Annotated in this window: 124 protein-coding genes and 1 tRNA gene (2 of these 125 cut by a window edge); 65 read left to right on the forward strand and 60 right to left on the reverse strand. The window is 68.9% G+C overall.

From position 1 onward, the window contains the following. On the reverse strand, positions 1-338 hold the 5' end (the start) of the coding sequence (gene rocF, locus NO998_RS09095; protein WP_267646796.1) for an arginase. It extends 598 nt beyond the left edge of the window; 338 of the gene's 936 nt are visible here — the first part of the coding sequence; it begins with the start codon at positions 336-338; its stop codon lies off the left edge, out of view. 96 nt (positions 339-434) lie between these two features. Here rocF and NO998_RS09100 point away from each other — a divergent pair, with 96 nt between their 5' ends. The 10 genes from NO998_RS09100 (at position 435) to NO998_RS09145 (ending at position 12,073) form a co-directional block, all read left to right on the forward strand. Continuing rightward, complete coding sequence (locus tag NO998_RS09100) at positions 435-866, forward strand: universal stress protein (protein ID WP_267646797.1); 432 nt, start codon at positions 435-437, stop codon at positions 864-866. Further along, positions 863-2,251, forward strand: a complete 1,389-nt coding sequence (locus NO998_RS09105) for an MmgE/PrpD family protein (protein WP_267646798.1) — start codon at positions 863-865, stop codon at positions 2,249-2,251. The genes NO998_RS09100 and NO998_RS09105 overlap by 4 nt, the downstream gene beginning before the upstream one ends. An 84-nt stretch (positions 2,252-2,335) precedes the next feature. Next, complete coding sequence (locus NO998_RS09110; RefSeq protein WP_267646799.1) at positions 2,336-3,541, forward strand: acyl-CoA dehydrogenase family protein; 1,206 nt, start codon at positions 2,336-2,338, stop codon at positions 3,539-3,541. A 2-nt stretch (positions 3,542-3,543) separates the two neighbouring features. Further along, positions 3,544-4,134: a MaoC family dehydratase gene (locus NO998_RS09115; RefSeq protein WP_267646800.1), complete on the forward strand. Its 591-nt coding sequence runs from the start codon at positions 3,544-3,546 to the stop codon at positions 4,132-4,134. Beyond that, positions 4,131-5,573 carry an acetyl-CoA hydrolase/transferase C-terminal domain-containing protein gene (locus tag NO998_RS09120; RefSeq protein ID WP_267646801.1) on the forward strand — a complete coding sequence of 481 codons (1,443 nt, stop codon included), beginning with the start codon at positions 4,131-4,133 and terminating at the stop codon, positions 5,571-5,573. The genes NO998_RS09115 and NO998_RS09120 overlap by 4 nt, the downstream gene beginning before the upstream one ends. Before the next feature lie 76 nt (positions 5,574-5,649). Next, positions 5,650-6,714, forward strand: coding sequence for a TAXI family TRAP transporter solute-binding subunit (locus NO998_RS09125; RefSeq protein ID WP_267646802.1), 1,065 nt, complete (start codon positions 5,650-5,652; stop codon positions 6,712-6,714). Positions 6,715-6,885: 171 nt separating this feature from the next. Next, a complete protein-coding gene (locus tag NO998_RS09130; RefSeq protein WP_303648276.1) occupies positions 6,886-8,904 on the forward strand; it encodes a TRAP transporter permease in 2,019 nt (672 codons plus the stop codon). Between the two features lie 202 nt (positions 8,905-9,106). Beyond that, positions 9,107-10,471, forward strand: a complete 1,365-nt coding sequence (locus tag NO998_RS09135; protein WP_303648277.1) for an amidohydrolase — start codon at positions 9,107-9,109, stop codon at positions 10,469-10,471. A 176-nt stretch (positions 10,472-10,647) separates the two neighbouring features. Next, on the forward strand, positions 10,648-11,052 hold the full coding sequence (locus NO998_RS09140) for a DUF5805 domain-containing protein (RefSeq protein WP_267646805.1): 405 nt from the start codon (positions 10,648-10,650) through the stop codon (positions 11,050-11,052). After that, positions 11,042-12,073 carry a tyrosine-type recombinase/integrase gene (locus tag NO998_RS09145; RefSeq protein ID WP_267646806.1) on the forward strand — a complete coding sequence of 344 codons (1,032 nt, stop codon included), beginning with the start codon at positions 11,042-11,044 and terminating at the stop codon, positions 12,071-12,073. Before NO998_RS09140 ends, NO998_RS09145 begins: the two co-directional genes overlap by 11 nt. Before the next feature lie 90 nt (positions 12,074-12,163). Here NO998_RS09145 and NO998_RS09150 read toward each other — a convergent pair whose 3' ends face one another. Beyond that, positions 12,164-13,501, reverse strand: coding sequence for a cupredoxin domain-containing protein (locus NO998_RS09150; protein WP_267646807.1), 1,338 nt, complete (start codon positions 13,499-13,501; stop codon positions 12,164-12,166). 207 nt (positions 13,502-13,708) lie between these two features. Between NO998_RS09150 and NO998_RS09155 the strand changes: the two genes are divergently transcribed. Next, on the forward strand, positions 13,709-14,017 hold the full coding sequence (locus tag NO998_RS09155) for a hypothetical protein (RefSeq protein WP_267646808.1): 309 nt from the start codon (positions 13,709-13,711) through the stop codon (positions 14,015-14,017). Positions 14,018-14,023: 6 nt separating this feature from the next. Here NO998_RS09155 and NO998_RS09160 read toward each other — a convergent pair whose 3' ends face one another. The 5 genes from NO998_RS09160 to NO998_RS09180 all read right to left on the reverse strand — a co-directional run bounded on the left by NO998_RS09160 (position 14,024) and on the right by NO998_RS09180 (position 19,508). Further along, entirely contained in the window at positions 14,024-14,923 is a 900-nt protein-coding gene (locus tag NO998_RS09160) for a DUF7282 domain-containing protein (protein WP_267646809.1), read from the reverse strand. A 4-nt stretch (positions 14,924-14,927) separates the two neighbouring features. Continuing rightward, entirely contained in the window at positions 14,928-16,682 is a 1,755-nt protein-coding gene (locus NO998_RS09165) for an outer membrane protein assembly factor BamB family protein (RefSeq protein ID WP_267646810.1), read from the reverse strand. Between the two features lie 8 nt (positions 16,683-16,690). After that, the gene (locus tag NO998_RS09170) at positions 16,691-17,575 is read right to left on the reverse strand and encodes a hypothetical protein (protein ID WP_267646811.1); all 885 of its coding nucleotides are present in this window, start codon (positions 17,573-17,575) and stop codon (positions 16,691-16,693) included. 297 nt (positions 17,576-17,872) lie between these two features. Continuing rightward, positions 17,873-19,039, reverse strand: a complete 1,167-nt coding sequence (locus NO998_RS09175) for a sodium:calcium antiporter (protein WP_267646812.1) — start codon at positions 19,037-19,039, stop codon at positions 17,873-17,875. Between the two features lie 133 nt (positions 19,040-19,172). Further along, positions 19,173-19,508, reverse strand: a complete 336-nt coding sequence (locus NO998_RS09180) for an ArsR/SmtB family transcription factor (protein WP_267646813.1) — start codon at positions 19,506-19,508, stop codon at positions 19,173-19,175. 53 nt (positions 19,509-19,561) lie between these two features. Between NO998_RS09180 and NO998_RS09185 the strand changes: the two genes are divergently transcribed. Continuing rightward, on the forward strand, positions 19,562-19,852 hold the full coding sequence (locus NO998_RS09185) for an amphi-Trp domain-containing protein (RefSeq protein ID WP_267646814.1): 291 nt from the start codon (positions 19,562-19,564) through the stop codon (positions 19,850-19,852). Between the two features lie 92 nt (positions 19,853-19,944). Here the strand turns inward: NO998_RS09185 and NO998_RS09190 are convergent, their stop codons facing one another. After that, positions 19,945-21,000, reverse strand: coding sequence for a plastocyanin/azurin family copper-binding protein (locus tag NO998_RS09190; protein ID WP_267646815.1), 1,056 nt, complete (start codon positions 20,998-21,000; stop codon positions 19,945-19,947). Between the two features lie 181 nt (positions 21,001-21,181). Here NO998_RS09190 and NO998_RS09195 point away from each other — a divergent pair, with 181 nt between their 5' ends. Both NO998_RS09195 and NO998_RS09200 read left to right on the forward strand, forming a co-directional pair. Continuing rightward, positions 21,182-22,219, forward strand: coding sequence for an ABC transporter substrate-binding protein (locus tag NO998_RS09195; RefSeq protein ID WP_267646816.1), 1,038 nt, complete (start codon positions 21,182-21,184; stop codon positions 22,217-22,219). Continuing rightward, on the forward strand, positions 22,216-23,010 hold the full coding sequence (locus NO998_RS09200; RefSeq protein ID WP_267646817.1) for an ABC transporter permease: 795 nt from the start codon (positions 22,216-22,218) through the stop codon (positions 23,008-23,010). Before NO998_RS09195 ends, NO998_RS09200 begins: the two co-directional genes overlap by 4 nt. Position 23,011: 1 nt before the next feature. On the opposite strand, the gene NO998_RS09205 is transcribed toward NO998_RS09200, so the two are convergent. Both NO998_RS09205 and NO998_RS09210 read right to left on the reverse strand, forming a co-directional pair. Continuing rightward, positions 23,012-23,767: an ABC transporter permease gene (locus NO998_RS09205; RefSeq protein ID WP_267646818.1), complete on the reverse strand. Its 756-nt coding sequence runs from the start codon at positions 23,765-23,767 to the stop codon at positions 23,012-23,014. Beyond that, positions 23,764-24,537 carry an ABC transporter ATP-binding protein gene (locus NO998_RS09210; protein ID WP_267646819.1) on the reverse strand — a complete coding sequence of 258 codons (774 nt, stop codon included), beginning with the start codon at positions 24,535-24,537 and terminating at the stop codon, positions 23,764-23,766. The genes NO998_RS09205 and NO998_RS09210 overlap by 4 nt, the downstream gene beginning before the upstream one ends. A gap of 213 nt (positions 24,538-24,750) precedes the next feature. Here NO998_RS09210 and NO998_RS09215 point away from each other — a divergent pair, with 213 nt between their 5' ends. Then, entirely contained in the window at positions 24,751-25,905 is a 1,155-nt protein-coding gene (locus NO998_RS09215; protein WP_267646820.1) for an outer membrane protein assembly factor BamB family protein, read from the forward strand. Here the strand turns inward: NO998_RS09215 and NO998_RS09220 are convergent. The 3 genes from NO998_RS09220 to NO998_RS09230 all read right to left on the reverse strand — a co-directional run bounded on the left by NO998_RS09220 (position 25,902) and on the right by NO998_RS09230 (position 27,736). Further along, positions 25,902-26,528, reverse strand: a complete 627-nt coding sequence (locus NO998_RS09220) for an RAD55 family ATPase (protein ID WP_267646821.1) — start codon at positions 26,526-26,528, stop codon at positions 25,902-25,904. The two genes, NO998_RS09215 and NO998_RS09220, sit on opposite strands and share 4 nt — an antisense overlap. Positions 26,529-26,573: 45 nt before the next feature. Continuing rightward, positions 26,574-27,275, reverse strand: a complete 702-nt coding sequence (locus NO998_RS09225) for a nucleotide-binding protein (protein WP_267646822.1) — start codon at positions 27,273-27,275, stop codon at positions 26,574-26,576. Positions 27,276-27,364: 89 nt separating this feature from the next. Continuing rightward, positions 27,365-27,736 carry a YlbF/YmcA family competence regulator gene (locus tag NO998_RS09230; protein WP_267646823.1) on the reverse strand — a complete coding sequence of 124 codons (372 nt, stop codon included), beginning with the start codon at positions 27,734-27,736 and terminating at the stop codon, positions 27,365-27,367. 118 nt (positions 27,737-27,854) lie between these two features. Here NO998_RS09230 and NO998_RS09235 point away from each other — a divergent pair, with 118 nt between their 5' ends. Together NO998_RS09235 and NO998_RS09240 are read left to right on the forward strand one after the other, a co-directional pair. Beyond that, complete coding sequence (locus NO998_RS09235; protein ID WP_267646824.1) at positions 27,855-28,874, forward strand: sodium:calcium antiporter; 1,020 nt, start codon at positions 27,855-27,857, stop codon at positions 28,872-28,874. Between the two features lie 41 nt (positions 28,875-28,915). Beyond that, on the forward strand, positions 28,916-30,244 hold the full coding sequence (locus NO998_RS09240) for a hypothetical protein (protein ID WP_267646825.1): 1,329 nt from the start codon (positions 28,916-28,918) through the stop codon (positions 30,242-30,244). Here the strand turns inward: NO998_RS09240 and NO998_RS09245 are convergent. Then, positions 30,241-30,885, reverse strand: coding sequence for an alpha/beta hydrolase (locus NO998_RS09245; protein ID WP_267646826.1), 645 nt, complete (start codon positions 30,883-30,885; stop codon positions 30,241-30,243). The genes NO998_RS09240 and NO998_RS09245 overlap by 4 nt on opposite strands. Positions 30,886-31,064: 179 nt before the next feature. On the opposite strand from NO998_RS09245, the gene ileS reads away from it, so the two are divergent. Beyond that, positions 31,065-34,217, forward strand: coding sequence for an isoleucine--tRNA ligase (ileS, locus tag NO998_RS09250; protein WP_267646827.1), 3,153 nt, complete (start codon positions 31,065-31,067; stop codon positions 34,215-34,217). 138 nt (positions 34,218-34,355) lie between these two features. Here ileS and NO998_RS09255 read toward each other — a convergent pair whose 3' ends face one another. Then, entirely contained in the window at positions 34,356-35,561 is a 1,206-nt protein-coding gene (locus NO998_RS09255; RefSeq protein WP_267646828.1) for an FAD-dependent oxidoreductase, read from the reverse strand. An 81-nt stretch (positions 35,562-35,642) separates the two neighbouring features. On the opposite strand from NO998_RS09255, the gene NO998_RS09260 reads away from it, so the two are divergent. Then, positions 35,643-36,308 carry a 2,5-diamino-6-(ribosylamino)-4(3H)-pyrimidinone 5'-phosphate reductase gene (locus NO998_RS09260; RefSeq protein WP_267646829.1) on the forward strand — a complete coding sequence of 222 codons (666 nt, stop codon included), beginning with the start codon at positions 35,643-35,645 and terminating at the stop codon, positions 36,306-36,308. Here NO998_RS09260 and NO998_RS09265 read toward each other — a convergent pair. Further along, the gene (locus NO998_RS09265) at positions 36,305-37,096 is read right to left on the reverse strand and encodes an inositol monophosphatase family protein (RefSeq protein WP_267646830.1); all 792 of its coding nucleotides are present in this window, start codon (positions 37,094-37,096) and stop codon (positions 36,305-36,307) included. The genes NO998_RS09260 and NO998_RS09265 overlap by 4 nt on opposite strands. A gap of 102 nt (positions 37,097-37,198) precedes the next feature. On the opposite strand from NO998_RS09265, the gene NO998_RS09270 reads away from it, so the two are divergent. Genes NO998_RS09270 through NO998_RS09280 form a run of 3 tightly spaced genes read left to right on the forward strand, consistent with a single transcriptional unit; the run spans position 37,199 to position 40,844 of the window. Next, positions 37,199-38,476, forward strand: coding sequence for a Single-stranded DNA binding protein (locus tag NO998_RS09270; protein WP_267646831.1), 1,278 nt, complete (start codon positions 37,199-37,201; stop codon positions 38,474-38,476). After that, positions 38,473-40,074, forward strand: coding sequence for an RPA family protein (locus tag NO998_RS09275; protein WP_267646832.1), 1,602 nt, complete (start codon positions 38,473-38,475; stop codon positions 40,072-40,074). The genes NO998_RS09270 and NO998_RS09275 overlap by 4 nt, the downstream gene beginning before the upstream one ends. Beyond that, positions 40,074-40,844, forward strand: a complete 771-nt coding sequence (locus tag NO998_RS09280) for a metallophosphoesterase (RefSeq protein ID WP_267646833.1) — start codon at positions 40,074-40,076, stop codon at positions 40,842-40,844. The genes NO998_RS09275 and NO998_RS09280 overlap by 1 nt, the downstream gene beginning before the upstream one ends. Here the strand turns inward: NO998_RS09280 and NO998_RS09285 are convergent. Next, positions 40,841-41,104 carry a hypothetical protein gene (locus NO998_RS09285; protein WP_267646834.1) on the reverse strand — a complete coding sequence of 88 codons (264 nt, stop codon included), beginning with the start codon at positions 41,102-41,104 and terminating at the stop codon, positions 40,841-40,843. The genes NO998_RS09280 and NO998_RS09285 overlap by 4 nt on opposite strands. Before the next feature lie 75 nt (positions 41,105-41,179). Here NO998_RS09285 and NO998_RS09290 point away from each other — a divergent pair, with 75 nt between their 5' ends. Continuing rightward, positions 41,180-41,734 carry a GNAT family N-acetyltransferase gene (locus tag NO998_RS09290; protein WP_267646835.1) on the forward strand — a complete coding sequence of 185 codons (555 nt, stop codon included), beginning with the start codon at positions 41,180-41,182 and terminating at the stop codon, positions 41,732-41,734. 50 nt (positions 41,735-41,784) lie between these two features. Continuing rightward, positions 41,785-41,991, forward strand: coding sequence for an HEWD family protein (locus NO998_RS09295; RefSeq protein WP_267646836.1), 207 nt, complete (start codon positions 41,785-41,787; stop codon positions 41,989-41,991). 13 nt (positions 41,992-42,004) lie between these two features. On the opposite strand, the gene NO998_RS09300 is transcribed toward NO998_RS09295, so the two are convergent. Then, positions 42,005-42,682: an HAD-IIB family hydrolase gene (locus NO998_RS09300; protein ID WP_267646837.1), complete on the reverse strand. Its 678-nt coding sequence runs from the start codon at positions 42,680-42,682 to the stop codon at positions 42,005-42,007. A 169-nt stretch (positions 42,683-42,851) separates the two neighbouring features. Here NO998_RS09300 and NO998_RS09305 point away from each other — a divergent pair, with 169 nt between their 5' ends. Together NO998_RS09305 and NO998_RS09310 are read left to right on the forward strand one after the other, a co-directional pair. Further along, positions 42,852-43,316 (forward strand): hypothetical protein, encoded by a 465-nt coding sequence (locus NO998_RS09305; RefSeq protein WP_267646838.1) that lies wholly within the window; start codon positions 42,852-42,854, stop codon positions 43,314-43,316. 69 nt (positions 43,317-43,385) lie between these two features. Beyond that, positions 43,386-43,766: a hypothetical protein gene (locus NO998_RS09310; protein ID WP_267646839.1), complete on the forward strand. Its 381-nt coding sequence runs from the start codon at positions 43,386-43,388 to the stop codon at positions 43,764-43,766. 18 nt (positions 43,767-43,784) lie between these two features. Here NO998_RS09310 and NO998_RS09315 read toward each other — a convergent pair whose 3' ends face one another. Beyond that, positions 43,785-44,858, reverse strand: coding sequence for a phytoene/squalene synthase family protein (locus NO998_RS09315; protein WP_267646840.1), 1,074 nt, complete (start codon positions 44,856-44,858; stop codon positions 43,785-43,787). Between the two features lie 159 nt (positions 44,859-45,017). Between NO998_RS09315 and NO998_RS09320 the strand changes: the two genes are divergently transcribed. Next, entirely contained in the window at positions 45,018-46,157 is a 1,140-nt protein-coding gene (locus NO998_RS09320) for an acyl-CoA dehydrogenase family protein (RefSeq protein ID WP_267646842.1), read from the forward strand. A gap of 15 nt (positions 46,158-46,172) precedes the next feature. On the opposite strand, the gene NO998_RS09325 is transcribed toward NO998_RS09320, so the two are convergent. The 5 genes from NO998_RS09325 to NO998_RS09345 all read right to left on the reverse strand — a co-directional run bounded on the left by NO998_RS09325 (position 46,173) and on the right by NO998_RS09345 (position 50,500). Then, positions 46,173-47,852, reverse strand: a complete 1,680-nt coding sequence (locus NO998_RS09325; RefSeq protein ID WP_267646843.1) for a histidine kinase N-terminal 7TM domain-containing protein — start codon at positions 47,850-47,852, stop codon at positions 46,173-46,175. A gap of 26 nt (positions 47,853-47,878) precedes the next feature. Further along, positions 47,879-48,754, reverse strand: a complete 876-nt coding sequence (locus tag NO998_RS09330) for a UbiA prenyltransferase family protein (protein WP_267646844.1) — start codon at positions 48,752-48,754, stop codon at positions 47,879-47,881. 230 nt (positions 48,755-48,984) lie between these two features. Then, the gene (locus NO998_RS09335; RefSeq protein WP_267646845.1) at positions 48,985-49,920 is read right to left on the reverse strand and encodes a mechanosensitive ion channel family protein; all 936 of its coding nucleotides are present in this window, start codon (positions 49,918-49,920) and stop codon (positions 48,985-48,987) included. Next, a complete protein-coding gene (locus NO998_RS09340) occupies positions 49,920-50,162 on the reverse strand; it encodes a YhbY family RNA-binding protein (RefSeq protein WP_267646846.1) in 243 nt (80 codons plus the stop codon). Before NO998_RS09340 ends, NO998_RS09335 begins: the two co-directional genes overlap by 1 nt. Positions 50,163-50,215: 53 nt before the next feature. Next, positions 50,216-50,500, reverse strand: coding sequence for a ribonuclease P protein component 4 (locus tag NO998_RS09345; protein WP_267646847.1), 285 nt, complete (start codon positions 50,498-50,500; stop codon positions 50,216-50,218). A 142-nt stretch (positions 50,501-50,642) separates the two neighbouring features. Between NO998_RS09345 and NO998_RS09350 the strand changes: the two genes are divergently transcribed. From NO998_RS09350 to NO998_RS09365, 4 genes are all read left to right on the forward strand, one after another. Next, positions 50,643-51,707 carry a glycosyltransferase family 4 protein gene (locus NO998_RS09350; protein WP_267646848.1) on the forward strand — a complete coding sequence of 355 codons (1,065 nt, stop codon included), beginning with the start codon at positions 50,643-50,645 and terminating at the stop codon, positions 51,705-51,707. 24 nt (positions 51,708-51,731) lie between these two features. Next, complete coding sequence (locus NO998_RS09355; RefSeq protein ID WP_267646849.1) at positions 51,732-52,841, forward strand: glycosyltransferase; 1,110 nt, start codon at positions 51,732-51,734, stop codon at positions 52,839-52,841. 59 nt (positions 52,842-52,900) lie between these two features. After that, complete coding sequence (locus NO998_RS09360) at positions 52,901-53,110, forward strand: DUF1918 domain-containing protein (protein WP_267646850.1); 210 nt, start codon at positions 52,901-52,903, stop codon at positions 53,108-53,110. A gap of 158 nt (positions 53,111-53,268) precedes the next feature. After that, positions 53,269-53,712 (forward strand): RNA-binding protein, encoded by a 444-nt coding sequence (locus NO998_RS09365; protein ID WP_267646851.1) that lies wholly within the window; start codon positions 53,269-53,271, stop codon positions 53,710-53,712. Positions 53,713-53,796: 84 nt separating this feature from the next. On the opposite strand, the gene NO998_RS09370 is transcribed toward NO998_RS09365, so the two are convergent. The 3 genes from NO998_RS09370 to NO998_RS09380 are packed head-to-tail and all read right to left on the reverse strand — an operon-like array spanning position 53,797 to position 56,982. Further along, complete coding sequence (locus NO998_RS09370) at positions 53,797-54,354, reverse strand: thioredoxin family protein (RefSeq protein ID WP_267646852.1); 558 nt, start codon at positions 54,352-54,354, stop codon at positions 53,797-53,799. Positions 54,355-54,402: 48 nt separating this feature from the next. Further along, positions 54,403-55,773, reverse strand: coding sequence for an amidohydrolase (locus NO998_RS09375; protein ID WP_267646853.1), 1,371 nt, complete (start codon positions 55,771-55,773; stop codon positions 54,403-54,405). A gap of 42 nt (positions 55,774-55,815) precedes the next feature. Beyond that, positions 55,816-56,982, reverse strand: coding sequence for an NAD(P)/FAD-dependent oxidoreductase (locus tag NO998_RS09380; RefSeq protein ID WP_267646854.1), 1,167 nt, complete (start codon positions 56,980-56,982; stop codon positions 55,816-55,818). A 178-nt stretch (positions 56,983-57,160) separates the two neighbouring features. Between NO998_RS09380 and NO998_RS09385 the strand changes: the two genes are divergently transcribed. Further along, entirely contained in the window at positions 57,161-58,129 is a 969-nt protein-coding gene (locus NO998_RS09385; protein ID WP_267646855.1) for an ornithine cyclodeaminase family protein, read from the forward strand. A 1-nt stretch (position 58,130) separates the two neighbouring features. On the opposite strand, the gene NO998_RS09390 is transcribed toward NO998_RS09385, so the two are convergent. Together NO998_RS09390 and guaB are read right to left on the reverse strand one after the other, a co-directional pair. Next, positions 58,131-58,778 carry a HalX domain-containing protein gene (locus NO998_RS09390; RefSeq protein WP_267646856.1) on the reverse strand — a complete coding sequence of 216 codons (648 nt, stop codon included), beginning with the start codon at positions 58,776-58,778 and terminating at the stop codon, positions 58,131-58,133. 97 nt (positions 58,779-58,875) lie between these two features. Continuing rightward, entirely contained in the window at positions 58,876-60,363 is a 1,488-nt protein-coding gene (gene guaB, locus NO998_RS09395; protein ID WP_267646857.1) for an IMP dehydrogenase, read from the reverse strand. Positions 60,364-60,825: 462 nt separating this feature from the next. Between guaB and NO998_RS09400 the strand changes: the two genes are divergently transcribed. Further along, on the forward strand, positions 60,826-61,800 hold the full coding sequence (locus NO998_RS09400) for a DUF5794 domain-containing protein (RefSeq protein WP_267646858.1): 975 nt from the start codon (positions 60,826-60,828) through the stop codon (positions 61,798-61,800). Positions 61,801-61,833: 33 nt separating this feature from the next. Here the strand turns inward: NO998_RS09400 and NO998_RS09405 are convergent, their stop codons facing one another. The 3 genes from NO998_RS09405 to NO998_RS09415 all read right to left on the reverse strand — a co-directional run bounded on the left by NO998_RS09405 (position 61,834) and on the right by NO998_RS09415 (position 64,381). Beyond that, positions 61,834-62,169 carry an SHOCT domain-containing protein gene (locus tag NO998_RS09405; RefSeq protein WP_267646860.1) on the reverse strand — a complete coding sequence of 112 codons (336 nt, stop codon included), beginning with the start codon at positions 62,167-62,169 and terminating at the stop codon, positions 61,834-61,836. 63 nt (positions 62,170-62,232) lie between these two features. Beyond that, positions 62,233-62,967, reverse strand: coding sequence for an ArsR/SmtB family transcription factor (locus NO998_RS09410; RefSeq protein WP_267646861.1), 735 nt, complete (start codon positions 62,965-62,967; stop codon positions 62,233-62,235). Between the two features lie 49 nt (positions 62,968-63,016). Further along, entirely contained in the window at positions 63,017-64,381 is a 1,365-nt protein-coding gene (locus NO998_RS09415; RefSeq protein ID WP_267646862.1) for a glycerate kinase type-2 family protein, read from the reverse strand. A gap of 206 nt (positions 64,382-64,587) precedes the next feature. On the opposite strand from NO998_RS09415, the gene NO998_RS09420 reads away from it, so the two are divergent. Genes NO998_RS09420 through purM form a run of 3 tightly spaced genes read left to right on the forward strand, consistent with a single transcriptional unit; the run spans position 64,588 to position 67,952 of the window. Beyond that, positions 64,588-66,255 carry a TraB/GumN family protein gene (locus NO998_RS09420; RefSeq protein ID WP_267646863.1) on the forward strand — a complete coding sequence of 556 codons (1,668 nt, stop codon included), beginning with the start codon at positions 64,588-64,590 and terminating at the stop codon, positions 66,253-66,255. Beyond that, positions 66,252-66,932 (forward strand): zinc metalloprotease, encoded by a 681-nt coding sequence (locus NO998_RS09425; protein ID WP_267646864.1) that lies wholly within the window; start codon positions 66,252-66,254, stop codon positions 66,930-66,932. Before NO998_RS09420 ends, NO998_RS09425 begins: the two co-directional genes overlap by 4 nt. Before the next feature lie 39 nt (positions 66,933-66,971). Then, a complete protein-coding gene (purM, locus tag NO998_RS09430; protein WP_267646865.1) occupies positions 66,972-67,952 on the forward strand; it encodes a phosphoribosylformylglycinamidine cyclo-ligase in 981 nt (326 codons plus the stop codon). Between the two features lie 38 nt (positions 67,953-67,990). On the opposite strand, the gene NO998_RS09435 is transcribed toward purM, so the two are convergent. From NO998_RS09435 to NO998_RS09470, 8 genes are all read right to left on the reverse strand, one after another. Further along, on the reverse strand, positions 67,991-68,530 hold the full coding sequence (locus tag NO998_RS09435; protein ID WP_267646866.1) for a CBS domain-containing protein: 540 nt from the start codon (positions 68,528-68,530) through the stop codon (positions 67,991-67,993). An 86-nt stretch (positions 68,531-68,616) separates the two neighbouring features. Next, positions 68,617-68,982 carry a DUF555 domain-containing protein gene (locus NO998_RS09440; RefSeq protein ID WP_267646867.1) on the reverse strand — a complete coding sequence of 122 codons (366 nt, stop codon included), beginning with the start codon at positions 68,980-68,982 and terminating at the stop codon, positions 68,617-68,619. A 52-nt stretch (positions 68,983-69,034) separates the two neighbouring features. Next, positions 69,035-69,262, reverse strand: coding sequence for a hypothetical protein (locus NO998_RS09445; protein WP_267646868.1), 228 nt, complete (start codon positions 69,260-69,262; stop codon positions 69,035-69,037). 89 nt (positions 69,263-69,351) lie between these two features. After that, the gene (locus tag NO998_RS09450) at positions 69,352-69,780 is read right to left on the reverse strand and encodes a GtrA family protein (protein ID WP_267646870.1); all 429 of its coding nucleotides are present in this window, start codon (positions 69,778-69,780) and stop codon (positions 69,352-69,354) included. Then, positions 69,781-71,223, reverse strand: coding sequence for a sulfatase (locus NO998_RS09455; protein WP_267646871.1), 1,443 nt, complete (start codon positions 71,221-71,223; stop codon positions 69,781-69,783). A gap of 327 nt (positions 71,224-71,550) precedes the next feature. Next, complete coding sequence (locus tag NO998_RS09460) at positions 71,551-71,841, reverse strand: chorismate mutase (protein ID WP_267646872.1); 291 nt, start codon at positions 71,839-71,841, stop codon at positions 71,551-71,553. After that, entirely contained in the window at positions 71,838-72,728 is an 891-nt protein-coding gene (locus NO998_RS09465) for a shikimate kinase (RefSeq protein WP_267646873.1), read from the reverse strand. The genes NO998_RS09460 and NO998_RS09465 overlap by 4 nt, the downstream gene beginning before the upstream one ends. A gap of 63 nt (positions 72,729-72,791) precedes the next feature. Continuing rightward, the gene (locus NO998_RS09470; protein ID WP_267646874.1) at positions 72,792-73,571 is read right to left on the reverse strand and encodes a GHMP family kinase ATP-binding protein; all 780 of its coding nucleotides are present in this window, start codon (positions 73,569-73,571) and stop codon (positions 72,792-72,794) included. 105 nt (positions 73,572-73,676) lie between these two features. Between NO998_RS09470 and NO998_RS09475 the strand changes: the two genes are divergently transcribed. Both NO998_RS09475 and NO998_RS09480 read left to right on the forward strand, forming a co-directional pair. Continuing rightward, entirely contained in the window at positions 73,677-73,964 is a 288-nt protein-coding gene (locus NO998_RS09475) for a DNA-directed RNA polymerase subunit L (RefSeq protein WP_267646875.1), read from the forward strand. Positions 73,965-73,999: 35 nt separating this feature from the next. Beyond that, positions 74,000-75,031 (forward strand): lysylphosphatidylglycerol synthase transmembrane domain-containing protein, encoded by a 1,032-nt coding sequence (locus NO998_RS09480; RefSeq protein WP_267646876.1) that lies wholly within the window; start codon positions 74,000-74,002, stop codon positions 75,029-75,031. 114 nt (positions 75,032-75,145) lie between these two features. Here NO998_RS09480 and hisF read toward each other — a convergent pair whose 3' ends face one another. Beyond that, the gene (gene hisF / locus NO998_RS09485) at positions 75,146-75,961 is read right to left on the reverse strand and encodes an imidazole glycerol phosphate synthase subunit HisF (RefSeq protein ID WP_267646877.1); all 816 of its coding nucleotides are present in this window, start codon (positions 75,959-75,961) and stop codon (positions 75,146-75,148) included. A 187-nt stretch (positions 75,962-76,148) separates the two neighbouring features. Here hisF and NO998_RS09490 point away from each other — a divergent pair, with 187 nt between their 5' ends. Beyond that, the gene (locus NO998_RS09490; RefSeq protein ID WP_267646878.1) at positions 76,149-76,283 is read left to right on the forward strand and encodes a DUF7128 family protein; all 135 of its coding nucleotides are present in this window, start codon (positions 76,149-76,151) and stop codon (positions 76,281-76,283) included. Positions 76,284-76,293: 10 nt separating this feature from the next. Here the strand turns inward: NO998_RS09490 and NO998_RS09495 are convergent, their stop codons facing one another. The 6 genes from NO998_RS09495 to NO998_RS09520 form a co-directional block, all read right to left on the reverse strand. Then, positions 76,294-76,710 carry a hypothetical protein gene (locus tag NO998_RS09495; RefSeq protein WP_267646879.1) on the reverse strand — a complete coding sequence of 139 codons (417 nt, stop codon included), beginning with the start codon at positions 76,708-76,710 and terminating at the stop codon, positions 76,294-76,296. 25 nt (positions 76,711-76,735) lie between these two features. Next, positions 76,736-77,173 carry a DUF5796 family protein gene (locus tag NO998_RS09500; RefSeq protein ID WP_267646880.1) on the reverse strand — a complete coding sequence of 146 codons (438 nt, stop codon included), beginning with the start codon at positions 77,171-77,173 and terminating at the stop codon, positions 76,736-76,738. 87 nt (positions 77,174-77,260) lie between these two features. Continuing rightward, positions 77,261-78,040, reverse strand: a complete 780-nt coding sequence (locus NO998_RS09505) for a DUF5803 family protein (RefSeq protein ID WP_267646881.1) — start codon at positions 78,038-78,040, stop codon at positions 77,261-77,263. Between the two features lie 7 nt (positions 78,041-78,047). Next, positions 78,048-78,734 (reverse strand): DUF2110 family protein, encoded by a 687-nt coding sequence (locus NO998_RS09510; protein ID WP_267646882.1) that lies wholly within the window; start codon positions 78,732-78,734, stop codon positions 78,048-78,050. Next, a complete protein-coding gene (tfe, locus tag NO998_RS09515) occupies positions 78,734-79,255 on the reverse strand; it encodes a transcription factor E (protein WP_267646883.1) in 522 nt (173 codons plus the stop codon). Before tfe ends, NO998_RS09510 begins: the two co-directional genes overlap by 1 nt. Before the next feature lie 100 nt (positions 79,256-79,355). Next, positions 79,356-79,943, reverse strand: a complete 588-nt coding sequence (locus tag NO998_RS09520) for a tRNA (cytidine(56)-2'-O)-methyltransferase (protein ID WP_267646884.1) — start codon at positions 79,941-79,943, stop codon at positions 79,356-79,358. 113 nt (positions 79,944-80,056) lie between these two features. Between NO998_RS09520 and NO998_RS09525 the strand changes: the two genes are divergently transcribed. After that, positions 80,057-80,995, forward strand: a complete 939-nt coding sequence (locus tag NO998_RS09525; RefSeq protein WP_267646886.1) for an NAD-dependent epimerase/dehydratase family protein — start codon at positions 80,057-80,059, stop codon at positions 80,993-80,995. Between the two features lie 48 nt (positions 80,996-81,043). Here the strand turns inward: NO998_RS09525 and NO998_RS09530 are convergent, their stop codons facing one another. Beyond that, the gene (locus NO998_RS09530) at positions 81,044-81,232 is read right to left on the reverse strand and encodes a methytransferase partner Trm112 (protein WP_267646888.1); all 189 of its coding nucleotides are present in this window, start codon (positions 81,230-81,232) and stop codon (positions 81,044-81,046) included. 78 nt (positions 81,233-81,310) lie between these two features. Further along, positions 81,311-82,630, reverse strand: a complete 1,320-nt coding sequence (locus tag NO998_RS09535; protein ID WP_267646889.1) for an adenylosuccinate synthase — start codon at positions 82,628-82,630, stop codon at positions 81,311-81,313. Positions 82,631-82,826: 196 nt separating this feature from the next. Between NO998_RS09535 and NO998_RS09540 the strand changes: the two genes are divergently transcribed. Next, positions 82,827-83,132, forward strand: coding sequence for a hypothetical protein (locus tag NO998_RS09540; protein WP_209491732.1), 306 nt, complete (start codon positions 82,827-82,829; stop codon positions 83,130-83,132). Positions 83,133-83,157: 25 nt separating this feature from the next. Here the strand turns inward: NO998_RS09540 and NO998_RS09545 are convergent, their stop codons facing one another. From NO998_RS09545 to NO998_RS09555, 3 genes are all read right to left on the reverse strand, one after another. After that, a complete protein-coding gene (locus NO998_RS09545; RefSeq protein ID WP_267646890.1) occupies positions 83,158-85,209 on the reverse strand; it encodes a DUF7527 domain-containing protein in 2,052 nt (683 codons plus the stop codon). 78 nt (positions 85,210-85,287) lie between these two features. Beyond that, positions 85,288-85,524: a DNA-binding protein gene (locus NO998_RS09550; RefSeq protein WP_267646891.1), complete on the reverse strand. Its 237-nt coding sequence runs from the start codon at positions 85,522-85,524 to the stop codon at positions 85,288-85,290. A gap of 2 nt (positions 85,525-85,526) precedes the next feature. Further along, positions 85,527-85,886, reverse strand: a complete 360-nt coding sequence (locus NO998_RS09555) for a hypothetical protein (RefSeq protein ID WP_267646892.1) — start codon at positions 85,884-85,886, stop codon at positions 85,527-85,529. Between the two features lie 102 nt (positions 85,887-85,988). Here NO998_RS09555 and NO998_RS09560 point away from each other — a divergent pair, with 102 nt between their 5' ends. Next, the gene (locus tag NO998_RS09560; protein ID WP_267646893.1) at positions 85,989-86,573 is read left to right on the forward strand and encodes a DUF998 domain-containing protein; all 585 of its coding nucleotides are present in this window, start codon (positions 85,989-85,991) and stop codon (positions 86,571-86,573) included. 9 nt (positions 86,574-86,582) lie between these two features. Here the strand turns inward: NO998_RS09560 and NO998_RS09565 are convergent, their stop codons facing one another. Continuing rightward, positions 86,583-88,208 carry a potassium channel family protein gene (locus tag NO998_RS09565; protein ID WP_267646894.1) on the reverse strand — a complete coding sequence of 542 codons (1,626 nt, stop codon included), beginning with the start codon at positions 88,206-88,208 and terminating at the stop codon, positions 86,583-86,585. Positions 88,209-88,298: 90 nt separating this feature from the next. Between NO998_RS09565 and NO998_RS09570 the strand changes: the two genes are divergently transcribed. After that, positions 88,299-88,571 carry a CDGSH iron-sulfur domain-containing protein gene (locus tag NO998_RS09570; RefSeq protein WP_267646895.1) on the forward strand — a complete coding sequence of 91 codons (273 nt, stop codon included), beginning with the start codon at positions 88,299-88,301 and terminating at the stop codon, positions 88,569-88,571. 46 nt (positions 88,572-88,617) lie between these two features. Beyond that, positions 88,618-89,112, forward strand: coding sequence for a metal-dependent hydrolase (locus NO998_RS09575; protein ID WP_267647203.1), 495 nt, complete (start codon positions 88,618-88,620; stop codon positions 89,110-89,112). On the opposite strand, the gene NO998_RS09580 is transcribed toward NO998_RS09575, so the two are convergent. Next, positions 89,094-89,741, reverse strand: coding sequence for a GNAT family N-acetyltransferase (locus tag NO998_RS09580; RefSeq protein WP_267646896.1), 648 nt, complete (start codon positions 89,739-89,741; stop codon positions 89,094-89,096). The genes NO998_RS09575 and NO998_RS09580 overlap by 19 nt on opposite strands. Before the next feature lie 38 nt (positions 89,742-89,779). Further along, positions 89,780-90,877, reverse strand: a complete 1,098-nt coding sequence (locus NO998_RS09585) for a mechanosensitive ion channel family protein (protein ID WP_267646897.1) — start codon at positions 90,875-90,877, stop codon at positions 89,780-89,782. 79 nt (positions 90,878-90,956) lie between these two features. Between NO998_RS09585 and NO998_RS09590 the strand changes: the two genes are divergently transcribed. Next, positions 90,957-91,538 carry a peroxidase-related enzyme gene (locus NO998_RS09590; protein WP_345781120.1) on the forward strand — a complete coding sequence of 194 codons (582 nt, stop codon included), beginning with the start codon at positions 90,957-90,959 and terminating at the stop codon, positions 91,536-91,538. A 36-nt stretch (positions 91,539-91,574) separates the two neighbouring features. Here the strand turns inward: NO998_RS09590 and NO998_RS09595 are convergent, their stop codons facing one another. After that, positions 91,575-92,183, reverse strand: a complete 609-nt coding sequence (locus NO998_RS09595; protein ID WP_267646899.1) for a class I SAM-dependent methyltransferase — start codon at positions 92,181-92,183, stop codon at positions 91,575-91,577. Between the two features lie 134 nt (positions 92,184-92,317). On the opposite strand from NO998_RS09595, the gene NO998_RS09600 reads away from it, so the two are divergent. The 4 genes from NO998_RS09600 (at position 92,318) to NO998_RS09615 (ending at position 96,213) form a co-directional block, all read left to right on the forward strand. Continuing rightward, entirely contained in the window at positions 92,318-93,475 is a 1,158-nt protein-coding gene (locus NO998_RS09600) for a methionine adenosyltransferase (protein ID WP_267646900.1), read from the forward strand. A gap of 72 nt (positions 93,476-93,547) precedes the next feature. Next, a complete protein-coding gene (locus NO998_RS09605) occupies positions 93,548-94,420 on the forward strand; it encodes an NOP5/NOP56 family protein (protein ID WP_267646901.1) in 873 nt (290 codons plus the stop codon). Continuing rightward, entirely contained in the window at positions 94,413-95,045 is a 633-nt protein-coding gene (locus tag NO998_RS09610; RefSeq protein WP_267646902.1) for a fibrillarin-like rRNA/tRNA 2'-O-methyltransferase, read from the forward strand. The genes NO998_RS09605 and NO998_RS09610 overlap by 8 nt, the downstream gene beginning before the upstream one ends. Before the next feature lie 76 nt (positions 95,046-95,121). After that, entirely contained in the window at positions 95,122-96,213 is a 1,092-nt protein-coding gene (locus NO998_RS09615) for a glutamate--cysteine ligase (RefSeq protein WP_267646903.1), read from the forward strand. A gap of 8 nt (positions 96,214-96,221) precedes the next feature. On the opposite strand, the gene NO998_RS09620 is transcribed toward NO998_RS09615, so the two are convergent. After that, complete coding sequence (locus tag NO998_RS09620; protein WP_267646904.1) at positions 96,222-96,911, reverse strand: DUF1028 domain-containing protein; 690 nt, start codon at positions 96,909-96,911, stop codon at positions 96,222-96,224. Positions 96,912-97,026: 115 nt separating this feature from the next. Here NO998_RS09620 and NO998_RS09625 point away from each other — a divergent pair, with 115 nt between their 5' ends. Both NO998_RS09625 and NO998_RS09630 read left to right on the forward strand, forming a co-directional pair. Then, complete coding sequence (locus NO998_RS09625; RefSeq protein WP_267646905.1) at positions 97,027-97,353, forward strand: hypothetical protein; 327 nt, start codon at positions 97,027-97,029, stop codon at positions 97,351-97,353. Positions 97,354-97,419: 66 nt separating this feature from the next. Continuing rightward, a complete protein-coding gene (locus NO998_RS09630; RefSeq protein ID WP_267646906.1) occupies positions 97,420-97,680 on the forward strand; it encodes a hypothetical protein in 261 nt (86 codons plus the stop codon). Positions 97,681-97,854: 174 nt separating this feature from the next. On the opposite strand, the gene NO998_RS09635 is transcribed toward NO998_RS09630, so the two are convergent. The 3 genes from NO998_RS09635 to NO998_RS09645 form a co-directional block, all read right to left on the reverse strand. Then, positions 97,855-98,250 (reverse strand): VOC family protein, encoded by a 396-nt coding sequence (locus NO998_RS09635; RefSeq protein WP_267646907.1) that lies wholly within the window; start codon positions 98,248-98,250, stop codon positions 97,855-97,857. A 47-nt stretch (positions 98,251-98,297) separates the two neighbouring features. After that, on the reverse strand, positions 98,298-98,471 hold the full coding sequence (locus tag NO998_RS09640; RefSeq protein ID WP_267646908.1) for a hypothetical protein: 174 nt from the start codon (positions 98,469-98,471) through the stop codon (positions 98,298-98,300). 129 nt (positions 98,472-98,600) lie between these two features. Further along, positions 98,601-98,671, reverse strand: a tRNA-Gly gene (locus NO998_RS09645). 239 nt (positions 98,672-98,910) lie between these two features. Between NO998_RS09645 and NO998_RS09650 the strand changes: the two genes are divergently transcribed. The 14 genes in view from NO998_RS09650 to NO998_RS09715 are tightly spaced (at most 18 nt apart) and all read left to right on the forward strand, a layout consistent with a single transcriptional unit that may run on beyond the window. Next, entirely contained in the window at positions 98,911-99,747 is an 837-nt protein-coding gene (locus tag NO998_RS09650) for an RNA methyltransferase (protein WP_267646909.1), read from the forward strand. Positions 99,748-99,765: 18 nt separating this feature from the next. Beyond that, positions 99,766-100,782: a 50S ribosomal protein L3 gene (locus NO998_RS09655; RefSeq protein WP_267646910.1), complete on the forward strand. Its 1,017-nt coding sequence runs from the start codon at positions 99,766-99,768 to the stop codon at positions 100,780-100,782. Between the two features lie 6 nt (positions 100,783-100,788). Then, positions 100,789-101,535: a 50S ribosomal protein L4 gene (gene rpl4p, locus NO998_RS09660; protein WP_267646911.1), complete on the forward strand. Its 747-nt coding sequence runs from the start codon at positions 100,789-100,791 to the stop codon at positions 101,533-101,535. After that, positions 101,532-101,786 (forward strand): 50S ribosomal protein L23, encoded by a 255-nt coding sequence (locus NO998_RS09665; protein WP_267646912.1) that lies wholly within the window; start codon positions 101,532-101,534, stop codon positions 101,784-101,786. Before rpl4p ends, NO998_RS09665 begins: the two co-directional genes overlap by 4 nt. A 2-nt stretch (positions 101,787-101,788) precedes the next feature. Continuing rightward, positions 101,789-102,520, forward strand: coding sequence for a 50S ribosomal protein L2 (locus tag NO998_RS09670; protein ID WP_267646913.1), 732 nt, complete (start codon positions 101,789-101,791; stop codon positions 102,518-102,520). Between the two features lies 1 nt (position 102,521). Then, positions 102,522-102,944 carry a 30S ribosomal protein S19 gene (locus NO998_RS09675; RefSeq protein ID WP_267646914.1) on the forward strand — a complete coding sequence of 141 codons (423 nt, stop codon included), beginning with the start codon at positions 102,522-102,524 and terminating at the stop codon, positions 102,942-102,944. A gap of 3 nt (positions 102,945-102,947) precedes the next feature. After that, the gene (locus tag NO998_RS09680) at positions 102,948-103,409 is read left to right on the forward strand and encodes a 50S ribosomal protein L22 (RefSeq protein ID WP_267646915.1); all 462 of its coding nucleotides are present in this window, start codon (positions 102,948-102,950) and stop codon (positions 103,407-103,409) included. After that, a complete protein-coding gene (locus tag NO998_RS09685; protein WP_267646916.1) occupies positions 103,409-104,356 on the forward strand; it encodes a 30S ribosomal protein S3 in 948 nt (315 codons plus the stop codon). The genes NO998_RS09680 and NO998_RS09685 overlap by 1 nt, the downstream gene beginning before the upstream one ends. Before the next feature lie 3 nt (positions 104,357-104,359). Further along, positions 104,360-104,578, forward strand: a complete 219-nt coding sequence (rpmC, locus tag NO998_RS09690; protein ID WP_267646918.1) for a 50S ribosomal protein L29 — start codon at positions 104,360-104,362, stop codon at positions 104,576-104,578. Between the two features lie 6 nt (positions 104,579-104,584). Then, positions 104,585-105,073, forward strand: a complete 489-nt coding sequence (locus NO998_RS09695) for a ribonuclease P protein component 1 (RefSeq protein WP_267646920.1) — start codon at positions 104,585-104,587, stop codon at positions 105,071-105,073. Further along, positions 105,064-105,390, forward strand: coding sequence for a 30S ribosomal protein S17 (locus NO998_RS09700; protein WP_267646921.1), 327 nt, complete (start codon positions 105,064-105,066; stop codon positions 105,388-105,390). The genes NO998_RS09695 and NO998_RS09700 overlap by 10 nt, the downstream gene beginning before the upstream one ends. Next, complete coding sequence (locus NO998_RS09705) at positions 105,390-105,788, forward strand: 50S ribosomal protein L14 (protein ID WP_267646922.1); 399 nt, start codon at positions 105,390-105,392, stop codon at positions 105,786-105,788. The genes NO998_RS09700 and NO998_RS09705 overlap by 1 nt, the downstream gene beginning before the upstream one ends. Before the next feature lie 2 nt (positions 105,789-105,790). Then, a complete protein-coding gene (gene rplX, locus NO998_RS09710; RefSeq protein WP_267646923.1) occupies positions 105,791-106,147 on the forward strand; it encodes a 50S ribosomal protein L24 in 357 nt (118 codons plus the stop codon). Continuing rightward, a protein-coding gene (locus NO998_RS09715) for a 30S ribosomal protein S4e (protein WP_267646924.1) crosses the window boundary here: on the forward strand, positions 106,144-106,552 show its 5' portion. The gene runs 296 nt beyond the window's last position; the window shows 409 of its 705 coding nt (coding positions 1-409); it begins with the start codon at positions 106,144-106,146; the stop codon falls past the right edge of the window. Before rplX ends, NO998_RS09715 begins: the two co-directional genes overlap by 4 nt.

Consider the following 106,552-nt stretch of genomic DNA (forward strand, 5'->3'; position numbering starts at 1 on the left):
TGGTCCCCGCCGAGAACGAGCGGCGTGTGGCCGTCCGCGAGGGACTCCCGGACCTCCCCGCGGAGTCGGGTACACACGTCCTCGGTCTCCCGCAGGAAGCGGGCTTTCCCCTGACTCGGCGTCCTGTAGTCCGGGTCACGCTCCTCCGCGCGCGGGACGAGCAGGTCGCCGGCGTCCTCGGTGGCGACGCCCGCCTCGGCCAGCCTGTCGCTCAGCCCGCCGTAGCGGATGGCTGAGGGGCCCATGTCGACGCCCCGTCGGTCCTGCCCGTAGTCGGTCGGCGCGCCGATCACGCGGATCGACCGTTGGTTCGGTTCGAACGTTCCGTTCTCGGACATATCGGGCGATTGGCTCCGGCCTGAGTTAGTTTCCGGGGGTTCGCCGACGACGGCTCGGGGGAACGGTTAAGGGCACGCTGGCCCCCAATCGGAGCCATGTATCGGGTGCTACTCCCCGTGGACCACGACGACGATCGGCTCGACGATCAGTTGGACGCGCTGTTCGATCTCCCCGGCCGCGAGGAGATCTCGGTGACCGTCATTCACGTCCACGAGGAGGTAGACGTGCCCGCCGACGAGGCCGGCGAGTACGTCATCGACAGCCTGAACCGCGACATCGCCGAGCTTCAGGGGATCCCCGAGACCGTCGACCGCGCGGTCTCGGAACTCGAAGACGCCGGCATCTTCGAGGACCTCCAGACGGCGGTCGGCGACCCGGTCGACGAAGTGATCGCCGCCGGCGAGGAACTCGACGCCAACGCCTACCTCCTCGGCGCGAAGGATCGGACCCCCGTCGGGAAGGCCATCTTCGGCAGCGTCACGCAAGGAATCATCGTCCAGTCCGACCGCCCGGTCATCGTCGCATGAGCGGCGACACCGCGGCCGACCGACTGGCCGCACACGCACTGGACACCGGGCGCGCTGATCTCCCCGACGCGGCCTGGGGCGCCGTCGACGACCACCTCGTCGATTGGGTTGGATTAGTTCTCGCCGGCGAGGCCGTCGCCGAATCCTCCCCGAGCGTCGTCGACGCCGTCGACGCCCTGACGACGCCGGTGGCCGCCGACGGCCGGGGCGCGACCGTCCTCCCGACGGGCGAGCAGGTCGCCCCCGACCGCGCGGCGCTGCTCAACGGTACGTTCGCTCACAGCCTCGACTTCGACGACACCCACCGGGCATCGTCGCTCCACCCCGGCGCGCCCGTGATCGCTGCCGCGCTGGCCGTCGCCGAGACCGTCGAGGCGCCCGTGGACGAACTGCGGACGGCCATCGCGGTGGGGTACGACGTGGCCTGTGCGGTCGGCCGCGCGGTGACGCCCGAGGCTCACTACGCCCGCGGCTTCCACATCACGGCGACCTGCGGGACGTTCGGGGCGACCGCCGCCGCGGGGCGGCTACGGGGGCTCGACCGCGAGGAACTCGCCTCGGCGTTCGGCGTCAACGGCAGTCAAGCCGCCGGCTCGCTCCAGTTCCTCGAGAACGGCGCGTGGAACAAGCGGCTCCACCCCGGCCTCGCGGCCTCGCGAGCGGTGCTGGCGAGCGAACTCGCCGCCAACGGCTTCGTCGGCGCCGCCGAACCGCTGGCGGGCGAGGACGGCTTCCTCAACGGCTACTCCGACGACCCGGACCCGAGCCTGCTCGACGATCTGACGCCGGGCCGGGCGCTCGAAGAGACCGCGCTCAAGCCCTACCCCTGCTGTCGGTACACTCACGCAGCGATCGACGCGCTGCTCGAGGTCGCTGAGGGGATCGACGCCGACGACGTGGAGTCGATCCACGTCGAACTCCCCGAGTCGGGGGTTCGACTCACCGGCGACCCCATCGACGCCAAGCGTCGCCCGGACAACTTCGTCGACTGCCAGTTCAGCATGCCGTTCGTCGGGGCGCTGGCGCTGACGGAGGGCGACGCCGGCCTCCCGGCGTTCCTCGACGCACAGGACCACCTCGACGACGCCGGTCTCCGTCGGCTGATGGACGCCACGACCGTCGAGGCGAGCGACCGGACCCGGGAGCGCTTCCCCGAAATCTGGGCCGCCGACGTGACCGTCGAGACGCCCGACGGCGACTACGAGCGCTTCGTCGAGTACGCCCGCGGCGAGCCCGAATCCCCCCTCGGACGTGACGCCGTGGACCGGAAGTTCCGCGACCTCGCGGTCACCGCCGGGAGCGACGACGACGCCATCGAGGCCGCGCTCGCCGCCTGCCGGGGCGACGGCACGCTCTACGACGCGCTTCGGGAGCTCTCGGCCTGAAACCCGGGGAGGGGCGCCCGATTCCCGGCCCGGGTAGCCGTCAAAGGTATCCTTATTGTGGGGGGGCATCCCACATCACGGACGATGGTGGAGTACTTCGACGACGGCCTCGGCCTCACCGCCAAGCAGCAGGCGGTCCGGGACGCCGTCGGCGATATCTGTGACCGGTTCGACGACAGCTACTGGCGCGAACACGACAAGGCGGGCGACTACCCCCACGAGTTCGTGGAGGCGCTCGCCGACGAGGGCTGGCTCGGCGTCCTCCTCCCCGAAGAGTACGGGGGGAAGGGGCTCGGGACTCCCGAGGCAGTCGCGATGATGTACGAGATAGCCCGCCGCGGTGCGGGGTTCAGCGGGGCCCAGACGGTCCATGCGGCCATCTACAACTCCGCGCCGATCCTGAACTACGGCAGCGACGAACTCAAGGATGAGCTCCTGCCGCGTGTCGCCGACGGCGACGCCTGGATCCAGTGTTTCAGCCTGACCGAGCCCGAGGCCGGCTCGGACTCAACGGCGATGACTACCCGAGCAGTCCGCGAGGGCGATGAGTACGTCATCGACGGCGAGAAGCTCTGGACATCCCGGATCGACGTGAGCGACTACCTCGTGCTCGCGGCGCGCACGACGCCCAAGGAGGACGTCGAGAAGCGCACGGAGGGCGTCTCGCTGTTCCTCGTCGACATCGAGCGAGCCCGCGACGCCGGCCAGATCGAGTTGGAGGAGATCGACAAGACCGCGAGCGGCATGGTCTCCTCGTTCCGCGTGACCTACGACGGCCTGCGCGTGCCCGCCGAGCGACTGATCGGCGAGGAGGACCGCGGCTTCTACCACGTGCTCGACGGCCTGAACGAGGAGCGCCTCGTCATCGCCGCCGAAGCCGTCGCACTCGGGGAACTGGCCGTCGAGAAGGGTTCGGCCTACGCGAGCGAACGCGAGGTGTTCGGCGGTCCCATCGGCGCCAACCAGGGGGTCCAACACCCGCTGGCGGCGGCGATGGCGCGGCTGCAAGCTGCCAAGCGGCTGACGTTCGACGCCGCCGCCCACGCCGACGAGCGCGAGCGAAAGGCCGTCGGCGCGTGGGCCAACGCGGCGAAGTACCTCGCCGCCGAGGCCGCCTTCGATGGCGCCGACGCGGCCGTACAGGCCCACGGCGGCCGCGGGATCGACCGCGAGTACGACGTGGAACGCTACCTCCGCGAGGCCCGCCTGACCCGGCTCGTGCCGATCACGCAGGAACTGGCACTCAACTACCTCGGCGAGAACGCGCTCTCGCTCCCCCGCTCATACTGAGAATGTCCGACAACTCCGACGCCGACGACGCACCGACCGACCACACAGCGACCGACGGCGAGACCAACGTCGTCGCCGGCTGGCACGGCCGCTACTTCGAGGACTTCGAGGTCGGTGACGTGTACAAACACCCCTTCGGCCGGACCGTCACCGAGACGGACAACGTCTGGATGACGAACGTCACCATGAACCTCAACCCCATGCACTTCAACGAGGCCTACGCCGCCCAGACGGAGTTCGGCGAGCGCCTCGTCGACGGCACGTTCGTCATCGCGCTCGCGGTGGGGATGAGCGTCATCGACGTGTCGGTCAACGCCACCGCGAACCTCGGCTACGACCGGATCCGCCACCACGCGCCCGTGTTCCACGGCGACACCATCTTCGCCGAGAGCGAGGTCATCGCTAAACGCGAGAGCGACTCCCGGGACCACGTCGGCATCGTCACCACCGAGCTCCGTGCGTTCAATCAGGAGGGGACGAAGGTGCTCTCGATGGAGCGCACGCCGATGGTGCTCAAGCGCTCCCACGCCGAGCCGTCGGCCGAACAGCCCCCGGGCTGGCCCGAAGGGGTCGGCACGCAGGGTGGAGAATGACCGACCGGATCGCCGACGGCCTCCCGACCGTCGACGCCGAAGCCGCCGCCGAGGCCATCGGTACCGAGGACACCGTGCTCGTCAGCGGCTTCGGCGGCGTCGGCTACCCCAAAGCGACGCTGCCGGCCTTCGCCGCCCGCGACGAGGACGCCGCCCTGACGGTCGTCTCCGGGGGCGGCGTCGGCCAGGAGGTCGACGACGTACTGATCGAGGCCGACAAACTCGCCCGGCGCTACCCGTTCCAGACCCAAGCGGCCTCCCGCGAGGCGATCAACAGCCGCGAGGTGGCGTTCCACGACCGCCACATCTCCCGGGTCGGCGACGAGGTCCGGCTGGGGGAGTTCGGCGACCCCGACGTGGCAGTGATCGAGGCGGTGAGCGTCGGCGAGGACTGGCTGGTCCCCTCGACCTCCATCGGCCACACGCCCTCCTTCGTCGCCGCGGCCGACCGGCTGATCGTCGAGGTCAACGAGGCCCAACCCGAGGAGTTGGAGCGCGTCCACGACGTCTTCCAGCGGGACCTCCCGCCGAACCGCGATCCGATCCCGGTCACGGGAGCGACCGAGCGCGTCGCCGACGCTCGGGTCCCGTTCGACCCCGAGAAACTCGTCGCCGTCGTCGAGACCGAGCAGGCCGACGACCCCTACGAGTTCCGGGACCCGACCGACGCGGACCTCGCCATCGCTGACAACCTCGGCGACTTCCTCGAAGCCGAAATCGAGCGCAACCCCGTGCTCGCCGAGTCGGTCTACCTCCAGTTCGGCGTCGGCAGCCTGGGCAACGCGCTGATGGGCGAACTGTCGGGCATCGACTTCGGCGACCGCGAGGTCGTCTACTTCGGTGAAGTGTTTCAAGACGGCCTCCTCGACGCGCTCGACGAGGACCTGCTCGCCGGCGCGAGCGCGACCTCCCTCGCACTCTCGGAGGCGGGCCAAGAGCGCCTGTTCGACGGCATCGACCGCTACGCCGACGACGTGGTGTTGCGCTCGGCGGACGTGTCGAACAACCCCGCGCTTATCGAGCGCTTCGGCGTCGTCGGCGTCAACAGTGCCGTCGACGTCGACCTCTACGGCAACGCCAACGCGACCCACATCGGCGGCACCGACGTGGTCAGCGGCATCGGCGGCGGCGGCGACTTCAACCGCAACTGCCGACTCGGCGTCATCGCGCTGCCGTCGACGGCCGCCGGCGGCGACGTGTCCCGGATCGTCCCGCAGGTGCCCCACGTCGACCACACCGAACACGACCACTCCGTGATCGTCACCGAACACGGCGTCGCCGACCTCCGGGGGCTGAGCCCCGACGAGCGGATGACCGCGCTGATCGAGGTGGCCGACCCGTCCTTCCGCGACGAACTCCGTGCGTACCACGACCGTGCGACAGCGGCGCCGGGGCACGTCCCGTTCGATCCGGAAACGGCCTTCGACTGGCGGGACTGACCGGCGCGCTCCACAATCGGTCCTCGGTTGGCCGGTTACGGTATGTTTATCAAGGCCGCAATATACCTGTATATTCATGGTAGACAAAGACAGTCTTGACCGACGGGACCTGCTGAAAGGAGCGGCGACGATGGGCGTCATCACGACCGCCGGCTGTATGGGCGGCGGCGACGGTGACGGCGACGGCGAGAGTTACAGCGTCGTCATCGGGGGGACCTCCTCGGGGAGTTCGACCCAGCAGGCCGGTCAAGCACTGGCACAGGCAGCCAGCCGAGAGAGCGACATCCTCGACATCTCGGTCCAGGTGACCGACGGCTGGACGGCCAACCTCTACGAGTTCGACTCGGGGAACATCTCCTCGATCGGCGTCGACAACAACTCCCTCTCGAAGGCCATGAGCGAGTCCGGCCCGTTCGCCGACGAGCCGGTCGACAGCCTCCCGATGCAGGGGTTCGTCTTCACGAACCTCCAGATCTACTGGGTCGCGATGGAGGGCTCGGGCATCGAGTCCACCGCCGACATCCGCGAAGGTGGCTACAACATCTACCCGATCCAGCCCGGCTTCGGGACCCGCCTGCTGACCGAGGAAGTGATCAAGACCGCCGGCGCGTGGGAGGGCAACGAGATCCTCAACCTCGACACCTCCGACATCGCTGGCGCCGTCGAGGAGGGCCGTGCCGACGCGCTCTGTATCTACGGCGCGAACGGGATCAACCTCTCCAGCTGGGTACAGGAAGTCGACGTGCGGAGCGGAGGCGACCTCTACGCCGTCCCCGTCGACGACGAGTTCCGCGCGGCGATCGAGGAGGTCCCCGGGGCGCTCCTGCAGGAGTTCGAGCCCTACGGCTGGGAGCAGGACGTGACCAAACTGACCGACACCGTGACCGCGTGGACGCTGGCCGGCCAGTGGGCGTTCGGGCCGGACGTCCCCGCGGGCGCGACCGAAGAGATCGCCCGCCTCTCCAGCGAGCACTGGGAGACGATCCGCGAGTCCGACCCGACGGCGCTCGACCACTCCGACCCCGAGACGATGACCGAAGCGGTGATCGAGGACCTCGAGGTCCACCCCGGCGTCGCCCAGTTCTTCAAGGACAACGACGTCTGGAACGACTCGTGGACCGAAGGCTCCACTAACGAGTAGTTCCACCCACACCTAACTTCATGATTTATCAACACAACCGACCAGCGGTACGTCCGACCTCAGCGGTGATCCGCCGTGAGTGAAGCGACGGCTGACGGGGACGGCGTCCCCGGCGGCGAGGGCGGACCGAGCATCGACCGTGAACAGCCAGGGGACGCGGAACTGGTCTCGATGCGGAACGTGCTCATCCTCCTCTCGCTGATCTTCTGGGGATGGGTCATCTTCTACGCACAGACCCAACAGATCCCCCGTGGCCAGTACGCCATCGTGTTCCTCGGCGGTATCCTCTCGCTCTACATCTTCACCGAACTGATGGAGATGGCCGGCGGGGGCCGCGGGAACCTCTTCGATGACCTGAAGACCGCGTACGGGCCGGGCAACCGACTCGATGCCGGGATACTGACGTTCGCGGCGGTCGACTCGCTGATCACGACCGGTTACCTCGCGGTCAACTTCAACCAGTTGATCACGGGCGTCGGCCGCGCAGAGGGGTACGAGTACGTCATGGCGGCGGTGTTCACGGTCGTCATGATCTACCTGACGTGGCGCTCTTTCGGCTCCACGTTCCTCGCGGTCGTCCTGCTCGGGTTCGCCTACGGCTTCTTCGGCATGTACGCGCCGGGGCCGCTCGAACACGGTGGGCTCGGCTACGAGCGCATCCTGCGGACGGTCGTGATCGGGCTCGACGGCTTCTTCGGCTTCCTGACGAAGCTCGTCGCTGCCTGGATCGCGCTGTTCATGCTGTATGCGGGGTTCCTCCGAGGGTACGGTGCCTTCGACCTCATCATGCGGCTGGCGTTCCGGTCGGCGAAGTACATCGACTCGGGCATCGCCCAGACGGCGGTGCTTGCGAGCGCGGTCATCGGCTCGGTCAACGGCAGCCAGACCGCCAACGCCGGCATGACCGGGAGTTTCACCATCCCGCTGATGAAGCGCAACGGGATGCGCCCCGAGACGGCCGGCGCCATCGAGGCCGTCGCCTCCACCTCCGGGCAGGTGCTCCCGCCGGTCATGGGCGCGGCCGCGTTCATCATGGCCTCGCTCATCAACGGGATCACCTACACCGACGTGATCATCGCCGGGCTGATCCCGGCGGCGATCCTGTGTGTGACGATCTTCGTGGCGGTTCACTACGTCTCGGTTCCGCAGCTCGAAGACACCAACGCGGAGAAGCTCCTCACGGGGTCGATGCCCCGTGCGGAGTTCATCACCGAACTCATCAAGTACGGCTTCCCGCTCGGCGTGCTGATCTACCGCCTCGGGATCGAGCAGGTGACAGTCATGACGGCCGCGCTGTGGACTGCTGGAGCGATGCTCTTTACCGGCATCTCGATGCCGCTGATCGGCGCGCTGCTCGGCCTGACTGACGAGGAGCCCGTCGAAGCGCTCAAGCGGACCCTCTGGGAGACCCTCGACGGCGCCCGTGAGGGTGTGGTCGTGCTCGCGCCCGTGACGATCATCCTCGCGGCGATCAACGGCGTCGTCGACATCCTGACGGCGACGGGCGTGCCGACGGCCATCTCGCTGACGCTACTCGAACTCTCCGGCGGGATGCTCTGGCTCGCGGCGGTGCTGGCGATGATCATCTGCATCATCCTCGGACTGGGGATGCCGACGACGGCGTCTTACACCATCGTCGCGCTGCTGATCGCGCCGACGCTGACCAACCAGTTCTTCCTCCCGCAGTTCGCCAGCCACTTCTTCGTGTTCTACGCCGCGATCTTGGCGGGTCTCACCCCCCCGATCGCGACGTGTGTGGCGGTGGCCTGTGGGATCGCCGGCGGGGACTTCTGGGAGACCTGTCTCGAAGGGATCAAGATCTCCGCGCCGCTGTTCGTCCTCCCGTTCGTGTTCGTCTACCACCCCGAGATCGTCTCGGCGACGTTCGGGACACAGACGTTCGTCTCGGGCACGCTGGCGCTCATCGGCGCCGTGGCGATGATCCACGGGATCAACTACGTGTTCACCTTCGACCGCCTCGTCACCGGGGCCGCCCGCGTGGTGTTCTCGGTGCTCGGCGTCGTGACGATGGTCCACCCCCAGCGGTTCGTGCAGGTCGGGGCGCTGGCAGTCATCGTCGCGCTGTACGTGATCCAGACGCTGACCGGCCGTCCGGACCCGGTCGGCGTGCTGACGAGTCTCTTCGGCAACGGGAGCAGCGAACCCGCGACCGCAGAGAAACAGGCCTGATCGGCCGGCCCGTTTTCCTTTTTCGACGCGCATCGACGATTGACCCGGTCCGCAGTACGTATCGCCACATACGGTGTACGTGTCGACGGCGCGGCGTCGACGCCTCACAGTTTCCCCTGGGCGAGGAGTTAAGCCCTCCCGGCACCCGGCTCTCGCCGTGAAAGATCGACTGTTCGAAGACGTCGACGAGCAGGCAGCACGCATGGACGAACTGGCGGTGGCGCTCTGGGAAGAACCGGAGTTGGGCCTCCACGAAGAGCACTCGAGCAAACTGCTCCGGGAGACGCTGGAGGAGGCAGGCTTCGACATCGAGGCGGGCGTGGGCGGGATGCCGACCGCGTTCGTCGCCAGCTACGAGGCGGGCGAGGGGCCGACGATCGGCATCCTCGGGGAGTACGACGCGCTTCCGGGCCTTTCCCAGTCGGTTGGCTCCGAACGCGACCCGATCGAGGCCGGTGCGCCAGGCCACGGCTGTGGCCACAACCTTTTCGGGACCGCGGGCGTGGGCGCCGCCATCGCGGTTTCCCGGGCGCTCGACCGGGACGACGCCGGTGGCGAGATCCGCTTCTACGGCTGTCCCGCCGAGGAGACGCTGGTCGGGAAGACGTTCATGGCCCGCGCTGGCGTGTTCGACGACCTCGACGCCGCCATCACGTGGCACCCGAGCGACCACACCGCTCCCCAGCGTGGCGGCTCGCTCGCACTCGACTCGCTTGCGTTCCACTTCGAGGGGGAGAGCGCCCACGCCGCGGCGTCGCCCGAATCCGGACGTTCGGCCCTCGACGGCGTCCAACTGCTCAACACCGGCGTCGAGTACATGCGTGAACACGTCCCCGAATCGGTGCGCATCCACTACAACGTCGAGAACGGCGGGGACGCACCGAACGTCGTGCCGGCGGAGGCGTCGGTGTGGTACTTCGTCCGCGCCCCCACTCGCGAGGGCGTCGAGCGCGTGACTGAGTGGCTCCGGGAGATCGCCGACGGCGCGGCCGCCATGAGCCGAACCGAGGTGAGCGAGCGCTACTACACGGGCTGTCACCGACTCGTCTCGAACGGCGCCATCTGTGACACGTTCCGGGAGAACATGGCCGAACTCGGGGAGGTCGAGTTCGACGAGGCCGAGCACGAACTGGCCGGCGAGTTGCAGGAGACGTTCCCCGAAGGGGCGCTCGCTGATCGACTCGCCGAGTTCGAACCCCCACACGCCGAGGCCGCCGACGGGGCCACGCTCTACAGCACCCCGATGGACGCCTTCGACGAGGGCGACCCCGGCGGTGGCTCGACCGACGTCGGCGACGTGAGCCAGATCACCCCCACCGCACAGTTCCGGGCGACGACCTGGGCACTCGGCACTCCGGCCCACTCGTGGCAGGCCGTCGTCGCCAACGGGGACTTCGGCCGGACCGCGCTCCCCTACGTCGCGAAACTGCTCGCCGGATCGGCTCTCGACCTGCTCACCGACGAGGCGCGACTCGCTGCCGCCCGCGAGGAGTTCGAGCAGCACGTCGACGGCTACGAGACGCCGTTGCCAGAAGGAACCGAACCACCGTTCGATCTCACGCAGTAATCGACGTAGCCGGGATCACACATTCCGGAAGACAGTATCGACGAATACGGGACCAATATACGGTAATCGACGTGTGCGGTCCGCACTCCGGCCGGGTATTCGGGACCGGCTCAAGGGATTAGGGCACTAATCCTCGTTTTCGGTACCTTGATGAGGGCAGCGCCGGACCGACGACTATGCCCGGCGACGCCGACGGGACGGAGACCGTCCAAGTGAAGACGCGAGTGCCCGCTCACCAACGAGCCGCGTGGCGCGAGGCCGCGGAGGGCCTCGACATGAGCCAGAGCGAGTTCGTGCGGACGATGGTGCAGGCGGGCCGGAGAGGCTTCGAGCCTGCCGATACACCGACTTCGGGCAGTAGACCCGAGGAACCCGCTTCCAAGGGCTCGAACCCCAGGGGGGAGGCCCTGGAAGACCGCCTCCGCGAGGCCCTCCACGAGGAGGAGGCGGTCGGCTGGGACGAACTGGTCGACTCGCTACTCGGGGACTTCGAGGAGCGCTTGGAGGCGGCGCTGCAGTCGGCCGACGGCGTTCGGTACAGCGGGCCGAAAGGTGGGTACGTCTTGGACGATGGCGAGTAGGCGGCCCGCGGCGGAGGTAGACGCGCCTGTCGACTACTACTTGGACGACATGGAGATGCACGGCCGCGCCGAACGCACCCAGGTGGCCTACGAGCGCGTGCTGCGACGCTTCGAGTCGTTCCTCGGGGATCGGTCGACGACCCCCGGCGACGCCGGCCACCGTGACTGTCTGGCGTGGGTCCACTCGCTTCGCGGGGAACTCTCCCCGAGTACCGTAGCGACCTACGCGACGACGGTGAACCGCTTCTACGACTACATGAACCGCGTCGGCGCGTTCGACGCCAACCCGATGGCGCTGGTGATGGAGGAGATGGACGAGTCCATCGAGAAGGACCCCGAGCGCCGGGACGTCGACGTGGCGACGATGGGGGCGTTCCTCTCGCGGATCCGCCAGCCACTGCACCACGCCGTCGTGTTGACGCTGCTGAAGACGGGGATGCGTGTCGGGGAGCTCTGTAACCTCGACTGCCGGGACCTTCGCCTCTCGGACCCCGGCCTCGACGGCGTCGAACTGGGTGGTCGCCCGCAGCTATCGGGCCGGGGCGACGCCGTCTACGTCGACGCGGCCCCCACCCGTGGGGCCGTATACAACGGGGAACGGCGGACGGAGTCGAACAAGCGAAAGCGCTCGACGGTGATCCCCGTCGACGACGAACTCAGGGAGGGGCTGCGCCGCTGGCTGGCCATCCGGCCGGACACGCCGTCGGCCGCCGACCCGCTGTTCGTCTCGACGGCCGACGAGTGGGGCCAACGACTGAGTGCCCGCTCGGTTCGCCACTACGTCCGTACCTACGCCGAGGAGATGGGCTGGTACGAGACGGGCGCGGGAGCCGGCGAGAACGTCACCCCCCACTACTTCCGGCACTTCTTCACTACCCACCTCCGCGACCGTACCGGCGACCGAGGGGTGGTGAAGTACCTCCGGGGAGACGTAGCCAGCGACGTGATCGACACCTACACCCACAACTGGGGGGACCAGGTACGGGAAACCTACCTCGAACACGTCTACCGGTTCGACTGAGCGCGGGCACGTAAACCGTATCTCACGATATCGAGACCACCGCTCGTCGCGGTCGAAAGAACGGAAAAAGTCGAGAACCGCAGTCGCTGCTTACTCCTCGTCGTCGCTGCCACTCATGCGTCGGGCAGCGGCCGCACCGGCGGCTCCGAGGCCGGCGATGGCCGAGAGGCCACCGAAGCCGGGGCCGCTGGTCTCGGTCGGCTCCTCGGTAGAGTCGTCGGGCTCGTCGGTCGGCTCCTCGGTGGGCTCCTCCGTCGGCTCGGCGGTCTCCGTCGAGAGACCCGTCACGTTGATCTCGCCGATCATCGTGGTCGGGTGGACCTCACAGACGTACTGAGTCGTCTCGGCCGACGCCGTGAACGTCATCGTCTGGGTCTGGTTCTGAGTGGTGACGTTCTCCGTGGACTGGAGGGACTCGTCGGAGTCGTTCCAGATCGCGATGTTGTGCGGGACGCCGTCGGCGTTGATCCAGCCGATGGTGTACTCCTGCCCCGCCTCCACTTCGAGCGTCGGGTTCGTCGTCCCCTCGATGGAGGACGGAGCGAGGCCGCCCCAGCCCTCGGTGATGCCGTCGAGGACGAAGTCGGCTTCCTCCTCAAGCGAGGCGATCTGTTCCTCGCGGCTCGGACCCTCGGCCTCCTCGACGGTGACGGGGCCGCGGTAGGTGTCCGAGGCGTCCTCGGCGATGTACGCGGAGATCTCGGACGTCGCCGTGAACGTCACGTCGGACTCGGTGCCGTGATCGTTGACGTAGCCCGTGGCGGCGACCGCCTCGTCGTTGTCGTCGACGAAGGCGAGGTTGAGGTCGTCACGCTCCGCACCGTAGACCAGGGCCGCGTCGTACTCCTGGTTCGCGGTCATCGTGATCTCGGGGTTCACCTGGCCCTCGATGTCCGAGGGGGTGATGCCGACGAAGCCGTCGGCGTGAGTCACGAAGCCGAAGTCGTAGTCCGACTTGATGTCAGGGTAGTCGGTGTTGTAGTCGCCGCCGCCGCCGCTCTGGTCGCCCACGACGATCTGGCCACGCATGGCCGACGGGTGGGGCTCACAGTAGTACTCGGCCATCTCCTCGGTGGCGGTGAACTCGATGCTCGTCGAGTCGCCTTCCGTGGAGACGGTGTCAGACCGGTGGAGGACGTCGCCGTCACCGTTGATGATAACGAGGTTGTGAGTGAGGCCGTCACCGTTCTCCCACTCGATCTTGTACTGACCGCCGACCTCGGACATCTCGAGGGTCGGGTTCTGGGTTCCGGCGATGCTCTCCGGTTCGAGACCTTCCCAGCCGCTTCGGACGCCGCTCAGCTTGAACGTCTGGACCGTCTCCTGGGCAGCAGCCGAGCCCATGGCACCGGACATGCCGAGGCCAGCGCCAGCGACACCGAGATACTGCACGAACCGACGACGGGAACTCTCAGGGACTTCGCTCATGTAACGCTCTACGGTAGCTACTCCATACATAAAAACTCACCACTATCGGGTTAGAGAGGCCCTCAACCGTGGATTTATCAATTCTTAAGCATCAGCGTTGAATACGGGTCTACGAGGGTTGAAGTAGCCGTAACCGGTTACGAGGAGACTACGTACACGGGGGTTCCGGACGAAAGTGATTCTTGTTCGGGGCTCCAGGGGTGAGGTATGTTCAGGAAACGAACCGGGTACGAGACGGTCATCGTCAAGTCGGACCGACTCGCCCGTGGCCCGGAGACGGAGATGCCCGAGATAGACACGGCCATCGACGCCGGACAGGACGACAAGATGTTCATCCCCGCGTGGGAGGACGTCAGGGAGGAGATAACCCCCGAGGACCACGAGGAGGGGACCCACGTCGCGACGATCCACTACGACATGGATGCAAAGAGCTACGAGCTCGAGTACTACGTCGAGACCGAATCCGAAAAAGAGGAAGCCGAAGCCGAAGACGAGGGCGAAGCGGACGCCCAGTAACGGGCGTTACTCCTCGTCGTCGCTGCTGCCGCCGAACCGTTTTGCCGCTGCCGCCGCACCGACCGCTGCGCCGGCGATGGTCGTCATGATGCCGAAGCCGGGACCGCTGGTCTCGGTGGGCTCGGGCTCCTCCGTGGCGTTGGCCGCGGAGTTGAGGTCGTCGACCTCGCTGCGGAGCGTCTCGACCTGTCCTTCGAGCTCGGAGATACGCTCGCTCTGGTCCTCGGAGGACCCGCGAAGCTCCTCGATCTCGGACTGGAGCGACGAGATCTGCTCCTCGTTCTGCGTGATCTGGGCCTCGACGGTCCCGGGGTTGAAGTCGGCCTGCTGCAGGTAGGCCTCACCCATCACGACCTCGTCGGCCTCGGTCGGGTGCTGGTTCTCGTTCTGGTAGCCGTACCGGTTGTCGGCTTCACCGGGGGAGAGGTTCGTGAACTCACCGTTCCCGTCGGTGTCCCGGTGCATCCAGACCTGGTAGAGCTTCCCTTCCATCTCTTCGGCCGTGTGGTGGTCGAAGTCGAGGGGCTCGTCCAGCGTGATCGTGACGTTCTCGTGGGTCCCCGGTTCGAGGAACTCCGTCGTCCCGAGGGTCATGTTGTCGATGGCCGCCTGCTCGGAGGGCATCGTCTCGCCGACCTCGGGCCACACGCGCTCGTGGGGGTTGACGGGGTCGATCAGGGAGATGAACCCACCGTCGGGCATCGTCGCCGTCTCGATGTTGATCTCGAACCCGTAGGTTTCCTGTGCCGGGATGACGATCTCTGCCTCCCCGGATTCCTGTGCCGCCACCGAGCCGGTCGCGCTCGCGCCAGTCGCGGCGGTCGCAACACCGGCTGCGGTGAGTTTGATGACGGTTCGCCGAAGCAGCTTCGGCGAGCCCTCGGATTCTGCTTGTGTTTCTGCCATTGTCTTAGGCGGAGTATTCCGCGGAGTAGACGTTCGTGACACCCGATTCCTGAATGGAGACGGCGACGTACACCTTCCCCTCGGCGGGGTCGCGCCAGATGGCGGGACCGCCACCGGAGCCGCCGCCCACGTCGTCGGTCCAGACCTTCTCGCCGGTCTCGGTGTCGTAGGCGATGAACTCGCCGCCGCTGCCGTCGCCGGCACCGACGAAGGTGATACCCGTCGAGGTCGTCGCGGAGCCGCCGCCGCCACGGAAGTTGTGGTTGCGCCAGTCCTGCCACTTCACCTCGCCGGTGACGGGGTCGAGGCCGGTGATGACGCCCTCGAAGCCGTTGTACCAGTCGTGCTCGGTCGCATCGGCGCCGATCGAGGCGAAGATGTAACCGAGGTAGCTCTCACCGGGCTCGTAGGCGATCGGCTCCCAGCCGATCTGCCACGGCACGTTGGTCGCGGTGACGACCATCGTCTGGCTCTCGGGGTGGTAGGACGGTACCTGACCACTGCTGGAGCCACCGCCTGCATAGGGGTTGTTCCAGACTGCCTCGCCGTCCTCGGGCTCACGCGGGGGCAGCACCCACATGTTGTGCTGCTCGGTGAAGTTGTCCGAGCGCTGGATCAGCTTGCCGGACTCGGCGTCGACGGTGAACACCCATGGCACCTTCGGCGGCCACGAGACCATGCGGCGTTCCTCGCCGTTGATCTCGCCCATGTAGGTGATCGGCGGCGACGGGGAGTCGTAGTCCCAGTAGTCGTGGGGCGAGTCCTGGTGGTGCCACTGGTACTCGCCGGTCTCGATGTCCAGGGCGACCTTCCCACACGTGTAGGGGTTGAGCCCCGGCCGGACGGTCCCGTACCACGGGCCACCGTTCGCCGCGGGAACGATGATGTTGTTGTTGTCGACGTCGATCGCCGCCGACGCCCACGCGGTACCGCCACCGTGCTTCCAGGAGTCGCCGACCCACGCGTCCTGCGGAGTCATGTTGACGCGCCACTGGGGCTCGCCGTCGAGCGAGACGGCGTCCAGCCAGCCGGTGGTCCCGTACTCGCCACCGAAGCTGCCCTTCATGATCATGCCGTCCTTGATCATCGGCGGGAACGAGGAGCTGACACCGCGCGAGCGGGTCCAGTCGATCTCCTCGTGGATGAGGCCCTCGGCGGCCTCGCCGCGGTAGGCGCAGGCGCCGTTGAAGTACCACTCCTCCTCGCCGGTATAGCGGTTCATCGCCAGCACACCGAGGTCGAGGGTGCTGATGATCACGAGGTCGCCGTGGACGGCGGCCCCACGCTGTGCGGGGGCGGTCGCCTGCGACGCGCCGGCGGCCGGCGTGTAGACGTGCGACCAGAGGATCTCGCCGGTTCGGGCGTTGACCGCGAAGACCTCGTCGGGCCCGAACGTCGTGTACATGATCGGCGGCTCGCCGTCGACGATGATCGGCGCGTTGTGAGTGTCGGTGACCGGCGGCTCGGCGGTGACCGGCATCTCCGGGTACTCCTGGGACCACTCGAGGGTCAGGTCCCCGATGTTGTCCATGTCGAGCTCGTCGCCCGGGTAGAGACGCTGGTTGTCGTAGCCGCCACCGTAGACCAGCCAGTTGTCGGGGTTGTCCCCCGTCTGCATCAGGTCTTCCTGGGTGATCTCCCGCTCCGGGATGACGCCGGTGTTGTACTGTTCGACCGTCGATTCGCCGGGCTTCTCGTCGTACGGGCCATCGAGCAGGACCTGAATGTCCTCGAGGTGGGCCCGCGGGTTCTCTTGCATTACGTTCATTATTCGAAGCTCATGTTGTCGAAGTCGACTTCGTTCAGGGGCTTGCGATCCTCGTCGTTGATCCGGGCGACGTCGTCAGCGACCAGTTCCTGGCCGATGAACATGATCGCCTGGCTGGCGATCAGCAGCGTCGCCAGGTCCTCGTCGGAGATCGAGCCACCTGCCAGGTCCCGTGCGGCGTCACCGAGCAGGTAGACGCCGGCAAGCATCGACTTGGTGTCCCAGACACCCTTCTCGATGATGTCCTCGGTGAGGATGTACTCGTACTGCCAGAGGCGCCAGTCGAGGCCGTCGATCCAGAGCAGCGACCCGGCGACTGCGCGCTTGGGCAGCGGCGAGACGTAGGACGCGACGACCTTCTCCTCGGTCTCGGAGGGCTCCTCGGCCTGCGGGTACTCCTCGGCCTTGCCCCACCAGGAGAGGCGGTTGCTGGAGCTGACGATGTTGGTCAGCAGCGACACCTGCTCGTCCTCGGGGAAGCCGAGGTCGCCGAGCGTGTCACCGAGCTCGTCGATGGTGAGCAGCTGTCGGGTCGTGTCGGCGATGTGCTCCGGCGAGAAGCGCGGCATGTGTGCCTCCGCGCTCTCGTAGAAGCCGGTCTCGGTGAGGTGCTCGTCGATGATCCACGCCGCGTCCGTGAGGTCGGCGTAGGGGGTCTCGCCCTTGCGGGGGACGCCCATCTCCCGAAGGTCCTCGAAGTCGTCGAAAGCTCCGGCGAGCTCGTCGAGGGCCGACGAGAGGAGCTCCTCGTCGAGGGGTTCGTCCATGTCCTCGCGGATCGCCTGACCGATCTCAGCGAACTCCTCGCTGGGCATGCTCTCGACGACCGTCCGAAGGTCAGAGAGCGAGGGCTGGTCAGGTGCCGTTGTGGTGGATGCGTCCATCCGATCTACGAATCGCTCGTAGCTTGCGGTGTTCACCACACCGTAGCTATACTTCTCGCGATTATTGGTCCCGTATTCCATACACCATAAGAGGGGGGACTGCGAATACTTAATTCTATTTAATGACCCATAGCTGAAGCTGTAGATTAAGCGACGGAGAAGGTCTGATTCGCCGAATCTTCCCCGTAGAAAGCCCGACGGCGCCGATATACTGTCATCCTATACCGTGTTAATCGGCGGCGAATACCGATTACGAGCCCCGTATCGGGCCAACTGTTGTCAATGGTGAGTTAATATTCACTCCCCGACCGGAACCCCGCTGAAGACGACGATGGCGATCACCCAGTACGCGACGTAGAGGCCGCCGAGCGCGTAGCCGTGCCAGCGCTCCATCTTCCCCGTCGAGAGGAAGTAGCCAGCGAGGGCAGTGACGATGATCATCGCCGGCAAGTGGAACGTGAGCACCGTCGAACTGACCGTCACGTCCCCGAAGAACGCGACGATGCCGATGTTGCCCGTCACGGAGAACAGGACGCTCCCGATCACGTTCCCGACGCCGATCTCGGGGAGACCACGGCGAACCGGCTCGATGGTCAGCATGATGTCCTCGAACGTGAGGATGAGCGTGAGTATCGTCGCCCCGAAGAGTGTTCCCTCGATGCCGAACGACTCCGTCACCGCCTCCGAGCCGCCTTCGAGCAGCATCGCCGCGAAGACGATCCCCACGAGCGCGAGCACGGCGAGGCCGAGCCACGCGCCGCCGGAGTCGGCGAAGCGGCCGAGGTAGCGTTCCTCGGGGATGCTGTCGAGTTCGGCCACGTTCTTCGTCCCGCCGTCGCCGCGGAGCGCCTTGCCGATCTCGGTATCGCGGAACACCGGGATGTCGCGTTGGCTCTCGCGGTAGATCAGGTAGCCGAACGTACCGAAGAAGAACAGCACGAGCACGAGCCCGTAGCCGAACGTGAGCGTTCCCGTGACCGCGAGGGGGATGATCAGGAGCGGCCCGAGCACGAACAGCGCGATGTAGTCACGCGGGAGGTCGACCGGGAACGGTTGGATGATGGCGGCGACGGCGAGCGTGACGCCCGTGATCGCCAGCCCCGTCCCGAGCGCCGTCCCGAGGGCGGCGCCCTCCATCCCGCCGGCGGAGAAGACGAGCGCGAGCACGGTGTCGTCGAACTCGAACCCGGTGAAGATGATCGCCAGCGCGAACAGGGACAGTCGCAACTGCAGCGACGCCCGCGCGAGGTAACTGATCAGCTTCTCGGTCGAAGCGATCAGTAAGCCGATCCCGAACAGCAACACCAACAGGGTCCCGATCGTCCCTTGGGACTCGATGAACCCCTCTATCGCCCCCTCGATCCCTCCTTCCTCCTCCTCACCCTCCTCGCCCGCTTCGTCCTCCTGGGCGCTGGCGACGCCAACGGCGCCGCCGGCGCCGTCGACGCCCGCAAGGACCGCCATCGCCGGCGACGCGACGGAGAGTAGCAGAACCGCAACTAACGCGACAACAGTGATTCGTCGTTTCACAACTGCTCCCCTCATTCTCCCTCCCCTATTAAGTTCGGAATCGGGTACCGTCTACCCTTGAACGATCCTACACGCGATCGCGGTCGGCGTCGAGCGTGGCGGTTCCGGTGTCGTCGCGCCCGTCGTCGCTCTCGTCGACGGTGTCGGCGTGGAGCAGGAACAGCGAGTCTGGCTCGGGAGAGGCCCGGAGTTCGATGCGCTTGGTCAGTCGGTAGTACTTGCGCTGGCTGATGTGGTAGCTCTCGACGATGCCTTCCTCCTCCAGCGTCGAGAGGTGGTGGACCGCGGTCTTACCGTCCATCCCGACGTTCTCTGCCAGTTCCGAGACGTATCGTGGCTCGCTGACCAGCTCCCGGAGGATCTTGAGACGAGCCTTGCTGCCGAGAACGTCGAAGAGGGACATCACGAATGAGTAGTTGTGCCATCCTTTTTAGCTCTCCCCATCCGACCCCCGCTATGGCCGACCTACCCGGAACCGACGACGAGCCGCGCCGGATCACTGAGGGCTACTTCGAGCGGGAGGTTCGACTCTCCCGCTCGGCGACGGCGACGTTCCTCCGGGACCTCGCCGACCAGATCGAGGCCGAGCCGCGGCTGACCATCTCGACGGAGGAGTGGGAGATCCCCTTCGAGTTCGACGAGCCGATCGAGGTTGAAGTGGAGTTCGTCGGCGAGAAACACGGCCAGTTGGAGGTGGAGTTGGAGTTCGAACACTCCCCCGCCGACGACGGCATCGACGTGAGCTGACGGGCGCAGCTCGGCAGCACGGCTCGATCGGAGTATCGACGAACAACCGCGAAAACGTTCTCCGCCGCTGTGTGGGTGTTTCCGCCAGACGTCTATTCGTCGCGCGTGCGGTACGCCCGGAGCAGCGCGCCGGCGCCGATGGCCGAGAGCGCGCCGGCCGCAGTGAAGCCGGGACCGCTGGCTTCGGTCGGCTGGTCCTGCTCCTCGGGGTCCGCGGAGGTGACCTGTGCGGGCGTCCCCTCCGGCGTCGCCGTCGCCTCGGCCGTGGCCGTCCCGTCGCCGCTGCCGCCGCTGGTGAACGCCTCGTAGGAGATCGAACCCTGCTCGACGATGTCGCTCGACGCGGGAAGCTCGCCGTCCTCGGGGTTGCTGCCCTCGGCGGGGCCGCCTGGCTCGCCGACGACGAACCGACCGATCATGCCCAGCGTCCGGTGGGGCATGCAGTAGTAGTCGTAGGTCCCCTCGGTCTCGAAGGTGAGGTCGTGGGAGCCCTCGCTGATGATCTCGGTGTCGAACGTGTCGGCCCCCTCGGGGATGCGCTCGTCGTAGGAGACGACGTTGTGGGAGCCCGAGTCGATGACCCAGCTGATGGTGTCGCCGGGCTGGACGTGGAGCCCGATCGGGTCGAAGTAGAAGCTGCCGTCGTCGCTGGAGACCATCTTGACCTCGTGGGTCTGGGGTTCGCCGGCGGGTTCCGGCGTCGGCGTCGCCGTCGAGGCGCCGCCGCCCGTGATCTCCACGTCGCCGCGCATCGAACTGGGGTGGGCCGCACAGTAGTAGGAGGCCATCCCGGCCTCGGCCGTGAACTGGACCGTCTGACTCTCGCCCTGTGAGGAGACGAACTCCGACTCGACGAGGGCGTTGCCGTCGGCGTCCTCGATGACGACGTTGTGGGGGGCGCCGTCGCCGTTCTCCCAGTAGAACTCGTAGGTCTGTCCGGCTTCGAGGCTGAGCGTCGGGTTGGTCGTTCCCTCGATCGAACTGGGGGCGAGACCCTCCCAACCGGCGGTGACGCCGTTGAACTCGAACCGCTCAGTGACCTCGGTCTGCGCGCTCGCGCTGCCCGCGACCACCGACGTGGCGACGACGCCCGCGCCGATCGTTCGCAGGAGAGACCGTCGGGTCGCTCCGTTCGCAGGGGTATCCATGTCCGAAACGAGGGTGTTGTCCGTTTTAGTGGTTGCGCATTTGGCGCGCGAGGAGGCACTGAGTCGGCGCGGATCGGGCGGTAGGGGGGTGCTGTCGAGGGTTTGTGATCATCGCGCGAACGTACGCGCGTGGACCGTCGATCCGCTACCCTTACGGTAGCCGAGGACTTCCTTCAGGACCATGTCGCATACTCGGCGGTCAGTTCTCGCAGCGGTCGGTTCCGGCGTGGCCCTCACCGCGGGCTGTCTCGGCGCTCCCGGTTCGGATGGGACCCAGAGCGTCAGTCTGTTGCTCAACTGGACACCCAACGGTCTTCACGTCCCCTACTACGCGGCCAAACAGCAGGGGTTCTACGAGGAAGCCGGCGTCGAGGTGACCGAGATCGTGAGCGGCGACGGCTCGGACTTCTCGGCCCGACAGGCCGGCCGTGGCAACAACGAGTTCGGCGTCACGAGCAGCGATCAGGTACTCCTGACGGCCGGCGGCGGGATCGACGTCCAGTCGGTCGGCGTGATGATGCAGCAGTCGCCCAACGTCGTCTTCTCGACGCGGGAGGCGTTCGGCGGCGAACTCAACGACCCCGAACAGCTCGCCGGCAAGACCGTCGGCACCGGCCCGGGGATGGTCCGGATGCTGACCGAACTCTACCTCGAAGCCACCGGCGTCCGGAGCGAGGTCGAACTGGTGGACACGGGCTACGACACGGTCCAGCGCCTGCTGGCCGGCGAAGTCGACGCCGCCGGCGGCGTCTTCGGCGACGCCATCGACGCCCGGTATCAGGGTGCGACCGTCGACTCCCTCGGCGTCGCCACCGAGGTCCCCTCCTACGGTCACGTGCTGGCGACGGCACCCTCCTTCGCCGAGGAGAACCCCGAGACCGTCAACGCGTTCCTCGAGGGGACGGCCCGGGGGGCCGCCTGGGCGACCAACAACCGCGAAGCCGGCGTCGACGCCCTCGTCGAGGCCAACGGGAGCATCAGTGAGGTTCGCGAGCAGGCTCGGGCGACGTGGGACACGCTCGCAGACGAGCACATCGTCGGCCCGGCAGTCGAGGAGCACGGCTGGGGCTGGCACAGTTCCGAGCCCTGGACGACGATGGCCGACGCCCTGGAGAGCGCCGACTCGGGCGAGGTCGCCGACCCGAGCACGGTCTGGACGAACGACCACCTCGACACCGACGCCGAGTACATCGGCGACTACACCGAACAGATCCAGTGAGCGTCGCCGGTGACCGCCTCCGCGACCGGCTGACGCCGCCGCTCGTGGTGTTCGTGGTCACACTTGCCGGCTGGGCCGTCGCCTCGCGGAGCGCCCCGCCGATCCTCCTTCCTTCCCCGCCGGCGGTGCTGACTGCGTTCCTCGCCGAGCCAGGCGTGTTCGCCCACGCGACCGCCGTCTCGGCGGTCACCGCCGCCGGCGGACTGGCCTTGGGGGCGGTCGTCGGGCTCTCACTCGCGTTCATCAGCGTCGGGTCGGCCCCCGGTCGCGCGGTCGTCGAACCGGCCGTCGTCGGGTTCCGGATCGCCCCCCTGACGGCGATTGCGCCGCTCGTGTTCCTCTGGTTCGGGACGGGCGTGACCGTCCGGATGGCGCTGGTCTCGGTGATGACGACGTTCCCCGTCACCGTCGCCTCCATCGACGGCCTCCGATCGACGCCGCGGGCGTACCTCGACCTGCTGGACTCCGTCGGAGCCTCCGACTCGCGGACGTTCGTCTCGGTTCGGCTGCCGGCGGCCCTGCCCAGCGTCTTCGCCGGGCTGAAACTCGGGGCCGCACTGTCGGTCACGGGCACCGTCGTCGCCGAACTCCTGACACTCGACGGCGGACTGGGTGTGGGTGTCTGGGAGGCCGGCCGGTACGCCCGGACCGCGGAACTGTTCGCGTACCTGTTCGTGATCGCCGGCTTCGGCGTCGCGTTCTACGGCGCCGCCGCGCTCGTCGAGCAGTACGCGACCCGCCGGTGGGGAATCGACGGCGGGAACGGGAACCGCGGCGTGGGCGACCCCTGAGTTACGCCATCCGCCGACGCACTCGCGTCCCGAGTACCCCTACGGCGCCGTAGAGCGAGAACCCGACGACGAACACGAGCGACAGCGACGCGAGCATCACGTCGGGCCGGACGTTCTCCGAGGCAACGAGGATCAGGTAGCCGAGGCCGCTGTCGGCGACGAACCACTCCGCCAGCACCGCGCCGACGACGGCGAGGGTCACCGACTGGCGAAGGCCCGCCACCACGTCGGGGGCGGCGTAGGGCAAGCGCACGGCGAACAGGGTTCGCAGCCGGGAGGCGTCGACGGATCTGGCGAGGTCGAGCGCAGACTCGGGCGTCCGACGGAACCCCGCGGCGGTACTGATCGCCATCGGGAACAGCGCCATCAGTGCGACGAACGCCACGCCGGTGCCGAAGCCGACGCCGAAGTAGATCAGGAACAGCGGCGCGAGCGACACGACCGGGAGCACGCGCGCCACCACGAGATACGGCGAGATGGCGCGCCAGAGCGCCGGAACCTCGCCGACGGCGGCACCGATCAGGAGTCCGAGGGCCGTGCCGACGGCGCCGCCGGCGAACACCTTGATCGTCGTTGCGACGGCAGCGTCGACGTACAGACTCGGGTTGCCGACGAGGCGCTGGACGACCGAGATCGGGTGGGGGAGCAGGTACGGCGGGATGTCGAGGAGGCTGACGAACAGCCCCCAGAGCACCACGGCGCCCGCGAGCGCGACCACCGGGTAGCTCCACTCGGGTACCCGATCCCCGACAGTCATCGGTCCGGGGAGATCGCTCCCTCGTCGTCGGCGCGGTTCTCACGGAGGACGCGGCGGATGTCCGCGACCTGATCGCCGAACGCGGCGGTGTCCATGACCGCCTCCTCGCGGGGGCGCGGGAGCGAGACGTCGACGCGGTCGACGATCCGCCCGGGGTTGTCGGCCATCACGATCACCTGATCGCCGAGCAACACGGCTTCGGGCACGCTGTGGGTCACGAACAGCACCGTTCGGTCCGTGTCGCGCCAACTGTCGAGCACCGACGCCGCCATGTCGTAGCGGGTGAGTTCGTCGAGTTCGCCGAAGGGTTCGTCCATCAGCAGCGTCGACGCCCCGAGGTGCATCGCGCGGACGATGGCGACGCGTTGGCACATCCCCCCGGAAAGCTCGCGGGGGTAGGCGTCGACGGCGTCGCCGAGTCCGGCGTCGACGAGGCGCTCGCGGGCCCGTTCCCGCTCGGGGTCCCGGCCCGTGAGTTCACGCAGGAACACGACGTTCTCCAGGGCAGTCTTCCACGGGAACAGCGTGTGAGACTGGAAGACGAACCCCAGTTCGCCGGCCGATTGGGCGGCTTCCGGGGGGTCGCCGCCGACACGGACCCGGCCCGAGGTCGGCGACTGGAGGCCGCCGACGCTTCGCAGCAGCGTGGTCTTCCCACAGCCGGAGGGGCCGACGACGGTGACGAACTCGCCGTCGGCGACCGAGAGCGAGGTCCCGTCGAGCGCGGTCACGTCCCCGAAACGGACGGTCAAGTCCTCGACGTCGATCACGGCACACCGCCCCCGTGTCGTCGACTACTCATCGTTTGACGGAACGGGCCGGTCCGGGAAGGACGTAACGGTCGGGTATTCAGCGATTCCTGACAACCGTCCTGTTTTCTCGAAGAGGTGAAACGACTGAAGAGCGCCGAATAAAGCTTATTTCGCGATACAGAATCTCCCCGCGGCGTAAGGTTCAATCCGCTCCCGGAGCAGACCGGAACGATGCCCTCCACCCGCCGCGACCTGTTAGCCGCGTTCGGACTGAGCGTCACGCTCTCTGGCTGTCTCGCCCCAACGACGACGGACGACGGTCTGGGTACCGTCGAGGGCGAGTGGCGAATGGACGGCCGAGACGCGGGTCACACGCGCGCCGTGTCACAGGGCCCAGTCGAACCCGAAACCGTCTGGCGGCGAACGCTCGAGGACGTCCGGGGCGTCGGAAGCCCCGCATCGGCCGAGGACCGACTGTACGTCCCCGCCGACGCGGTTTCCGAGGACGCTCGCTCCCGGTATCGACTGTACGCACTTGCACCCGGGACTGGGAGCACGCGCTGGCAGGTGCCACTCCGCGCCGAACCCAACGGGAGCCCCGCGGTTGAGGGGGACCGAGTGATCGTGAGCGCGAAGCGGTCGCTGGAACGTGGCCGGGTGGTCTGCTTCAGCCGACGGTACGGGGACGAGGAGTGGCTCTACGACGTGGACTCACGCCTCACCGCACCACCGGTCGTCGCTCAGGGCGTCGCCTACGTCGCCGACTGGAGCGGGACGGTCCACGCGGTTTCGGTCCGGTCGGGCGAACCGCGCTGGCGGCGCCGGATCGAGGCCGACGGCGCCGGTCGAACGTTCGCCGGACCCGTCGCAGTCCACGACGGGACGCTCTACCTCGGGTCGCACTCGGGCAGCACCGGCCTCGTCGCACTCGATGCACGGACGGGCGAGGAACAGTGGCGAGTGTCGACTGGTGCGGTCACCGTCGGTCCGGTCGTCGACGACGGTCTCGTGGTCGTCCAGAGCTACGGACTCGTCGAAGCGTTCGACACCGACGGGGACAGACGCTGGTCGTTCAACGTACCGGAGGAGAGCGCGTACCCGATAGCCGTCGGCAACGAGCGCGTGTACGTCTCGGGCCGGCAGGGCCTGCAGGCGGTCACACGGGACGGGAACCGAGCGTGGCGCGTCGACGGCGTGAGCGGGACGCCGACGGTCGTTGGCGACGCCGTGTTCGTCCGGGGTGAAGGGCGACTCAGCGCGTTCGATGCCGCGGACGGCAGCGAACGCTGGGCGGTTCATCAGCGCGGCTCCGGTGACGCCATCGTCCTCGAGAACGCGGTGTTCCTGTCCGACGGGGCTCGCCTCTCCGGCCTCGGCCAGGGTTAGGCGATGTCCCGGGAGGTGTCGATGTTGACGCTCTCGGCCAGCCGTAGCTTGATCGGCTCGGCCAGCGCCTTGCCCCCGCGGAACTTCGGCACGACGAGGCGGTTCTCGATCTCGGCGTTGGTGATGGTCGTCTGCAGGTCGAACACCACGTCGGCGACGTGCGCCGTCACGTCCCGGTTCGCCGGCACGTCGACGCCGTCGAGGCCGTGGAGGATGGCGATCCCGCCGGTGTTGACCATCACCGTCTGGAGTTCGTTGAGGAAGCGTCGGTAGCGGCTCCGATCGTAGCGTTCCAGCGTGTCGACCACGTCGATGATCAGCGTCGCCTCCTCGGGGAGCGTACCGATCATGCGGTTGGCTCGGTCGAGGGGCGCATCGCCGCCGAGGTCCCGCACCGTCGGATCGCCGGTCCGCGTGTTGGCGCGGTCGATGGCGTCCGAAACCGCCTGATCGGACCGGACGGTCGTGAGGTATAGCGAGGGCCGCGCGGCGGTGAGTTCGTAGAGGAACAGCTCCGACTGGCTCGCCGGCTCCGCCGACAGCAACACGATGGAGCCCGCCGGGAGGCCACCCTCGATCTCACGATCGAGGACCGTGATCCCGGTCGGGAGCCGCTTGGCCATGACCACCGTTACTCGATACTGCTCCAAAAGCGTTCCGTGCAGGTGTCACGGAACGTACGTCTCTGTGGCCGCGTGGAGCGCTGAGGCGGCCGTATCGTACCGCCGACGGACCCGCCGATCGGCGAGTGGATCGCCCGGCGTCTCGGGGACGGCGGCGAGGACCGGACAGCCCAACAGGTCGTTCACGTTCGGCGGGCGGGCACTCGTTCGCGTGAGGACCACGCCGACGACCGGCGTGCCGACCGCCCGCGCCATCGACGCCGTCTTGGCAGTGTCGCGGAGCGACGGCGCACAGGCGGTGCTGACCAGCACGACGCCGTCGGCGACCCGCAGCGGCGCGGCAGCGTGAATGTCGCCACCGGCGGGGGTGTCGATCAGGATGGGTGACTCCCCGGGTTCGGGGGCCGTCCGCGCCGTCCACGCACTCTTGACCTTCGCTAATCGGCGCTCCGGGTCGGGCGTGTCGCCGGTCGGTGCCGGGAGGATCCGACACTCGTGCTCGTCGCTGTACCGACATCGGTCGACGACGTCAGCAACGTGGGTCGAGGCCAGCGACGGCGAGTCGGTGGCCAGCGGCGATCGGACGCCGTCAACGGCCCCCGGACGCGCTACGCCCGCGAGTGTGTGGAGGTCCGGCATGTCGTGGTCGGCGTCGACGACGAGCGGGCGTCCCGGGAGGGCGGCGGCGAGGGCGAGGGCGGTGGTGGTCTTCCCGACGCCGCCCTTCCCCCCGGCGATCGTGAGCATAGGTTGGCTGGTCGCGCTATCGGACAAAAGTGTTCGCTGGGGAAAAGTCCAAAACTGGTTCGGCAAAACGCGACCGACGGGTGCGGTGGTTAGTTCTGACAGCAGCCGCCGGCCTCCCCACCGAAGTCGACGGCGAGCTGGGAGGAAATCGCGTCGTTGACCGCGTCGAGTCGGGCCTGCATGGCCTCCTCGGCGGCGAGGTACTCCGCCATCTCCGGGAGCGAGTGGAGTTCGTGTTGGGCCTGCCGGACCTCGTCGACCAGGTCCTGGTCGGCGGTACCGGTCTGCCGGGCCGTGGTGAGTTCCGCGCGCAGCGACTCGAACTCGGATATCCGTTGCTGGGCCTCCTCGCTGGCTTCGACGGCCTCCTTGGCGGCCGCGTACCGCTGGTACTCGTCGGTGGCCGCGATCCGTTCGCCGAGTTCGCTGCCGAGGTCCTCGACGGTCTTGGCGACGCTCATGGCCGCGGCTTGGTGGTGGGTCGGTTTATGGCTACCGACCGCGGTGGGCCGTGCCGCACGGACACGTTCATCGGTCTCAGCCGAACGCGTTTTGAGGCGACCCGCGGAAAGCCGGGGTATGTCTTCGGTCTGGATCGCCGCGGCCGTCACGCTCGTCGCCACGGCAGTCGTCTGGAAGGGGTCGGCGCTGCTCGAAACGACGAGCGAACGGCTGTCCGAGCACTACGGGCTGCCGCCGGTGGTCCAGGGCTCGGTCGTCGCCGCGATCGGGTCGAGTTTCCCCGAACTGTCGATCTCGGTGCTGTCGGTCGTCCTCCACGGCTCGTTCGATCTCGGGGTCGGGGCCGTCGTCGGGTCGGCGGTGTTCAACGTACTCGTGATCCCCGGGGCGGCGGCGCTGCTGGCCACCGACGACCTCGACGCCAACCGCGACGTGGTGTACAAGGAGGCGCTGTTCTACATGCTCTCGGTAGCGACGCTCCTGGTCGTCTTCTCGCTCGGCGTGATCTACTACCCCGTCGAGGGTCAGCGACTGGTGGCCGAGATCCCGCCGTGGCTCGCCATGCTGCCGATCGGACTCTACGGGCTCTACGTGTTCATCCAGTACTCGGATACGGCGGAGTACGTTCCGGACTCCCCTCCGGCCGAGGTGGACTCGCCAGCGAGACAGTGGGGGCTGTTGGCTCTCAGCCTCGCCCTCGTGCTCATCGCCGTCGAGGGGTTCGTCTACGGGGCACAGGTCTTCGGTACGGCGTTCGGCATCTCCGAGGCGCTCTGGGGGCTCACCGTCGTCGCCGCCGCGACCTCGCTGCCCGACACGCTGGTCTCCGTCCGGGCCGCACGGCGCGGGAAGGGAGTCACGAGCCTCGGGAACGTCCTCGGGAGCAACGTGTTCGACCTGCTGATCGCCGTCCCCGCGGGGATCGTACTCGCTGGCGGCGCCGTCATCGACTACTCGGTGGCGACGCCGATGATGGCCTTCCTCGTGTTCGCGACGGTGGTGCTGTTCACCGCCCTCCGCACTGATCTTCAGGTGTCCGACCGGGAGGCGGGGCTGTTGCTCGTGATCTACGGGCTCTTCCTCGTCTGGATGGTGCTCGAAGCCATCGACGTGCTCAGCGCGGTGCCCGGGCTCTGACCGGCGGTGCGCTTTTGCCGGTGTCACCCGAGGGTCTACTAATGCCGCCGGTCCCCGCCGACGCCTTCAGCCGAGAGATCCGGTCGCTCACGAGCAGCGAGCGGGCGGCCTTCGTCGCCGACCTCTGGGAAGCCCAAGGCTGGGAGACACGCGTCGACGGGAACGTTGTGGTCGCCGACCGCGACGGCGAGACAGAGCGGCTTCGGGTCGTCGATCCGGGACGCTTCGGGACGCCCGAGCTCGACGGGGTGGACCGACTCGTCGTCGCGCGCGACCGCGACGGGGTTCGGCGGGTCGCCGAGGAGGCCGGCGTCGAGTACGTCCCACCCGATGCCCTTCGGGACGTTCTGCTGTACGGCGTTTGTCGTTCGACCGCCGAAGAACTGTACGAGCGGCACGTGGGGAAGCCCTTGGCGCGAGCAGCACCGGCCCCCGACACGGACAGTCCCGAGGCGGGTGGTGGCGTCACGCTCCCCACGGTGCCGGTGGGCCGTCGTGCCGTCGCCGCCGTGTTGGTGCTCGCGCTCGTCGGGGCGGCCCTCGCCGGGCCCGCGATTCCCGTGGGAACGTCCAACCCCGTCGCGACACCGGGAACGATCAGTACCACGCCCGAGGACGAGCCTGCCGGGGCTGTCGGCGCCATCGACACCGCGACGCCGACGCCCGCCAGGGAGCCCGAAGTCGTCCCGGGGATGAGTCTGAGCGGGGTCGAGAGCGCGCCGGTCCTCACCGTCGCTCACCTGCGGAGTATCAGGAACCGCTCCCGGGTCCGGGCCGTGCGACTCCGTGGGCCGGTCGGCGCGCCGTTCATGGGCGGCACCAGTAGCCAGAACCTGACCACGTGGACCGAGAACCGGAGCCACTACTTCAACCGGATCAGGGCGGTTCGGGACAGCGGGAACGACAGCAGACCCCTCGAAGTCGCCACGTACGCCGACGGCAGCGGCACGGTGTACGAGCGGTTCTCGGGGACGAACGTGACGCGCTACACCCGGCTCTCCCTCGCCGAGCGGCCGTCGACGTACTACGACGCCGCCGTCGAGGGGTACCTCTACCGGTACTTCGTCACCGTCGACAACACCGTGGTCACCTGCCAGATCGCGTACGACACGGACTGTCCGACCTACCGGGTCGAGATCGACGGTGAGGTCCCTTCGACGCTCCCCGAGGGGGTCGAGGACTACGACGCCCTGATGATCGTCTCCGAGGACGGCGTGATCACGACGATGCGGGCGAGCTACACCCTCCCGGACACCGACGGCGACGGGGAGCGCGAGCCGGTGAGCTTCGCCCTCGACTACCGCTTCGAACCGGTGGAGCCGCCGACGCCGGCGTGGCTGGACGAGGCGAAAAACGAGACGGCGGACTAAGCCTGCTGTTCGACGAACGCGCTGACGGCCGCCAACTCCTCCTGGCCGATGCCGTGGCCACCCTCGAACGTCTCGAAGGTCACGTCGGCACCCGCGGATCGGAGCCCCTCGGCCGCGGCCTCGCTGCGGCTGGCTGGGATGATCTGGTCGGCCGCGCCGGCGCCGACGAAGATCGGTTTCCCCTCGATCCCGTCGGGCGCGGCGTCGGCGTGTGACTCGGCGAGGTAGCCGTGGTGGCCCGCGACCCACGCGAACCTCTCGGGCTGTTCCAGTACCGTCGAGAAGCTCGTGATCGCCCCCTGACTGAAGCCGAGCAGGCCCAGGTCGTCCGTGTCGAGGCCGTAGGCGTCGACGGCGGCGTCGACGGACTCGGCCACGAGGTCGAGGCTGCGCCGGAACCCCTCGGGGTCGGGCTGGCTCGACTCCAACCCGCCCGCCGAGAGGTCGAGGTCGTACCACGTGAAGCCGCCGCGGAGGCGGTCCGGTGCGCGGAAGCTGATCACGTGACGGTCGCCCGGCAGGCGCTCGGCGACCGGGAGGAGATCCTGTTCGTTCGCGCCGCGGCCGTGGAGGACGAAGACGGCAGCGTCGCTGTCGCCGTCAGGTTCCTCGTGGACGTGTTCGAGCGGGATGTCGGTCATGGCCGTCGGTTGGCGGGGGAGCCGTTTGAACGTCTCCCTCGCGGCACGCAGCGTCGACGGGTGTCGATGTCGGCGACCCGCGGGGTCGACGAGCCGTGGTACGTCGACCAACCGGCCCGGGTCCGACAGCGTGACTGCCGGACCACCGGCTTGATAAGCGCGCCACGACAGCGTCCTGTATGGACGAGGAGGTCCCGGACCAGTACGAACCGCGGGCGGTCGAGGAGACCGTCAGCGACCACTGGGACGAACACGACGCCTACGAACGGACCAAGGAGGCACACGCCGACGACCCGCCATTCTTCTTCGTCGACGGCCCACCCTACACCTCCGGGCAGATGCACCTCGGCACCGCGTGGAACAAGACCCTCAAGGACTCGGTCATCCGCCGCAAGCGGATGGAGGGCCACCACGTCACCGACCGGCCGGGCTACGACATGCACGGCCTGCCAATCGAGACGAAGGTCGAACAGGAACTCGGCTTCGACTCCAAACGCGACATCGAGGAGTACGGGATGGAGCGCTTCATCGAGGAGTGCAAGCGCTTCGCCGTCGAGAACCGCGAGAACATGGACGAGGACTTCCAGTCGATCGGCGTCTGGATGGACTGGGAGAACCCCTACCAGACGATCTCGCCGGAGTACATGGAGTCGGCGTGGTGGGCGTTCTCGAAGGCCGACGAGAACGGGCTGGTCGAGCAGGGCAAGCGCTCGATCACCCAGTGCCCGCGCTGTGAGACCGCCATCGCCAAAAACGAGGTCGAGTACCACCAGGTCGAGGACCCCTCGATCTACGTGAAGTTCCCCCTCGCGGCCGAAGAGGGGAGCCTCGTGGCGTGGACGACGACGCCGTGGACGGTCCCGGCGAACACGTTCATCGCCGTCGATCAGGATGCCACGTACGCGAAGGTGCACGCCGAGCGCGACGGCGAGGCGGAGGTCCTCTACGTCGCCGCCGAGTGCGTCGACGACGTGATGGAGAAGGGCGGCTACGAGGACTACGAGGTCAAGGAAGAGCTGGCCGGCGAGGAACTGCTCGGCTGGCAGTACGACCACCCGCTGGCCGAGGAAGTGCCCGAGCATCCCGCCTTCGACGGCGCGGGCGAGGTCTATCACGCCGACTACGTCGAGACCGACCGCACCGGGCTGGTCCACTCCGCGCCCGGCCACGGGCAGGAGGACTTCGAGCGCGGCGACGAACTCGGGCTGGACATCTTCTGTCCCGTCGGCGGCGACGGCGTCTACGACGAGCGCGCCGGGAAGTACGCCGGCGAGTTCGTCCGCGACGCGAACGACGAGATCATCGCCGACCTGCGAGCGAACGGCCACCTGCTCGCCCACGAGTCCTACACCCACGACTACGGGCAGTGCTGGCGGTGTGACACGGACATCATCTTCCTCGCGACGAACCAGTGGTTCATCACGGTCACCGACGTGAAGGAGCAGCTCCTCGAGAACATGGAGGAGAGCGAGTGGCACCCGCCGGAGGCCCGGGACAACCGCTTCCGGAACTTCATCGAGGACTCGCCGGACTGGAACGTCTCCCGGCAGCGCTACTGGGGCATCCCGATCCCGATCTGGACGCCCGAGGGGCTCTCCCCCGAGGAGACGACAGCCGACGACCTCGTCGTGATCGGCACGCGCGAGGAGCTCGCCGACCGCGCCGATCAGGACGTGGTGGCCGACGAACTCGACCTGCACCGGCCGACCGTCGACGACCTCACGATCACCGAGGACGGCACCACCTACACCCGCGTGCCGGACGTGTTCGACGTGTGGTTGGACTCCTCGGTCGCGTCGTGGGGGACGCTCGACTACCCCGGCGAGACCGAAGCCCACGACGAGTTCTGGCCCGCCGACGTGATCATCGAGGCCCACGACCAGACCCGCGGCTGGTTCTGGTCGCAGTTGGGGATGGGCACCGCCGCGGTCGACCAGATCCCCTACGAGGAGGTCGTGATGCACGGGTTCGCGCTGGACAGCGACGGGCGGAAGATGTCCAAGAGCCTCGGTAACATCGTCACGCCCCACGAGGCGATCGAGGAGGTCGGGCGCGACCCTCTCCGGGCGTACCTGCTCAGCCACGACCAGCACGGCACGGACCTGCGCTTCGAGTGGGACGGCCTGCACGAGATGCAGTCGACGCTCAACATCCTCTGGAACGTGTTCCGGTTCCCGCTGCCGTACATGGAGCTGGACGGCTACGACCCCGGCGAAGCCGACCTCGACGACGGCGACCTCTCGGTCGTCGACGAGTGGGTGCTCTCCCGGCTCCAGACCGTCGAGCAGGAGACCGAGGACGCGTGGGCGGAGTACGCCCCCCACGACGCGCTCAACGCGCTGCTCGACTTCGTCACGGAGGACGTGAGCCGCTTCTACGTGAAGGCGATCCGTGAGCGCATGTGGGAGGAGGCCGACTCCGCGAGCAAGCGTGGTGCCTACGCGACGCTCTCGACGGTGATGAACGAGGTCGTGCGGCTGCTGGCGCCGTTCACGCCATACCTCGCCGACCGGATGTACCACACCCTCGACGGCGACGCCGACACGGTCCACATGCTGGAGGCGCCGACCCCCGACGAGGATCTGCACGACCCCGAACTGGAGCGGAACATGGCCGTGCTCCGCGACGTGGAGGAGGCTGCCGCGAACGCGCGCCAGCAGGGCGGGCGGAAGCTCCGCTGGCCCGTTCAGGAGGTCATCGTCGAGACCGACGACGAGACGGTCGCCGACGCCATGCGCGACCTCGAGGAGCTGTTCCTCGAACGCGTGAACGCCCAGAAACTCAGCGTCACCGAGCAGTTCGAGGACCTCGTCGAGATCGCCGACCCGCAGATGAGCGTGATCGGGCCGGCGTTCGGCGGCGACGCACAGGAGGTCATGGGCGCGGTCCGCGGCGAGCCCCGCGAGGCTGTCGAGGGCGGCGTCGAGATCGACGGCGAGACGGTCGAACTGACAGACGAGATGGTGGAGTACGACGCCAAACCGCCCGAGGGCGTCTCCGCCGCCGAGTTCGACGGCGGGCGCGTCTACGTCGACACCGAACTCACCGAGGAGATCGAGCGCGAGGGCTACGCACGGGACCTGATCCGCCGGGTGCAGGAGAGCCGAAAGCGACTCGACCTCGACGTGGAGGAGGAGATCCGCGTCGCTGTCGACATCGACGACAAGCGCGTGGCCGGCTTCTTCGACGACCGGCGCGACCTCGTCGCAGAGGAAGTCCGGGCCGCGGAGTTCGTCGACGTGAGCGAGATCGACGCGGACGGCGGCCTCGTCGAGGAGTGGGAGATCGAGGGCGTCGCGGTCACGATCGGCGTCGAGCCGGTCGATAACTGAGGAGCCCGCGGCTCCCGGCCGGCGTACCTTTTTCACCGATGACGGGGCCAGCCCGTCGCGTGACCTGAGATCGACGGCGCGACGAACAGGGCCGTTGCTCGGAGCCCGTCGCGCCGACCGCTTTCTTCCGACTGTTCGCTACTCGCCAACCACGTCGCTGTCGGCGGGCCCGACCGCGCCGAACTCCCGGGCGAGTTCGTCGAGGCGCTCCGGGCCGCCCGCGCCCGGGAGCGGCTCGACGGCGGTCCGACAGGGCTCGTCGACGCCGAGGTCCTCACAGACGCGGTCGGCGACGGCCTCGGCCATGCGCCGGTGGGTCGTGAGCTTCCCGCCGACGACGCTGACCAGCCCGGGTGCCGTGTCGTGGGCGACGACGGCGAAGTCCCGGGAGATGCCTCGACCCTCCCGGCCGACTTCGTCCGGTTCGTAGAGCGGCCGGAGCCCCCAGTAGGTCCGCTGGACCGTCGCGTCGGCGAGCGACGGCACCATCTCGGCACACTCCGCGAGCGTGCGTTCGACCTCCCAGTCCTCGCGCTCGAAGTCGTCCGGGTCGTCGACGGCGACGCTCGTGGTCCCCAGCACTGCCTGTTCGCCGTGTGGGACGACGATGTCGCCGTCGGCCGGCTCCCGGCAGCGGTTCAGGACGGGACCGATCCCCGACCGCTCGACGGCGACCATCACGCCACGAGTCGGTCGCATCCCGAGCCGGGCGCCAGCCAGCGACGCGACCTCGCCAGCCCACGGGCCGGCGGCGTTGACGACGGTGTCGGCGACGATCTCGGCGCCGTCGGTGTGGATCGTTATCCTGCCCGCAGCGACCTCGATATCGGTGACTCCGGCGTCGGTATAGATGGTTGCACCGTGCTCGCGGGCGCTCGCCGCGGTGGCGGCGACGAGCCGCGATGGGTAGACGACGCCGTCCGGGATGGCGAAGCCCGCCTCGAGGCGGTCTGAAACCTCGGGTACGCGCTCCCGGACCTCGTCGGTGGCGAGTAGCTCCGGCTCCATCCCGAGGTCTCGACAGGCGTCCAGCTTCCGCTCGAAGTACTCCGGGTCGTCCCCGGCCAGGCGGAGGAACAGGCCGCCGGAGTCGGCGACACAGCCGGCGGCGATCTCCCGGATGATCCCGTTCTCCCGGAGGCAGTCGGCGGCGCCTTCGGGGTCGGCCTCGGCGTAGCGGGCGCCGCTGTGGAGCACGCCGTGAGAGCGTCCGGAGGTACCGGCGTTGAGCCCCGAGCCGCGTTCGAGCAGCGTGGTGTCGACGCCGCGCATGGCGAGGTCGCGGGCGACGCCGACGCCGGTGACGCCGCCGCCGATCACGACGGCCTCGGTTCGGTCGGTCATGGCCGGCGGTCGGTCGGCGGCGGACTTGAGCGTTCCCGCTCGGACCGAAAGAGTCGACTCGCCCGCGCTGCGAGGGGGCGTATGCACGTCCACGTGAACGCCGCCGAGAGCGTCGACGGGAAGCTCTCGACCCGCGAGCGCGAACAGGTCGCCATCTCGGGGGAGGCGGACTTCGACCGGATGGACGCCCTCCGGGCGGACGCCGACGCCGTGATGGTCGGCGTGGGCACCGTACTCGCCGACGACCCGAGCCTGACGGTCAAGGACGACGCGCGGCGCGACCGGCGTGCGTCGTCGGGGCAGCCACCGAACCCGGCCCGCGTCGTCGCCGATTCACGGGCTCGAACACCGTCAGCGGCGACGGTCCTCGACGACGACGCGGCGACGTATGTCCTCGTGAGCGAAGCGGCGGACGAGGAGGCAATCGAAGCACTGGCTGACGCTGGTGCGACCGTCGTCGTCGCCGGCGATGAACGGGTCGACCTCGCCGGCGCGTTCGAGGGACTCGCGGACCACGGCGTCGAACGGCTGATGGTCGAGGGCGGCGGCGAACTCATCTTCTCGCTGTTCGCGGCCGACCTCGTCGACCGGCTGACCGTCTACGTCGGCTCGACGGTCGTCGGCGGGCGCGAGGCGCCGACGCTCGCCGACGGCGACGGCTTCGCCGACCCCGAGTCCTTCCCGGAGCTAACGCTGACCGACGTGGAACGGATGGACGACGGCGTGGTGCTCTCCTACGACGCTTAGTCGAAGGCGGCGACGAGTTCGTCGTGAGCCTCGCCGTTGGAGGCGATGATCCCGGCGGAGGTTGGGGTCCACGGCTCGCCGTCGAGGTCGGTCACGGTTCCGCCGGCCTGCCGAATCAGGTGGACGCCGCCGACCGTGTCCCACGGGGCGAGCCTGATCCCCGACACGGCCGCATCGAGTTCACCCGCGGCGACCGAGGAGAGCGCGAACTGGGAGCTTCCGAACCGCCGGCTGTCGCCGAACTCGCTCGCGATGGTGTCGACGTACTCGCTCAGCTTCCGTCGGTGGTGGGCCGAGAGGCCGTATATCGGGTTGATCGTGAACGTCTCCGGGTCACTCGTGTCGCTCACGGAACAGGGTTCGCCGTTGCGTGTCGTCCCGTCGTCCGCGGCGGCGTAGGTGTCCCCGAGTGCGGGGAACTCGTTGACGGCGGCGACGGCGTCGCCACCCTCGACGGCGCTCACGGCGACCCCCCAGATGCGGTTCCCGACGACGAAGTTGTTCGTGCCGTCGATCGGATCGACGATCCAGGCGTCACCGGAGTCGGGGATCGTCGAGTGGGTCTCGACGTCCCGGAGGTCCTCCTCGCCGACGATAGCGGCGTCGGGGTCGTCCTCGCGGAGCAGCGTCGCCAGGCGACGCTGGACTTCCCGGTCGAACTCCGTGACGGAGTCGAGCTTTCGCTTCTTCGACTCCACCGTGAACTCACCGCGGAACCCCCCCTCCGCGACCGCCGCGCCGGTCCGGGCGGCCTCGTGGGCGAGCGTCAGGCGTGTTGCAACGTCCATACCCCCCAGTGCTTCCCCAGAGGCAAGGGTGGTTCGGTGTCACCCCCGAAACAGGTCGTCCGGGACGAACGCTTATTAGCTATCGCGGCCCAAATCCTGGCGATGGACGTCGATAACCACGCCGAGGAGCTCGCCTCCGCTCTCGGTGTTGACAAAGAGGAGGTCAAAGAGGACCTGGAGAACCTACTCCAGTACAGCGTTCCGATCGACGAGGCCAAACAGAGCGTCCGCCGGAAACACGGCGGCGGTGGTGGGGGCGACGGCACCCCCGAATCGCTCGACATCGCGGACCTGACGACCGACCACGACAACGTCACCGTCACGGTCCGCGTGCTCACGAAGGGCACGCGTTCGATCCGGTACCAAGGCGAGGACATCACGATCCGCGAGGGCGAGTTCGCCGACGAGTCGGGCACCGTCTCCTACACGGCCTGGCAGGAGTTCGGCTTCGAACCGGGCGACACCGTCACCGTCGGCAACGCCGGCGTGCGCGAGTGGGACGGCCACCCCGAACTCAACCTCGGCGACAGCACCAGCGTCGCACTGGAGACCGAGGAACTCGCGGTTCCCTACGATGTCGGCGGCGAGCGCGACCTGATCGACCTCGAACCCGGCGACCGCGGCCGCGCCGTCGAGGTCAACGTCGTCGAGGTCGAGGAGCGAACGATCGACGGCCGGGACGGCGAGACCGAGATCCTCTCGGGCGTTATCGGCGACGAGACGGGCCGGCTGCCGTTCACCGACTGGAACCCGCACCCCGAGATCGAGACCGGCGAGAGCGTCCGTCTCGAGGACGTGTACGTCCGGGAGTACCGCGGCGCTCCCTCGGTGAACGTCTCGGAGTTCTCGACGGTAACGAGGCTGGAGGAGCCAGTGGTCGTCACCGACTCGGCCCCGTCGATGAGCATCGGCGAGGCCGTCGACGGCGGCGGCCTGTTCGACGTGGAGCTATCGGGCAACGTGATCGAGGTCCGGGACGGGTCGGGCCTGATCCAGCGCTGTCCGGAGTGCAACCGGGCGATCCAGAACGGCGAGTGTCGCTCCCACGGCCAGGTCGACGGCGTCGACGACCTCCGGACGAAGGCGATTCTCGACGACGGAACGGGGACTTGTACGGTCATCCTCGGCCGTGATCTGACCGAGGCGATCTACGGCGGGGACCTCGACGACGCACGGGACGCCGCCCGCGAGGCGATGGACCGCGAGGTCGTCGCCGACGCCATCGCCGAGGAACTGGTCGGCGACGCCTACCGTGCCCGGGGTTCACTCTCCGTCGACGAGTACGGCGCGAACCTCAACGCCGACGCCTTCGAGCTCGTCGACGACGACCCCGCGACGGCCGCGCGTGAACTGCTCGCGGATCTGGGGGTGGCGGCATGAGCGCCGACTCCGGCCCGGGGAACCGAGAGATCGCCCGACGGCTGTTCGCCGCGGAGTTCGACGACGCCTCGCTCTCCTACTCCGAGAGCGACGAGGAGCGCGCCCCGAACTACGTCGTGACCCCGACTGGGGCGCGCGTGAACCGCCTGTTCGCGGTCGGCGTGCTCACGGAGGTGGAGGCGGTCAACGAGGACAGCCTCCGCGGGCGCGTCGTCGACCCGACGGGCGCGTTCGTCACCTACGCCGGCCAGTACCAACCCGACGAGCACGCGTTCCTGAGCCGGACCGAACCGCCGACGTTCGTGGCGCTCTCGGGGAAGGCTCGCACCTTCGAGCCGGAGGACTCCGACCGCGTGTTCACCTCCGTCCGCCCGGAGAGCATCAACGAGGTCGACGCCGACACGCGTGATCGGTGGGTGGTCTCTGCCGCCGAGCGGACCCTCCACCGGATCGCCGTGTTCGCCGAGGCGCTCGACTCCGACCTCCGTGGCGAGGAACTCACCGAGGCGCTCGTCGCCGCAGGCGTCGATCCCTCGCTCGCGACGGGCGTTCCGAAGGCCATCGAGCACTACGGCACCGGCACTGCGTACCTCGAAGCCGTCCGCTCGCTCGCGGTGCAGGCCGTCGAGCAGGTCGCCGGCGACCGCGACAGCGTCGACTCGCTGACGACGGAGCCCGCCGCGGAAGCACCCGCCGAACTGGGAGCGCTTCCGGACGTGGGTCTCGACCTCGGTGGTGTGGCTCCCGCGGCAGAGGAGCCGGCCGAGGACGAAGCGATGGGTGGCGAGGAGTCGACTGACGACACCGAGCAGGAGCCCGACAAACCCGGCGTAGAACCCGGACCGACAGCGTCCGAGGCTGCCGAAGGCGAGCCTACGGCCCCTCCAGAGGAGCCCTCGGAGTCGGAGGCGGAGCCGGAGACAGCCGAGCCCGAGCCGGAACCCGAACCGGCGACGACCGAAGCGTCGGCGGAGGACACGGACGAAGCAGACGCCGACACCGAGCCAGAGGCCGTCGACGAGCCTGCTGACGAGTCCGATGCGGAGCCGGAGCCCACGAGCGAGCCCGAGGACGACCTCGGCGACGACGATCTCGGCGACTTCGACGCCGGCGACTCCGTCCAGGAGACCGTCGACGAGACGGAGGAGGAGCTGGACGACTTCGATCCCGAGGCGACGATGGACGACACCGACGACGCCCTGACCGAGAGCGAGCGACAGGAGGTCGAAGAGGAGTTCGGCACCGAGTTCTCTACCGGCAGCGAGGTCGGCGACCCCGGCGAGGCCGGTATCGACGTGCCGACCAGCGAGGAGGAACTCGAGGAAATCGAGGCCGAAGTGACCGGCGAGGAGCCGGGCGAGACCGACGAGGAGCCCGAGGAGAAGGAGACGGCGGACGTCGACGTCGACCTCGAAGCGGCCGCGGTCGAGGCGATGGCCGAACTCGACGACGGCGACGGCGCGGACCACGACGCCGTGGTCGCCCACGTCGTCGACGAGCACGGCGCCGACGCGGGCGCCGTCGAGGACGCGATCCAGGACGCGATGATGAGCGGGAAGTGCTACGAGCCCGGCGACGGCACGCTCAAGGCCATCTGATGGACCGGCCAGCGGTCGAGCCCGTCCCCGGGGCCCCAGCGGCGACGCTCGACCTCGGCACCGAGCGCGCGTTGGGGGTCGCGGACTACCACGCCGGCATCGAGATCGGCCTGCGCTACGAGCGTGGCGTCGAACTCGACTCGAACGCCGACGCACGGCGGGAGCGACTGCTCTCGCTACTCGACCGTACCGGCGCCGAGCGCGTCGTCGTCCTCGGGGACCTGGTCCATCGGATCGCCGAACCCGACGGCGCCGAAGCAGATGAAGTGCGGGAGTTACTCGACGCGCTGGAGGCCCGCGACGTCCCGATGACGCTCGCGCGCGGGAACCACGACGGCGGCGTCGCCGACGTGTTCCCCGACCGGATCGACCTACTCCCACCCGACGGAGCCCGCATCGGCGACGTGGGGCTGATCCACGGCCACACGTGGCCCGGCGCGGAGGCGCTGTCGGCGTCGACGGTCTGCATGGGCCACGAACACCCGCAGGTCCGCCTGACCGACGCGGTCGGTGGGAGCCGGGTCGAGCGGGCGTGGCTCCGCGGGCCGCTCCGTCGGGCGCCGTTCGCGGACGCGCTCGGTGAGGAGGGGCTGCTCGAGTGGAACGACCCGGAGTTGGTGGTCTTCCCGGCGTTCAACGAGCGCTCGGGTGGTACGTGGATCAACGTCGACGGACAATCCTTTCTCGCGCCGTTCCTGCCGGACGGGCTGGCCTCCGGCCAGGCGTACTTGACCGACGGTACCCGGTTGGGGCCGTACCGGGAGGTCTAAATCAGCAGCGCAACCGTCCCCGCCGCGGCGGCGCCGACGGCGCCCCACCAGATCGCGGAGCGCTGTTCGGGGCCCCCGGCCCACTCGGGGCGGGCGGCGCCGGCGATAGCGATCAGCGTCAGCAGCAGGCTCCCCGCGAGGGCGGCGACGTTCCCCGGCCAGATGCCGACGCGGGCGACGGCGACGGCCCACGAGAGGCTCTGGGTCGCGCCCAACCACGCGAGGGCGAGCCAGAACGTCCGGCGCGGCGAGAGTTCCATGACCGACCGGGCGGGCGCTGTCGGCGAAAAGCTACCGGACGAAACGCTCAAGCGGGACGCCGGGAGAGTCGGGGCATGGAGATCCGCGATGCGGTCCCGAGCGACGCGTCGACGGTGGCGGCCGTCGCCCGGGAGTCGTGGCACGGCGCGTACGACGATCTGCTCGGCCCCGAGACCGTGGCGCGGACCGTCGAGGAGTGGTACGCGCCGGAGTCGATCCGGGAGGAGATCGGGACGGCCGCCGCGGGTGGGAGCGCGTGCTTCCTCGTCGCCGTCGACGACGGTGAGGTGGTGGGGTTCACGAACGGCGGCGCCGCACGGGACTGGGCGAGCGACCCGGACGACCCCGACGCCTTCCTCTCGCGGCTCTACGTCGCCCCCGGTCGGTGGGGCGAGGGAATCGGGACGCGACTGACCGCACACCTCGCCCGACGGCTCCGTGCGGCCGGCCACGAGCGGGTCTGGCTCGAAGTGTTCGCGGCCAACGAGCGGGCCCGGGCATTCTACACGTCGCTCGGGTTCACGCGCATCGGGCACGTGACGGAGACGTTCGGCGGGACCGACGTGGCGACGCTGCACCTCGCCGCGCCGCTCGACGCGGTGGTAGATGCGACCACGGAACCGAGGTAAGGCGAGCCGACGACGCAAGCTTCATGCCCCTCGGTAGCGTGTGTCGCTTCATGACTGATCTGCTTCGTACGCCCGAGCGCCGCACCTGCGAACGGTGCGGCCGGGTCGAACGACACGACGGCGCCGACGGCTGGCGGGCCGCGCGCGTCGGCGAGATACACTGCATCCACGAGTGGGACATCGACGGCGCGTTCGTCCCGGTTTCCGACGTGGACCCGGACGCAGTCGCGGCCGAGCCGACAGCCGCGAAGGAGTAACTGATCCGCCGGATTACGGCGCTCGTTCTCGCACCCGACTGAGCGCGTCGAGCGTGCCGTCGACGTATCCGCGCTCGAGCACGTGGTCGGCCGCCCCTTTTGCCGTCTCGTCGGCGTTGGCCACCGCGTACGCTTCGCCGGCGACGTCGAACATGGAGGCGTCGTTCTCGCTGTCGCCGACGGCGACGAAGTCCTCCGGCGCGTAGCCCACGCGCTCGGCGACACCCCCGAGCGCCGCACCCTTGCTCGTGTCGGCGCTCGTGAGGTGGTAGGCGTAGCCCGTATCGAGGAACGCGAGGTCGAACTCCTCGGCGACGGCCCGGAGGAGGGCTTCGTCGGCGGTCCGGCTGGCGGCGACTTCGGTCTCGCGCCAGCGGTTCACGGTGTCGACGCCGTCCCAGCCCAGGTCGCCGCCGCGGGCCTCGAACGCCTCGACGGCGGCGTCGACGCGCTCGGGGTCGCCGGCGTAGGTGAGGTCGCCGTCGGCCATCGCCACACCGCCGTTCTCGGCGATTACGCGCTCGGGGACCCCGGCGAAGTGACAGAGCGCGACCGGGTACGGGAACGCCTTGCCCGTCGCGAGCACCACCGGTGCCTCCCACGACGCCAACAGCGAGAGCGTCCGGGGGTCGATCGTGTGCTCGGGCGTGGTGAGCGTGCCGTCGATGTCCAGCGCCAGCGGCGGAACCATCTGCACCCACTCGGCCGTCTCCGAACAAAACCGTCCCGGTCGCGGGTGCAACGACTCGCGTACTCCCGGGGCGTGCCGAGGGCTGGCGGGCGTCAGCGGCCGGCCGATACTCGGCACCGGCCGTCGGGGGAGAACAACGTTTTTCGCCGTGGCCCCGAAAGCCCGAGGTATGGCAGACGAACCCGACGAGGCCGACGGCTCCCCCGAGGAGAGCGGCGAGAACGGCGAGGAGGAGAAGTCCTTCCGCGAGCGCGTCGAGGAGATCCGCCAGCGCCGCGAGGAGGAACGCGAGGAGGGCGACCGCCCCGGCCCCGAGGGCATGGGCGGGATGGGCGGCGGCCCGCCCGGGATGGGTGGCGACGGTCCCGGCGGCGGCGGCAACCCCTTCGCACAGATGATGTCCGGCATGATGGGTGGCGGTGGCGGCCCCGGCGGCATGGGCGGCGGCGCACCCGGCGGCATGGGTGGCGGCCCGCCCGGGATGGGCGCCGAAGGCGCCGAGGAGGGCGGCGAGGCCAGCGGTCGACAGGCCCAGGCGACCGAGGACATGGTTCGAGAGGTCCGACAGCTCCGCGACGAGGTCCGCGACGCGACGCGCGAACTCCGACGGATCGCCGACGCGCTCGAGGACTGAGGAGGCAGTTTCTGCGGCGCTTTCGCGTTCGCCCCGAAAGCACTTGGTGAACTGCCGGGAGTTTCGCGTATGGATCGACGAGGGACGGGGCTGGGTGCGACGGTCGGCGGCGTCGCCTTCGTCCTCTGTTTCGGCATGTTGACCGCCGAGCGGGTCGGCGTGTTCTCCCTCGCGACGGGCACGGAGTCCGTGATCGTCTGGGTCGGCGCAGCCGCCACCGTCGTCCTCGCCGCGGGGGTCGCCTACCGCGTCAGCGACGCGTTGGGAACGTGGCTGGCCGCGTTCGGTCCGAGTCTCGCGTTCACGCTGAACCTCTTCCTTCCGGTGAGTACCGGCCTGCCGGCGACACTGGTCTTCGCCGCCGGGGGCGGCCTCGCGGTCGCCACGGCGCTGGCGCTTCCGGGGTACGTACTCGGGCGAATCGCGAGAATGCTCGACGGGGGCCAGTGAGTGAGGTCGGCCGCGTAGTCAGTCGGCGCTGGTCGGCGTCTGGTGGAACGGCGCGCTCGCGATGCGCTCGCGGAACGAGGGGAGCGCGTCGCGACCCTTCGAACTCATCGCGGTAACGACGGCGAACACCTCCTTCCGGGAGACCTTGACGCCGCGCTCGGTCAACACGTCCTCGGGGTGCTCACTGACTTCCCGGAGCGTCCCCACCGCGAGCAGGAACGGGACCGCCCACGCTTCGAGCGTGTTGCCGTCCCGCAGCGGGACGTGCTGGAGGTACGTCCCGGCGTCGTCGAGATACGAGCGCGCGAGGTCGGTGGTCCGGCGGACGACCGAGACCACGCCCTCGCGCTGCTCCGGGTCGAGCACCTCGTCCTGCTCGACGCCCTCCTCGGCGAGCCACTCGGCGGGGAGGTAGACGTTGTTCTCCTCGTCGTAGTCGTCGTAGACGTCTTTCGAGACGTTGACCAGTTGGAGCAACAGTCCGAACTCCTCGGCGGTCTCGTAGAGGGTCTGTTCCCGGTCGGCGTCGATCTCGCCGCGCGTGACGAGGTTGGTGATGAGGTTCCCGACCGTGCCGGCGGCGTAGTAGCAGTACTCCTCCAGTTCGCCCTTGTCCGCGAGCCGGAGCCCACCCTCGTCGGCGTAGCGCTCGACGAAGTCGGCCATCCCCTCGACCATCTCGTGGACCGGCGGCGTGATCGCCTCGCGCACGTCGTCGGGCAGCGCCTCGAAGGTGGCGAGGATGCGGGGCGTGCTGGCGACGACCGTCCAGTCGGCGTTGCGCTCGTCGGCGTCGGGGAGCCACGGCTCGACCTCCTCGACGAACGTCTCGGCGTCGGTGTCGTCTTCGTCGTCGATGGCGGCGTCGTAGGTCCGCAACAGCGCGGCCTGCTCCGCCGGGGGGATGTGTGAGGCGTCCTCGACGGTGTCGGCGACGCGACAGAGGAGGTAGCCGAGACAGATGTAGGAGTCCATCGGTTCTTCGAGCACGTCAACGGTCAGGGCGAACGTGCGGGACACGTCCTGTACAGCCTCGTGACACCACGCGAGGTCTGTGGACGGGACGTTGGCGAGGGGGTCGGGTCCGGGCATTCGGTTTGTCGACCCTATGTGCAGCGGCGTTAAAAGTCTCTCCCAAGCGGTTCGAGTATCGGACAGTATTCCGGGTTCCTGACCGGGAGCGCTGGTCAGGAGCGCGGGAACTGCATCGGTTAGAAAACCCTAAGCCCGCGCCGGCGGCAGTTCCGTGGTATGGAGTTCAGCCTCGACGCCGAGCAGCGTCAGATCCGCGACACCGTCGCCGACTTCGTCGACGAGGAGGTCGTCCCCCGCGCGTCCGAGATCGACGAGACCGACGAACACCCCGGTGACTTGGTCGACCAGATGGCCGAGTTGGGGCTGATGGGGATGCCCTTCCCCGTCGAGTACGGCGGCGCCGGCCTCGACTACCACAGCTACGCCATCGGGATCGAGGAGATCTCGCGGGGCTCGGGCGGCCTCGGCACCATCGTCGCCGCCCACACCTCGCTGGCGGGCAACATGCTCTACGAGTTCGGCGACGAGCGCCAGAAGGAGGAGTACCTCACCCCCCTCGCCGAGGGCTCGGACCTCGGCGCGTTCGCGCTCTCGGAGGCCGGCGCCGGCAGCGACGTGCCGGCGATGACGACGACGGCGGAGCAGGACGGCGACGGCTACCTCCTCAACGGCGGGAAGCTCTGGACCTCGAACGGCTCGACGGCCGACACCGTCACCGTCTTCGCGAAGACCGAACCCGACGCCGGCAACAAGGGGATCAGCTCCTTCGTCGTCCGGCCCGAGGAGGACGACGGCTTCATCGTCGAGAACACCGAGCACAAACTCGGCGACAAGGGCTGCCAGACCGCGGAACTTCGCTTCGATGACCTCTACCTCCCCGAGGACCGACTGCTGGGCGACGAGGGCGACGGCTTCATCCAGTCGCTGAAGACGCTCAACGGCGGCCGCATCTCCATCGCCGCCCGCGGGGTCGGCATCGCCCGCGCGGCCAAGGAGGCCGCCGTGGAGTACGCCACCGACCGCGAGCAGTTCGACCAGCCCATCGCGGAGTTCCAAGCGATCCAGCACAAGCTTGCGGACATGGACACCGAGATCCAGAGCGCGAAGCTGCTGATGCACAAGGCCGCGGACCTGAAGATGCGCGACGAGGACTACATCAAGGCCGCCGCACAGGCGAAGCTCAAGGCCAGCGAGGTCAGCCGTGAGGTCGCCAACGAGTCGATCCAGGTCCACGGCGGCTACGGCTACACGAAGGACTTCCCCGTCGAGCGCTACTACCGCGACGCGAAACTCAACGAGATCTACGAGGGAACCAGCGAGGTGCTGCGGAACACGATCGCGAGCCGGATGCTGTAGAACCGGACCGGGAGCTCACTCCCGTGAATCGCGCTTCGGCGCCAGACGGAGACGAACACCGATGCGCGAGCCTTCCGGCGACGCCCGTGAGACGAGGTCGCCGTTCGACCGCTTGACGATCCAGTGGACCAGCCAGAGGCCGATGCCGGAACCGTGGCTCAGGTCCGTCTCCTCTTCGGCGTCGAGCACTTGGAGTTCGAGTTGGGGAACGCCGGGACCGTCGTCCTCGACGAACAGCGTGACCCACTCGTCCTCGACCGACGCGTAGATGTCGACGGTCGCCCGGTCGGTCGAGTCGTTGTGGACGACCGCGTTCTCGACCAGCTCCCGGATCGCGAGGTCGAGTTTCGGGTGGGCTGAGACCCAGACGGACGGCACGTCGACGGATATCGACGAGGGCGCCCCTCCGGGTTCGAGCGTGGCGACGGCGCGGTCGACGACCCGTTCGAGTGCGAGCGGTTCGACCTGCTCGTCGGTGAATAGCTGTCCGACGTCTTTCGCCTTTCGCGTGGTCGCGATGAGTTCTGCGGCCGACGAACCGATGAGGCCGGCGTACTCCTCGGCGTCGTCGTCGGCGACGGACTGGATCAGCTCCGCGTAGCCGGCGATGACGTTCAGCCGGTTGCGGAAGTTGTGCCGGAAGACACGGCTGATGACCTGCTTGAACAGCTCCAGGTCCTGCTGTCGGTTCGTTATCGGGGTCACGTCGGTCAGCACGACGACTCGCCCCTGTGTCCCTCGGTAGTGTGTCACCGGGGATTCCTTGACCGAGTAGTACCGGACCTCGCCATCGCGGGTGATCGAGACCATGCCCCGGTCGGTATCTGCCTCCGTGTCGCGGTGCGCTTGAAGCACCGAGGAGAGCCGCTCCGAGACCACGTCCGAACCCAGGAGGTCAGTCGCCTTTCGGTTCGCATCCAACACTTTGCCGTCCGGACTGGTGACGAGAATGGCGTCCTCGACCTGTTCGAACGCCTGCTCACGAGCGATGGTCGTCGTCTTCAGGAACCCGTACTGCTGTGTCGAGACCGCGAAGGCGAGCCCAGAGAGGGAGAACACCATCGGGGTGGGGTAGAAGTATATCGGGACGAATCCGACCACCTTCACCAAGGTCGAGAGGGCGAGTATCGTGAACACGAACAGGAGATAGGCGACCTGCCTCCGGCGGGCACCCGTCGTTCTGATCGCCTCACCGAGCAGCATCCCGGTCGCGAGGCTGACGAGGAGGTAGCCGTAGACCTTGACGACGAGCACCTTGATCGGCCCCCCGAACTGAGGGTAGTGGAGGGTTCCCGCGGCGTCTACGTAGTACTCCTGCGTGTAGATCAGGCCCTGCGGGTTCCACCACGAGAGCACGAACAGCACAGCGACCGGAAGGAAGAGGCCGACGACGAGCGACCGACGTGGGGGCTTTGTCCCGACGTACTCGTAGACGAAGAGGAACATCGCCACCGACGTCGTCGGAATGACTGCCCAGAAGACGTTCGCTAGCGCGAGCGTCAGTTCGGGTGATCGGAGGAGCGTGAACGTGCCGACTAACAGCGCCCAAACGCCACCGAGCACCATCGTCACGACGAACCAGAGCACGCCCGGTTTCTGTCGGTTGTCGAATAGTAACAGGAAGATGAGGATCGCCGGCCCGACACCCAGATATGTCAGTGCCGCGGCCATGTTGGGAGAGAGCCACGGCGCCATAGTCATATCATTGTGCTACGGGTGTGTTAACGGTACGTGTCTCTGATGTGCGGGTCCGGAAGCCAGCCCGGTTGGCCAGCCGTCTTCGCGGCAGACGAAAAGTATCTGAATGTCGATAAGTACGCGAAGTAACAGCCAAGCAGGACGACGATGGCTGCGCCCCCGACGATCCAGAAGAGGCCGGCGCCGGACGCTTTCGCCCCGACGACGAACAGCCGGGTTCGGCCCGCACCGAGCCGGCTCGCGAGTGTCCCGTGGTCGGCCTGCTCGTCACCTGCGACGTCGGCGACGTTCCGTGACTCCACCCCGGCGAAGACGACGAGCGTCCACGCGAGGAACGCGACCCCAACGGAGGCCGAGAGTCCGGCGTCGCCGACGGCGACGACGGTGGCGACGATCAGCGACGACCAAGTGACCGCGACAGCGAGCGAGTCGAGCACCGGCACCGCCTTCAGTTGGAGATAGACGACCAACACCACGAACGGGAGATGTGCGACTGCCAGGGCGACCAGCCCGTCAAACCGGTGCAGCGGGAGTGAGGCGAGGAGGAGGCTCTCGTAGGCGATCACCGCGACCAACTCTGTCACCTGAAGCGGGCCATCGTATCGTGTCACCAGTCGGCTTCGGACCGGGTGGTTCAGCCAGTCGTCGTCAGAAACGGCCCGTCGGTCCCTGACGTAAACGGCGTAGACCACGAACGCCGGGAGGTAGAGCCCCCAACCGAGCGCCTCGAGGGAGACGCCGAGCGCCATCGCTGTCACCGCCACCATCAGCACCGAGGCGACCGCGAGCCAGATGCTCAGCGTGAGGAAGAGTAGCAGTGCGTCCCAGAGACTGGTAGCGACGCCGCCGCGCTCGCTGCCGATCGGTCGGATCGATGAAGGAGGCTGTCCCGATCGCATTCGACTACTGGATGGAGACTGGGCCGGCACCCCTTGGCGCCGGTCCCGCAGGTTCCGAACAGTTCGTGACGAGGTCGGCGATAACGTATGGTTGGCTGCCAGTAAATTCGGTCACAAACGCCGATTAGAAATACTACCTATTGAAGGGATGGGTCAGCCGTGACATCGAGTGACCGACCCCACCCACGTAGCTGGGCCGTTCGAGCGTGCCTCGCCGACGGCACGGTGGCTCAGTGCTGGACTATCTCGGGCGGCAGTTCGATGCCCCCGGAGAGTTCGCGCTGCGGGTACGGGATGTCGATCCCGGCGTCGTCGAAGCGCGACTTGACGTTCTGGACGTACTCGGAACGGATCTTCACGAAGTCAGCCCGCGAGGGGTTGTCGATCCAGATGCGCGAGCGTAGCCCGACGTAGGAGTCCGCGAGTTCGGTCAGGCGGACGCTCGGTGCGGGGTCGGTGAGGATCTCGGGGTGGCGCTCGGCCTCGTCGACGATGATGTCGGTGGCGGCGTCGACGTCGTCGTCGTAGCCGATGCCGAACGTGAACTGCAGGCGCAGGGTGTCCTTGGCGACGGGGTTCTTGATGACGCCGTCGGTCAGTTGGGAGTTCGGCACGGTGAGCAGTTCGTTGTCGAACGTCCGCACCCGGGTCACGCGGAAGGAGATGTCCTCAACGATCCCGGAGTTGCCGTCCCACTCGATCCAGTCGCCCACGCGGAACGGGCGGTCGGTGTAGATGAAGAGGCCGGCGACGAAGTTGGCGATCACGTCCTGCATCGCGAAGCCGATGGCGAGCGTCCCGGCGGCGGCGATGGTCGCGAGCGACTGGAGGAAGTTCTCGAAGCCGGCGAAGCCGAACGCGATGGTGATGCCGACGAACACGATCAGCACCGACGTGATCTTCCGGATCGGTCGGCGGGCGTGCTCGTCCAGCCCGCGGCTGTCGAGGACGCGGTCGAACAGCGGGATCAGCGTCGATCGCCCGATCAGGTAGACCGCGGTGAAGACGACGAGGAACACGATGGCGGCGCCGACGGCGTTTGCGAGCACCGTCGGGACGCCGAGCCCTTCGAGGAACGCCGCGACGACGCGGTTGGCGCCGACGGTCGAGTCGATCCCGTCGGTCCCCGAGGGCACCGGCGTCGCCGTCGTCTGCAGGACGCCCATCAGTGGAACACCGCCGTGTGCCCGCGCGTCTCGATCAGCTCTGCGTTGACGCGCTCGGCGAGGTCCGCCGCGAGTTCCTCGGTGTCGTCGGTGCCCCGGGACGATCGGAGGAACTTGACCTTGACCAGCGTCTCGTTGTTGAGCTGATCGGACAGTTCGTCGACGACCGCGTCGACACCGTTTTTCCCCACCCACACAGTCACGTCGAGGTCGTGAGCCTGCTTTCGCAACTCATCGGACATTCTTACCGGATACTCTCCGCGAGGAAGCTTTGAAGCTTCGGTATAGGGAGCCGTCAGTCGGCGTAGGGGTACCGGGCGGTCGCCCCACAGTCACACCGCCGGATCACGCGGCCGCGCTGGGTCCTGACTCGAACGTTGACGCCGGGGCGCTGGTACACGTCACACCGGCCGCAGGCGGCGCGGGCGAACCCCCGCGGGAGCGAGAGCCGGTGACGCTCGGCGAGGCGTCGTGCCAGCCGGACGTACTCCCGCGAGCGGTCGAACTCCCCGGCGGCGACGGCGGCCTCGGCGAGCCCGGCGAGGCGTTCGATCCGCTCGGCGGCGATGTCGGCGCTCATCGGGAGAACGGACGCCGGCGCCGTGGTTATCGCTTTCGGGGCGGGGCTCACGGTAACCCGTCGTCGCTCGGGGTGCCCCCGGGTCGCCTCGCGTGGAGGACGGAACGTTGATGGTTCCGACCTCCGAACGACGACGAAAGCCGTGCGTGTTCTCGACTATCTCGAACTGGAAGGCCGGATCCGTGGCGGCATCGCCACCGCGACCCGACAGCAACGCAAAGCGCTCGACGCGGTGGGCGTCGACGTGGTCGAGTCGCCGTGGGTCGGCGACGGCCCGCTCGACGCCGCGAAGTCCGCCCTCACGGGCGGCCCGGCGTTCGAGGAGTACGACGTGGCCCACTGCAACCTCGTCGGCCCCGGGAGCGTCGCCGTCGCCCGCCACGCCAAGCGCAACGACATCCCGCTGGTGCTCCACAGCCACGTCACCGCCGAGGACTTCGGGGAGTCGTTCCGGTTCACCGAGCACGTCGCGCCCGCGCTGCGGCCCTACCTCCGGTGGTTCTACTCGCAGGCCGATCTGGTGCTCTGCCCGAGCGAGTACACGAAGGGCGTGCTCCGCGAGTACCCCGTCGTCACCCCCATCGAGCCGGTTACCAACGGCGTCGACACGGAGTCGCTGGAGGGGTTCGAGTCGTTCCGGGAGGAGACCCGCGACCGGTTCGACCTCGACGGGATGGTGGTGTTCTGCGTCGGCGAAGTGTTCGAGCGCAAGGGGCTGACGACGTTCTGTGAGGTCGCGGAGGCGACGGAGTACGACTTCGCGTGGTTCGGCCACTACGAGGAGGGCGCCGCCGCCGGCGAGGCGACGCGCTACTGGACGAACAACCCCCCGGAGAACGTCACCTTCACCGGGTGGATGGACGACAAGCGCGCCGCGTTCGGCGCCGGCGACGTCTACCTGTTCCCGACCAAAGACGAGAACCAAGGGATCGCCGCCCTGGAGGCGATGGCCTGCGGGAAGGCGGTCGTGCTCCGGGACATCCCGGTGTTCGAGGAGTTCTTCACCGACGGCGAGGACTGCCTGAAGTGCGAGACCGAGGCGGAGTTCGTCGAGGCGCTCGACCGGCTGGCGGCGAACCCCGACCTCCGGGAGCGACTGGGTGAGAACGCCAAGGAGACGGCCGCGGAGCACTCCCTCGAACGCGTCGGCGAGCGACTGGTCGAGCAGTACGAACGGCTGCTGGAGCGGCAATCCGGAACCGCTTAAGGGCCGTCGGCCGACCGCTCCTCCATGGAGTCGGTCGCGGCGTTCACGGACACCTACCTGCCCACGGTCAACGGCGTCACCTACACCGTCCAGAGCTGGCGCGACTGTTGGCGGGAGCGGGGCGGCCGCATGGACGTGGTCTACCCCGACGCGCCCGACCGAGCCCCCGAGCCCGGGGAGTACCCGGTTCGGTCGCTGCCGCTGCCGATCTACGCGGGCTACCGGCTGGGTATCCCGAAAATCCCCGACGCCGTCGCCGACGCCGACCTCGTCCACGCCCACACCCCGTTCGCGCTGGGCCTCGCCGGCCTCCGACTGGCACGGGCGGAGGACGTTCCCTTCGTCGCCACCTACCACACGCCGACCTCCGAGTACGCCAGCTACCTCTCCTCGTGGGCGCCGGTCCGGCGACGGACGGCGGCGCTCAGCCGGCGCTACGAGTCGTGGTTCCTCGGGCAGGCCGACGCGGTGATCGTCCCCTCGGCGTCGACCGGCGCGTACGTCACCGACGAACTCGGCGTCGACGACCCGCAGGTCGTCCCGAACGGCGTCGATACCGACCGGTTCCGCCCCGTCGAGGACACGGGGTTCCGCGAGCGTCACGGCCTCCCCGAGAACCGCACGCTCGTCGGCTACACCGGCCGGCACGGCCACGAGAAGTCGCTCCCGGAGATCATCGACGCCTGCGACCGACTCGACCGGGAGGTGACTGTCGTGTTCGGCGGCGACGGCCCCGCCCGGGCGGAGTTGGAGGCGGCCGCCGCCGAGCGGGAGATCGACGCACGCTTCCTCGGGTTCCTCGACCGGGAGGAACTCCCGTCGTTCTACGCGACACTCGATGCGTTCCTGTTCCCGAGCCCCGTCGAGACGCAGGGACTGGTCGCGCTGGAGGCGTTCGCCTGCGGGACGCCCGTCGTGGGCGTGGACAGCGGCGCGCTTTCCGACACCGTCGACGACGGCGAGACGGGCTACCACTTCGAGCAGGGCGACACCGCTGGCTTCGCGGCCGCGATCGAACGCACGCTCGGGGAGCGCGAGCGCCTGCGGGAGAACTGTCTGACCCGGCGCGAGGCGATCAGCGTCGAGGGCGCCGTCGATCGGCTCTCGGAGATCTACGCCGCGGTCCGGGAGTGAGCCGTCGGCGCCTCGGGTGAATCACGGCGCTTAAACCGGTGCCGGGGGTACGAGCGGGCATGAGCTTCGAGAAGGGCGACGTGGTCGTTCTCCACGACGAGCACAGCGAGTTCGACGGCGAGGAAGGCGAAGTCACGCAGGTCATGGAGACCATGTTCGGCGCGCCGAACTACACAATCGTCTTCGAGGAGGGCCAGGAGGCCGGCATCCCCGAGGACCAACTCGACCTCGTCGAGGAAGGCGGCGACGACGAAGACGACGAGGAGTAGACCGATCACGGCGAGGCGCGCCGGGACCGTCGGGTCCCAGTCCCGCCCGGATGCCGTGATCGTTGTGGTCGGCGGCACCGTACCGGTGCCGTGACCCCTCGTCGGGCGCCGATCCCCGTCGAGGAAGCCTTTTGCGGACGAACCACCTACCGACGGTCATGCCGAGTGTGCCGTTTCACTACGTCGACCTGCGGACCTTCTGCTACGCGACCGAGGACGAGAAGCGCGTCGAGCAGGCGATGCGCCAGTTCCTCCCCGAGGAGTACGAGATCGAGCGCGCGGTCAACAGCGGCCACCACGGCGACCGGATCGTCGTCCTCTCGGCGCGCGTCGAGAAGGCCGACAACGTGCGTCACGTGCTCCGCCAACTGAGCGAACTGGAGGACATCGAGACGGTGATCGGGGAACTCGACGACCGCGTCGACGAGAACTGCGCCTTCTTCCTCCGACTGGACAAGCAGGACGCCTTCAAGGGGGAGGTCGACCGCGGCCCGGGGATCACGCTCCGGGCGAAGGTCGAAGCCTACCCCGCGAAACAGCCTGCGGCCGTCGATAACGCCCGTGAGGCGCTCGAACAGGCCCGGGAACAGGCGGAGAGCTGATCGGGGCTGGGTATCGACACAGCCTCGGCATGGCGCTCCGTCCCCGCCGGACGGAGCCGGCGCGAGGTTGCGCGCCGAGGCTGGCTACGTCCACTTGATGCTGCAGCCACGCGAGGGTCGGTCCGGAACCGCGACCTCCTCGCCGGCGATGACGGCGTCGATGGCGTCCCGGATGTAGAACTCCGTGGGTTCGTCGTCGGGGTTCAGCGCGTCGTCGAGGCGCCCGTGGTACGCGACCGTCCACGAGTCGCCATCGTTTCTCAAAAGGAACGGGTCCGGCGTGCAGACGGCGCCGTAGGCGCGGGCGACGTCTTGGGTCTCGTCGTGGAGGTAGGCGTCGTAGGCGATCTCGCCGCGCTCGACGTACTCCTGCATCGTCTCGAAGCTGTCTTCGGGGTACTCCTCGGCGTCGTTGGGGTTGATGCCGACGACGGCGGCGTCGTCGTACTCGGTGACTAGTTCGTTCAGGAGGTCGAACTTGGCTTTCGCGTACGGACAGTGGTTGCAGGTGAACACCAGCAGCAGCGCACTGCTGTCGCTGAAGGTGTCGAGCGTGTACGTCTCGCCGTCGGTCCCCCGGAGGGAGAAGCCGGGCGCCTCGTCGCCGCGTGCCAGTTCGGATTCGGATTCGGTTTCGACCATACGCGCGCTTGGGCCGCGGTCCGGAAGGCCGTTTCGCCGGTACCGACGCTACTCGCCCATGTACGCCGCCTCGCGGGTGTTGCGCATCCGGCGGACGATTTCGAGGTACTCGTCGGTCGACCGTTTGCCGGCTTTCGCCTCCCGGACGGCCGCACGCTTCTCGGGGTCGGCGAGCACGTCGACGACCATCGACGCCGTCACCTTCGCGGGGAGGAGGTAGGCCATCTCCTCGTCGACGGCGCCGAACTCGGTGGAGTGGGCCGACCCCTCGAAGCCGCCGGTCCACGGGTGGACCGAGGGGACGATCTGACTCACGTCGCCCATGTCCGTCGAACCGGTGACGTGCTGGTGCTCGCCGAAGACGGCGTCCTCGCCGATCACGTCGCGGGCGTTGCCGTTGAACGCCGTCACGAGCGTCTCGTCGGTTCGGAGCGGGAGGTAGCCCGGGAAGTCCTCGATGGTGACGTTGGCGCCGACGGCCATCGCGCCGGACTCGAGTGCGCGGTTTGTCGTCCCGTTGGCGTCCTCGATGGCGTCGACGCTCTTGGCGCGGACGTAGGACTCCATGCGCACGTCCGCGGGGACGACGTTGACGCCGTCGCCGCCGTTCGTGACGATGGGGTGGACCCGGACGTGGTCCTCGTCGGCGAACGTCTCGCGGTTGGCGTTGACGGCGTTCATCCCCGCCATCGCGGCGTTGAGCGCGTTGATCCCCTCCTCGGGCGCGCCCCCGGCGTGGGACTCCCGGCCCTCGTACTGGACGGTCTTGCCGACGAAGCCGTTCGAAGAGAAGTCACTGCTGACCTCTCGTTCGGGCGTGTCGCTGGCGGCGTGGATCATCGCCGCACAGTCCACGTCGTCGAAGTAGCCCCGGCGGATCAGTTCCTGTTTGCCGCCGAAGAACTCGATCTCCCCCGAGTCGAGCAGGCCGCGGCGGTACTCCAGATCGAGGTACTCCTCGGCCGGGACGGCGATGAACTCCACCGCGCCCGGGAGGTCGGCGACGACGCCCGAGGCGACCAGTCCGTAGGCGGCACCGACGAGGTTCGCCAACTGCGCCTCGTGGCCGCAGGCGTGGCAGGCGCCGGTCTCTGGGTCCGCCGCGGGGTGGCCGGGGTTGACGAGCGCGTCGAGTTCGCCGAGGACCGCGAAGACGAACTCGTCGTCCTCGGCGTCGGCGGTGTCGGCGTCTGCGTCGTTGCGCCCCCCGGCACGCGCTCGGGCGCCGGTAACGGCCAGTTCCGTCTCCACGTCGAGGCCGAGGCCCTCGAACGCTTCGGCGACTTTCCGGGTGGTCTCAGTCTCCTTGTAGCCCAGTTCCGGCTCCGCGTGGACGGACTTCGCGAGGTCGAGGATCGCCTCGTCGTGTTCGTCGATCGTGTCCCGGACCCGTCGCTTCAGTGACTCCGTGTCAGTCATCGCCAGTCACGATGCGGGGCGGGGAGATGAGTGTGGCGCCGTTCAGGCCACGTTGCGCTCGTGGAGGAGGTCGCCCGACTCGAAGCGGTCGCTCCCCAGCGCGCTCACGTCGACCGTCGACGCCTCGCCGTCGAGGAGCAGTTCGGCGACGACCTGCCCGGTCGCCGGCGAGTGCTGGAAACCGTGGCCGGAGAACCCGATCGCTTGGACGAACCCCGGCACCGACTCCTCGATGATCGGGTGGTGGTCCGGCGTGACCGCGTAGAGCCCGGCCCACCCGCGCTTCAGGCGCGTGTCCTCGCCGAAGTAGTCACAGTAAACCCCCGCTCGCTCGACGGCGTCGACGGCCCAGGGGAGGTCGTGCGTGTCCGAGTAGGCGTCCGGCAAAGGGGTCTCCGGCTCGTCGGCGAAGTAGCCCCCGACGACCGCGGCACCCTCCCGCTCCGGGCGGAAGTGCGAACTCGTTTCGAGGTCGATGGTGAGCGGGTCGTCCTCGGGAACCGGCCGCTCGGGGTCGACGACGACCGCCTGCCGGCGGTGTGGCTCGACCGGAACGTCGACTCCGGCCATCGCGGCCAGTTCGGCGGCCCACGGGCCAGCGGCGTTGACCACCGCGTCGGCGTCGATCGCCCCGTCGCTCGGCGCGCCATCCCCGTTCACGTCGACGCCGACGACGCGGTCGCCGTCGAGTCGAACGTCGGTGACGGCGGTGCCGGTCCGGATGTCGACACCCGCCTCGCGGGCGGCGTCGGCGAACCCCTGCAGCGCGAGGTACGGGTCCGCGAAGCCGTCGCGAGCGTGGTACGTCGCCGCCGTGAGAGTGTCGGGGTCGACGCCCGTGCAGTAGTCGGTCGCCTCCGCGGGCGAGAGGAGGTCGGTCTCGGCCCCGCGCTCGCGCTGCATGGCGACCTGTTGCTCCAGTCCCGCCGCGGTTTCCTCGGTGCGTGCGAGCATCAGGTAGCCCGTCTGGCGGAAGGAGATGTCGACCCCGAACCGCTCCTCGAAGGACTCCCAGACCGGCAGGCTCGCGAGCGTGAGGTCGACGTTAACCGCCGTCGAGAACTGCGCCCGGATGCCGCCCAGCGCCCGCGACGTGCTCCCGTCCCCGAGGCTCCCGCGCTCACAGATCACCACGTCGACGCCGCGGTCGGCGAGGGCGACGGCACTCGACAGCCCGACGATCCCGCCACCCACGATAACGACTCGCATAGCGGAGGCTGAAGCCCGACGGGCAAAAACCGTTGTGCCGAACGTCGCGGAATCAGCCGTGTCACGCCGGCGAGTACTGGCACGGGGCGAGGAGTGATCGAGCGGTACTGGGTCGCGGCTGTGGCGGACACCCCTGGCGGCGGCCAAGAGCTTTCCCCTGCCGCCCGCAGGGGAACGTATGCGCGTGCTCTCCGACGACGACGTTGCGAGCCTGCTGGACCTCGGGGAACTGCTACCGGAGGTCGAGCGGGCCCTCCGCAAACAGGGCCGCGGCGAGACCGAACGGCCGGAGCGCCCCCACTTCCCGGTCGGCGCCGGGCTCGACGGTGAGGAGCCGCTCGGGACGGGGCTCACGATGCCGGCGTACATCCACGGCGACGACCACTACGCTACCAAGCTTGCGAGTGTCCACGAGAGGAACGCCGACCGCGGGCTGCCGACGGTGCAAGCCCAGATCGTACTCACCGACGCCCGAACCGGGGAGCCGGCCGGGCTGCTGGCTGGTACCCGGATCACGAACGCCCGGACCGGCTGTATCGGCGGGCTGTCGGCGAAACGGCTGGCGCCCGGTGACGGGGCGGTCCGGCTGGGGATCATCGGCGCCGGCACACAGGCCCGTTGGCAGGCGCGGGCTATCGACGCCGCTCGGGGCGTGGAGCGAGCGCGGGTCTACTCGCCGAGTGAGTCGCGGGAGGCGTGTGCTGCGGACCTCCGAGGGGCGGGTATCGACGCCGGGGCGGTTGACTCCCCCCGAGCGGCAGTCTCGAACGCGGACGTGGTGGTCACGGCGACGACGGCGACCGAGCCGGTGTTCCCCGGCGACGCACTGGCACCGGGAACCCTCGTCGTCGCCGTCGGCGCGTACACTGCCGAGATGCGCGAACTGGACGAGGCGACAGTCTCGCGGGCCGCGCGACTGTTCGCGGACGTTCCCGAAGAGGCGGCGGGGACCGGCGACTTCCCAGCCCACGACGCGTCGGCGTTCACGCCGCTATCGGCGGTCGTTGCGGGGTCTGCGGGGCGGGAATCGGCGGACGACGTGCTCGTGGTCGGCTCAGTCGGCTCGGCCGTGCTCGATGCCGCGGCGGCGACGGCGCTGTTCGAGCGGGCTGTATCGGAACACGTCGGGCGTCGGCTCCCCCTTTGAACTACTCCTGGACGCCGCCGAAGGGGTCCTCGTCGACGTCACCGGCCGACCGCTCGACGCCGTCGTCGAAGGGGTCGTCGACCTCCTCGAACTCGCGGAACAGCGAGTCGAAGGCCTTCTGATCATCCATCGAGGAGATGGTCGTGTCGAGGTCCTCGCGGAGTTCGGCCAGACGGGCTTCGAGCTCCTGGTACTCCGCGTTCTCGTCGAGTTCGGTGTCGGTCTTCTCGGACTCGAGCAGCGCCTTCTTCGAGGCCAGCGAGAACAGCTCTTGGACCCCGGCGTCGTACGTACTTCGGCGCTCTAAGTCGCCGACGGTGTCGAGAAGCTCCTCCCGGGCGACCGGCTTGACGAGGTAGTCGTCGAAGCCCATCTGGAGCACGTCGAAGTCGGGTTCGACCGCGGTCACCATCGCGACCTGACAGTCGATGCCGCGCTCGCCGATGGCGTCGAGCACCTCGTCGCCCGAGAGGCCGGGCATGCGCCGGTCGAGCAGCACCACGTCCACCTCGGCGTCGAGGTTCTCGAGGGCTTCGCGACCGCCGTACGCGGTGCGAACGCGGTAGCTATTGCCGAGCCACGCGGCATAGAGATCGGCCAGATCGGACTCGTCCTCGACGACGAGCACGAGAGGGAGGTCTTCGCTCATCGGATACTGGGAGCAGTTGGCTCTGCCAGAAGACAGTCGTCCGTCTATATCAAAATACCCCTTCGTGGCCCGTGATCCCCGAGGGCCACCGATCGGGTTACTCGCTCGGGCTGTAGTTGGGTGCCTCGTCGGTGATCATCACGTCGTGGGGGTGGCCCTCGGTCTGGCCGGCCGAGGAGACGCGGACGAACTCGGCGCGCTCCTTGAACGCCGGGATCGTTTCGGCGCCGACGTAGCCCATCCCCGACTGCATGCCGCCGACGAGCTGGTGGAGTTCGGAGGCCAGCGTGCCCGTGTAGGGCGTCGCCGCCTCGACGCCCTCGGGGACGTACTCCTCGTCGTTCTCCTCCTTGAGGTAGCGCTCGCCGCCGCCGGACTGCATCGCGCCGACGGAGCCCATCCCGCGGTACTGCTTGTACTTCTTGCCGTTCATCGTGATGACGCGGCCGGGCGCCTCGTCGGTGCCGGCGAAGTAGGAGCCGAGCATCACCGCGTCGGCGCCGGCGGCGATGGCCTTGATCGCGTCGCCGGAGTAGCGGATCCCCCCGTCGGCGATGACGGGCACGTCGTGCTCGCTCGCCACGTCGGCGACCTGTGCGACGGCGGTGATCTGGGGCATCCCGGCGCCGGAGACGACGCGGGTGGTGCAGATGCTGCCCGGCCCGATGCCGACCTTGAGGCCGTCGGCGAAGTCGACGGCGGCCTCGGCGGCCTCCTTGGTCCCGACGTTGCCGACGACCACGTCGGCGTCGACGGTCTCGGCGATGGCGCGCGCCGAGTCGAGGACGTTGAGGTTGTGGGCGTGGGCACAGTCGATGAACAGCACGTCGGCGCCCGCCTCGTCGGCGGTGACGGCGCGCTCGTCGTCGAACGGGCCGACGGCGACACCGACGCGGAGGCGGCCGTCCTCGTCGCGGGCGGCGTTCTCGTTCTCACGGCGAGCGAGGATCCCCTGCATCGTCACGAGGCCGACGAGGTGCTCCTCGTCGTCGACGATGGGGACGCGTTCGATCTTGTGGTCGTACATCAGTTCGAGCGCGTCGCGGGCGCTCACGTCCTCGGGGGCGGTGACGACTTCGTCGGTCATCGCCTCGCGGACCTCGTCGCTCTCGCCGACCTCGAGGTAGGGACGGATGTCGGTGCCGGAGATGATCCCCAGCACGGTGTCCTCGTCGTCGACGACGGGCGCGCCGGAGACGCCCTCGCGCTCCATCATCGCGTCGACGTCGCTGATCGTCGCCTCCGGGGCGGCGGTGACGACGTTCTCGCGTCGGATCACGAGTTCGTCGGCGCGCTTGACCTGCGTGATGGACGCCTCCATCTCGTCGGTCGTCATGTTCTGGTGGAGGACGCCCAGGCCGCCCTCGCGGGCCATCCCGATGGCCATGCCGGCCTCGGTGACAGTGTCCATCGCCGCCGAGAGGATGGGGATCTGGAGTTCGACGTTCTTCGAGACGCGCGTCGACACGTCCGCCGCGTCGGGTTCGACGCGGCTCTCCATCGGGCGCAGTAGGACGTCGTCGAACGTCAGTGCCTCCGGTACTCGTAGCTTCTCCGAGAAGGGTTCCGACTCGTTGCTCTCCATGTAGCCGGTGGCGGGTCTCGGCCCAAAAACGTTCCGAGACGAACGGCCCCATGGCTCCCGCCCACACGGGTGAACAGCCGTGATAGACCCGCTACCTGCCGTCGGCGGGGAGCGACCCCGAACGGGACCTCGATGATCGACGTATCTTCAGTTTTTGCCCCCGAACGGCGATGGGTCGTAGACGAACGGCCAGTTTTGCCGAAGATACGGGTGTGGTTATGGGGGTCTCTCTCACGCAACGTTTATCGGGTTCTCGGAAGAATCAGTAGGTATGGACGTCGACTGTTCCGCCACGTCGCGTATCGCCGGCCACCCGAACGCACGCGCCGTCGATTCCCCGAAACCGACGTGGCGAACACTTCGAAGTCCACTCCCGACATTTACAGGATCCACGTTCTTCGGCGGCTATCCGGAATCGGGAGATCAACGCCGTTCGGCCACGGGTGAGGCCGCCAGCTAGTCGTGAGTGTCTCTGACCACCCGATAGCGCTTCGCCTCCAGCAACGCGTCGGCGGCCCGACTAAGCTCCTCGCGACCGTCATGGGGCTCCCCCTCGTCGACGGGATCTTCCCCGCGCTGGTCATCGCCGGCGCGCTGACGACCGAAGCCGGCGCCCTCGACCCGGGCGGCGTCATCCAGACCGGCCTCCTCATCTTCGGTGGCTCGGCGACCGTCGCCGTCATCCTCGCCGAGATGGACGGCTCCCGCGCCGAGAAGGTCTCCTCCGTCCTCCTGCTCGGTGCGGTGTTGATCCCGGTCGCCGTCGTCGAGGCGGCGTTCGCGGAGACGCTCCGTTCGGTACTCGACTTCGCTACCTTCCAGCGCTTCGCCGCGGTGGTGATCCTCGCCATCGCCGCCAAGACCGCGAGCGCCGAGATCGGGACCTACATCCCCAGCCCCGGCACCGTGATCGTGTTCGGGCTGATCGCCAGCGTCCGTCCCGCCGGGGCGGAGTTGGTCGTCACCGTCGAACCCTCGACGCTGCTGGCGGCCGCCGGCGCCGCCGGCACGGGCGTCGCGTTCGCCCTCGCCGTCGCGCTCGCGGCGCCGCAGCTACGTGGCGTCGTGGATCTGGACCGCTTCCGCTTCGGGAGTTCGGTGGCACTGGGTGTCCTGGCCATCGAAGTGCTCGGCCTGATGCCCGTCGAACAGCCGGTCGCGCTGGCGGTGCTCGGCGTGAGCGCCGTGTTCGCGTACGACCCCGACGCTCAGGTCGGCGCCGACCCCGGGGCGGCCGCGAGCGAGTTCGACTACACCGTCGACGCCCAGAGCGAGGACCGCCCCGTCGACGGCCCGACTGAGTTGACGGCGCGTGACTACCCCGAGGACCGTGACGAGACCGTCTTCGGTGCCGACGGCGGCACCGAGGTCGACGTCGAGGACCGCCCCGCTGACGCCCCTTCCACCGACGAGCCCGAACGCCCGCCGTACCTGTAACGTCGGCGTTCGGACCCCTACGGGCCTCACTATTCAGTTCTCTGACTCGAGAAGCCCCGCGCGCTCCCGGTACTCGTCGGGACTCACTTCCCCCCGAGCGAGTGCCAGCCGGAGCGCGTCCCGGGCGGCATCCCGTCGTCCCTCTCGGACCAACCGAGCGGCGGTAGCGGTACCCAGAACGAACACGACGAAGACGACGACGAGCCAGCCGACGACGAGGGCGTCCGTGAGCGTCGAGTCGACGGGTCCCGTGTCGCTGGGCAACCCGACCAGTATGGGGATCAGGAGGACGATGGCGAGCATCGGGAGCAGGATTACCGACGTGCTGGCGAGAACCGGCCACTCCAAGGTGTTGCCGTCGGAACTCATACCGACGCTACGCCCGCGGCCCACTTGGTTATACGCCGGATGCCGGGACCGCGCGCCGGCGGCTCACCGGCTCCGGAGCCACCAGACGGCGCCGACGCCGAGTAACACCGTCAGCCCGCCGAGGAAGAAGAGGAGTCCCGGCGGGAGGGAAATCGCCGCCTGGGCTGCCGCCGAACTGGTCGGCTCGGCGGCCTGCGTCGAAGTGGCAACGGCCTCCGCGGTCGGCGTGGGCGTCGCCTCCGCGATGCTTATGCCGCCACCGCTCTCCGGCGTCGGCGTCGGTGTCGACGACGCCGTCGCCGCGAGGTCGGCGTCAGCTCCCTGATCGGCCGGCGGGGCGCTGGCGGTCCCGAACGGCAACGACAGGTCGCCGAAGTACGCCTGTACGAGTACGCTCGTCAGCCCCAGCGCCGCGATGGCGCCGATGAGTCTGGAGAGGGCGGCTTTCAGGCCGGTCGTGTCGTCCTCGGTGCCGGCGTAGACGATCAGCGGCGCGTCCGCCGGGCCGTACACCTGCATCTCGCGGCCCTTCTCCGAGTAGACCGTGTCCACCGGCTCGATCAGGCCGGCGTCTTCGAGTTTGCCGATGTGGTACTGGGCGTTCTGCAGCGAGAGGTCCTGTCGGTCGGCGATGCCCGAGGGGGTGGCGGGGTCGTCGTGGAACGCCCGCAACATCGACCGGGCGGTGTCCGAGGAGAGCGCGGCGAGGGTTTCGCCCGCCTCGTCGCTGTCGACGCCGAGCACCCGTGGTTCGGGGTCGGGGTCGGCGTCCGGGGTGGAGGGTAGGAGGTCGACCATGCAGTCCCAGTTTTACACGCTGGGTTGAAACTCTGTCCCCTCCCTGTGGTCAGTTGTCCGGGATCACGAGCACCCTGAGGTCGTCGACGTTGGTCCCGGTCGCGCCGGTGACGAGGGCGGCGCCCCGCGCGTCGAGGAAGGGCAGGGAGTCGTTCCGGTCGAGCGCCTCCCGCGCGGCGTCGGTATCGGTGACGGTGCCGGCGTCGATCAGTCCACCCGCGGCGTCGGTGTCGCCGTCGCGGCCGTCGGTGTCGACGCTCGCGACCACCACGGTGGCACCCGCGTCGTCCGGCGCCTCCGCGAGCGCCAGCGCCGCCGCGAGCGCGAACTCCGTGTTCGGACCCCCCTCGCCCTCGCCGTGGACGTCGACCGTCGTCTCGCCACCCGAGAGGAGGACAGCCGGGGGTTCGACCGGTTCGTCCGCGACCGCGGCTTCCTCGGCGATGGCGACGTGAGTCGGCGCGGCGTCGCGGGCACCGCCACGCACACGAGCGGAGAGCACGCATGGCTCGTAGCCCGCCTCCCGGGCGGCCTCGGCCGCGGCGTCGATAGCCGTCCGGTTGCTGGCGACGACGAGCGTGATCGCGTCGGCGACCGTCGAGTCCCGACCGGGCGTCTCGTCGTAGTCGCCCGCCGAACCGGCGTCGAGGTGCGTACGGGCCTCCGGCACGTCGACGCCGTACCGCGTGAGGACCGCCAGCGCGTCCTCGTAGGTGGTCTCGTCCGGGGCAACCGGCCCGGAGCCGATCACGGAGGGCGCGTCGCCGATCACGTCACTGATCGCGAGGCCGACCACCGTTCCGGGCTCGACGGCGGTCGCGAGCCGTCCCCCCTTGATCCGGGAGAGGTGCTTGCGGACCGCGTTGATCTCGCCGATCTCTGCGCCGCTGTCGAGCAGCGCGCGGCTGGTCCGCCGGAGGTCACCCACGGAGAGGTCCCCCGCGGGCGCAGCCAGCAGAGCGCTCGCGCCGCCGGTGACGACCGCGAGCACGAGCGTCCGCTCGTCGGCCGACTCGGCCAGTTCGAGCAGCCGTTCGGTGGCGTCGACGCCCTCGGGCGTGGGAACGGGGTGGCCGCCGCCCGCGATCTCGACGGCCCCGATCGATTCGCCGACTTCGGGGTCGTCCTCCGGGACGACGATCAGGCCGTCGGTGATCCGGTCGCCGAGACAGTCGTCGACCGCCCGGACCATGCCGGCGGCCGCCTTCCCCCCGCCGAGGACGAGGATCCGATCGTAGTCGGCGAGGGGGACGCTCGTTCGCTGGTCGCTGGCGATTTCGAGGCGGCCGTCGGTGGCCGAGAGGGCGCTACGGGTCGCACGCTCGGGGTCGACGCCCCGGATCCCGGCCGCGAGGCAGTCGAGGGCCACCTCGTGGGCGGGTGATCGGGCGTGAGTCTCGCGGTTCCGGAACATGACTGAAACTGTGACTGCGGCGAGCAAAACGGTTCGGGGTGTCCCGCCGCTTCGTGCTGGCCCTCCTCGCGTCTGTGGGGCTGGCATAGTCGTACACCGGAGCTACCGATCACGGCGATCCAGCGTCGAGGCGGCCTGACGCCGACTGGGAGGGACGGGACCGCGGTTCGTCACGGTAAAGGCCCGTGGGCGCCGAACCGCTGCCAATGAGTGAATCGGACGGCAGCGTGCGGGTCGTCGGGACCGCGCACGTCTCCGCCGAGAGCGTCCGGGAGGTCGAGGAGACCATCGAGGAGGAGCAACCGGACGTGGTCGCCGTGGAGTTGGACGAGGGCCGCTACAGCCAGATGCGCGGTGAGGAGCCCGAGGACCTCTCAGCGGGCGACCTGCTGGAGGGCAACACCGTCTTCCAGTTCCTCGCCTACTGGATGCTCTCCTACGTCCAGGCCCGGATGGGCGACCGCTTCGACATCCAGCCCGGCGCCGAGCTACTGGCGGCCGTCGAGACTGCCGAGGAACACGGCATCGATATCGAGCTCGTCGACCGGGACATCCAGGAGACGGTCCGGCGCTTCTGGGACCGTATGACGCTGTTCGAGAAGCTACGGGTGGTCGGCTCGCTGGCGTTCGGGATCACCGATCCCCGGATCGGCGGCGTCACCTTCGGCCTGCTCGTCGGGGTCGTCGTCGGCCCGCTGCTGGGTATCTTCGGCGGTGCGCTCGGGATCACTCAGCCGCTGCTGGTGAGCCTCACCGGCGGGGCGCTGCTGGCGCTGGTCTCGGGCTACCTCCTCTCGGAGGTCACGTTCCGGGCGCTTGAGGACGACGCGCTGGCACTCGGCGTCGCCGGCGGCGGCGGGTTCGCGGTCGGCGCGGTCGGCGGGTTCGGACTCGGGCTGACTGACCCGCTCGTGACCCGTTACCTCGGCGACTTCGTGATCACCGCGGTCGGGTCGATGACGCTCGGGCTCGGCGGGGGGCTCGTCGTCGGTGGCGTCGTCGCCGCCCTGATGAGCGTGTTCCTCGGGAGCGGCGAGCCGGCCGACGAGGAACTGGAGGCGTTCGACCCGCAGGAGCTGACCGACTCCGACGTGGTGACGGCGATGATGGAGGAGTTCCGGCAGTTCTCCCCCGGCGGCGCCGAGGCGCTGATCGACGAGCGCGACGCGTTCATCGCCCACAACCTCGTGGCCCTGCGCGAGCAGGGAAAGGACGTGGTCGCTGTCGTCGGCGCCGGCCACCGGGAGGGGATCGAGGGCTACCTCGAACGCCCCGGGACGCTGCCGCCCAAGGAGACGCTCACGGGCGAGGAAGAGAGCCTCCTCCCGTGGGGGAAGATCATCGCGGTCGGTATCACCGGCGCGTTCGTGGCCTTCTTCGTGCTGCTGGCGATGGCGGGCGTCGAGAACCGCTTCCTGCTCGAACTGTTCGCCGCGTGGTTCGTCGTCAACGGCGTCTTCGCCGCGGGGCTGGCGCGGTTGGCGGGCGCACGCTGGCCGTCGGCGCTGGTCGGCGGCTCGGTCGCGTGGCTCACATCGGTCAATCCGCTGCTGGCCCCGGGCTGGTTCGCGGGCTACGTTGAACTGCGCTACACGACGGTCAACGTCGGCGACATCGAGACGCTGAACCGGCTGCTCGACGATCAGGAGACGCCGATCGGGGAGCTGATCCGGCAGATGTTCGCGGTGCCGCTGTTCAAACTCATCATGATCGTCGGCCTGACGAACATCGGGAGCTTCATCGCTTCGTTCCTGTTCGCGCTTTACGTCCTGCCGGCGTTCTTCGGAGACATCGGCGGCGTGGCGGCGGTCCCCGAACTGCTGATCGACGGGGCCCAGAACAGCGCTCGGACGATCTGGGGGTGGGTCGCATGAGCGCGCCTCGGGGCGACGTCGACGGACGCGGCGGCTTCGAGCCGTCGCTGCGCTTCTCTGCCTCGGAGCTACAGGACCTGCTGATTGCGTGGCTCGCGCTCGGCTTCGCGTTCGCGGTCTTCTTCGCCGGCGGCGGGAACGCCGCCGTCTCGCTGATCACCGGGAACCCCGGCGGCTTCGCCGTCGCGCTCGTCGTCTCGCTGCTGACCGCCGGCGTGGGGTTCCTGCTCCACGAACTCGGCCACAAGGTCGTGGCGGTCAGGTACGGCAACGTCGCCGCGTTCAAAGCTGACTACAACATGCTGTTCCTCGCGGTGATGAGCGCCTTCCTCGGCTTCATCTTCGCCGCGCCGGGTGCAGTCCACCACCGCGGCCGGATCACCGAGCGCCAGCACGGCCTGATCGCGCTGGCCGGCCCGGTCGTCAACCTCGTGCTCGCGGCAATCTTCGTCCCGATCTGGATCGGCGGTCTCGTCGCCGGGATCGACCTGCTGACGCTTCTGGGTGGTCGCGGGCTGGCGGTCAATCTGTTCCTCGCCGCGTTCAACCTCATCCCCTTCGGCGCCCTCGACGGGAAGACCATCCTCGACTGGAGCAAGCTTGCGTGGGTCGGCGCCTTCCTGCCCAGCGCCGCGATCACGGTGTTCGTCGTGTTCGTGCTCGGTGTCGGCTTCTGAGTCGGAGGGCTTTTGCGCCACCCTCCCGCCGCTTCAGCCATGACCGACGAGGAGGGGCTGACCTACGCCGACGCGGGTGTCGACATCGCCGACAGTGAGGCCGCGACGGCGGCGCTGGTCGGGGCCGCCGGCGCCGCCGGGGAAGGCACCGACAGCGACTACGCGGGGCTGCTCGACATCGGCGACCGCTACCTCGCGCTGGCGACCGACGGCGTCGGCACGAAACTGCTCGTGGCCGAGGCCATGCGTGACTACTCGACGGTGGGGATCGACTGCATCGCGATGAACGCCAACGACCTCGTGGCGGCGGGCGTGCGCCCGGTGGCGTTCGTCGACTACCTCGCCGTCGACGAACCCGACGAGACGTTCGCCGAGCAGGTCGGCCAGGGCCTCGCCGCCGGCGCCGAGGCTGCCGACCTCGAACTGGTCGGCGGCGAGACGGCGGTGATGCCGGAAGTGATCCGCGGGCTCGACCTCGCGGGCACCTGCGCGGGGCTCGCTGCGAAGGACGCCGTCTTCGAGGGGAGCGCCGAACCGGGCGACGCGCTCGTGGGCTGGGAGTCCTCGGGCATCCACTCGAACGGCCTCACGCTCGCTCGCGAGGCCGTCACCCGCGAGTACCAGTACACCGACCCCTACCCTGGCGAGCGCTACGACGCCGTCGGCGACGCTCTGCTGGAGCCGACCCGGCTCTACACCGACCTGCTGGACCCGATGCGCGCACACGGCGTCCGCGCGGCGGCCCACGTCACCGGCGGCGGCTGGACGAACCTCGACCGGCTCGGCGAGTTCCACTACGAGATCGAGGACCCGTGGCCGCCGAGAGAGGTCTTTGACTTCGTGCAGGACCTCGGCGACGTGAGCGACGAGGAGATGCACCGGACGTTCAACATGGGCACCGGCTTCGTCGCCGCCGTCGACCCCGAGGAGGCCGACGCGCTGGCCGGCGAGACCGACGGGCGCGTGATCGGGCACGTCGAGGAGGGCGACGGCGTGGCGATCCGCGGGCTGGAGCTATAGGCGGCGACAAGCGGGGTTTCTTCGCTGGCGCCGACCGATCAGGAGAGGTGGCTGGCGATATCGGCTTCCGTGATGATCCCGACGGCCTCGCCGCCGTCGGTGACGATGACTGCCTTGTAGTGGTCGAGCAGGTTCCGGACCTCGTCGACAGTCGCGTCGGCGCCGACGGTCGGGAACGACTCGCTCATCACCTCGGCGACGGGAAGGTCGCCGACGTTCTCGCCGGCGTGGATCACGTCCGACTGGGAGATCGATCCCACCGGGACGCCGTTCTGGATCACCGGCAGCTGTGAGAACGCCTCCTCGTCCATCAGGTCGACCGCGTCGCTCACCGAGTCGTCCGGGCTGACGTTGACCACGTCCTCGTGCATGAGGTCCGTGGCGCGGACGACCTCGCCCTCGGCGGCGTCGAGGGCCTCGACGATCCGTCGGAGCGTCGAGAGCCGCGGGTCCACGTCGTCGTTCTCGACGCGGGCGATCAGCGGCTGGGACACGTCGGCGCGTTCGGCCAGTGCGGACTGGGTCAACCCGACCGCGTTCCGCCGCTCGCGCAGGTCCTCGGGTGTCGGCAGTTCCATGCCCGCGAATAACTAGGGGTAATTTGAAAGCGTTTCGGAGCGCGCCGGGGGAACGGTCCACCGGCTGAACGGGTTCGACGCCGCCGTTACTCGTCGTCGTCGTCGCCTTCGCCGGTCTCGATGGTCTGGATGACTTCGAGCGGCACGTCACGCAGGGCGCCCCCGACCTCGCTCTTGGCGATGCGGGTGGCGTGCTCCTCGTTCTCGGCGTTGAAGATGTCGATCTCGAGCACCAGTCCGACGAGGGCGCTGCTCGCGGCGATGAACGCGGAGTCGAACGGCTCGCCACAGGCCGGGCAGTCGGTCAGCCCGACCTCGACGTCGACGTACTCCTTGTCGGCCTCGTTGAGTCGGCGACCCGACTCCGAGACGGCGACGCCGATGGCGTCGTCGATGTCCTCGACGTCTCGCACGAGCCACGCTGCCTCCATCACGACGTGATAGTTGCTCATACGTGGTCGAGTGGCCTGCCGACGTTAACTCCAGCGAAGCGAGGACGAGCGCTCAGTCGCTGGTCGCGCCCTCCGGATCCCCCTTGTGCTGGAGGTTTCGGTTGTCCCGCGCCTCGGTCGGCGTCGCCGGCAACGGCTCGGCGTCGACCTCCTCGGCCGGCCGGCCGGTGTAGGCGTGTCCCCGATGCTCCGCGCAGTGTGCCATCGCGTCGTGCGAGCCCTCCCACGGACCCGCGTCACACTCCTCGGTCGTACAGACGAAGACGATGTCTCCCGGCATCCCACACTGGCGAACACTACTGATTCGGATAAGACTATGCCCCGAACCCGACTGCCGTCGCCGTGTTTGGTGTCACTCCGGGACCGCACTCAGGTCCGGCCCCACGTCCACCGCACGTCGAGGACGTACCGGTAGACACCGCTGAGGAGGATGGCGACCGCGTTGGCCAGCAGGTACTGGATGCCGAGCCAGTCGACCAGCCCGTAGAGCACGCCGAGTTGGATCGGGATGGCGGTCCCGCGGACGAGGTTCGTCTTGAGCAGCCCCGTCAGGTACGCCCGGACCCCGGAGTTCTGCATCGCCGCGAACGTCCAGGCGTTGTTGAGGACGTACGTCATCACGATCGTGATCTCGATGGCGATGGTCGCCCCGACGAGGTAGTTCATCCCGCCGCGGTCGACGAACAGCCAGAGCAACAGCATCTGGACGCCGGCGGTGCTCGCACCGACCATCGTGTACCGTCGAAGCTGAACGGCGAGCGGACCGCTCAGGAGGCTGCGCAAGTACGAACGGAGCATCTATCGGTAGCCCAACGCCTCCAGACGGTGTTCGAGGTCCTCGTCGACCTCGCCGTCGTCGCCCGCCCCGTCGTGGGTACGGAGGCGTTCGGCGTGGGCGCGTGCGATGGCGTCGAACTCCTCGATCACCTCCTGCTGGTCGGGGGTGGGATCGGACACGAGGTTCGTCGCCTGCTCGGGGTCGTCGGGGCGACTGTAGAGCTCCTGGTCGCCCGTGTCGACGTTCCGGATGTAGGTCCACTCGGCGTCGCGGACGCTGACGAACAGGTCGCCGTCCTCGAGCGAGCGCGGGATCGGCTGGCTGGTCACCTCCTCGCCCCGGACCGTGACCGAGACGACCGGCTCGTCGGCCGGCGGTTCGTCGGCCGGTGGCCCGTCGTCGACGACACTCGGCGTGAAGCTCGTTCCCTCCCACGAGTCGGGGGCGTCGACACCCAACAGCTCCGCCACCGTCGGCGGGATGCCGTCGAGGCCGACCTGCTGGGAAACGCGGCCGCCGTCCTCGCCGGGGAGGTTCACGATCAGCGGGACGTGGATCAGTTCGTCGTAGAGCTTCGGGTAGTGAGCGAGGTGGCCGTGTTCCTGGAACTCCTCACCGTGGTCGCCGACGACGATGACCGCCGTCTCCTCGGCGACGCCCGCGGCCTCCAGAGTGTCGAGCACGCGGCCGACGCTGGCGTCGACCTGCCGGACCGCCGCCTGGTAGAGCGTGCGGAGGTCACGGAGCGTTCGCTCGCCGACGTTCCAGCCAAGCCCCGTGCGGGTGTGGGCGTGGATCATCCGGTGGGTGCCGAGCAGGCCGTCGGAGACCTCCCGGATGTAGCGGGGGGCTGGGACGTACGGCGTGTGGGCGTCCATGTAGTGGAGCCAGAGGAAGAACGGACCGTCCGTCCCTTCGATGTAGTCCGTCGCGGCGTGCTCAACGTCGAACATCCGCGAGGTGTCGAGGAACGGTCGCTCGTCGGTGCCGCCGCGGAGCCACGAACCGAGCCGCCGGATCGGCGAGGTGGCGAACTGGAGCCACGCCTCGACGGTCGGGTGGGTCGCGAGGTACTTGCTGTAGATGCTGGAGCCGACGCTGGCGACGAACGGCTCGAACTCCTCGAAGCCGTCGTCGTAGCCCCAGTGGGAGGTCAGGAAGCCGTTGGCGGCGTTGAAGCCGGCCGTCGAGACCCCGGCGTCGGCGAGGGTCTCAGCGAGCGTCTCGACGCCGTCGACGCCGATGCGGCCGGTGTCGGCGAAGACGGGACGGGACGCGAGGATCGACGGGAACGAGAAGGGGGTCCAGTTCCCGGTCGCAAAGGCGTGGTCGAACGTCGTCCCGCGCTCGGCAAGGTCGTCGAACACGGGGGTGTGGCGGTCGTCGTCGTAGGCACCGACCGCATCCGCTCGCAGCGAGTCGACCGTGACGAGCACGACGTTCGAGATGTCTGAGTGAGCCATGGTGGTGCTCCCCCTGTCCGCGACGGCGCGGTGAGAACGGACGCGGATACGCGACGGCGAGCCATATACGTGCCTCCCCGTCGCGGACAGGGGGTGTCTCTCGGTAGATACGTGGGGGGTATTTACGGGTTTTTCTGTTTACTCCGACCGCCGATCGGCGAATCAGACGGTGCGGGCGGCTCCGGTCCCAGTCGGCGGACCGGCTCGGTCACGGTCGCCGAGCGTGGCGCAGTAGACGGGTAATGGTTCCGATAGTGTGCCCGATAGGTCCGGTAAGGAGGGGCAGGACGGTGCGCGAACGGTGAGCCCGCAAGCACCATGTCCCTGCTACCGACTCTCTCGCTGTTCGACCTTGTTCAGTTCGATCAGCAGTCGGAAGATGGCCTTCACGAGGTTCGACTCCACGTCGAAGCGCTCGGCGTTCTCGCCGGCCCGGTCCATCACGGCCTGCTCCTGACTTTCGTCGGTCGTCGGGAGGTCCTGCTGGGCTTTCACGTCGGCGATGGTGTCGGCGACGTAGGTTCGCTGGGCGATCAGTTCGACCAGTTCGCGGTCGATCTGCTGGATCTCCTCGCGCAGTTCGTCCAGAGTCATGTCGTCGGGTGTGCGTTCGCTCATAGGTATCTGCCTCCGGTGGGTCGGGTCTCGGTCCGCAACGTCTCGCCCGGCCGCTCGCTCCAGCGCTCCTCGACCGCTTCGAGCCCCTCGGGCTCGCCGACGGCGACGACGCTCGGGCCGGTCCCCGAGAGCGAGACGCCCTCGACGTGGGGCATCGCCTCGACGGCGGGGTCGGCCGAGAAGCCCAGCGCCGCCGAGAAGGCGAGACCGTTGACCGTCATCGCCCGGCCGTACTCGCCGTCGAGTGCGAGCGTTTCGACCAATCGGGCCATCGGTGCCACCAGTTCACAGCGGTCGGCGTCGGCGTCGGCCGAGTACGCTCGCTCGGGCGGGGTCCAGACCAGCGCCGCCCAGTCGACCTCCTCGCGGGCGAGCAGTTCGTCCGCGGTGTTGTCGGTGACGGTGAGCCCGCCGAGCATCGACGCGCTGGCGTCGTCGAACGCCCCGGTGACGGTGACGCCCGCCTCGCGGGCGGCGGCGACGCCGATCCGGCAGGCCTCCTCGTGGTCGACGATGCCCGCGAGCCCGAGGGCGTCGGCGGTCGCCAGTACGGTCGCGTTCGCGGCCGCCGAGGAACTCTTCAGACCCGCCGCGGTCGGTACCTCGCTCTCGGTTCGGACCGTGCCACCGACCGCGGCCGGGTCGGCAGCGGGAAGGTCGGCGGCGGCCGGGTCGTCGCCCCAGCGCTCGACCGCGAGGGTCACGCAGCGCTCGATCAGTTCGGTGTCGGCGTCGGGCTGACCGTCGATCGTACCCGACACGGCGCCGGAGCCGTCGAGTTCGACGTGGGCGCTGGTCTCGATGTCGAGCGCGAACGCCGAGCCTCGCCCCGTGGCGAGCGCGTTGAGCACCGTGCCCGCACCGGGCGCGGCGGCGTGGCCGTCCATGCCCTGACAGGGGGCGTTCCCGGCTTGAATATGGTGGTCCCGGTCAGCGTCTCCCGGAACGCGCTACAGCAGTCGCGCGCCGGCCGTCGAGACCCGGGTTCGGTTCGGCAGCACGTCCTCGGCGCCGACGGCGAGCACCGTCTCGCCCAACATCGCCATCGTGGCGACGCCGCCGGCGTCCTCGACGCGGACCACGTCGGCGGCGACTCGGTCGGTCGGGAGGCCGAGAGCCTCGGCGAACGGCCACGACTCCCCGACGACGTCCCGAACGGTCGGCGGCTCAGGGAGCGAGTCGAGCACCGCCCCACCCTCCTCGCGCACCGCCGCCATCAGCGCCTCGTCGGCGAGCGCGTCGGCGGTCGGGAGCCCGCCGTAGGAGGCGAACTCGACGGGTGCGTCGGTCTCGACGCGCTGGCGGCCGCTCCCCACGTTGTAGACCAGCCCGCCGGCCTCCTGTACGTACACGTCGCCGAGACCGGTGCCGGCGTCGACCTCCGCCGCGTGACTGTGTTCGAGCAGTTCCTCGCGGGCGTGGCCGAGGTCGAACCGTTCGTTCGCCGCGAGCGCGGTCGCCAGCGTCGCCGCGCCGCTGGCGCCGAAGCCGGCGCCGATGGGGACCTCGGGCTGTACGTCGACGAGAGCGGCGACGCCGAGGCGATCGAGGAGCCCCTCGACGGGCTCGAAGCTCGTGGGCTCACCGTCGACGGTGACGGCGGACTCGGTCGCTGCCTCCACGGCGACGGTGACGCCGGCTTCGAGGGCGACGCTCGCACCGCGGGCGCCGTCGGCGACATCGTCGGGCGCGAACACGGCCGTCACGCTGGCCGGGGCGAATGCGTCCATACCCGGTGGAGGCGGCCGGCGTAGTTGAATCCGTCCCATCCGGCGTCCGACGGTCGAAATCACCGAGGCGTAACACTCAAACGCCGACCCCGACAACCCAGAGGCATGGAACTGCGGGTCATCGAGAAAACCGAGGAGGAACTCCGCATCGAGGTCGCCGGCGAGGGGCACACGTTCATGAACGTGCTGAAGGGCACCCTGCTGGAGAACGACAAAGTCGCCGCCGCGACCTACGACGTGAACCCCGAGCAGTCGGGGGGCCAGACCGACCCGATCCTCTCGGTCAAGACCGAGGACGGCGCCGACCCCCTCGACGTGCTCGAGGAGGCCGCCGGGGACGTGAGCGCGAAGACCGACACGCTGCGGGCCGCGTTCGAGGACGCCGCCGTCTGAAACTTCTTTCCGAGTCCTCTGTGTAGTCGGGGTGAATGACGACCGTCGCCGACCGGGAGACGCTGCTCAAGTCCGGCGCGGGCTTTGCCCTCGCGGGGCTGGTGATCTACCTGTTCGGACGCGTCCTCGGCTGGGCGGCCGTCACCGAGACGCTCGGCGAGGCCGACCCGCGGTGGATCGCTGCCGGCGCGGCCTCGACGCTGCTCTGTCTCGGGACGTGGACCGGCAGTTGGCAGCGGGTTCTCGCGGGCGTCGGCGTGCGGATCCCGTGGTCGTCGCTGGTCGTCGACTACTACGCCGCCACGTTCGTCAACTACGTCACGCCGCTCGGGCGCACCAGCGGCGCCCCGGTGTCGGCGTACGTCCTCTCGACGGACCACCGCGCGCCCTATCGGGAGGCGCTGGCGACGGTCGCCACGGTGAGTACGTTCAACGTCGCCCCGATGCTCACCTTCGCCGGCGTCGGCGCCCTCGCGGTGGCCCGGCGCGGCGACGTTCCCGGTGAGGTGACGCCGTTCCTCGCCGCCATCGGGGGGCTGTGTGTCGCCCTCCCGCTGCTCGCTCTGGTACTGTGGCACCAGAGCGAGCGTGTCGTCGGCACCGTCACCCGGGCCGCGACGTGGCTCTCCGCCCGGACGAGCCACGTCGATCCGACTGGGATCGAACGCCGGGTAACGGAGTTCTTCCTGTTGCTGGACCGCTTCGGGAACGCGCGGTGGCGGCTGGTGGAACTGTTCGTCCTGTCGTACGTCGGGTGGACGCTGTTCGCGGCGCCGATGTGGTTCGCCGCGAAGGCACTGGGGGTCCACCTCGATCCGCTGTTGGTGGCGTTCGTCGTCCCGACGAGTACGCTCGCCAGCGTCGTCCCGACCCCCGGCGGCGTCGGCGGGGTCGAGGCGGCCATCGTGGGACTGCTCACGGGACTGACCGGCGTGTCGGCGGCGACGGCCGGCGCGATCGCGCTGCTCTACCGGCTCTCGGGTTACTGGTTCGTGATCGCCGTCGGCGGCCTCGCGGCCCTCCGGGTCGGCGCGCGGAGCAGCCACGAACCGCATGACGTGCACTAACCGGTTGCGTGGGACCGGGGTCAGAGCCGGGGAGTCGAACCGTCGAACACACGGCGAAGAAGTCGACGAGCGCTCGGCGAACGCGGTCGCGAGAGGCGGTCGAGAGGAGCCGACTCAGAGACGGACCGGGATACCGCGCTCGGCGAGGTACTGCTTGACCTCCTGAATGGTGTACTCGTCGTAGTGGAAGATGGAGGCAGCGAGGCCGGCGTCGGCGCCGGCCTCGGTGAACACCTCGTACATGTCGGCGGGGGAGCCACAGCCCGAGGACGCGATGACGGGCGTCGAGACGGCGTCACAGACCGCCGAGGTGAGCGGGATGTCGTAGCCGTCCTCGGTACCGTCCTTGTCGATGGAGTTGACGAACAGTTCGCCGGCACCGCGGGACTCGGCCTCCTCGGCCCACTCGACGGCGTCCATTCCGGTACCCTCGCGGCCGCCCTTGACGGTGCACTCGAACCAACAGGACTCGCCGTTGACCCGCTCGTAGTACTCGCCACCCTCGTCGTAGCGCCGGCGGGCGTCGAGGGAGATGACGATACACTGGGAGCCGAAGGCCTCGGCGCCGCGGTCGATCAGGCTCGGGTCGGCGATGGCGCCGGAGTTGATGCTGACCTTGTCCGCGCCGGCCCGGAGGGTCTCCTTGACGTCGTCGGTGGTGCGGATGCCGCCGCCGACGGTGAGGGGGATGAACACCTCGTCGGCGACCTGCGAGACGGTGTCGAGCATCGTCTCGCGGCCCTCGGCGCTGGCGGTGATGTCGAGGAAGACGAACTCGTCGGCGCCGGCCTCGTTGTAGCGCTTGGCCATCTCCACCGGGTCGCCGGTGTAGTCGAGGTTCTCGAAGTTGACGCCGGTGTAGACCGCCGGCTCGCCGTTCTCGTCAACGTCCACGTCGATGCAGGGGATGACCCGTTTGGTGAGCGTCATTGTGTGGGCTGGGCGGGTTCGGTCGGGGCTCCGCGCATACCCGACGGTGAGAGAGCCACCCATTTGCACGTTACGGAAAGGGCGATTCAGCGGAGTGCCACGGCCGGCGACTGGGAGCGATCCGCGGGGAGAGCGGGTCGTTCCGGTCGCCGGAAGCGATTTACGCAGTCCGGCCCCACATCGGGACATGGTCGAAGCCACGGAGCGCGACGGAATGACGTGGTACCAGTGTGAGGACTGTGGCCTGCTGTTCGACAACGAGAGCGACGCCAGCCAGCACGAGGAGAACTGTGCCGGCGACGATCCCTCGTACCACCAGTAACGTCGGTCGATCAGCTACGGCGCCGGCTCGCGATGGCCGGCACCACCCATTCGGTGACCAGCGCTCCCGCGAACAGCCCAGTGGCCGCGCCCGCGATCCACACGAACGACGCCGCCGACAAGCCCACCAGTTCGCTGTACGCGACGAAGGCGACGACGGCGGCGACGAACGCCCCGACCGCGATTCGGTCGGCCGTCGATCCCTGGTTTTCCGCCGCACTCACCCCAGTGTACTCGTAGGCGAGCGCGAGGGCGCCGCTCGCGAGGGTTCCGAGACCGACCGCGAGTGTCGGAAACGGGTCGGCGAGCGCGAGGAGGCCGCCGCCGAAGACGACTGCGGGGGCGCCGTAGACGAACAGCGGGTGCTCGGGGAGGAACTCCACGAGCACGTCGCCGATGAGGTCACCCAGCAACGGTCCGGGGTTCAAACGGGGTGCAGTTAGGTTTTCGGGCTCAGGCGTCGTCTTCGGCGACGATTTCGAAGCTCTGCTCGCCCCAGTCGTCCTCGACGAACACGAACACCCGGCCACGAGCGACCTCGGGGTCGGCCTCGATCTCGATCCGCCGGGCCTCGCCGTGGTGTGCGGTGACTCCCGGGAACACCTCCTCGGTCTCGTCGGGGTCCAGCATCACTCGGCCGACGCCGGTGTCCTCCAGGATCTCGTCTTCGGTTTTGAGGTCGTTGATGTAGAGCATCACGCCCTCGGTCTCGGTCGGGTCGGTCACGAGCAGGTGACACTCCTTGCCGGGCCCGGTCCGGATCGAGCCGGGTTCGGCGCTGGGGACGCCCCGGTAGAGGGTCTCGCGGCCGTCGGCGTACTCGACGACGATCCCCTCCTCGCGGAGGTCGACTCCGACGGTGCCGGGTGGCACGTCGTTCCGGTTGGACATACTCGGGCTACCGCCCGCGAGCGCAAAAAGGACCGCGTCCCGCGGTTGGGGCCGGCGGCAGGCGTCGGCGGTTGGGGTCGCCGTGGATCAGCGCATCCCCGGCGGCGGGCCGTCGTCGTCGTCCCGTTCGACGTCGACGTTCAGGCCCATCTCCTCGCGCTGTTCGCGGAGGGCCTGGATCTTGCGACGGTAGTAGACGCCGCCGGCGACGCCGACGCCGAGCAGTCCGACCAGCAGGCCGGTGAACAGCTGGACGTCACGCGGGAGGTAGTACCGCACCGCCATCGTCTCCCCGGAGATGCTTCCCCACGTGATGGTGAGCCGTCCGTCGAGGGTCGCCGTCGAGTCCGGCGCGGGGACGATCCGTCCGAACAGCGGGATGGACGCCTCGCGGCCCTCCGGCAGCACGAGTGTGTAGGAGCCACCCTCGACGGCGATGGGGTGGGTGAACTGCTTGGGCGCGCCGTCGCCGGAGTAGGCGAGCCGACCGTCATCGCCCGGCGGCTCGATGACGAGGGCGTTGTTCTGCGTGCCGACGGAGCCGCCGTGGTCGTCGAACGCCGACCCGTTGATGACCGTCCCGTTGGGGTAGCGGTAGCGCAACGAACGGATCGTCACCGGGGTGTCGGTGCCGAGGAAGCCGCCGGTGGAGAGCCGGAGGCTGTCGTTGATCGCCGAAACGTCGTACACCGCGCGGTAGGTGGCGCTCTGGGTGACGGTGATGTGCACGTCGGTGGTCGTCTCCCAGTCGTAGGCGGCGTCGGGCGCCCGGTCGAGTCGGTCGTCGCTCGCGGGGCCGCCGCCGAGGCAGCCACTCAGAACGACCAGCCCGACCAGCGCGGCCAGTCCGAGGTGTCGACGGTTCATCGGTTCCTCAGGGGACGACGCACTTGAGTTCGGCCGGGAGGTACGTGCCGACGCTGGCGAGCAGGCCAGGTGGGTCGGTCCCCTCCGTGCAGACGACGGACTGTTCGAGCAGCCCCAGCCGTTCGATGGTGACGACGTCGCGGGCGTGGCCCGCGCGGTTCAGCGTCGCACGCACTTCGCCGCGGGTCGCCGAGTTGACGTTGAGCCGACCGCCGGTCTCGCCGTCCTCGTCGCGGGTCCAGCCGTAGAGCAGGTCGCGGCTCTCGTCGGCGAGTCGGTGGTCCCCGTCGGCGTCGTAGACGAACTTCAGGGGCATGTGCTGGACGACGCCGAATCGGTCCCGGACCTGCTCGGCCGTCCCGGGGCCCAGACCGAGTTCGTCGGTCGCGATCTCGATGGGTTGGCCGGCGTCGAGCGTCCAGCCCTTGTCGTTCCAGTAACGCAGGGTGCCGGTGTAGGTCTCGCCGTCGTCGAAGTGGTCGGTGATCTCGCCCCAGCGCTCACGGAGGAGGTTCTGGGCGACCGTCTCGTCGTCGCCCTCGACGGTGACCGAGACGAAGTCGTCGTCGAGGACGCCGATGGTCCACTCGACGTCGAGCTCGGCGAGGTCGTTGGCGACCAGCGAGTCGAGGCTGTCGAGTGCCCGCTCGCGGGCGTCACCCTCGACGTAGCACTTGGTTGCGAGGACGACCATCAGGCCGCCTCGATGTTGAGCTCCTCGCGGAGCTGGTCGAGGCGCCACTCCATCCCCTCGACCATTCGGGTGTTCTCCATCGCTTCGAGCTGGCTGCCACACTCGGGGCACTCGAAGCCGAACTCCATCGCCTCCTCGAACTCGAAGCGCAGCGAGCAGGTCTCACACAGGTAGAACTGGTGTTCGGTCTCGTACTCGATGCGCCCCTCGAGAGCGTCGACGAGCCGGTACATCTCCTCCTCGAGGTTCTCCGGGATGTTCTCGTAGTGGAACGTCCAGAGGTACGTGAGCCAGCCCGAGTCCTCGTCGCGGACCCGGCGGTATGACGCCAGGTCGTTCTCGTAGAGGATGAACAGCGCGCGCCGCACGTCGTTGAGTTCGAGGCCGAGCTCCTCGGCCAACTCCTCGTCCGTAACCTCGCCGTCGGGAGGGGCGGCGGCGACGGGCATCCCCGTCGGGCCGACCAGATCGTGGAGGTACTTCTGAATCACCGGGTCCTCCAAGAGTTCCTCAAAAGCCATTGCGGTGACGTAAAAGGGGCACGCGCTTCAACGTTGTGGGTTACGGGTGTCCGCAGAGGCGTGAGAGCCACAGCGGCCGGGCACCGACGAGCCCGCGAACTCAGCCCTCGTCGTCGATCGCGGCGGGGTCGACGGTGCCGTCCTCGTCGATGTCCTCGGGGGAAACAACGCGCTTACCCGTCTCCATCGGGAGCACGCGCTGTTCGCCGCCCTCCCACTCGCGGTCGAGTTCCGCGCCGTCGAACAGTCGGTCGAGGAAGACGGCGAGGCCGGCGACCTCCGAGTGGGGCTGGTTGGTGACGCCGACGTTCCAGTCGGCGTGGTCGTACACCTCGAAGGGGACCTTCTCGCCCCCGACGACGATCAGGATCGGCTCCTCGGCGTGGACCTCACGGATCTCGTCCTGGACCGTCTGGACCTCCTCGCCGTACATGGTGAGGTGGACGACCGTGCCCTCCCAGTTCCGGATGGTGGCGCGCTGCTCGCCGTTGAGTTCCACCTCGAAGGGCCCGCCGAAGCGGTCGGTGATGTCCCGCACCGTCTCCGCGGACTGGCCGGCGTTGTCCGGCAGGATCACGCGGTCGGCGCCCAGCGCGCGGGCGGTGAGGCCGACGTGGGTCGTCATGCGGTCGTCGCGCCCGGGCCGGTGTCCGAAGCGGAGCACACAGCACTCCGGCTCGTCTTGCATACACCGGCGAAACCGGGGCGGAAGGGTGGCGCTTTCGGTTTCCCGGCCGCCGGCGCCGCCGACGGGCGATGGGTAACCAGAACGCACTTCCCCCGACCGGAACAGCCGGGAACATGGACCTCCGTGGCAAGAACGTAGTCGTGACGGGCGGGGCGGGGCTGGTCGGCTCGCACCTCTCGGGGATGCTGGCCGAGGAGAACGACGTGCTGGCCGTCGACGACCTTTCGAAGGGTTCCCGGGAGGCGATTCCGGAGAGCGTCGAGTTCGCGCAGGCCGACGTTCTCGACCCCGACGACGTGGCTCGCGTCATCGACGAGGAGACCGACGTCGTGTTCCACTTCGCGGCCCACACCGACGTGCGCGTCGACGACCCCGCCGAGGAGCGGCGGGTGTTCGAGGAGAACACCGAGATGACCTACAACGTCGTCGAGCGGATGCGCGAGGTCGGCTGTGACGCGCTCGCCTTCACCTCCTCCTCGACGGTGTACGGCGAGGCCCCGATGCCGACCGCGGAGGAGTACGGTCCGCTGGAGCCGATCAGCATCTACGGCGCCTCCAAACTCTCCGACGAGGGCGTGGTGTCGACGTTCGCGAACTCCTACGGCATCCAGTCGTGGGTGTTCCGCTTTGCCAACATCGTCGGCCCGCGCCAGCGCGGGAACGTGATCCCGGACTTCATCCAGAAGCTGCAGGACGACCCCGAGACGCTGACGATCCTCGGCAACGGGCGTCAGGAGAAGTCCTACCTCCACGTCTCCGACTGTGCGGCCGCGATCCGTGACGTCGTCGAGACCGCCGAGGGGGACTACAACCTCTACAACCTCGGGTCGAAGACGACGACGTCGGTCATCGACATCGCCGACATCGTCGCCGACACGATGGGGCTCGATCCGGAGTACGAGTTCACCGGTGGCGACCGCGGCTGGACCGGCGACGTCCCGAAGATGCGACTCGACACGAGCAAGCTCTCCGAACTGGGCCACGACGTGCCGGAGGACAGCGACGAGGCGGTGCGGCGCGCCGCGGAGCAACTGTACGAGGAACTGCGCTGAGCCGCCGACGGTGATCGACCGACCGGAGAACGGGAGCCGGGAGCGGCGTCAGTCGTCGTCGCGCATGTCCGGCGGCAGGAGGTTCGGGATCCCGTCCTCGATGGGGTAGGACTCGCCACAGTCGGTGCAAGTCAGCGTCCCCGAGATGATCTCACCGTCGTCGCGCTCGTCGACGTCGAGTTCGAGGTCGTGTTTGTCCATCGGGCAGCAGACGATCTCCATCAGCGACTCCTTCATCACCCACCGATGAGGCCGGGCGGGGCAAAAGGGTGCGGGTTCGCCCGGCCGGGCGTTCGCGAGCGGGAGCGGCGTCCCTTACCAGGGGGTCTGTCGCTCGACGGTCTGGTCGCGGTCGGGGCCGACGCCGACGGCGTACACCGGGGCGCCGAGTTCGCCTTCGAGGTACTCGAGGTAGTCACGGCAGGCGGCGGGCAGTGCGTCGTAGCCGTCGGCGGCGACGGCGCTCCAGTCCTGCTCGGCCCAGGTCTCGAACTCCCGGAAGTTCGGCTCACAGCGCGCCCACTCCTCGGTCGTCGCGGGCATCGTGGTGCGGGTCTCGCCGTCGAGGTCGTAGCTGTGACAGACCTTCAGTTCCTCGAGGCCCGCGAGCACGTCGACGTGGTTCACGGCCAGACCGGTGAACGACGACCGGCGCGCCGCGTGGCGGAGCATCGGCACGTCGAGCCAGCCGATCCGGCGCGGGCGGCCGGTGACGGTGCCGAACTCCCCGCCCTTCTCGCGGATCTCGTCGGCGAGGGCGGCCTCGCCCTCGTCCATCTCGGTCGGGAGCGGCCCCTCGCCCACGCGGGAGAGGTACGCCTTCACGATGCCGACGATCTCGCCGGAGCCCACGACGCCGGGACCGACGCCGGAGCCGACGGCGGCGCCGCCGGCTGTCGGGTTCGAGGAGGTGACGTTGGGGTAGTTCCCGTGGTCGATGTCGATGCTGGTTCCCTGCGCGCCCTCGAACAGGAGGTTCCCGCCGGCCTCGTGCTGCTCGTAGAGGAAGTCGCCGGCCTCGACGAGCATACCGTTCTCCTCGAGGCGGCGGCCGTAGTCGGCGAACTCAGCGACGAGTTCGTCCACGTCGAACTCGGCGCCGACCTCGACGCCGAACACGTTCTCGGCGATGGCGCGCTTCTGGGCGACGGTGTACTCGAGTCGCTGGCGGAGCACGTCCGTATCGAGCAGGTCGCCGATCCGGACGCCGCGACGGCCGGCCTTGTCCTCGTAGGTCGGGCCGATGCCGCGGCCGGTGGTGCCGACCTTCATGTCGGAGTCCGCCTTGTCGGCCTCCTCGATGTTGTCGAACACGCGGTGGTACGGCATGATGACGTGGGCGCGCTTGGCGACGCGCACGTCGGGGTCGAGGCCCTGCTCGCGGAGTGTCTCGATCTCGTCGAACAGCGTTCGGGGGTTGACGACACAGCCGTTCCCGAGCACGCCGGTCTTGCCCCGGACACAGCCGCTGGGCACCAGCGAGAGTTTGTACTCGTCGCCGTCCTCGACGACGGTGTGGCCGGCGTTGTCTCCACCCTGATACCGCACGACGGTGTCGGCCGCCTCTCCCCAGCGGTCGACGAGTGCGCCCTTGCCTTCGTCGCCGAGTTGAGCCCCGACGATTGTGACGGTCATACGCGGCGGTTCTGTAGCCCCGGCTAAACCGATTACGATGCGTTCATCGGGGCGTCGGCGAGCGGGGCGGACGCCGATCCCGGCGCCGTCCGGCGACCGAACCGTTAACTACCCCCCATGCGTATCGTCACCATCCGTGCGCGGCCGACGGTCGAGGGGAAGTTTTAACCCCTCGCAAGAGTAGTTAACATACAGCATGATAGATCGACTGGAGAAGGAAGTGGACATGCTGGAGCGGCACCTCCAGGTCCTCCGAATGGTCATCGAAAACGAACCGATCGGCATCGTGAAGATGTCGAACGAGACCGGCTACCCGCACCACAAGGTTCGCTACTCGCTGCGTGTCCTCGAAGAGGAGAACCTCATCGAGCCGTCGAGCCAGGGTGCGATCACCACCGACCACACTGCCGAGTTCGTCGAGGACCTCGACGAGAAGCTCGACAGCACCGTCGAGAAGCTTCGAGACATGCGGATCGAGTCGGCGCCGGAAGCCGAGAACTGAGGATATCGCTTCGCGCTTTTCTGCCTTACAGCTCCGGGACGCTCACGTGGAACTCCCCGTCGCGGGTTTCGATCAGACAGAGGTGATAGCCCTCCTTGCGCGATAGTTTCACGAAGCTCTTCTGGCGGCCACGGTTCAGGAAGCCGCCGCCGGTGGCGTCCTGGGCGGTCTCCAGTGCGCCCGGTTCGTAGTAGCTGCTCGTGACGAAGAACGCGGCCGATAGCTCCTCGGTGGCTTCGGCGACCGGCGTCGCGTTCCGAATCAGCGACTCGAGCATGGGTTCGGTTGCCGGCTCCCGGGAGTCGTTGAGGTCGGTGACCAGCAGGGGGCTGCCCATCCGGTCCCGGAGCACCACGTCGAAGGCGGCGCTCTCCTCCTCGGCCTCCTCGCCGAGGTCGACCGTGCCGCGGAACTCCACGCGGTCGATGGCCGGGATCGCTTCGAACAGCGTCCCCATCGCGGTCTGGTTCCGCGTCTCGCGGATGTCGTGGATGAACGACTGGGTCAGCCACACGACGAACCCGTACTCGATGGTGTCGTGGAGCCACTCCTCGAAGGGGCGGCCGTCGACGACGGCGCCGTCGTCCTCGAACTCGGTGTGGTGTTCCAGCCGGAGGTTGTCGGTGACGGCGTCGCGGCCGGCGTCCCCACGTTGGGCGTCTTCGAGCGTCGGACCGCCCTTGCGCTCGTACCGGACGAACAGGCTCGTCCCCTCCATCGCCGCCTCGGGGGAGAGTTCGTGATCACCCTCCGGGACGTACTCCTCGGCGGCCGATAGCTCCTCCTCGGCGGTCCGAAGTTGCGCTTCGAGGCGGTCGATCGTCTCCTGTAGCTCGTCGATCTCGGCTTCGAGGTCGTCGGCCCGGGACGTCGCCTCGTCACGTTCCTGCGCCAGTCGGTCGCGCTCGCCACCGAGGCGTTCGGTCTCGGCCTCCAGTTCCGAGACCCGCTCTTGGAGTTGGTCGCGTTCCGCCCGGAGTTCCTCGACGGCCGGGGACGGCTGTGTCGTCGGCTCCGCCGGAGCGGCGTCTGACTCCTCGGCCGGTGGCTCGGCGGTCATCGTCACGGACTCCGAGGGGTCGAGTGCGGGAATCGTCGTCGTCCCGCGCCACTCGGCCTCGGACTCGAACTGATCCGTCGACGGCTCCGCGGAGGCCGGCTCCGCGGAGGCCGGCTCCGGCTCCGGTTCCGGTTCCGGCTCGGGGTCGGCCGCCGTGTTGACCTCTCGGTCCGTCCAGCTACCCGAAGAACTGTCGGCCGTCGACGCCGCTGGCTCGTCGACCGTCGACGCCGCCTCGGCGCGGTCAGGCGGCGTGTCCGGTTCAGTCGTCCGTTCCGAACGCCGGTCGGTGGGCTGGGTGTCGGACTCGGTTTCGGCGCGCGCCGAGCGACCGCTGGCCGCCGTCTCCGCGGCCGGGTCGGGGTCGTCAGCGGCCGAGCCGGTGTCCTGCGGCGACTGCTCGTCGTCGGTCGTGGGTGGCTCTGAATCGGTCGCGGTCGGGTCAGGATCGGTCGCTGTCGGGGTGGGGGTCGGCTCCGGCTCCGGTATGTCCTCGATGTCCAGCCCGACGGTGGTGACGCGGTAGATACCGACCTCGTCGGCCGCGCGCTCGAACGCCTCGTCGCCGGTGAGCCGGCGCTCCTGGTTGCCGACGAAGGCGACGGCCATCCGCCGGCCGCCGTAGTAGACGAGGTAGTAGTCCCCCGAGAGGACGTTCTCCGAGAGCTCCACGTAGCCGGTGAAGTTCCCCGAGGTGAGCGTGCCGTCGACCTCCGAGAGCGGCGTCTGCTCGGTGTAGTACTCGCCGCGTTCCTCGCCGCCGGTCTCCTGCATCGCGAACAGCAGCGGGAGCGACCGGTCGGGCGCGGCGAAGGCGGTGCCGTCGGCGTCCTCGAACCGGGAGAGGTCCCCCTCGAAGGACCCAAGCACCCGGCCGTTGAGCATGAACAGCCACGCCGTGCCGTCGGTGACCGCGCCGGTGAACTCCCGGTCAGCGAGGTCGCGCAGTCCCGCGTACCCGTCACTGAACGGCTCCGAGTCCCACTCGGTCACCCGTTCGACCGTGTTACGCTCCATCGTTGGACGGTACTCACCCGGTGCGGTCAAAATACTTTGTGGAGCGCTGCCCGACGGGACAATGATCTGATCCGTCAGTCACCGCGTCGCGTACAGCAGCAGGAAGCCGAAGTAACAGAGCGTCAGCGCGAGCAGCATCCGGATGCGCACCCGCCGAAGTTCGTCGGCCTCGGCCTCGCGGGCCGCGACGACGGCCTCCCACTCGTCGTCAGTCACCTCGTGGGTGTGGCTACTGCCGTGGTGCAGCGCCAGGAGGCGCTCCGTGGGGAACCGCCGGCCACAGTAGCGACAGCGGGTGCCCGCATCCGCAGCCATGTTCAGCCGAGCGCCCGAACCGGGGCGGCGACGACCGGCGGGACGAACACCGCCAACACCACCAGCAGTTCGGGAGTGACCCCGAGCGTCGACGGCACGACGGCGATGGTCGACGGCAGCAGCCCCAGGAACGCGCCGAGTGTCACCGCCGCCGCGACGACGATGCCGAAACTCGCCGCGCTGGCGACCGCTCGGGAGACCGAGGTGGCGACGAGGCCGAGCAGGACGCCCGCGAGAGCGAGCCCCGCGGGGGTGACCACCGTCGCAGCGGCGCCGAGGAGCCACGCGAGCGCGGTCGCGGCGTCGGCGTACCGGCCGAGCCGAACCGGCGCCAGCCGCTCACCGTAGGCGAACAGCGTCATCGAACGAACCCTCGCACGGCCCGATACAGCCCCGGGTCGTACATCAATCCACCCACTCCGCCCGCCCGAAGGGCTAACTGACGGGCGTGCCACGGTCCGGGCGTGTCTCTCCCTCCTGACCGCGAGACCGGTGCTGGACGGCGCCGCGTTGCCCGCCTCGCCGGCCCGGCCGCGGTCGTCGTCACGCTCGGCGGTATCCTGCTGGCGACCGCACTCTCGCCTGACTTCGGCTGGCAGTCGAACGCCCTCTCGGACCTCGGGGTGGCGCCGGCGACGGCGTGGCTGTTCAACGGGTCGTTGGTGCTCGGCGGACTCCTCGGGCTTCCCTACGCGTGGGCGCTGTGGCGCGTCGCCGCCGACCCCTTGGGCTACCTCCGAGCGGCAACGTTCCTCGTCGCGATGGTGGCGATGGCCGGCGTCGGCCTGGCGCCCGCGGGCACGCCGCTGCACGTCCCGTCGGCGGCGACGTTCTTCCTGCTCGCGGCGTTCACTGCGGTCGTCGACGGCGTGGCCCGGTTCCGGCTGACGACAGGGAAACTGGCGCTGCTGTCGGGCCCGCTCGCGGTCCTCGCGTGGCCGGCGTGGCTCGTCTGGCTCGACGGCGGCGGTATCGCGGTTCCGGAGTTCGTCGGGGCGGTGCTGTTCGGCCTCTGGGTCGTGGTGTTGAGCCCGGAACGGCCGTGGTGAGTCGGGGCGCTAGGAGACCAGTTCCGCGAAGGCGTCGACGGCGTCGTCGTCGCCGGCGACGACCAGCGTGTCGCCGTGTTGGATGCGGAAGTCGGCGTCGACGCCGGTGAGCGTTTCGCCGTCGCGCTCGACCGCCAGCACGGTACAGCCGGTTCTGGCGCGAACGTCCGACTGGCCGAGCGTCCGCCCGACGAGCGCCGGCGCCTCCCGGCGGACGAGTTCGACCTGCGTCTCCGGGGTGATGACCTCCTCGGCCAACAGCTTCGAGGCGAGCATCCGGCCGCTCACGGTCGGGAGCGAGAGGACGTAGTCCGCGTCCGCGCGGTAGAGCTTCGGCGCCGAGTCGGCGTCGTTCGCGCGGGCGATGATCCCCGTCTCGGGGGCGACCCGACGGGCCACGAGCGCGGCGAACAGCGCGGTGGTGTCCTCCCCCAGCGCGAGGACGAGCGCGTCCGCCTCGGTGAGGTCGGCCTCCTCCAGCGTGATCGGATCAGTCACGTCGCCGACGACGTCGACGCTCGGGCTGTCGTCGAGGTCGACGAGGGTGACCGACAAGCCCGCGGCGGTGACCGCCTCCGCGACCGAGGAGCCGACGACGCCGTTCCCGGCGACGACGATGTGGTCCTGTGGGGGCCGGTTGGCGTCGAGGCTGCGTCGCTTCATCGCCTCCACGCCCGCGTCCGGGCCGACGACCAACAACACGGTGTGGTCGTCGATCCGGCGGCTCGGGTCAGGGGCCGAGACGAACTCCCCGCGGAACCAGGCGCCGACGATGTTGGTGCCCGGCAGGTCCTCCGTCCCGCAGTCGCCGATGGTTCGGCCTTCGAGGTCCGAGCCACGCTGGACCAGGAGTTCGGCGACTTCGAGGTCCTCGGTGATCTCCACCGCGCCGCTGAGTTCCGAGGAGACCGCCGTCGAGGCTTTCCCCGCCAGCGACTCCCCGAGCACGCTCCGGGGCTGGACGACCTCCTCGGCGCCGGCGTAGCGGTGGTAGTCCGCGTTCGAGCCGTCCTCGACGAGGCTGAGCACCGGGGTCTCGGGGGCGACGTGCTGAGCCGCGAGGATCACGCTGGCGTTGGTCTCGTCGTCGTCGGCCGCGACCACCGCGTCGGCGTCGGTGACGGAGACGGCCTCCATCGTCTCGACGTCCTCCGGGTTCCCGAGGACGACCTCCACCCCGTCGGCTTCGAGTTCCGTGACGGTCTCGTCGTCGGACTCGACGACGACGTAGGACTGACCGCGGGCCTCCAGTTCGGTGACCAGCGTGTCCACCGTGGGCGAGAACGTACAGACCACGATGTGGCCCTCGCCGTCGAACTCGCGTGCCGGACCGGAGGCCAGCGCCTCGGCGAACAGAGGGAGCACGAACGCCGGCAGCGTGAGGAAGATGAGCGCGACGCCGGTGAACTGCATCAGTATCGAGAGCGCGAGCATCGCCGTGGAGTCCCAACTGGCGGACTGCTCGCCGTAGCCGACGGTGGTGAACGTCTCGACGACGACGTGGAGCGCCTCGATGAAGCGCATCTCCACTCCCTCGATCCGGGCCATCCCCTGCTGGTAGAGGACCGCGTAGACCACGATGACGGCGGCCGTCCCGAGGAGGAACATTCCCGCACGCTGCGCCGGCTTCGCCATGGGTGGGCTACCGGGGGCGGGGGCTAAAAGTCGCCGGCTACCGGCGTGGATTCGCCCAAGAGCTATCGGCGCGGGCGACCACCGGCGGGTATGAGCAGGGAGGTCACCCGCGACGCACACGGGCCGGCGTATCTCGACGAGGACGACATCCACCCCGAGAAGGGCGACATCGCGGTCTGTCGCTGCGGGCTGAGCGACGAGCACCCGTTCTGTGACGGCTCACACCGACGGACCGAGGACGAGGGCGACGGGGTCTATCGCTACGTCGACGGCGAACGCCTGGAGGTGGCGAGCGTGACGTTCGCCGACGGGGAGACCGTCGAGTACGGCGCCGAACCCACGGGAAACGGCGAGGACGGCTGACACGTCGGCCGGACGCTTTAGGAGGATGGCGCGTGCAGACAGGGGCGTGTACCGGACCGGCCACCTCGGCGTCTCGCTGCTGGTCTTCGCCCCCATCGGCTACCTGTTCGTCGCCGCGGGCGAGCCACTCGCGGCGCTGGTCACCGGCGGAGCGATGCTCTGGCTGGCGATGCTGCCCGACGTCGACCATCGGATCCCCGGCATCTCCCACCGCGGGGTGACTCACTCGCTGCTGTTCGCCGCGCTGGTCGGCGGCGTCTTCGCCGGGGCGGGCGCGCTCCTCGCCGACGGCCTCGGGACACTCGACCGCGTCCGACTCTCGACGTTCGGCTTCTTCGTCGGGTTCGTCGCGGTCGGTGCCCACCTGCTCGGCGACGTACTCACGCCGGCCGGGGTGAACCTGTTCTGGCCGTGGCGCCGGGAGTTCAGCCTCTACCTCACCCGGGCGGACAACACCCTCGCGAACTACGCGCTGTTCGCACTCGGCGTGTTCGCGGTCGGTGTCGCCGCCGTGTTGGCGGTTCAGGGCGTCCCGGTCTGATCGAGGACGAGCACCGCACTCGCCGCCCATCGCTCGTAGCCCAGCGACTCAGCGAGCGCCAGCGACGCCGACGCGGGCGTTCGGTAGCGAACGACCGCTCCCGGGTCGGCCTCGAACGCCGCGGCGGTGACTCGTGAGACGACCGCGCGCCCGTGCCCTCGCCCGCGGCGCTCGGGCGCGACGACGACACCCACGTCGGGGAACGGCGGTTCGCCGAGCGTCGCCGTTGCGACCAGGTCGCCGTCACGGAACAACCCCGCCGTGCGCCCGGGGCGGAACGTCGGCGACGCCCGGCGCCAGTCGGCGTCGGGAACGCGTGCACGGAACGCGGCGAACGCGGCCTCGTCGTCCGCGGCGAGTAGCCGGGCGTCCGACGGGACCGGCGAGAACGCGGCGGCGTCGACGTACGCGAGGACGAACAGGCCGTGAACCGACGCGACGGCGGCCCCGTCGGCGTCCTGGGGGGTGGCGACGACCATCGCGTCGGCGTGACGGAGGAGTCGAACGGTCCGTGGGCTGGTGCTCCGGGCGGCCGTTACTCCCGATCCGTGGAACGCTTCGGGCGAACAGCCCAGTCGCTCGGCCCACCGGTCGGCGATCCGGTCGCGGGAGGCGGGGTCGAGCGCCACGGTCGCCCACTGTGTCCTGTAGCGACAAAACGGCTGGCCTAGTCGTCGCCCAGCGAGGCCCGCTCCGTCGGGTCGGTCGCGGCGTCCATGGGGCCGTTGACGAGGCTCACGTCCACCTTCCGGAACGGGATCTCGATGTCGAGTTCGTTCAGCCGGGCGTAGATCCCGCGGTTGAGACGGTGGGTCGCCTTCGACCCGCGGACCGGGCTCCGGACCCAGCAGAGCAGTTCGTACTCGAGCGCCGAGTCGCCGAAGGAGCGAAAGCGCATCCGGGGCTTGGGCGAGTCGAGCACCAGCGACTCGGACTCGGCCACGTCGACGATGGCCTCCTCGAAGGTGTCGAGGTCGGTGCCGTAGGCGACGCCGATCGGGACGCGGATACGCTTGCGGGCGCCGGGTGCGGACTCGTTGATGATCTTCGCGGCATTGAGCACCGCGTTGGGGACCGTGACCAGCACCTCGTCACGGGTCTGGAGCGTGGTCGAGCGCACGCCGACCTTGACGACGGTGCCGCGCTCGCCGGAATCGAGGGCGACGAAGTCGCCGATCTTGTACGTGTCGTCGAAGTAGAGCGCGATCCCTCCGAAGAAGTTGGCGACGGTGTCCTTGGCGGCGAAGCCGATGGTGATGCCGACGATCCCCGCACCGGCGAGCAGCGGCGTCACGTTGATGCGCCAGATCGAGAGGACCGCCCCGGCGGCGCCGATGAGGACCACGAGGGTCCATACGTTCGAGAACACCGGCGCGAAGTCGAAGCGCGGGCCGGCGTCCTTCACCGAGTCGACCGCGCGGTTGACGATGGCGTTCAGCGCCCATGCCCAGACCAGCACCAGGAGCGTCAGCGCCGGGCGACTCAACAGCGCGTCCCGGGTGGCGGCGTCGACGGCGAGGGCGTCGAGCACGCCGCCGTCCCCGGTGAGCAGGAACACGCCGGCCAGCGCCGCCGTCGTCACGAGCGGAAGCCGAAGCTCGTCGATCAGGATGTCGTCGAAGGCGTTCTCCGTCGATCGGCCGAACCGGCGGAGCGACCGGATCACGACGCGCTCGACGATGACCGCAGCCAGAAGGCTGGCGACGACCACGACCACCAGCGCGGCGAGTGGCGGGAGCGCGTCGAGGGCCGTGATGGGGTTCATGTGGTCCGGAAGCGGTAAGCTGGCTTAACGGTTTCCCGCGCCGGGCGGCTTGAAGTGGGCGCCGGTCCAACGGTCGGCGATGGCCGATCCCGAACTGGACGACGACGCGATGACCCGCTTTTCGGTGCCCGACTTCGAGGACCTGCCGGAGGACCTGCGGAGCCGTATCGCCGAGGAGACCGAGCAGGCCGGCTTCACGCCCAACGTCTTCTCCGCGTTCGCCTACAAGCCGAGTCACTTCCGTGCCTTCTTCGAGTACCACGACGCGCTCGTCGACGACACCGCACTCGACCGCGAGGAGGTGGAGATGCTCGTCGTCGCCGTCTCCGGCCGGAACCACTGCTACTACTGCAACGTCGCCCACGGCGCGCTGCTCCGGATCTACTCGGGGAACCCCGAACTGGCCGACCAGTTGGTGGCGAACTACCGGCAGGCCGACGTGAGCGAGAAGCGCATGGCGATGCTCGACGTGGCCGTGAAGCTGACCGAACACCCGGACCGCGTGGCCGAGGCCGATCTCGAACGGCTGGCCGAGGTGGGCTACAGCGCCGAGGCGATGTGGGACATCGCGGCCGTGACGGCGTTTTTCAACCTCAGCAACCGGATGGCGATGTTCGCGGACATGCGGCCGAACGCGGAGTTCCACACGATGGGGCGCTGAACGGCACCCGCCCGGCGTGGTCAGTGTCGCTGATCGCTACCGCCGGCGGACGCCGACGAGGTACGCGGGGTTCTGGCTCCAGCGCCGTTCGAACGCCGTCGGGATCGAGAACTCGATCTCCCACTCCCGCCCCGTGAACCGCCGGCGTAGCTCCTCGGGCGAGATCCCGTACACGTCGCCGTCGACGCGCCGAGCGTCGCCGAGGACGTAGTAGTGGCCGCCCGGGGGAACGATCTGGGCGAGTCCGTCGACGAACCGGTCGCGCTCGGCGTCGCCGAGGACGTGGAACATCGCCGAGTCGACGACGGTCGGGAACGAGAAGCCCGCGCGGGCGAGGCCGCCGAGGTCGAGGGCGTCCCAGACGGCGAAGTCGGCGTCGATGCGGCGCCCGCGGGCCTTCGCGCGGGCCTGTTCGATCGCCCGCCGTGAGAGGTCGATCCCCAACACCTCGTGGCCCCGCCGGGCGAGGAAGAGCGCGAGTTCCCCGGTGCCACAGCCCACGTCGAGCACCGGCCCGCGGATGCGGCCCGACTCCGCGAGCGCGAGGAACGCCGCCTGCGGTCGGCCGATGTCCCAGTTCGGGACGCCGGTGTAGGCGGCGTCGTAGACGTGTGAGACCGGGCGGCTCGTGAGTGGGACGCTCATCGGCGCCCACCCGGTCCGTCTCCAAACGTCGTCATAGCCGGGTGATACGCCCCACGACTCATCAATCCCCACCCGGAACAGTCAGCTTCCCGACCGGTCCGCGGACTTTTGCCGCCGCCCGCGCAGGGCGACACATGACCGACGTGCTCGCCGTGACGACCGTCGACGGCGACCCGGCCGCCCGCCGGCGGACGGAGTTCGTCGAACGCAAGGGGATCGGCCACCCCGACTCGCTCTGTGACGGGGTCGCCGAGGCGGTCTCGCGGCGCCTCTCGCGGTTCTACCGGGCCGAGTTCGGCCGCGTTCTCCACCACAACACCGACAAGGTCCACCTCGGTGCCGGCCGGGCCGAACCGACTTTCGGTGGCGGGCGAGTCGTCGAACCGATCTACGTCCTCGTCGGCGGCAGGGCGACGACGACCGTCGACGGTCGGGAACTCCCGATCGCGGAACTGGCTCGCGAGGCCGCCCGCGACTACCTGCTGGGGACGGTGCCCGAACTCGATGCCGACCACCTGCGGATCGAGACCCGGATCGGGCGCACCTCCGCCGACCTCGCCTCGCTGTTCGACCGGGGATCGGTCCCGCTGGCGAACGACACCAGCTTCGGCGTCGGTCACAGCCCGGGGTCGGCCACCGAGCGCTTCGTCCGGACGCTCGAACCGCGGCTCCACGCCGAGATCGACGCCGTCGGCAAGGACGTGAAGCTGATGGCGCTCCGCCGGAGCGACGGGATCCACCTCACGGTCGCCGCCGCGGTCGTGGACCGGTACGTCGCCGACGTGGCCGACTACCGGTTAGTGCTTGATCGCGTGCGAGCGCTCGCCCACGAGCACGGAGAAGCACACCTCGACCGCCCGCTCTCGGTTCGGGTCAACGCGGCCGACGACTACGAGAGAGGGTCGATCTACTTGACGACGACTGGGCTCTCGGCGGAGGCCGGCGACGACGGCGCCGTGGGTCGGGGGAACCGGGCGAACGGCCTCATCACGCCGGGACGACCGATGAGCCTGGAGGCCACGGCGGGGAAGAACCCCGTGACTCACGTCGGGAAGCTCTACAACCTCCTCGCGCTCCGCATCGCCGAGGGGGCAGCGGCGGACCTCGACGCGAGTCACACGAGCGTCCAGTTGCTCTCGCGTATCGGCAGCCCGGTGAGCGAGCCACAGGCGGTCGACATCGAGACGACGGTCGACGACGAGGGGGCGGTCCGGGCGGTCGTCGCGGAGCAGTTCGGCCGGATCGGTGACCTCACCGATGACCTCGTGGCCGGCGACGTGGACGTGTTCTAGCCGGCCTGTGGGGCGGCGACGCCGCCGAGCCGTTCGGGAACGCCTAAACGACTACGGGGGGAAAGGACGGTAATGACCGAAACCGACGACGCGTGGTTCGCCGGCGTCGACCCCGGGGACCCCGAGGCCGCCGCGGCCGCGATCGCCGACGGCGAGGCCGACGAACCGCGGGACTGGCCCGCGCTGGCCGTTGAGAGCGGCTTCGCCGCCGACGAGGACGAGTACTACGACCGACTTCACGACGCGACCGTCGCCGCCGCCCGCGAGGCCGCCCGTGCGGCCGAGCGCGCGGACGACAAACAGTTGGTCCACGCGCTGCGGGCGATGGACGACACCGAGCGCACCGCCAACGAACTCGCCGAGCGGCTGGAGGAGTGGGCCGGCGCGCTGCTCGACGTGGAGACGGGCGCGACCGGGCTTGACTTCGCCGCCGTCGTCGCCGAGCGCGAGCCCGCCGACGCGACCGAGGAGCGGGCGGTCTCGTTGGCCCGGCGTGTCGTCGACCTGCGCGAGGAGCGCGACGACCTCCGGACGTTCATCGAGCGCCGTGCGCCGGCGGTGGCGCCGAACCTCGCCGAGATGGCCGGACCCGTGTTGGCCGCGCGCCTCGTCTCGCTGGCCGGCGGGCTGGAGTCGTTGGCGAAGATGCCCTCCGGGACCGTGCAGGTGCTCGGCGCCGAGGACGCGCTGTTCGCCCACCTGCGAGGGCACGCCCCCTCGCCCAAACACGGCGTCATCTTCACCCACGAGTTCGTCAGCGGCACGCGACCGGACGACCGCGGTTCGGCGGCTCGCGCACTCGCCGGGAAGCTCTCGATAGCCGCCCGGATCGACCACTACTCGGGCGATTTCCGCGAGAGCGTCCACGATGACCTCCGCGACCGGATGGAGACGATCCGGGCGCGTGCCGAGGAAGACCAAACCGAGGAGGACGACGATGAGTGAGCTTCCCGACGGCGTCGACCGGCGCGCCGTCGCCGGCGAGGAGCGCCTGACGACCGAGGGTGAGCCCGTATACGGCGAACCGACCGCCGACGGCCGGCGCGTGTGGGACGCCGGGCGCTCGAAGCTGGGCGCGATGCTCGAACTGGGGATGGACACCCGGCTCGACGGCGGGGAGTCGGTGCTCTACCTCGGTGCGGCTTCGGGGACGACCGTGAGCCACGTGGCGGACTTCTCGGGGCCGACCTACGCCGTGGAGTTCGCCCCGCGGCCCGTGCGTGACCTGGTGGACGTGGCCGAGGTCCGACCGAACCTGTTCCCGCTGCTGGCCGACGCCCGGAAGCCGCGGGAGTACGCCGGCGTCGTGGAGGCGGACCTCGACTGCATCGTTCAGGACGTGGCGACGCGCGGGCAGGCCGACGTGGCGAACCGCAACGCACAGTTCCTCGGCGAGGACGGGCTCCTGCTGGCGGCGATCAAGGCCCGCAGCGAGAACGTCGTCGCCGACCCCGACGCGGTGTTCGAGGACGTGCGCGAGACGCTCTCGGGGCGGTACGAGGTCCTCGAAACCCGGCGGCTGGAGCCGTACCACGACGACCACCTCGGGATCGTCGCGCGCAAGCGGTAGTCGCATCCGTCCCCTGTCACGTCCACCGTTCCGGAGCCGGCACCCTATTTAGGCGGGCGGTCACAGTAACGCACAAATGGAGGAACTGGGCTCCCGGGACAGCTTCGACCGGATGGGGACCCTCGGGGTCGAGGAGGAGTTCTACGTCGTCGACGGGGACGGACTGCCGGTGTCGGGCATCGACGAACTGGTGTACGGCGAGGCCGAGCCGCCCGAGCCACTCGCGGGGAAGCTGGATCACGAACTGTTCCAGTTCACCATCGAGACCCAGACGCCGCTGATCGAAAACGTGGCCGAGACCGAACGCCACCTGCTCGCGGTGCGGGAGGCGCTGGTCGAGCACGCCGAGGACCACGGCTTCCGGATCGCCGCCGCGGGGCTGCACCCCGAGGCTCGCTGGCGCGAACTGGACCACGCAGACAAGCCGCGCTACCGCTCACAGCTCGAACGCATCCAGTACCCACAGCACCGCAACACGACCGCGGGGATGCACGTCCACGTCGGCGTCGACGACCCGGACAAGGCGGTCTGGATCGCCAACGAACTCAGGTGGGAGATGCCGCCGCTGCTTGCGCTGTCGGCCAACTCGCCCTTCTGGAACGGCTTCGACACGGGCCTCGCGTCGGCGCGAGCGAAGGTGTTCGAGAACCTGCCGAACACGGGGATGCCCACCCGGTTCGCGGACTACGAGGCCTTCGAGCGCTTCGAGCGCCGGATGGTCGAGCAGGGCTCGGTTGAAGACCGCGGGGAACTCTGGTACGACGTGCGCCCCCACACCGGCCACGGCACCGTTGAGGTCCGGACCCCCGACGCACAGGTCGATCCCGCCGTCGTCCAGGCGTTCGTCGAGGGCGTTCACGCGATGGTCGTCGACCTCGGCGAGCGCTACGAGGACGGCGAACGCGGCCCGCTCGACGGCGACGGCCTGCGGCGTGAACTCCTCGACGAGAACAAGTGGCGCGCGACCCGCCACGGCCACGAGGCGACGTTCGTCGACCGTGACGGGGAGTCGACGATCGACCTCGCGGAGGCTATCGAGCGCACCTGCGACCGGATCGGCGACGACGCGCTCGCGGGGCTACTCGGCCGGGAGAGCGGGAGCGAGCGCCAGCGCCGGATCCACGGAGAACAGGGCTCGGAAGCGCTGCGGGAGTCGCTGATCCTGTAACGGCCGGTTCAGTACCGGAGGGTGTACTCACGGATCGAGTCCGGTACCGAGTCGCCCCAGAACCGCTCCATCTCGTCGTCGTCCATGCTCCGTTCGGTCTCAACTGCCCCCTCGTAGGCCTCCCTGAGGTCGGAGACGGGGGACCCGGGCGTGTCGACACGGAGGTTGTGGTAGAGCTTCGAGGGCTCGGCGTGGACCAGTAGGGCCGCACTAAGCGTATCACCACGCGTGTCGCCCCCGGCAGCCTCGCTCGCTTCCAGCGCGGTCAGCAGTCGGTCGGTGAACCGACCGGTCGCACACTCGAAGGCGTCGGCGGTCGCATCGATCACGTCGGGGCCGGCGAGGAGGTCACCGGCGACCGTGTAGTGCTCGCCGACGGCGTGGCCGGCGTGCTCGATACACTTCTCGCCGGTATGGACGTACGTGTTCCCCTCGGCGTCGATACCGTGGAGTTGGAGGCCCGCCGATCCGGAGCGCTCGGCGATCAGCGCCTTCGCCGCCGCAGGGAGCGAGAGCCCACGGTCGAGCAGGGAGACCAACGGGTCGCCGTAGTCGGCCCCCGCGTCCCACGACTGGGTGGCGACGGCGCCCTTCTCGCTTACCCACGGACAGACGGCCCCCACCGCCGGGAACGCCGAAGCGACTGCGACGCCGTACTGGTCCGTGCTCGGGTCGCGCGCGGCGATGGAGACAGTCACGATCGGCCACCCCGCACCGTGCTACTGTCGAACACACCACGACTCCGGCGTATTCGGGCTTGAACGTTCCGGCCGGTCCGAACGCTTTTGCTCGGTGGCGACCCCACCTGTCGACGTGTATCTCTCTCACCCGGTACGGCGGATGCGCCGGGAGCCACAGGCGGAGTCGGTCGCCCTCGTCGTCGAACTGGACGACGGCGACCCGTCGGCGCTAACGGAGACTGCCGAGGAGGCCGGCGGCGGGGTCGAGCGGGAACTGCCGTTCGACTGCTGGCTGGTCACGGTTCCCGAGACGGCCATCGACGACCTCTGTGCGCTCGACGGCGTGGTCCGGATCGAGACGGCTGCGACGCTCGAACACGGTGTCGACGAGTCGGTCGGCGGCGCCGATGAGGACCCCGCCACGGAGGACGAGGGGGTAGGAACGGGCGAGCGGCGCTAACGGCCCGAGGCGGGCGACGACGCCGGCGGGGCCAAACCATTTATGTACGTCCTTCGGTACTGAGCTATGTCGTCTCGCCGGGCACGGGTCGATTCGTTGACCGACGACGTATCGGCCCTGAGCGAGAAGGTGGCACAGCTGTACGAGGAACTCGATGCGGCGGTGACGGAACTCGAAGCCGAGTCCGACGCGGACCCGAACGCGGCGGGGACGACGCCAGCCCGCGCCGACGGTGGGCACGTCGAGTGGGAAGAGGTCGAAACCGCAGGGCCGGACGGCGAACAGGACGCCGAAGACGTGGACTGGACGCCGGTCGACACCGAATAGCGGTTCCCGCGTTCTCCGCAGGTACCCTCCGGAGCGACGCCGGCCGAACGGCTGACGTGGCTCCGAAGTCGAACACATCGGGAGCAGCATCTCCGCCGGTCGGCGTGGTTTCAGCCGCGAAAGAGGGGTAAGGGTGACTCGGACGGTGTTCAGTCGGATGGAGAGCGCTGGCGGTCAGTGGCTGGTCTTGATCTCGACGCGGTAGCCGAACGGGTCGCGGGCGTACACCGCGGGCGCCGTACCGGTGGCCCCCTTCAGGTCGCGAGCCTCACGCTCGATTTCGACGCCGGCCTCGCGGAGGTCGCGCTCGATGGCGTCGATGGGGTCGTCGACGACGATGGCGACGTGGTCGAAGTTCCGCTCTCCGGGCGGGTCGAACTCCTCGCTCGGGCTGACGTGGATCAGGCTGGTCTCCGAGAGCCGGATCGAGAAGATCGGACGCTCGCCCGCGCGGTAGGCGTCGAGGTCCTCCAACTCGAAGCCGAGCGTGTCCCGGTAGAACGCGACGGCGTCGTCGACGCCCTCGGTGGGGATGCGGAGGTTGACGTGATCGAGGTGGCTGGGGTTCACGGACGCGTGTTGGCGGTGGGCGCACTAAGCAGTGTGGGCGGCGGTACTCAGACCCAGTCCTGAAGGCGTGTAGCGATGGGGTACGCGAGCCCGACCAACAACACGACTACCGGCAGCTGAACGATCGGGTCCGGCGGCGCCGCCGCGGATGCGATCGGCACCGCGATCAACAGGGCGACGAGCAACGAGACGACGACACGAACGGGCCGGGAGTCGACCATGGGTGCGAACGGTGACCGAACTAACAAAAACCGCCCGCTTGCGTTGACGGCTGGCCCGCCCGGTGGGGAGACATCGACGCCGGCTCGCGGACAGCGAGCGCAGCGCTCTGGAAGTAGCGTCGAGAGAAGTGCGCTGGCTGGGATTTGAACCCAGGTTGTGACCATGGCAAGGTCACGTGATACCACTACACTACCAGCGCGTTCCTTCGCATTCCCACAAAACAGCGATTAGTTATTAAGACTTGCGAAACGCAGCCAATCGACCGCCGGCGTCGGGGTGTCGTTGACAGGGACCACACCTCGGCGTCGACGGATCCGAGGAGCGGGAACGGGAGTAGGAGGCTCCTGCGTATGTGTGACGGCCTCACAGGCCATCGGCGAGTCGCTACCCTTTTACGGTGTGGTTCGGTACTCCCGGTACAGTCCAGTGGCGAGGCATATGACGGACGGCACAACACTGGTCGTCCCGTCGTCGCTCGTCCGGGAGGCCGAAGACAAACGCGAGGCGACCCGAAAGCTCGGGTACGTGGCTCGCGCGGCCGCGATCTACCGGGTCGAGCGAATCCTCGTTTTCCCCGACAGGGAAGCCGAGGGCCGCTGGGGTGGGGAGTTCGTTCGCACGGTGTTGGCCTACGCGGCTACACCGCCGTACCTCAGACAGGCGGTCTGGGACCAACGCGACGAACTGCGCTATGCAGGCGTCCTCCCCCCCATGCGTGTGTCGCCACGGACCGGCTCCCAGGGTGAAACCTGGGAGTCGAGAGAAGGAATCGTGACCGAGGTCGGACCTGACGACCGCGTCCGGGTCAATTGCGGACTGCAACACCCGATCTCCCTGCTCGTGCCGCCGTCGATGGCGGTCGAGGAGGGGGAGCGCGTCACAGTCAGGGTCTCTTCGAGAGAACCCGTCCGCGCTCGCCTCGTCGACGAGGACCCTCCGGGGTTCCGCGTCGAGGCCTGCGGGGACATCCAGGAAGCCCTCGCCCGCGAGAACGCGGGCGTTCGGATCGGCACGTCGCGCCACGGTGAGGAGCTCACCCGAACGCGGCTGTCCGAGATCGCCCCGCGCTACCGAGACGGCGCCACCGTTGTCTTCGGTTCGCCGGGTCGCGGGCTTCCGGAGATCATGGGGGTATCCCCGGATGATCTCCCCGTCGAACCCGACTCTCCCGGGTTCGACCTCTGGCTGAATACGGTTCCGAATCAGGGCAGCGAGGTGGTGCGCACCGAAGAAGCGGTGTTCGCCACACTCGCCCCGCTCGCGCTCAGGGACTGAGCGCGGAGGAAAACGAACATGCCACAACCAAGCAGACCACGAAAAGGCTCGCTGGGCTTCGGCCCGCGAACGCGTGCGGCGTCGGAAGTGCCGCGTATCCGCTCGTGGCCGGACGACGAGGGGTCCCCTGCACTGCAGGGCTTCGCTGGCTACAAGGCCGGCATGACCCACGTCGTGATGGTCAACGACGAGGAGGACTCGCCGCGGAACGGGATGGAAGAGTCCGTCCCGGTCACCGTCGTCGAGACCCCCCCGATGCACGCTGTCGCAGTGCGAGCCTACGAGGACACGGCGTACGGAGCGAAGCCGGCAACCGAGGTTTGGGCGTCCGAGTTCCACGACGAACTCGACCGCGCGCTCGACCTGCCGGCGGAGAACGATTTCGAGGGCGACGCTGACGAACTGCGCACGCTCGTCGAGGACGGTGCGATCGACGACCTCCGGGTCATCACGCACACGACCCCGGCGTCGCTGCAGAACGTCCCCAAGAAGGAACCGGACGTGATGGAGACCCGAGTCGGCGGTGGCTCGCTCCAGGAGCGCGTCGACTTCGCGCTCGACCTGGTCGAGGACGGCGGCGAACACGAGTTCGCCGACGTCTTCCGAGCGGGCGAGTACCTCGACGCCTCGGGCATCACCAAGGGGAAGGGGACGCAGGGTCCCGTCAAGCGGTGGGGCGTCCAGAAGCGGAAGGGCAAGCACGCCCGCCAGGGATGGCGGCGCCGCATCGGTAACCTCGGCCCGTGGAACCCGAGCCGCGTTCGCTCGACGGTTCCCCAGCAGGGCCAGACCGGCTACCACCAGCGGACGGAACTCAACAAGCGCCTGATCGACTTCGGCGAGGGCGACGACGCCTCCGTCGACGGCGGCTTCGTCAACTACGGCGAGGTCGACGGGCACTACGCGCTCGTCAAGGGCTCGCTCCCGGGTCCCGACCAGCGCCTCATCCGGTTCCGCCCCTCGATCCGGCCGAACGACCAGCCGCGCCTCGACCCCGAGGTGCGCTACGTCTCGACGGCCTCCAACCAAGGGTAACACACAATGCAAGCAACTATCCGAAACCTGGACGGCTCGGACGGCGACTCCCTCGAGCTCCCGGCGGTCTTCGAGACGACGTTCCGCCCGGACCTCATCAAGGGTGCCGTGCACGCCGCCCAGGCCAACCGAAAGCAGGCCTACGGCGCCGACGAGTTCGCCGGCCTCCGTACCCCCGCCGAGTCGATGGGTTCGGGCCGCGGCATGGCGCACGTGCCACAGGAGAATGGACGCGCGCGGCGTGTCCCGCAGGCCGTCGGTGGCCGCGCGGCACACCCGCCGAAAGCCGAGAAGGACCAGGGCAAGAAGGTCAACGACAAGGAGCGAAAGCTCGCGACCCGATCCGCCATCGCCGCCACGGCCGACGCCGAGCGCGTCGCCGAGCGAGGTCACGACTTCGACGAGGACATCGAACTCCCGCTCGTCGTGAGCGACGAGTTCGAGGACCTCAACAAGACCAAGGAGGCCGTCGAGGCCTTCGAGGCGCTGGGTATTCACGGCGACGTCGAGCGCGCCGACGCGGGCAAGAACATCCGAGCCGGACGGGGTACCACCCGTGGCCGGAAGTACACCGAGCCCAAGTCCGTACTCGTCGTCACCAGCGAGGAACCCTCCCGTGCGGCACGGAACCTCGCCGGCGTCGACGTGGCGACCGCAGAGGACCTCAACACCGAGGACCTCGCGCCCGGCACGCACGCCGGCCGACTGACCCTCTGGACCGAGAGCGCCGTCGACGAGGTGGCCGACCGATGAGCGGCGTCATCGAGCACCCGCTGGTCACCGAGAAGGCGATGGACCAGATGGACTTCGACAACACGCTCCAGTTCATCGTCAACATCGACGCCGACAAGCGCGACGTCGAAGACGAGATCGAGAGCCGCTACGACGTGACCGTCGAGTCGCTGAACACGATGGTCACGCCGCAGGGCAAGAAGAAAGCCATCGTGCGTCTCAACGAGGACGACGACGCACAGGAGATCGCCTCGCGGATCGGGGTGTTCTGATAATGGGACGACGAATTCAGGGGCAGCGACGTGGTCGCGGCTCGCCCACATTCCGGGCGCCGTCGCACCGCTACAAGGCTGACCTCGAACACAAGAAAAGCGAGGAGGAGGACACGATCTCCGGCGAGATCGTCGGCATCGAACACGACCCCGCCCGCAGCGCACCGCTGGCGGACGTCGAGTTCGACGACGGCGACCGCCGGATGGTCCTCGCTCCCGAAGGTATCACCGTCGGCGACACCCTGCAGGTGGGTGTCTCCGCCGAGATCAAGCCCGGCAACACGCTGCCGCTGGCCGAGATCCCCGAGGGGATCCCGATCTGTAACGTCGAGAGTCAGGTGGGCGACGGCGGGAAGTTCGCCCGTGCCTCCGGCGTCTCGGCGCAGCTGATGAGCCACGACCGCGACGTCGCGGTCGTCCAGCTCCCCAGCGGCGAGGTCCGACGCCTCCCGCCGGAGTGCCGCGCCACCATCGGCGTCGTCGCCGGCGGTGGGCGAACGGAGAAGCCGTTCGTCAAAGCCGGCAACAAACACCACAAGATGAAGGCTCGCGGGACCAAATACCCGCGTGTCCGTGGGGTCGCCATGAACGCCATCGACCACCCGTTCGGTGGCGGTGGCCGCCAGCACCCCGGCAAGCCCAAGTCCGTCTCGCGGGACGCCCCGCCGGGCCGGAAGGTGGGCGACATCGCCTCCAAGCGCACCGGCCGCAGCGGTGGCAAGGGAGGGAACTGACATGAGCTCGGAATACCGAACCGGCCGCGAGGGTGAGTTCACCTACCGCGGTCACACGCTCGAGGACCTCCAAGAGATGGATCTCGACGAGGTCGCGGAACTGCTGCCCGCCCGCGCGCGGCGAACCATCACCCGAGGACTCGGCATCGACCACCGCAAGCTGGTCGAGGCAGCCCGCGAGTCCGAGGAGGAGGAGACGGCCAACGATCCGATCCGCACGCACCTGCGTGACATGCCGATCCTCCCCTCGTTCGTCGGTCTCACCTTCGAGGTATACAACGGTCACAGCTTCGACCGCGTGAAGGTCCAGCCCGAGATGATCGGCCACTACCTCGGTGAGTTCCACCTCACCCGATCCACCGTCGAACACGGTCAGGCCGGTATCGGCGCGACCCGGTCCTCGAAGTTCGTGCCACTCAAGTAACCTATGGGAATCAGCTACAGCGTCGACGCCGACCCGGAGACCACGGCGAAAGCCATGCTTCGGGAGCGTCAGATCAGCCTGAAGCACAGCAAGGCCATCTCGAAGGCCATCAAAGGCAAGACAGTCGCCGAGGCCGAGGAGTACCTCGACGCCGTGATCGAGGGCGAGCGCTCGGTCCCGTTCAAGCAGCACAACAGCGGCGTCGGACACCGATCCGACATCGACGGCTGGGACGCCGGCCGCTACCCGGAGAAGGCCAGCAAGGACTTCCTCAAGCTGCTGACCAACGCCAAGAACAACGCCGACCACCAGGGCTTCGACGGCGAGGAGATGACCATCTCCCACGTCGCCGCCCACAAGGTCGGCGAGCAGGTCGGTCGCCAGCCCCGTGCGTTCGGGAACGCCGACCCGTGGAACACCGTGGAGGTAGACGTGGAAATCATCCTCGAGGAGGCCGATAACTGATGGCCGACGAACAGCAGTTCATCGAGAACGGGCTCCAGCGGAGCCAGATCGACGAGTTCTTCGCGGACGAACTCAGCCGTGCCGGCTACGGCGGCATGGACATCGCGAAGACCCCGATGGGCACGCAGATCGTCCTCAAGGCCGAGAAGCCCGGTATGGTGATCGGCAAGGGCGGGAAGAACATCCGCAAGGTCACCACCGAACTCGAAGAGCGCTTCGACATGGAGGACCCGCAGATCGACGTGCAGGAGGTCGACGAGCCGGACCTCAACGCACAGATCGTCGCGGACCGACTGGCCAACGCCCTCGAGCGTGGCTGGTACTTCCGCAAGGCGGGCCACACCACCATCGACCGCATGATGGAGGCCGGCGCGCTGGGCGCGGAGATCGTCCTCTCGGGGAAGGTCACCGGCGCCCGCTCGCGCGTTGAGAAGTTCAACCGCGGCTACATCAAGCACAACGGTGAGCCGGCCCAGACCGTCGTCGACGAGGGTCAGGGCGTCGCCGTGATGAAGCTCGGTACCATCGGCGTCACCGTGAAAGTCATCGGGCCGGACGCGGTTCTGCCCGACGACTTCGAGATCGCCGAGACCGACGAGGCCCCCGAGGTCGAGCAGGTCGAGACCGGCGAGGGCGTCGAGGAACTGCTCGCGGACGTCGAGGATGGCGAGGCGCCCGAGGTTCCCCAGCACGAGGAGCCCGAGATCCCCGACGAGTCCCCCGAGGACGTCATCGACGAGGAGATCGTCGAGGAGGTCGTCGAGGCCGCCGAGGAGACCGAGAGCGTCGACGAAGACGACGTCGAGACCGCGTCAGAGGAGGCCGTCGAGGTCGCCGAGGACGAGGAACTCGACGAGGACGTCGAGGAAGAGGCCGCCGACCTCGTCTCCGAGATGGAGGAGGCAGAGGAGGAGGCCGACTCCGAGGAAGAGGAAACGGAGGAGTAATACATGGCGATTCTCTACACCGAAGAGATCCGAGACATGACGCCCGCGGAGCGGGACGCCGAGCTCGAGGAGCTCGAAACCGAACTCCTCAACGCTCGCGCCGTCCAGGCCGCGGGTGGCGCGCCGGAGAACCCCGGCCGCGTCGGCGAACTCCGTACGACCATCGCCCGGATCAAGACGATCCAGGCTGAGGAAGGCGACGACGCCGACACAGACGAGTAACGCACGATGGCACTCACACCCGATACCCTCACACGGCACGAACTCAACGGCCTCCACGTAACGGTGGCCGACGCCGCCAACCCCGACTTGGTCGGGATCAGCGGCCGCGTCGTGGTCGAGACGATGAAGACGTTTCACGTCGACGACGGGCGTCGGGTGCGGCAGATCCCCAAGGAGGGGAGCTGCTTCGAGTTCGCGATCACGAACGCGGAGGACGCTCAGGGAGCGAGCGTTACTCCCGCCGCAGATGAAGCCGCGGACGCCGTCGAGGCGTCCGGGTCCGTATCCCAACTCGGGACGGAAACTGCCGGGGTTCGCCCCGGCAAGTCTGGCCCGTCCGCCCCGCCCCGGAGTCAGGGTCGGGGGGCGAGCCAGCGAGGGGATTCCCCGCATGGCGAGTGCGAGGATACGGTCTACGTAACGGTGGATGGCGCGACACTGCTCTCACGACCCGCCGCGCGTACCGAGCGCGGGGGTGATTCGACATGGCAATAGGACTGAACGTAGCAGAACCGGAGGAGACCTGCTCCGACGAGAACTGTCCGTTCCACGGGGACCTCTCCGTGCGAGGACAGACGCTCGAAGGCGAGGTTGCTTCCACCGACATGGACAAGACCGTCGTCGTGGAGCGGGAGTACGACGTTCGTGTACCGAAGTACGACCGGTACATGAAACGCCGATCCCGCGTCCCGGCCCACCTGCCCCCGTGTGTTGACACGGAGGAGGGTGATACGGTCCGTATCGCAGAGACACGACCGCTCTCGAAGACCAAATCACACGTCGTCGTCGAAGTCGGCGACGGGGGTGAGTGATGGAGGCACTGAAGGCCGACGTCACGCAGGGTCTCGAGAAGGGCTCGAAGATCACGTGCGCCGACAACACCGGCGCCCGCGAGCTCAAGGTCATTAGCACCGCCGGCTACTCGGGGACGAAGAACCGTCACCCGAAAGCCGGTATCGGCGACAAGATCACCGTCTCGGTCACCAAGGGGACGCCCGAAATGCGGCGTCAAGTGCTCGAGGCTGTGGTCGTTCGCCAGCGCAAGTCGATCCGCCGACCCGACGGCCAGCGCCTCAAGTTCGAGGACAACGCCGCCGTCATCATCGACGAGAACGAGGAGCCCCGCGGTACGGAGATCAAGGGCCCCATCGCTCGTGAGGTCGCAGAGCGGTTCGGCACCATCGCCAGCACGGCGACGATGATCGTCTAAGTATGACACGACAGCCACGCAAACAACGAAACCAGAAGCGAGACGCCCCCCTACACGAGAAGCAGAAGCAGGTTCGGGCCACGCTCACGGCCGACCTCCGCGAGGAGTACGGCCAGCGGAACGTCCGCGTCAACGCGGGCGACACCGTCGAGGTGCTTCGCGGCGACCACGCCGGCACGGAAGGCGAAGTTCTGGAGGTCAACCTCCGGAACGAAGTCATCCACGTCGAAGAGGTCACCGTGGAGAAGACGGACGGGGAGGAGGTTCCCCGGCCGCTCGACGCCTCGAACGTGCGCGTGACCGAGCTCGACCTCGAGGACGAGGTCCGGCAGGAGCGTCTCGAGGAGGACAACGCATGACGAAACACCAGAAGCGACTCTCGGTACCGAACTCGTGGCCGGTCGAACGCAAGGAGGAGACGTTCACCGTCAAGGCCGACGCCGGTCCGCACGGCGAGAGCGGGGTTCCCCTGCTCATCGTCCTGCGCGACGTGCTCGGCTACGTCGACTCCCGCAAGGAGGCCCGCTACGCGCTGAACAACGACTCGGTGCTCGTCAACGGCGACGCCGTCGCCGACGAGGCCCGGCCGATCGGGATGTTCGACATCCTGGCGTTCCCGGCCCGTAACGAGCACTTCCGCGTGTTCCCCGGCGAGGGGGGGCGTCTCGCGCTCACCCCCATCGACGAGGACAGCGCGTCCTCCCGTCTCGGGAAGATCGCAGGCAAGCGGCAGGTCAGCGGCGGCGACTACCAGCTCTCGCTGC

The sequence above is a fragment of the Halolamina litorea genome (genome assembly GCF_026616205.1).
Lineage (GTDB): Archaea > Halobacteriota > Halobacteria > Halobacteriales > Haloferacaceae > Halolamina > Halolamina litorea.

Excerpts from the sequence above, each read along its gene's own strand:
- NO998_RS09100 (WP_267646797.1), top strand. The coding sequence starts at position 435 with ATGTATCGGGTGCTACTCCCCGTGGACCACGACGACGATCGGCTCGAC.
- NO998_RS09105 (WP_267646798.1), top strand. The coding sequence starts at position 863 with ATGAGCGGCGACACCGCGGCCGACCGACTGGCCGCACACGCACTGGAC.
- NO998_RS09110 (WP_267646799.1), top strand. The coding sequence starts at position 2,336 with ATGGTGGAGTACTTCGACGACGGCCTCGGCCTCACCGCCAAGCAGCAG.
- NO998_RS09115 (WP_267646800.1), top strand. The coding sequence starts at position 3,544 with ATGTCCGACAACTCCGACGCCGACGACGCACCGACCGACCACACAGCG.
- NO998_RS09120 (WP_267646801.1), top strand. The coding sequence starts at position 4,131 with ATGACCGACCGGATCGCCGACGGCCTCCCGACCGTCGACGCCGAAGCC.
- NO998_RS09125 (WP_267646802.1), top strand. The coding sequence starts at position 5,650 with ATGGTAGACAAAGACAGTCTTGACCGACGGGACCTGCTGAAAGGAGCG.
- NO998_RS09130 (WP_303648276.1), top strand. The coding sequence starts at position 6,886 with ATGCGGAACGTGCTCATCCTCCTCTCGCTGATCTTCTGGGGATGGGTC.
- NO998_RS09135 (WP_303648277.1), top strand. The coding sequence starts at position 9,107 with ATGGACGAACTGGCGGTGGCGCTCTGGGAAGAACCGGAGTTGGGCCTC.
- NO998_RS09140 (WP_267646805.1), top strand. The coding sequence starts at position 10,648 with ATGCCCGGCGACGCCGACGGGACGGAGACCGTCCAAGTGAAGACGCGA.
- NO998_RS09145 (WP_267646806.1), top strand. The coding sequence starts at position 11,042 with ATGGCGAGTAGGCGGCCCGCGGCGGAGGTAGACGCGCCTGTCGACTAC.
- NO998_RS09150 (WP_267646807.1), bottom strand. The coding sequence starts at position 13,501 with ATGAGCGAAGTCCCTGAGAGTTCCCGTCGTCGGTTCGTGCAGTATCTC.
- NO998_RS09155 (WP_267646808.1), top strand. The coding sequence starts at position 13,709 with ATGTTCAGGAAACGAACCGGGTACGAGACGGTCATCGTCAAGTCGGAC.
- NO998_RS09160 (WP_267646809.1), bottom strand. The coding sequence starts at position 14,923 with ATGGCAGAAACACAAGCAGAATCCGAGGGCTCGCCGAAGCTGCTTCGG.
- NO998_RS09165 (WP_267646810.1), bottom strand. The coding sequence starts at position 16,682 with ATGCAAGAGAACCCGCGGGCCCACCTCGAGGACATTCAGGTCCTGCTC.
- NO998_RS09170 (WP_267646811.1), bottom strand. The coding sequence starts at position 17,575 with ATGGACGCATCCACCACAACGGCACCTGACCAGCCCTCGCTCTCTGAC.
- NO998_RS09175 (WP_267646812.1), bottom strand. The coding sequence starts at position 19,039 with ATGGCGGTCCTTGCGGGCGTCGACGGCGCCGGCGGCGCCGTTGGCGTC.
- NO998_RS09180 (WP_267646813.1), bottom strand. The coding sequence starts at position 19,508 with ATGTCCCTCTTCGACGTTCTCGGCAGCAAGGCTCGTCTCAAGATCCTC.
- NO998_RS09185 (WP_267646814.1), top strand. The coding sequence starts at position 19,562 with ATGGCCGACCTACCCGGAACCGACGACGAGCCGCGCCGGATCACTGAG.
- NO998_RS09190 (WP_267646815.1), bottom strand. The coding sequence starts at position 21,000 with ATGGATACCCCTGCGAACGGAGCGACCCGACGGTCTCTCCTGCGAACG.
- NO998_RS09195 (WP_267646816.1), top strand. The coding sequence starts at position 21,182 with ATGTCGCATACTCGGCGGTCAGTTCTCGCAGCGGTCGGTTCCGGCGTG.
- NO998_RS09205 (WP_267646818.1), bottom strand. The coding sequence starts at position 23,767 with ATGACTGTCGGGGATCGGGTACCCGAGTGGAGCTACCCGGTGGTCGCG.
- NO998_RS09215 (WP_267646820.1), top strand. The coding sequence starts at position 24,751 with ATGCCCTCCACCCGCCGCGACCTGTTAGCCGCGTTCGGACTGAGCGTC.
- NO998_RS09220 (WP_267646821.1), bottom strand. The coding sequence starts at position 26,528 with ATGGCCAAGCGGCTCCCGACCGGGATCACGGTCCTCGATCGTGAGATC.
- NO998_RS09225 (WP_267646822.1), bottom strand. The coding sequence starts at position 27,275 with ATGCTCACGATCGCCGGGGGGAAGGGCGGCGTCGGGAAGACCACCACC.
- NO998_RS09230 (WP_267646823.1), bottom strand. The coding sequence starts at position 27,736 with ATGAGCGTCGCCAAGACCGTCGAGGACCTCGGCAGCGAACTCGGCGAA.
- NO998_RS09235 (WP_267646824.1), top strand. The coding sequence starts at position 27,855 with ATGTCTTCGGTCTGGATCGCCGCGGCCGTCACGCTCGTCGCCACGGCA.
- NO998_RS09240 (WP_267646825.1), top strand. The coding sequence starts at position 28,916 with ATGCCGCCGGTCCCCGCCGACGCCTTCAGCCGAGAGATCCGGTCGCTC.
- NO998_RS09245 (WP_267646826.1), bottom strand. The coding sequence starts at position 30,885 with ATGACCGACATCCCGCTCGAACACGTCCACGAGGAACCTGACGGCGAC.
- ileS (WP_267646827.1), top strand. The coding sequence starts at position 31,065 with ATGGACGAGGAGGTCCCGGACCAGTACGAACCGCGGGCGGTCGAGGAG.
- NO998_RS09255 (WP_267646828.1), bottom strand. The coding sequence starts at position 35,561 with ATGACCGACCGAACCGAGGCCGTCGTGATCGGCGGCGGCGTCACCGGC.
- NO998_RS09260 (WP_267646829.1), top strand. The coding sequence starts at position 35,643 with ATGCACGTCCACGTGAACGCCGCCGAGAGCGTCGACGGGAAGCTCTCG.
- NO998_RS09265 (WP_267646830.1), bottom strand. The coding sequence starts at position 37,096 with ATGGACGTTGCAACACGCCTGACGCTCGCCCACGAGGCCGCCCGGACC.
- NO998_RS09270 (WP_267646831.1), top strand. The coding sequence starts at position 37,199 with ATGGACGTCGATAACCACGCCGAGGAGCTCGCCTCCGCTCTCGGTGTT.
- NO998_RS09275 (WP_267646832.1), top strand. The coding sequence starts at position 38,473 with ATGAGCGCCGACTCCGGCCCGGGGAACCGAGAGATCGCCCGACGGCTG.
- NO998_RS09280 (WP_267646833.1), top strand. The coding sequence starts at position 40,074 with ATGGACCGGCCAGCGGTCGAGCCCGTCCCCGGGGCCCCAGCGGCGACG.
- NO998_RS09285 (WP_267646834.1), bottom strand. The coding sequence starts at position 41,104 with ATGGAACTCTCGCCGCGCCGGACGTTCTGGCTCGCCCTCGCGTGGTTG.
- NO998_RS09290 (WP_267646835.1), top strand. The coding sequence starts at position 41,180 with ATGGAGATCCGCGATGCGGTCCCGAGCGACGCGTCGACGGTGGCGGCC.
- NO998_RS09295 (WP_267646836.1), top strand. The coding sequence starts at position 41,785 with ATGACTGATCTGCTTCGTACGCCCGAGCGCCGCACCTGCGAACGGTGC.
- NO998_RS09300 (WP_267646837.1), bottom strand. The coding sequence starts at position 42,682 with ATGGTTCCGCCGCTGGCGCTGGACATCGACGGCACGCTCACCACGCCC.
- NO998_RS09305 (WP_267646838.1), top strand. The coding sequence starts at position 42,852 with ATGGCAGACGAACCCGACGAGGCCGACGGCTCCCCCGAGGAGAGCGGC.
- NO998_RS09310 (WP_267646839.1), top strand. The coding sequence starts at position 43,386 with ATGGATCGACGAGGGACGGGGCTGGGTGCGACGGTCGGCGGCGTCGCC.
- NO998_RS09315 (WP_267646840.1), bottom strand. The coding sequence starts at position 44,858 with ATGCCCGGACCCGACCCCCTCGCCAACGTCCCGTCCACAGACCTCGCG.
- NO998_RS09320 (WP_267646842.1), top strand. The coding sequence starts at position 45,018 with ATGGAGTTCAGCCTCGACGCCGAGCAGCGTCAGATCCGCGACACCGTC.
- NO998_RS09325 (WP_267646843.1), bottom strand. The coding sequence starts at position 47,852 with ATGGCGCCGTGGCTCTCTCCCAACATGGCCGCGGCACTGACATATCTG.
- NO998_RS09330 (WP_267646844.1), bottom strand. The coding sequence starts at position 48,754 with ATGCGATCGGGACAGCCTCCTTCATCGATCCGACCGATCGGCAGCGAG.
- NO998_RS09335 (WP_267646845.1), bottom strand. The coding sequence starts at position 49,920 with ATGGGCGTCCTGCAGACGACGGCGACGCCGGTGCCCTCGGGGACCGAC.
- NO998_RS09340 (WP_267646846.1), bottom strand. The coding sequence starts at position 50,162 with ATGTCCGATGAGTTGCGAAAGCAGGCTCACGACCTCGACGTGACTGTG.
- NO998_RS09345 (WP_267646847.1), bottom strand. The coding sequence starts at position 50,500 with ATGAGCGCCGACATCGCCGCCGAGCGGATCGAACGCCTCGCCGGGCTC.
- NO998_RS09355 (WP_267646849.1), top strand. The coding sequence starts at position 51,732 with ATGGAGTCGGTCGCGGCGTTCACGGACACCTACCTGCCCACGGTCAAC.
- NO998_RS09360 (WP_267646850.1), top strand. The coding sequence starts at position 52,901 with ATGAGCTTCGAGAAGGGCGACGTGGTCGTTCTCCACGACGAGCACAGC.
- NO998_RS09365 (WP_267646851.1), top strand. The coding sequence starts at position 53,269 with ATGCCGAGTGTGCCGTTTCACTACGTCGACCTGCGGACCTTCTGCTAC.
- NO998_RS09370 (WP_267646852.1), bottom strand. The coding sequence starts at position 54,354 with ATGGTCGAAACCGAATCCGAATCCGAACTGGCACGCGGCGACGAGGCG.
- NO998_RS09375 (WP_267646853.1), bottom strand. The coding sequence starts at position 55,773 with ATGACTGACACGGAGTCACTGAAGCGACGGGTCCGGGACACGATCGAC.
- NO998_RS09380 (WP_267646854.1), bottom strand. The coding sequence starts at position 56,982 with ATGCGAGTCGTTATCGTGGGTGGCGGGATCGTCGGGCTGTCGAGTGCC.
- NO998_RS09385 (WP_267646855.1), top strand. The coding sequence starts at position 57,161 with ATGCGCGTGCTCTCCGACGACGACGTTGCGAGCCTGCTGGACCTCGGG.
- NO998_RS09390 (WP_267646856.1), bottom strand. The coding sequence starts at position 58,778 with ATGAGCGAAGACCTCCCTCTCGTGCTCGTCGTCGAGGACGAGTCCGAT.
- guaB (WP_267646857.1), bottom strand. The coding sequence starts at position 60,363 with ATGGAGAGCAACGAGTCGGAACCCTTCTCGGAGAAGCTACGAGTACCG.
- NO998_RS09405 (WP_267646860.1), bottom strand. The coding sequence starts at position 62,169 with ATGAGTTCCGACGGCAACACCTTGGAGTGGCCGGTTCTCGCCAGCACG.
- NO998_RS09410 (WP_267646861.1), bottom strand. The coding sequence starts at position 62,967 with ATGGTCGACCTCCTACCCTCCACCCCGGACGCCGACCCCGACCCCGAA.
- NO998_RS09415 (WP_267646862.1), bottom strand. The coding sequence starts at position 64,381 with ATGTTCCGGAACCGCGAGACTCACGCCCGATCACCCGCCCACGAGGTG.
- NO998_RS09420 (WP_267646863.1), top strand. The coding sequence starts at position 64,588 with ATGAGTGAATCGGACGGCAGCGTGCGGGTCGTCGGGACCGCGCACGTC.
- NO998_RS09425 (WP_267646864.1), top strand. The coding sequence starts at position 66,252 with ATGAGCGCGCCTCGGGGCGACGTCGACGGACGCGGCGGCTTCGAGCCG.
- purM (WP_267646865.1), top strand. The coding sequence starts at position 66,972 with ATGACCGACGAGGAGGGGCTGACCTACGCCGACGCGGGTGTCGACATC.
- NO998_RS09435 (WP_267646866.1), bottom strand. The coding sequence starts at position 68,530 with ATGGAACTGCCGACACCCGAGGACCTGCGCGAGCGGCGGAACGCGGTC.
- NO998_RS09440 (WP_267646867.1), bottom strand. The coding sequence starts at position 68,982 with ATGAGCAACTATCACGTCGTGATGGAGGCAGCGTGGCTCGTGCGAGAC.
- NO998_RS09445 (WP_267646868.1), bottom strand. The coding sequence starts at position 69,262 with ATGCCGGGAGACATCGTCTTCGTCTGTACGACCGAGGAGTGTGACGCG.
- NO998_RS09450 (WP_267646870.1), bottom strand. The coding sequence starts at position 69,780 with ATGCTCCGTTCGTACTTGCGCAGCCTCCTGAGCGGTCCGCTCGCCGTT.
- NO998_RS09455 (WP_267646871.1), bottom strand. The coding sequence starts at position 71,223 with ATGGCTCACTCAGACATCTCGAACGTCGTGCTCGTCACGGTCGACTCG.
- NO998_RS09460 (WP_267646872.1), bottom strand. The coding sequence starts at position 71,841 with ATGAGCGAACGCACACCCGACGACATGACTCTGGACGAACTGCGCGAG.
- NO998_RS09465 (WP_267646873.1), bottom strand. The coding sequence starts at position 72,728 with ATGGACGGCCACGCCGCCGCGCCCGGTGCGGGCACGGTGCTCAACGCG.
- NO998_RS09470 (WP_267646874.1), bottom strand. The coding sequence starts at position 73,571 with ATGGACGCATTCGCCCCGGCCAGCGTGACGGCCGTGTTCGCGCCCGAC.
- NO998_RS09475 (WP_267646875.1), top strand. The coding sequence starts at position 73,677 with ATGGAACTGCGGGTCATCGAGAAAACCGAGGAGGAACTCCGCATCGAG.
- NO998_RS09480 (WP_267646876.1), top strand. The coding sequence starts at position 74,000 with ATGACGACCGTCGCCGACCGGGAGACGCTGCTCAAGTCCGGCGCGGGC.
- hisF (WP_267646877.1), bottom strand. The coding sequence starts at position 75,961 with ATGACGCTCACCAAACGGGTCATCCCCTGCATCGACGTGGACGTTGAC.
- NO998_RS09490 (WP_267646878.1), top strand. The coding sequence starts at position 76,149 with ATGGTCGAAGCCACGGAGCGCGACGGAATGACGTGGTACCAGTGTGAG.
- NO998_RS09500 (WP_267646880.1), bottom strand. The coding sequence starts at position 77,173 with ATGTCCAACCGGAACGACGTGCCACCCGGCACCGTCGGAGTCGACCTC.
- NO998_RS09505 (WP_267646881.1), bottom strand. The coding sequence starts at position 78,040 with ATGAACCGTCGACACCTCGGACTGGCCGCGCTGGTCGGGCTGGTCGTT.
- NO998_RS09510 (WP_267646882.1), bottom strand. The coding sequence starts at position 78,734 with ATGGTCGTCCTCGCAACCAAGTGCTACGTCGAGGGTGACGCCCGCGAG.
- tfe (WP_267646883.1), bottom strand. The coding sequence starts at position 79,255 with ATGGCTTTTGAGGAACTCTTGGAGGACCCGGTGATTCAGAAGTACCTC.
- NO998_RS09520 (WP_267646884.1), bottom strand. The coding sequence starts at position 79,943 with ATGCAAGACGAGCCGGAGTGCTGTGTGCTCCGCTTCGGACACCGGCCC.
- NO998_RS09525 (WP_267646886.1), top strand. The coding sequence starts at position 80,057 with ATGGACCTCCGTGGCAAGAACGTAGTCGTGACGGGCGGGGCGGGGCTG.
- NO998_RS09530 (WP_267646888.1), bottom strand. The coding sequence starts at position 81,232 with ATGAAGGAGTCGCTGATGGAGATCGTCTGCTGCCCGATGGACAAACAC.
- NO998_RS09535 (WP_267646889.1), bottom strand. The coding sequence starts at position 82,630 with ATGACCGTCACAATCGTCGGGGCTCAACTCGGCGACGAAGGCAAGGGC.
- NO998_RS09540 (WP_209491732.1), top strand. The coding sequence starts at position 82,827 with ATGATAGATCGACTGGAGAAGGAAGTGGACATGCTGGAGCGGCACCTC.
- NO998_RS09545 (WP_267646890.1), bottom strand. The coding sequence starts at position 85,209 with ATGGAGCGTAACACGGTCGAACGGGTGACCGAGTGGGACTCGGAGCCG.
- NO998_RS09550 (WP_267646891.1), bottom strand. The coding sequence starts at position 85,524 with ATGGCTGCGGATGCGGGCACCCGCTGTCGCTACTGTGGCCGGCGGTTC.
- NO998_RS09555 (WP_267646892.1), bottom strand. The coding sequence starts at position 85,886 with ATGACGCTGTTCGCCTACGGTGAGCGGCTGGCGCCGGTTCGGCTCGGC.
- NO998_RS09565 (WP_267646894.1), bottom strand. The coding sequence starts at position 88,208 with ATGGCGAAGCCGGCGCAGCGTGCGGGAATGTTCCTCCTCGGGACGGCC.
- NO998_RS09570 (WP_267646895.1), top strand. The coding sequence starts at position 88,299 with ATGAGCAGGGAGGTCACCCGCGACGCACACGGGCCGGCGTATCTCGAC.
- NO998_RS09585 (WP_267646897.1), bottom strand. The coding sequence starts at position 90,877 with ATGAACCCCATCACGGCCCTCGACGCGCTCCCGCCACTCGCCGCGCTG.
- NO998_RS09590 (WP_345781120.1), top strand. The coding sequence starts at position 90,957 with ATGGCCGATCCCGAACTGGACGACGACGCGATGACCCGCTTTTCGGTG.
- NO998_RS09595 (WP_267646899.1), bottom strand. The coding sequence starts at position 92,183 with ATGAGCGTCCCACTCACGAGCCGCCCGGTCTCACACGTCTACGACGCC.
- NO998_RS09600 (WP_267646900.1), top strand. The coding sequence starts at position 92,318 with ATGACCGACGTGCTCGCCGTGACGACCGTCGACGGCGACCCGGCCGCC.
- NO998_RS09605 (WP_267646901.1), top strand. The coding sequence starts at position 93,548 with ATGACCGAAACCGACGACGCGTGGTTCGCCGGCGTCGACCCCGGGGAC.
- NO998_RS09610 (WP_267646902.1), top strand. The coding sequence starts at position 94,413 with ATGAGTGAGCTTCCCGACGGCGTCGACCGGCGCGCCGTCGCCGGCGAG.
- NO998_RS09615 (WP_267646903.1), top strand. The coding sequence starts at position 95,122 with ATGGAGGAACTGGGCTCCCGGGACAGCTTCGACCGGATGGGGACCCTC.
- NO998_RS09630 (WP_267646906.1), top strand. The coding sequence starts at position 97,420 with ATGTCGTCTCGCCGGGCACGGGTCGATTCGTTGACCGACGACGTATCG.
- NO998_RS09640 (WP_267646908.1), bottom strand. The coding sequence starts at position 98,471 with ATGGTCGACTCCCGGCCCGTTCGTGTCGTCGTCTCGTTGCTCGTCGCC.
- NO998_RS09650 (WP_267646909.1), top strand. The coding sequence starts at position 98,911 with ATGACGGACGGCACAACACTGGTCGTCCCGTCGTCGCTCGTCCGGGAG.
- NO998_RS09655 (WP_267646910.1), top strand. The coding sequence starts at position 99,766 with ATGCCACAACCAAGCAGACCACGAAAAGGCTCGCTGGGCTTCGGCCCG.
- rpl4p (WP_267646911.1), top strand. The coding sequence starts at position 100,789 with ATGCAAGCAACTATCCGAAACCTGGACGGCTCGGACGGCGACTCCCTC.
- NO998_RS09665 (WP_267646912.1), top strand. The coding sequence starts at position 101,532 with ATGAGCGGCGTCATCGAGCACCCGCTGGTCACCGAGAAGGCGATGGAC.
- NO998_RS09670 (WP_267646913.1), top strand. The coding sequence starts at position 101,789 with ATGGGACGACGAATTCAGGGGCAGCGACGTGGTCGCGGCTCGCCCACA.
- NO998_RS09675 (WP_267646914.1), top strand. The coding sequence starts at position 102,522 with ATGAGCTCGGAATACCGAACCGGCCGCGAGGGTGAGTTCACCTACCGC.
- NO998_RS09680 (WP_267646915.1), top strand. The coding sequence starts at position 102,948 with ATGGGAATCAGCTACAGCGTCGACGCCGACCCGGAGACCACGGCGAAA.
- NO998_RS09685 (WP_267646916.1), top strand. The coding sequence starts at position 103,409 with ATGGCCGACGAACAGCAGTTCATCGAGAACGGGCTCCAGCGGAGCCAG.
- rpmC (WP_267646918.1), top strand. The coding sequence starts at position 104,360 with ATGGCGATTCTCTACACCGAAGAGATCCGAGACATGACGCCCGCGGAG.
- NO998_RS09695 (WP_267646920.1), top strand. The coding sequence starts at position 104,585 with ATGGCACTCACACCCGATACCCTCACACGGCACGAACTCAACGGCCTC.
- NO998_RS09700 (WP_267646921.1), top strand. The coding sequence starts at position 105,064 with ATGGCAATAGGACTGAACGTAGCAGAACCGGAGGAGACCTGCTCCGAC.
- NO998_RS09705 (WP_267646922.1), top strand. The coding sequence starts at position 105,390 with ATGGAGGCACTGAAGGCCGACGTCACGCAGGGTCTCGAGAAGGGCTCG.
- rplX (WP_267646923.1), top strand. The coding sequence starts at position 105,791 with ATGACACGACAGCCACGCAAACAACGAAACCAGAAGCGAGACGCCCCC.